83 protein-coding genes and 1 pseudogene (1 of these 84 running past the window's edge) are annotated in these 115,343 nt (G+C 47.7%); 77 read left to right on the top strand and 7 right to left on the bottom strand.

Features of this window, described 5'->3' with window-relative positions:
• Together EJQ19_RS02940 and EJQ19_RS02935 are read left to right on the top strand one after the other, a co-directional pair.
• Positions 1–1,610: the 3' end of a hypothetical protein gene (locus EJQ19_RS02940; RefSeq protein ID WP_126139706.1), read on the top strand. Its footprint begins 1,963 nt before the window's first position; only the last 1,610 of its 3,573 coding nucleotides appear in the window; the start codon falls outside the window, past its left edge; the stop codon is at positions 1,608–1,610.
• Positions 1,611–1,624: 14 nt separating this feature from the next.
• On the top strand, positions 1,625–4,756 hold the full coding sequence (locus tag EJQ19_RS02935) for an S-layer homology domain-containing protein (protein WP_126139705.1): 3,132 nt from the start codon (positions 1,625–1,627) through the stop codon (positions 4,754–4,756).
• 155 nt (positions 4,757–4,911) lie between these two features.
• Here the strand turns inward: EJQ19_RS02935 and EJQ19_RS02930 are convergent, their stop codons facing one another.
• Complete coding sequence (locus tag EJQ19_RS02930) at positions 4,912–5,739, bottom strand: helix-turn-helix transcriptional regulator (protein WP_126139704.1); 828 nt, start codon at positions 5,737–5,739, stop codon at positions 4,912–4,914.
• Between the two features lie 137 nt (positions 5,740–5,876).
• Between EJQ19_RS02930 and galA the strand changes: the two genes are divergently transcribed.
• From galA to EJQ19_RS02825, 21 genes are all read left to right on the top strand, one after another.
• Complete coding sequence (gene galA / locus EJQ19_RS02925; protein ID WP_126139703.1) at positions 5,877–8,288, top strand: beta-galactosidase GalA; 2,412 nt, start codon at positions 5,877–5,879, stop codon at positions 8,286–8,288.
• On the top strand, positions 8,269–9,474 hold the full coding sequence (locus EJQ19_RS02920) for an alpha/beta hydrolase family protein (protein WP_126139702.1): 1,206 nt from the start codon (positions 8,269–8,271) through the stop codon (positions 9,472–9,474). The genes galA and EJQ19_RS02920 overlap by 20 nt, the downstream gene beginning before the upstream one ends.
• Complete coding sequence (locus EJQ19_RS02915; RefSeq protein WP_126139701.1) at positions 9,471–11,852, top strand: glycosyl hydrolase family 95 catalytic domain-containing protein; 2,382 nt, start codon at positions 9,471–9,473, stop codon at positions 11,850–11,852. The genes EJQ19_RS02920 and EJQ19_RS02915 overlap by 4 nt, the downstream gene beginning before the upstream one ends.
• Before the next feature lie 104 nt (positions 11,853–11,956).
• Positions 11,957–12,310 carry a cupin domain-containing protein gene (locus tag EJQ19_RS02910; protein ID WP_126139700.1) on the top strand — a complete coding sequence of 118 codons (354 nt, stop codon included), beginning with the start codon at positions 11,957–11,959 and terminating at the stop codon, positions 12,308–12,310.
• A 29-nt stretch (positions 12,311–12,339) separates the two neighbouring features.
• Positions 12,340–13,368 (top strand): response regulator, encoded by a 1,029-nt coding sequence (locus EJQ19_RS02905; protein ID WP_164716282.1) that lies wholly within the window; start codon positions 12,340–12,342, stop codon positions 13,366–13,368.
• Positions 13,368–15,185 carry a sensor histidine kinase gene (locus EJQ19_RS02900; protein WP_241242702.1) on the top strand — a complete coding sequence of 606 codons (1,818 nt, stop codon included), beginning with the start codon at positions 13,368–13,370 and terminating at the stop codon, positions 15,183–15,185. Before EJQ19_RS02905 ends, EJQ19_RS02900 begins: the two co-directional genes overlap by 1 nt.
• Positions 15,186–15,270: 85 nt before the next feature.
• A complete protein-coding gene (locus EJQ19_RS02895) occupies positions 15,271–16,248 on the top strand; it encodes an ABC transporter permease (RefSeq protein ID WP_241242701.1) in 978 nt (325 codons plus the stop codon).
• A 15-nt stretch (positions 16,249–16,263) separates the two neighbouring features.
• Positions 16,264–17,178: a carbohydrate ABC transporter permease gene (locus EJQ19_RS02890; RefSeq protein WP_241242700.1), complete on the top strand. Its 915-nt coding sequence runs from the start codon at positions 16,264–16,266 to the stop codon at positions 17,176–17,178.
• A gap of 37 nt (positions 17,179–17,215) precedes the next feature.
• Positions 17,216–18,865: an ABC transporter substrate-binding protein gene (locus EJQ19_RS02885; RefSeq protein WP_126139696.1), complete on the top strand. Its 1,650-nt coding sequence runs from the start codon at positions 17,216–17,218 to the stop codon at positions 18,863–18,865.
• A gap of 79 nt (positions 18,866–18,944) precedes the next feature.
• Positions 18,945–19,757: a helix-turn-helix transcriptional regulator gene (locus EJQ19_RS02880; protein WP_126139695.1), complete on the top strand. Its 813-nt coding sequence runs from the start codon at positions 18,945–18,947 to the stop codon at positions 19,755–19,757.
• A gap of 123 nt (positions 19,758–19,880) precedes the next feature.
• The gene (locus EJQ19_RS02875; RefSeq protein WP_164716281.1) at positions 19,881–22,217 is read left to right on the top strand and encodes a discoidin domain-containing protein; all 2,337 of its coding nucleotides are present in this window, start codon (positions 19,881–19,883) and stop codon (positions 22,215–22,217) included.
• Positions 22,218–22,408: 191 nt separating this feature from the next.
• On the top strand, positions 22,409–25,534 hold the full coding sequence (locus EJQ19_RS02870) for a discoidin domain-containing protein (protein WP_164716280.1): 3,126 nt from the start codon (positions 22,409–22,411) through the stop codon (positions 25,532–25,534).
• A 154-nt stretch (positions 25,535–25,688) separates the two neighbouring features.
• On the top strand, positions 25,689–26,639 hold the full coding sequence (locus tag EJQ19_RS02865) for an aldo/keto reductase family protein (protein ID WP_126139692.1): 951 nt from the start codon (positions 25,689–25,691) through the stop codon (positions 26,637–26,639).
• Positions 26,640–26,666: 27 nt separating this feature from the next.
• Positions 26,667–28,472 carry an alpha-L-fucosidase gene (locus EJQ19_RS02860; RefSeq protein ID WP_126139691.1) on the top strand — a complete coding sequence of 602 codons (1,806 nt, stop codon included), beginning with the start codon at positions 26,667–26,669 and terminating at the stop codon, positions 28,470–28,472.
• 8 nt (positions 28,473–28,480) lie between these two features.
• Positions 28,481–31,126: a discoidin domain-containing protein gene (locus tag EJQ19_RS02855; protein ID WP_126139690.1), complete on the top strand. Its 2,646-nt coding sequence runs from the start codon at positions 28,481–28,483 to the stop codon at positions 31,124–31,126.
• A complete protein-coding gene (bglB, locus tag EJQ19_RS02850; protein WP_241242699.1) occupies positions 31,110–32,180 on the top strand; it encodes a beta-galactosidase BglB in 1,071 nt (356 codons plus the stop codon). Before EJQ19_RS02855 ends, bglB begins: the two co-directional genes overlap by 17 nt.
• A gap of 190 nt (positions 32,181–32,370) precedes the next feature.
• Positions 32,371–35,862, top strand: a complete 3,492-nt coding sequence (locus tag EJQ19_RS02845; protein WP_164716279.1) for an S-layer homology domain-containing protein — start codon at positions 32,371–32,373, stop codon at positions 35,860–35,862.
• A gap of 158 nt (positions 35,863–36,020) precedes the next feature.
• Complete coding sequence (locus tag EJQ19_RS02840; RefSeq protein WP_126139786.1) at positions 36,021–36,827, top strand: polysaccharide deacetylase family protein; 807 nt, start codon at positions 36,021–36,023, stop codon at positions 36,825–36,827.
• 346 nt (positions 36,828–37,173) lie between these two features.
• Positions 37,174–37,698 carry a phosphatase PAP2 family protein gene (locus tag EJQ19_RS02835; protein ID WP_126139688.1) on the top strand — a complete coding sequence of 175 codons (525 nt, stop codon included), beginning with the start codon at positions 37,174–37,176 and terminating at the stop codon, positions 37,696–37,698.
• A gap of 34 nt (positions 37,699–37,732) precedes the next feature.
• Positions 37,733–38,356 carry a DedA family protein gene (locus EJQ19_RS02830; protein ID WP_126139687.1) on the top strand — a complete coding sequence of 208 codons (624 nt, stop codon included), beginning with the start codon at positions 37,733–37,735 and terminating at the stop codon, positions 38,354–38,356.
• A 210-nt stretch (positions 38,357–38,566) separates the two neighbouring features.
• Positions 38,567–39,673: an acyltransferase family protein gene (locus EJQ19_RS02825; RefSeq protein ID WP_126139686.1), complete on the top strand. Its 1,107-nt coding sequence runs from the start codon at positions 38,567–38,569 to the stop codon at positions 39,671–39,673.
• Positions 39,674–39,830: 157 nt separating this feature from the next.
• Here EJQ19_RS02825 and EJQ19_RS02820 read toward each other — a convergent pair whose 3' ends face one another.
• Positions 39,831–40,376, bottom strand: a complete 546-nt coding sequence (locus EJQ19_RS02820) for a TetR/AcrR family transcriptional regulator (RefSeq protein ID WP_126139685.1) — start codon at positions 40,374–40,376, stop codon at positions 39,831–39,833.
• Between the two features lie 209 nt (positions 40,377–40,585).
• On the opposite strand from EJQ19_RS02820, the gene EJQ19_RS02815 reads away from it, so the two are divergent.
• From EJQ19_RS02815 to EJQ19_RS02740, 16 genes are all read left to right on the top strand, one after another.
• Positions 40,586–42,316: a Rieske (2Fe-2S) protein gene (locus EJQ19_RS02815; protein ID WP_338143319.1), complete on the top strand. Its 1,731-nt coding sequence runs from the start codon at positions 40,586–40,588 to the stop codon at positions 42,314–42,316.
• 32 nt (positions 42,317–42,348) lie between these two features.
• Positions 42,349–42,939: a maltose acetyltransferase domain-containing protein gene (locus tag EJQ19_RS02810; RefSeq protein ID WP_126139684.1), complete on the top strand. Its 591-nt coding sequence runs from the start codon at positions 42,349–42,351 to the stop codon at positions 42,937–42,939.
• Positions 42,940–43,244: 305 nt separating this feature from the next.
• Positions 43,245–44,411: an MFS transporter gene (locus EJQ19_RS02805; protein WP_126139784.1), complete on the top strand. Its 1,167-nt coding sequence runs from the start codon at positions 43,245–43,247 to the stop codon at positions 44,409–44,411.
• A 314-nt stretch (positions 44,412–44,725) separates the two neighbouring features.
• Positions 44,726–45,775, top strand: a complete 1,050-nt coding sequence (locus EJQ19_RS02800; RefSeq protein ID WP_126139683.1) for an NAD(P)-dependent alcohol dehydrogenase — start codon at positions 44,726–44,728, stop codon at positions 45,773–45,775.
• 43 nt (positions 45,776–45,818) lie between these two features.
• Complete coding sequence (locus tag EJQ19_RS02795) at positions 45,819–46,586, top strand: carboxymuconolactone decarboxylase family protein (RefSeq protein ID WP_126139682.1); 768 nt, start codon at positions 45,819–45,821, stop codon at positions 46,584–46,586.
• Positions 46,579–47,442, top strand: a complete 864-nt coding sequence (locus tag EJQ19_RS02790) for an aldo/keto reductase (RefSeq protein ID WP_126139681.1) — start codon at positions 46,579–46,581, stop codon at positions 47,440–47,442. The genes EJQ19_RS02795 and EJQ19_RS02790 overlap by 8 nt, the downstream gene beginning before the upstream one ends.
• 14 nt (positions 47,443–47,456) lie before the next feature.
• Positions 47,457–47,864, top strand: a complete 408-nt coding sequence (locus tag EJQ19_RS02785; RefSeq protein WP_126139680.1) for a cupin domain-containing protein — start codon at positions 47,457–47,459, stop codon at positions 47,862–47,864.
• A gap of 152 nt (positions 47,865–48,016) precedes the next feature.
• The gene (locus EJQ19_RS02780; protein ID WP_126139679.1) at positions 48,017–48,898 is read left to right on the top strand and encodes a LysR family transcriptional regulator; all 882 of its coding nucleotides are present in this window, start codon (positions 48,017–48,019) and stop codon (positions 48,896–48,898) included.
• Positions 48,899–49,020: 122 nt separating this feature from the next.
• Positions 49,021–50,001 (top strand): aldo/keto reductase, encoded by a 981-nt coding sequence (locus EJQ19_RS02775; protein ID WP_126139678.1) that lies wholly within the window; start codon positions 49,021–49,023, stop codon positions 49,999–50,001.
• 434 nt (positions 50,002–50,435) lie between these two features.
• On the top strand, positions 50,436–52,094 hold the full coding sequence (locus tag EJQ19_RS02770; RefSeq protein WP_126139677.1) for a response regulator: 1,659 nt from the start codon (positions 50,436–50,438) through the stop codon (positions 52,092–52,094).
• Positions 52,091–54,184: a heparinase II/III domain-containing protein gene (locus tag EJQ19_RS02765; protein ID WP_126139676.1), complete on the top strand. Its 2,094-nt coding sequence runs from the start codon at positions 52,091–52,093 to the stop codon at positions 54,182–54,184. Before EJQ19_RS02770 ends, EJQ19_RS02765 begins: the two co-directional genes overlap by 4 nt.
• A gap of 110 nt (positions 54,185–54,294) precedes the next feature.
• Positions 54,295–57,723: a polysaccharide lyase family 8 super-sandwich domain-containing protein gene (locus tag EJQ19_RS02760; protein WP_164716278.1), complete on the top strand. Its 3,429-nt coding sequence runs from the start codon at positions 54,295–54,297 to the stop codon at positions 57,721–57,723.
• Positions 57,724–57,925: 202 nt separating this feature from the next.
• On the top strand, positions 57,926–59,302 hold the full coding sequence (locus tag EJQ19_RS02755; RefSeq protein WP_126139674.1) for an ABC transporter substrate-binding protein: 1,377 nt from the start codon (positions 57,926–57,928) through the stop codon (positions 59,300–59,302).
• A gap of 107 nt (positions 59,303–59,409) precedes the next feature.
• Positions 59,410–60,240 (top strand): carbohydrate ABC transporter permease, encoded by an 831-nt coding sequence (locus EJQ19_RS02750; protein WP_126139783.1) that lies wholly within the window; start codon positions 59,410–59,412, stop codon positions 60,238–60,240.
• Positions 60,241–60,281: 41 nt separating this feature from the next.
• On the top strand, positions 60,282–61,103 hold the full coding sequence (locus EJQ19_RS02745; protein ID WP_241242698.1) for a carbohydrate ABC transporter permease: 822 nt from the start codon (positions 60,282–60,284) through the stop codon (positions 61,101–61,103).
• A 65-nt stretch (positions 61,104–61,168) separates the two neighbouring features.
• Entirely contained in the window at positions 61,169–62,956 is a 1,788-nt protein-coding gene (locus EJQ19_RS02740; protein WP_126139672.1) for a cache domain-containing sensor histidine kinase, read from the top strand.
• Positions 62,957–63,183: 227 nt separating this feature from the next.
• Here EJQ19_RS02740 and EJQ19_RS02735 read toward each other — a convergent pair whose 3' ends face one another.
• Positions 63,184–63,753, bottom strand: coding sequence for a GbsR/MarR family transcriptional regulator (locus EJQ19_RS02735; protein WP_126139671.1), 570 nt, complete (start codon positions 63,751–63,753; stop codon positions 63,184–63,186).
• A gap of 232 nt (positions 63,754–63,985) precedes the next feature.
• Here EJQ19_RS02735 and EJQ19_RS02730 point away from each other — a divergent pair, with 232 nt between their 5' ends.
• From EJQ19_RS02730 to EJQ19_RS02675, 12 genes are all read left to right on the top strand, one after another.
• Positions 63,986–65,209, top strand: coding sequence for a quaternary amine ABC transporter ATP-binding protein (locus EJQ19_RS02730; protein WP_126139670.1), 1,224 nt, complete (start codon positions 63,986–63,988; stop codon positions 65,207–65,209).
• Positions 65,184–66,017: an ABC transporter permease gene (locus EJQ19_RS02725; RefSeq protein WP_126139669.1), complete on the top strand. Its 834-nt coding sequence runs from the start codon at positions 65,184–65,186 to the stop codon at positions 66,015–66,017. Before EJQ19_RS02730 ends, EJQ19_RS02725 begins: the two co-directional genes overlap by 26 nt.
• A gap of 2 nt (positions 66,018–66,019) precedes the next feature.
• Positions 66,020–66,904, top strand: a complete 885-nt coding sequence (locus EJQ19_RS02720) for a glycine betaine ABC transporter substrate-binding protein (protein ID WP_126139668.1) — start codon at positions 66,020–66,022, stop codon at positions 66,902–66,904.
• Positions 66,905–67,054: 150 nt separating this feature from the next.
• Positions 67,055–68,071, top strand: a complete 1,017-nt coding sequence (locus EJQ19_RS02715) for a C40 family peptidase (RefSeq protein ID WP_126139667.1) — start codon at positions 67,055–67,057, stop codon at positions 68,069–68,071.
• Between the two features lie 254 nt (positions 68,072–68,325).
• Entirely contained in the window at positions 68,326–70,131 is a 1,806-nt protein-coding gene (locus EJQ19_RS02710) for a cache domain-containing sensor histidine kinase (protein ID WP_241242697.1), read from the top strand.
• A 17-nt stretch (positions 70,132–70,148) separates the two neighbouring features.
• Positions 70,149–71,660, top strand: a complete 1,512-nt coding sequence (locus EJQ19_RS02705) for a response regulator (protein WP_126139665.1) — start codon at positions 70,149–70,151, stop codon at positions 71,658–71,660.
• A 156-nt stretch (positions 71,661–71,816) separates the two neighbouring features.
• On the top strand, positions 71,817–73,124 hold the full coding sequence (locus tag EJQ19_RS02700; protein WP_241242710.1) for an ABC transporter substrate-binding protein: 1,308 nt from the start codon (positions 71,817–71,819) through the stop codon (positions 73,122–73,124).
• Positions 73,125–73,168: 44 nt separating this feature from the next.
• Entirely contained in the window at positions 73,169–74,044 is an 876-nt protein-coding gene (locus EJQ19_RS02695; RefSeq protein ID WP_126139664.1) for a carbohydrate ABC transporter permease, read from the top strand.
• Positions 74,041–74,877, top strand: coding sequence for a carbohydrate ABC transporter permease (locus EJQ19_RS02690; RefSeq protein ID WP_126139663.1), 837 nt, complete (start codon positions 74,041–74,043; stop codon positions 74,875–74,877). The genes EJQ19_RS02695 and EJQ19_RS02690 overlap by 4 nt, the downstream gene beginning before the upstream one ends.
• Positions 74,878–75,074: 197 nt before the next feature.
• Positions 75,075–76,397 (top strand): ABC transporter substrate-binding protein, encoded by a 1,323-nt coding sequence (locus EJQ19_RS02685; protein ID WP_126139662.1) that lies wholly within the window; start codon positions 75,075–75,077, stop codon positions 76,395–76,397.
• A gap of 204 nt (positions 76,398–76,601) precedes the next feature.
• A complete protein-coding gene (locus EJQ19_RS02680) occupies positions 76,602–77,645 on the top strand; it encodes a galactose ABC transporter substrate-binding protein (protein WP_126139661.1) in 1,044 nt (347 codons plus the stop codon).
• A 52-nt stretch (positions 77,646–77,697) separates the two neighbouring features.
• Complete coding sequence (locus tag EJQ19_RS02675) at positions 77,698–80,070, top strand: sensor domain-containing diguanylate cyclase (RefSeq protein WP_126139660.1); 2,373 nt, start codon at positions 77,698–77,700, stop codon at positions 80,068–80,070.
• Between the two features lie 382 nt (positions 80,071–80,452).
• On the opposite strand, the gene EJQ19_RS02665 is transcribed toward EJQ19_RS02675, so the two are convergent.
• Complete coding sequence (locus EJQ19_RS02665) at positions 80,453–81,190, bottom strand: LytR/AlgR family response regulator transcription factor (RefSeq protein WP_126139659.1); 738 nt, start codon at positions 81,188–81,190, stop codon at positions 80,453–80,455.
• 167 nt (positions 81,191–81,357) lie between these two features.
• The gene (locus EJQ19_RS02660) at positions 81,358–81,705 is read right to left on the bottom strand and encodes a DUF192 domain-containing protein (RefSeq protein ID WP_126139658.1); all 348 of its coding nucleotides are present in this window, start codon (positions 81,703–81,705) and stop codon (positions 81,358–81,360) included.
• 50 nt (positions 81,706–81,755) lie between these two features.
• Here EJQ19_RS02660 and EJQ19_RS02655 point away from each other — a divergent pair, with 50 nt between their 5' ends.
• From EJQ19_RS02655 to EJQ19_RS02590, 14 genes are all read left to right on the top strand, one after another.
• Positions 81,756–82,196: a TadE/TadG family type IV pilus assembly protein gene (locus EJQ19_RS02655; RefSeq protein ID WP_126139657.1), complete on the top strand. Its 441-nt coding sequence runs from the start codon at positions 81,756–81,758 to the stop codon at positions 82,194–82,196.
• 9 nt (positions 82,197–82,205) lie between these two features.
• Positions 82,206–82,667, top strand: coding sequence for a TadE/TadG family type IV pilus assembly protein (locus tag EJQ19_RS02650; protein ID WP_126139656.1), 462 nt, complete (start codon positions 82,206–82,208; stop codon positions 82,665–82,667).
• Between the two features lie 4 nt (positions 82,668–82,671).
• The gene (locus EJQ19_RS02645) at positions 82,672–83,571 is read left to right on the top strand and encodes a type II secretion system F family protein (RefSeq protein ID WP_164716277.1); all 900 of its coding nucleotides are present in this window, start codon (positions 82,672–82,674) and stop codon (positions 83,569–83,571) included.
• Positions 83,572–83,590: 19 nt separating this feature from the next.
• Positions 83,591–84,511 (top strand): type II secretion system F family protein, encoded by a 921-nt coding sequence (locus EJQ19_RS02640; protein WP_126139654.1) that lies wholly within the window; start codon positions 83,591–83,593, stop codon positions 84,509–84,511.
• A 13-nt stretch (positions 84,512–84,524) separates the two neighbouring features.
• Entirely contained in the window at positions 84,525–85,274 is a 750-nt protein-coding gene (gene cpaB / locus EJQ19_RS02635; RefSeq protein WP_126139653.1) for a Flp pilus assembly protein CpaB, read from the top strand.
• On the top strand, positions 85,274–86,038 hold the full coding sequence (locus EJQ19_RS02630) for a CpaE/TadZ family protein (RefSeq protein WP_126139652.1): 765 nt from the start codon (positions 85,274–85,276) through the stop codon (positions 86,036–86,038). Before cpaB ends, EJQ19_RS02630 begins: the two co-directional genes overlap by 1 nt.
• Positions 86,039–87,397 (top strand): TadA family conjugal transfer-associated ATPase, encoded by a 1,359-nt coding sequence (locus EJQ19_RS02625; protein WP_241242696.1) that lies wholly within the window; start codon positions 86,039–86,041, stop codon positions 87,395–87,397.
• Entirely contained in the window at positions 87,394–87,597 is a 204-nt protein-coding gene (locus EJQ19_RS02620) for a hypothetical protein (RefSeq protein ID WP_126139651.1), read from the top strand. Before EJQ19_RS02625 ends, EJQ19_RS02620 begins: the two co-directional genes overlap by 4 nt.
• A 329-nt stretch (positions 87,598–87,926) precedes the next feature.
• Positions 87,927–93,224, top strand: coding sequence for a beta strand repeat-containing protein (locus EJQ19_RS02615; RefSeq protein ID WP_126139650.1), 5,298 nt, complete (start codon positions 87,927–87,929; stop codon positions 93,222–93,224).
• 44 nt (positions 93,225–93,268) lie between these two features.
• Positions 93,269–100,387: a polymorphic toxin-type HINT domain-containing protein gene (locus tag EJQ19_RS02610; protein WP_241242695.1), complete on the top strand. Its 7,119-nt coding sequence runs from the start codon at positions 93,269–93,271 to the stop codon at positions 100,385–100,387.
• A gap of 13 nt (positions 100,388–100,400) precedes the next feature.
• Positions 100,401–100,991, top strand: coding sequence for a hypothetical protein (locus tag EJQ19_RS02605; protein ID WP_126139649.1), 591 nt, complete (start codon positions 100,401–100,403; stop codon positions 100,989–100,991).
• Between the two features lie 58 nt (positions 100,992–101,049).
• Complete coding sequence (locus EJQ19_RS02600; protein ID WP_126139648.1) at positions 101,050–101,565, top strand: RDD family protein; 516 nt, start codon at positions 101,050–101,052, stop codon at positions 101,563–101,565.
• A gap of 152 nt (positions 101,566–101,717) precedes the next feature.
• Entirely contained in the window at positions 101,718–102,161 is a 444-nt protein-coding gene (locus EJQ19_RS02595; RefSeq protein ID WP_126139647.1) for an HGGxSTG domain-containing protein, read from the top strand.
• 351 nt (positions 102,162–102,512) lie between these two features.
• The gene (locus EJQ19_RS02590; protein WP_241242694.1) at positions 102,513–103,343 is read left to right on the top strand and encodes a replication initiation factor family protein; all 831 of its coding nucleotides are present in this window, start codon (positions 102,513–102,515) and stop codon (positions 103,341–103,343) included.
• A 52-nt stretch (positions 103,344–103,395) separates the two neighbouring features.
• On the opposite strand, the gene EJQ19_RS02585 is transcribed toward EJQ19_RS02590, so the two are convergent.
• On the bottom strand, positions 103,396–103,674 hold the full coding sequence (locus EJQ19_RS02585) for a helix-turn-helix domain-containing protein (RefSeq protein WP_126139646.1): 279 nt from the start codon (positions 103,672–103,674) through the stop codon (positions 103,396–103,398).
• Positions 103,675–103,880: 206 nt separating this feature from the next.
• Between EJQ19_RS02585 and EJQ19_RS02580 the strand changes: the two genes are divergently transcribed.
• The 10 genes and pseudogenes from EJQ19_RS02580 to EJQ19_RS31685 all read left to right on the top strand — a co-directional run bounded on the left by EJQ19_RS02580 (position 103,881) and on the right by EJQ19_RS31685 (position 111,553).
• Positions 103,881–104,663 (top strand): recombinase family protein, encoded by a 783-nt coding sequence (locus tag EJQ19_RS02580; RefSeq protein WP_126139645.1) that lies wholly within the window; start codon positions 103,881–103,883, stop codon positions 104,661–104,663.
• Complete coding sequence (locus EJQ19_RS02575; protein WP_126139644.1) at positions 104,647–104,931, top strand: hypothetical protein; 285 nt, start codon at positions 104,647–104,649, stop codon at positions 104,929–104,931. Before EJQ19_RS02580 ends, EJQ19_RS02575 begins: the two co-directional genes overlap by 17 nt.
• 188 nt (positions 104,932–105,119) lie before the next feature.
• Positions 105,120–106,349, top strand: a complete 1,230-nt coding sequence (locus tag EJQ19_RS02570; protein WP_126139643.1) for an IS110 family RNA-guided transposase — start codon at positions 105,120–105,122, stop codon at positions 106,347–106,349.
• 27 nt (positions 106,350–106,376) lie between these two features.
• Positions 106,377–107,267: a polymorphic toxin-type HINT domain-containing protein gene (locus EJQ19_RS32355; RefSeq protein WP_338143321.1), complete on the top strand. Its 891-nt coding sequence runs from the start codon at positions 106,377–106,379 to the stop codon at positions 107,265–107,267.
• Between the two features lie 59 nt (positions 107,268–107,326).
• Positions 107,327–107,896: an imm11 family protein gene (locus tag EJQ19_RS02560; protein WP_126139641.1), complete on the top strand. Its 570-nt coding sequence runs from the start codon at positions 107,327–107,329 to the stop codon at positions 107,894–107,896.
• Positions 107,897–107,900: 4 nt separating this feature from the next.
• The gene (locus EJQ19_RS02555) at positions 107,901–108,419 is read left to right on the top strand and encodes an RDD family protein (protein ID WP_126139640.1); all 519 of its coding nucleotides are present in this window, start codon (positions 107,901–107,903) and stop codon (positions 108,417–108,419) included.
• A gap of 450 nt (positions 108,420–108,869) precedes the next feature.
• Positions 108,870–109,814, top strand: a pseudogene (locus tag EJQ19_RS02550) (polymorphic toxin-type HINT domain-containing protein); the annotation flags it as partial.
• 3 nt (positions 109,815–109,817) lie between these two features.
• Entirely contained in the window at positions 109,818–110,780 is a 963-nt protein-coding gene (locus tag EJQ19_RS02545; RefSeq protein WP_126139638.1) for a hypothetical protein, read from the top strand.
• A 64-nt stretch (positions 110,781–110,844) separates the two neighbouring features.
• Positions 110,845–111,363: an RDD family protein gene (locus tag EJQ19_RS02540; RefSeq protein WP_126139637.1), complete on the top strand. Its 519-nt coding sequence runs from the start codon at positions 110,845–110,847 to the stop codon at positions 111,361–111,363.
• Positions 111,364–111,394: 31 nt separating this feature from the next.
• Positions 111,395–111,553, top strand: coding sequence for a hypothetical protein (locus tag EJQ19_RS31685; protein ID WP_164716276.1), 159 nt, complete (start codon positions 111,395–111,397; stop codon positions 111,551–111,553).
• 271 nt (positions 111,554–111,824) lie between these two features.
• On the opposite strand, the gene EJQ19_RS02535 is transcribed toward EJQ19_RS31685, so the two are convergent.
• The gene (locus EJQ19_RS02535; protein WP_126139636.1) at positions 111,825–112,076 is read right to left on the bottom strand and encodes a hypothetical protein; all 252 of its coding nucleotides are present in this window, start codon (positions 112,074–112,076) and stop codon (positions 111,825–111,827) included.
• 387 nt (positions 112,077–112,463) lie between these two features.
• Between EJQ19_RS02535 and EJQ19_RS02530 the strand changes: the two genes are divergently transcribed.
• Positions 112,464–113,534, top strand: coding sequence for a hypothetical protein (locus tag EJQ19_RS02530; RefSeq protein WP_126139635.1), 1,071 nt, complete (start codon positions 112,464–112,466; stop codon positions 113,532–113,534).
• A 163-nt stretch (positions 113,535–113,697) separates the two neighbouring features.
• Positions 113,698–115,056 (top strand): IS4 family transposase, encoded by a 1,359-nt coding sequence (locus EJQ19_RS02525; RefSeq protein WP_126139634.1) that lies wholly within the window; start codon positions 113,698–113,700, stop codon positions 115,054–115,056.
• The last annotated feature ends 287 nt before the right edge of the window (positions 115,057–115,343 follow it).

Raw genomic sequence — 115,343 nt, 5'->3', positions numbered from 1 at the left:
TCAGTTATGCGGGTGTTTCTCTGAGTGATTTGGCCGGCATTATGCAGGAATTGCCGGACCATGATGCGGGTTATCGCGATCTTAGGGATCTGCTATATCAAGACGGCATGGAAATGGCCAGCTATTTTAACGTCAGAATGGCGGCGGACGGGTGGATTTTTGCAGGTTCACGCCACAATGAAGGCGGCAGCTCCGCTTATAATATGGGGAATTTCTCGGGTCTGTCCTATTGGGGACACGCGCTGGAGGCTGATCTTGGGCGCTTTTTAATCAAATCCTTCTCTTCTCCGACGTTGACGTATGGAGATACAGCGAATCTGGGGCATCTCGCCGTTCATGGGCCGATGTTGATGTACGAAACGATTTCGCACTACCCTTGGGATCGCACGCAGCCGCAGAAGCTGGAAATGAACAGTTTGCGAAAAGGAAGCGTTTCGGCTTACTTCAAGCCGGACAACAAGCAGCCGCTGAACGTTTCCGTCTCCGGCACGGATTTCATGGAGAGCTTGTATGATACAGGCATAGCCGATCCGGATAAACCGGGATTCCCCAAGATTGACCGGATTAACGGCTGGTACGCGCAAGCGGCGGACGGCAGCCGCCAGTACGACGATGTGAAGCAAACCACCCTTAACCAGGCACTGCCTAATTATTATGTACGGCAAGATGACGGCAAAGCGTCGAACGGGGTGAATATGACGCAACAATACACGATCACTAACGGCACTTCGCTTTACAACGTGCTCGCGGTTCGATTCGGCTCAACGCAGCGTTTTTTATCACTTGGCGAACTGATCGGACTGCCGTACATGTCCGTTCCGCAACGCGCTTATGCGCCGGGAGCGACTGAACCTGACCGAGTGCGCATCAACGGGTTGTATGGCATCGACGGCACGCCACTTCTGGACTTGGCGAAGGATGCCGGTGCTGTTAGCACACAGGCCTTTGTGGCGGGCACCTCCAGAGTGACAGGCTTTCCGATGCTGAAGGCGGAGAGTGCGCCGGCAGGGGGCGCCACCAAGCCAACCTGGCTGTCCATCGCAGATGAGGGCGCGCTAAGCGCTGGATTCGTGACGACACCGGGTAAAATCATGGACGATTTGTACTCAAAGGCGCTTTGGGATCCGACTAACGTTCGATCTTCGGCGAATAACGGCACGATCGTGCAGTTTGCCAACACAGACAAAATTACTGTTCAAGTGACGGATAGTACGATAGCGGCTGAGTATAAGGAAGGCGATTGGGTGTATTTCGTGAGTAAAATTGAACCGAACGCCGGGGCAACCGGCTTCACGTCCAAATCTGTCGCTAAATACGAGAACCGGACGGATGTGCTCCGTGCCTTGACCATTGAAGATGAAGGCATGAAGCTTGTGCTGCACGATGGTCATGCGTTGTTCATCGACAAAGCAGGCAGAACCGCGCTGATTGACGGACACGCCATCGGCGGTATCGATTTGGCAGCGCTTCGCAGCCAAATGGGCAAGACGCGTGGAGGCAACCCGGAGCAGTTCCCCTATGCCTACGACCTTAACGGCGACGGGCAAATCGACACGGCGGATCTTGGGCAGCTAGGCTTCTACATGCGGCCGCTGACCGATCAGCCATAAGGAAGGTGAGCAGCGTGAATCGAAAACAGAAATATATGGCTATGACGCTGGCAGGCAGTTTATTCTTGAACGTATTTGGCTTGATCGTGGGAACAGCCTTTGCGGCTGCAACCGTCGGAACAGATGAGAACTTCAACTCGCTGCCGGTCGGCAACTTTTCTGCGCCGAATTGGACGCCGACACTTACGCCGGATGGCAGCATCCGCGTCGTTGCGGATGCTGCCGATCCAGCGAATAAAAGCGTGCGGCTCGAGAAAACGACAACGACCGCGACGAGCAATCTTACGCTGGATCGGAAAAATCTTTCCGTTTCGGGCAAAGCCATCATCGGATATCGCTTGAAAACAGACGAAACGACTGGCACTAAGTCCGCCCCGTATGTGTACGGTGCCGGCACAAGCTACAACATGATCTCTTTGTCCGTAGTCGGCGCCAATATTAACGCATACAACGGGAGCTCCAGCTCCGCGATTCTAACCGGATTTCAAGCGGGAAAATGGTATAACATACAATTTGTGCTGGATACCGTAACAAAGAAATATGATGCGTACATCGATGGGGTTAAAAAAGCGACTGCCTTCTCTTTCAGGGATACGACGGCGAATACAGACACATTGACACTGATTCGCTACTCCATGGATAAAGCGCAGCAAGGAACAATCCAATTCGATGATCTGTTCGTCGATCAGCTGCCGGATTCGCTCAGCATGGAATCCGCGTATCACCTTTCTCTCAACAGCGCCCATGCGTCGCAAGTGAGTGCGGTGTACAGCGATCACAGCGTTGACATTACGGATAATGTAACGTACAGCTCTTCCAATTCTTCGATTGCTGCAGTCGATGCCAGTGGGAACGTTAAGGGAAATGCGTTAGGAACAGCCGTTATTACGGCGTCGTTCGGCGGCCTTACCGCCACTTCTACAGTGACGGTTACGCCTGGAAATGTGCTGAATGATGTTCAGCTTGATCAAGCTGATTACTTGTTAAACGAGGGCCAGCAGCTCATCTCCGTCTTAACGGCAGTCTATTCCTCCGGGCCAATTCAAGCGAATGGTTTGCCTGGTGCGGTATTCGTCTCCAGCAATCCTGCCGTGGCTTACGTCGACGTCAGCAGCGGTTTGATTCAGGCGCTTCATTATGGAACGTCTGTGCTTACAGCGACCTATGGCGATAAAACAGCTACTTCGACGATAACGGTTTTGCCGATTTTGCAAAATCTGAACTTGGTCTCCCCGGGTTCCGGTGGGATGGATTTATCCATTGGGGGGTCAGCAGCGAGCGTGACGAAGGCGGTATATTCGGACGGTCAAACGTACGACATCACGCAGCTAGCCGCTTATCAATCCGCGAATCATGAAGTCGCAGACGTGGACGCGCAAGGGAAGGTCGTGGCGTTAGCGCAAGGGAGCACCGTGATTACCGTTACATACGGCGCTCAATCTGTTACATTCCCTGTCAGAGTATCCTCTTTGAAGCTGGATCAAACAGCGTATTCGCTGGCCATCGGCGCATTGCATGCGACCGTCGTCAGCCGCCTAAACGCTGACGGCAGCGAAATCGACGTAACATCGCAATCTACTTTTCAAGTGGAGGACCCGTCTATTTTACAAGTGGATGCCACGGGGAAAGTTACTGCACTGCGCAGCGGGACTACGCGTGTTATCGTGGGCTACGGATCGGCGATGGCAACAGTCACAATTACGGTTGTTGGCGAGGGGGCTTCCCAAGATTTTACACTGAGAACCAGTCATAACGATTCAACGATTCAAGTTAAGGTTGCCGCCGGCACAGTAAGCGGTCAAGATGTTCAGGGGCCCATCTATGCGGTGCGAACGCAATTGCAATGGGATCCAAACGAACTGCAGCTGCTCAATGTGAGACCGGAATTATTTATTGGGACGACGAGTCAAGTTACAGCCACCGATACACTTTACGAGCTTGGAAATCAGCCAACCGGTTATCAAAGTATGGTGACAACAGGCGCTGGGATCGTTGATTACCTAGCTACGAAAGTTGGCAACGCGGATGAAACTTCCGCTTCCAGCCACACGGGTATCGCCACGCTGGAGTTTCAGGTGCAACATCCTGGCGCAACTGTTCAATTTCGCGTCCAGGACATGCATGTCGCCATATTGAATCAAGATCAGGTCATTCAAGTGATTCCTAGCTCAATCCTCGCGGGAACGAAAGTGGACATCATCCCTCCCGCATGGCCAGCGAATCGGCAGGTAACGGCCGATCAAGTCGGTTATCACGGAGCTAGTCTAACCTGGACGGAGGCGACAGATGAAGTCGGTGTCACGCAGTATCGCATATATAATGGCAGCAGCTTGATTGCGACCGTCGATGGCTCCGCAAGAAGCTACACAGTTACAGAGCTGCAAGAAGGGACCTCCTACACCTTCAGCGTACAGGCAGGAGATGCCGAGGACAACTGGACGACGGATGGGCCAAGCGTAACGGTCCGCACGTTATCGGAAGATACGCCGTCTACTCCACCAGCGGGTGTTCCGGCTACCCCACCGAAGGAAGAGAAGCCGAATCCCTCCGTTCCCTCTCAGCCGAAGGAGCCGGTCGTAACGCCGTTCAAGGATGTCACGCCGAGCTATAACTGGGCATCCAAAGCGATTGAGACATTAACGGCGAAAGGGATTATCCAAGGCACTTCGCCTACGACGTTTGAGCCTGGCAAAACGGCATCAAGAGCGGATATCATTACTTTGATTGTACGCGCGCTAGGGATTAAGGCTGATCTTAAAGAGAATTTTAAAGATGTTGCTCCTGATGATTACTATTATCAACCTATGGGGGTTGCAAAGGCGTTGGGCATCGTGAACGGAACAGGCGAGAATATCGCCCTGCCGGAGCAAGCGATTAGCAGGCAGGATCTGATTGTTCTGATTGTTCGGGCGCTTCAAGCCTCCCAACCGCTCAACGTGCAAGGAAATGAAACGGTATTGCTCAAGTTTAAGGATGCGCAGCTAGTCGCTCCATATGCCAGAACCAGTATGGCTTTTATGATCGAACTTGGGCTGGTGGAAGGCGATGGTGTCGACCTTAATCCGCAAGGGACGGCGTCTCGTGCAGAAATCGCCGTGATTTTAGCGAGAGTGATGGACAGATTTAATCTGCTAAAAAATAAATAGCCGATATCGTTTTTTTGTTACATGAAAATAGTCAGGGAAAGCATATTGGGTTAATCGTTCTAAAACATCAAGTCCAAACCGTGAGTGAAGGCGGTATGGACTTGTTTTTTTGGAGGTAGCCTGCATGGTGGAACGAGGATCAGGGGCGGAAAGGTTCACGTGACGTATAATCGGCGAAATGCATTTGGCGTCATGCCTTCGAGCTGCTTAAATACCTTAATGAAATAGCTCGGACTTTCAAAGCCAACCTGCTTGGTAATCGTCTGAATTTTCTGCTCCGGTGCCTGCTGAAGCAGCAGCTTCGCGCGATGGATGCGGTAGCGGTTCATGTATTCAAACGGCCGGGTGCCGAACGTCTGCTGAAAGAGGACGCAAAGATAATGCGGTGTGACGGACAAGCAGTCCGCCAGGTCTTGCAGCGAGATTGGCTCGTTAAAGTGCTGCTCGATATAAGCGAGAACTGGTGCCAACTGTTCATAAGGCTCTCGATTAGAGCGCAGCTCAGTCGTGGAGCTGAAGCGGAACAGCTCCACCAACAGTCCATAGAGCAGTTGTGAGCTTTCATAAGCAGTGCCCGGCGAGCGCACGGGAAACAGCCGATTCAGCTCATGCATGCGCGAAAGCAAGAGCTCTGGTTTTGTAAGATAAAGAACCGTCGAGCTATGGAAGTGAAAGGACTGCAGCATTGATGGCGCCAGATGTCCACTAAATTCGACCCAATAGATTGTCCACGGAGCCTGTTCCGGGGTGTACCGGTGAGGAACACCGGGGTACAGCAGCATGCCTTGTCCTTTGCTTACGGTGTAAGACGTACCTTCCATCTCAAGAATTCCCTGGCCATCCGTGCATTGCAGCCATTGAAAAGCTCTATAGCCGTCTTTGCGTTCCACGTGGGGCTGATGCGGCCAATAGCCAGTGGAGAGCAGATGAAGCGGTAAGCGAAAGTCAATGTCGGTCATGACATTCCAGAATAGTGGCTTCAATCGGATCGCCTCGCAAAATTAATGTTAATATTTTTATATTAACATAAATATCCTCTGATTGTTGAAGGTTAACGTTGAAAATATAATGTTTAATATACTTATATTTTGTTATCATCTTCCAGGGAAGAGGCGGCTTCATGAAGAATCTGCAGGGCAGAAGCAAAGAGCGGTTTGATGCAAACTGGTATTTTCATCAGGGGGATATCCCGGTCAAATACGCGGTGAAAGCAGGCATGACAGGTGGCATCACGGACTGCGGCAAGCAGGAAGAAGGCGAATGGCTGAACATTGCCTATGTTGATGCGGAAACTGCGGACGCGGCGGTTCCAAAGGATTGGCGAAAAGTGTCCCTTCCTCATGATTGGGTCGTCGAAGGAAGCTTCGTCAATGACCCGAATCTGGGCAGCCGACCGGGTAGTCATGGCTATTTGCCGACTGGCATCGGTGTTTATCGGAAAATGTTCAACGTGCCTTTTGAGGATGAGGGGAAGCGAATTACGCTCCATTTTGACGGGGTGATGGGGGTATCGACCGTCTGGGTGAATGGGCATTTGGTGGGTACCAACGCAAGCGGTTATACGAGCTTTTATTACGATCTGTCAGATGTTCTTCGTTATGGCGATGAGGGCAGCAATATAATTGTTGTGAAAGTGGATGCAAGCCGCTGCGAAGGCTGGTGGTACGAAGGCGGGGGCATCTATCGGCATGTGTGGCTTCAGACAACGAACCCGCTGCACATCGGACACTGGGGGACGTATGTGACGACGCCGCTGGTGACGGAAGCATCCGCACAGGTTGCCATCCGTACCGTTGTGCAGCAGGAGGGTGAAGAGACACAGACGTATCAGCTGATCTCTACAATTGTTGATCCGGAGGGTCAATTCGTCGCGGCCGTTTCCGATTACGCCACGGCAGCTATACTGGATGAATGTGAAATGGAGCAAATTCTTGAAGTTCCAATGCCGCAAAGATGGTCTCCGGACTCACCGGCCTTGTATACACTCATTTCTGAGATCCTCGTGGAAGGCGAGCTAATCGACCGTTATACGACGACATTCGGCATTCGCAGCATCGCGTTTACGAGAAATGGCTTTCTACTGAATGGGGAGCCCACTGTGCTAAAGGGGACTTGCAATCATCAGGATTTTGCCGGCGTTGGCGTCGCGCTGCCGGATCGCGTGATCGCCTACAGGCTGGAGCTGCTGAAAGAGATGGGCTGCAACGCTTACCGCAGCGCGCATCATCCGCCGACGCCTGAGCTACTGGAGCTGTGCGATCGCATGGGCATCATGGTCATCGACGAGAATCGCAAGCTGGACAGCTCGCCAGGCGGCATCGCCGATCTGACGAGCATGATTCTGCGGGACCGCAACCATCCCTCGATTATCCTCTGGTGCATGGAAAACGAGGAGATTCTGGAAGGCACACGCATGGGGGCTCGGATATTGCGTACGCAGCATAATGTAACGCGGCATCTTGATCCGACTCGGCCGACGCTGGCCGCGATGAACCATGGCTGGAACACTGGTACCTACAGTGAACAAGTCGATGTGGTGGGATATAACTATGGCCAGCGCCATCAGCAGGATATTCGCGATCACCGGGCATATGCTTCCCGCATCATGATCGGAAGCGAGAGCGCGAGCAGTACGACCACCCGAGGCATCTATGAAACGGACACGGATCGCGGCTATTGCCCGGCTTACGAAGGCGTCTACATGCCTTCCTGGTCTTGCACCGTGGAGCAGGCTTGGAATGAACTTTTGACGAATCCTTTTTTAACCGGTATTTTCCTCTGGACAGGATTCGATTATCGAGGCGAGCCGACGCCTTACCGTTGGCCGTGCATTAATTCGCATTTTGGCATCATGGATATGTGCGGCTTTCCGAAGGATGTGTATTATTACATCAAATCCGTCTGGACCGACGAGCCGATGATTCATATCCTGCCGCATTGGAATTGGACTGACCGACAGGGCGAACCGATTGAGGTCTGGGTTTATTCGAACGGGGATGAGATTGAACTTGCCTTGAACGGCCGCAGCTTAGGCATCCAGCCGATGATCAAAGCCGGGCATCTGGTTTGGCATATTCCCTATATGCCAGGTGAATTGGTGGCGACCGCGTATAAGGCGGGCCGGGTTCATGCCGTGAAACGCGTGGGAACCACAGGCGCACCTGCGAGGATTAGTCTGGAGGCGGATCGCACTGAGCTGCTGGCGGACGGGACCGATGTCGCGCTTGTCCGTGTATCGATCGTGGACGAGGAAGGGCGTGTCGTACCAACCGCTGACAATGAGGTTGTGTTTACCTTGGAAGGCGATGGGGTGATCCTTGGCGTCGGCAACGGGAATCCAAGCAGTCATGAATCGGACAAAGGCCGCCGCAGAAGGGCGTTCAACGGCCATTGTCTAGTTATTGTGCAAGCGGGTGTAACCCACGGTGAACTTACTCTATCCGGCGTCTCACCTGGGTTGCAAACAGAGAGCATCACGTTGTCATGTGGGCACATTGAGGGAGGGAATTCGAATGACCAATCGCAATTATAATCGCACACGCGAGCTTCCCTGGGATTTTACGCTGCTTGCCCAAGAGCCGCGCATCTACCCGGTGCCGGAGCTTAGCCTTGGCGGGGTGCAGGCGATGTATTATGAAGGGCTTCCTTATCAGGGAAAAACGACACGGGTTTTCGCCTATTATGCTCTCCCGGTTACATCAGAAGATGAGAAGGTACCGGGAATCGTTCTCGTACATGGCGGCGGTGGGACCGCATTCAAAGAATGGGTACAGCTGTGGGCGGATAAAGGATACGCCGCCATCGCCATGGATCTGGAGGGTCATCTCCCAACGGAGAAAACAAGTGACGGCCAGTGGCCGCGGCATCGCTGGGGCGGTCCTTCCCGAGAAGGCGTATTCGCTGACTATGCGCTGCCGCTCGAAGACCAATGGATGTACCACGCCATCGCCAATGTGACCCTGGCTCATTCGGTGCTGCGTTCATTCCCGCATGTGAACCCGGATGCCGTTGGCGTTCACGGCATCTCGTGGGGCGGGATTGTAACCAGCGCAATCGCGGGGCTTGACCGCCGATTGGCATTCGCGATCCCTGTCTATGGCTGCGGGTATCTCTATGAGGCCAGCAACCAGTATGGGCAAGCATTTGCCACTATGCCGCTGAATACTGCCGAGCAGCTGAAACAGCTCTGGGATCCTTCCGCCTATTTCAAACAAGCCGACCTTCCGATGTTGTGGGTGAATTGGAGCCATGATCCCCATTTTCCGCTGCATCTGTTCAGCAAATCGTACGAAGCTTCACGACATAGCGAACACTCGGTATTAAGTGTCCAATTCAATCTCGGTCATTCGCACTCGGCGGGCTGGAAGCCGCTTGAAATATATCGGTTTGCCGATCAAATTGCCCGAGCGGGTCAGCCGCTTCCACGTATTGAAGTTATTGAGCGGACGGGAAATCAAATAAGCGTGTCTGTGGTCAGCGAGCTTCCACTAGAGCGGGCGGAGCTGCGCTACGCGGAGGATGTGACGGATTGGTTCCAGGTGGAATGGCTTGTACAAGACGTTCAACTGGCGGGTCAGCGTTTGCAAGCGGAGATTCCTTTGCAAGCTGTTGCTTTTTTCATCCAAGTAACCGATGCGGCGGGCAGTCTCATCAGTACACCAATCCAACTGACAGATGCTGTTCAATCATCCTGTTCAGGAGAGGAGATGGGACGATGACAAGCAAAAATAGGATCACCATGCACTATCCTGCGGCATGGTGGCGGTCGAAGTGGCGCGAAGCGCTGCCTTCCGGCAATGGCAGGATCGGCGCAGCCGTGTACGGCGGCGTTCAGGAAGAGACCGTCTTACTGAATCACGAGGATGCCTGGTGGGGTGGGGAAGCATCGCCGCTTCCGGATGTTAGCGGCCTGCTGCCCGAGGTCCGGCGGTTAATGCAAGAAAATCGTGTGCTGGAAGCGCATCCACTACTTTCGCAAGCGTTAAAGGATCAGGGCTACCGGGCTAAGCTGGACAGCCCGCTGCCAATTGGCGATTTCAAGATCGTCATGCCGCTGCGGCGAGCGTTCAAAGCCTACGAGCGCACGCTGCAGATGGAAACCGGCGAAGTCACCGTGAGTTGGACGGACGGGGATACGAGCTTTGAGCGGAAGCTGTTCGTCTCCCGAACGGCGGATACAATTGTAGCGGAAATTCGTTGCAAGGGGCCTCAACGTATCGATGCCAAGCTTTGGCTGCAGCTGCATGACCGCAGCGATTGCCGGAACCCGGCTTTGACATTTCCTGACCACGAGGAGATGCGCTGCACCTCCGATACAATCCTATACGCGGCCCGCAAGCCGGATGGATGCGATTTCGGCGCTATCGCGCGCGTCATCGTCCGCGGCGGGCATTCCGCTGCAACGGCGGAGGGGTTAGCTGTCACAGAAGCGGATTCCGTTCTGGTGCTGATCAAGCTGTTTGCGGCAGGCGACCGGGAGACGGAGTGGGCGAGGATGAGCGCCGAGCTTGAGGAGATCCCAGCCGATTATGACGGGCTCCTTGCTGAGCATTCGCTCGAGCATGGACGCCTCTTTCATGCTATGAGCTTTGATCTCCGGGCGGAGGGTCGCGAGCTGTCGAACGAAGCGCTGCTGATGCAAGCATATCGCGGGGAAGCGCCGGCAGCGCTCGTCGAGAAGATGTGGGCGTTCGGCCGGTATTTGTTGATTTCCAGCTCGCGCGCCAATGGCCAGCCCTGTCATTTGTACGGCTTATGGTGCGGCGATTACGATGCGATGTGGGCGTTCCATATGGTGAATGAAAACCTGCAAATGATGTACTGGCAGGCGCTGTCCGGCAACATGCCGGAGCTGCTGCTCGCGGTATTCCAGTATATGGAGCGGCTGATGGACGACTTTAGGCTCAACGCCAAGCAACTGTACGGCTGCAGAGGCATCTTTATTCCTGCCCCGACCGTGCCTGGCTTCGGCATCTTGAAGCATCTGTCACCCCATATCATTCATTGGACCGGTGGCGCGGGCTGGGTTGCCCAGCATTATTACGATTACTACCTCTATACGGGAGATCTGCAATTTTTAAAATCACGCGCACTGCCTTTCATGCGTGAGGCTGCGCTGTTTTACGAAGATTTTTTTACGCTGGATGATCGCGGCTATTATCTCAGCGCTCCTTCCAATTCACCTGAGAACACGCCTGCCAACTACTGGAAGGGACCTCAATCGTCGATGGGCACGACGCTCAATGCCACGATGGATTTTGCCATTGCGAAGGAACTGCTGACGCATCTGATTGAAGGCGCGGAGCTTGCAGGCTTGTATTCTGAGGAAATTCCCAAATGGCGGACGATGCTGGAGCGGATCCCTCCCTACGAGCTGACGGAGGACGGTGCCGTTCGGGAATGGATGCATCCCTTCTTTACGGAGAACGATCAGCACCGCCATCAATCGCATGTGTATCCTGTGTTTCCGGGAACCGAAATTACCCGGTCAAGCGATCCTCGCCTTTTCCAGGCGTTTGTGACCTCCATCCAAAAGCGCTTGGGCTTGGGCTTGAAAGAACAGACCGGCTGGTCCCTTGCCCATATGGCGAATAACTATGCCCGCATGGGGCAAGGAGATGCGGCGCTGGACTGTTTGGACATCTTGAGCCGTTCCTGTGTGATGAACAACCTGATGACCCTGCATAATGACTGGCGCAGCATGGGGATCGGGGTCGGCATGTCTTGGGCTCCTGTCCAACTGGACGCCAATATGGGGTGGACATCGGCCATTCAGGAGATGCTGCTGTTCTCGGTGCCGGGGGAGCTTCACCTGATGCCTGCACGGCCGGCGAGATGGCGTTCCGGCAGTGCGGGACCGATGCTTGCCCGCGGCGGCATCGCCTGCACGTTAGCCTGGGATGCAGAGGAAGGCACGCTAGATGTCATCCTGCGTTCATTCACGGGGAAGCAGCGGATAAGCCTTTTTTTACCTCACGAGGCTGTTGCCCTCGTTGGAGGCGAGCTTCCCTTTTCGCGCAAGTTGGAACAGGTTGTCATCACGGAAGAGGAGATGCATTTGCAGATTCGTATCGCTCAACGGACTGACGAGAAGTAAAAGCAAGGGGTGCACACGGTATCCGGGCAGGAACCGCAGGTCGTCATGGAGAATTCATACAACTGTCTTGAGCAAGCGCTTTATTCGTGAAGGGGGATGCAGCGATGGATGTACGCAATTTTGAACAAGCCGCAATGTTGACGGAGACGAGCCACCGGGGATTGGGGCTGATCCGGAGCGCCAAACTGTACGCCAAGGAAGATTTCGCCTCTCCTTTGCGTTTTTTGTATTATGTCGAAATTCCTCCAGGCGCGTCAATCGGCGTTCATACGCACAAAGCGGATGAAGAAATGTACATTATCCTGTCCGGCCGCGGGCAGATGACCGTGGACGGCGAGATTCGAGAAGTAGGATCGGGCGATATGGTGCTGAACAAGCCATTCGGCAGCCATGGTCTTTACAATCATAGCGATGACGTGTTAAAGCTTCTCATTTTTGAAGCTGCGCTTCAAGCATAATGAGTTTCCACGAGATAAGGAGTGTCGCGATGATCAAACAAATTTTAATCGTGGATGACGAACCGATGGTTCGGATGGGTATCGCCAAGCTGGTTCGGCAATGCAACCCTGACTTCCGGGCGGGCGTCGCCGCCAACGGCGTAGAAGCGTTAGAGCAGATCGCCAGGCAGCGTCCGGATATTATGCTCACGGACATTCGGATGCCTAAGATGGATGGCCTCGCTTTGTGTAAACAGATTCACGAGATGAAGGTGAATATTCCCATTGTCGTCATCTCCGGCTACGATGATTTTGCCTATGCCCAGAAATGCTTGACCTACGGTGTGAAAGAGTATTTGCTCAAGCCGGTCACTGAGCACGAGCTGTACCCGGTATTGAACAAATTGCTGGTTCAGCAAGACGTCCAAGCGCCGTTTTCTTTTTATAAAATGGAAGAATGGCTTGAACGCGTAGAGGCTGCGATTATGACGGCGAATTTTGAAACGCTTGCCGGGCTTCTTCAGTCCTGGATCCAGGAGGAAATGACCGAGGGGAGCCAGGTCGATCAATGGGAGCGCGTGTTGACAGACGGGATGAAAATTTTGGTCAAGAAGCTGAATAATCACGGGTTTGCAACCTTCACGGCGAACGTATCTCCGGAACAATTCAACACAATTGCTTGTGCAAGCCAGTATTTGCAGACAGAGTTGTTCAGCTTGTACAATCAGTTATTTCAATGGCGCGGGGGAAACCAGAAGAGCTTGTTCGAAGAGGCGAAGTCGTATATCGACGAGCACATCTCCGAGGAGCTGAGCCTGGAGGAAGTCGCGGACAAAATGGGCCTCGCGCCGACGTATTTTAGCTATATTTTCAAAAAAATGACGAATCAAACCTTCGTTCAGTACCGCATGCACAAGCGGATTGAACTGGCGAAACGGCTGCTGGAAATGCCCCATTACAAGGTAGTCGACGTCGGGGTAACGATTGGTTATCAAAACTATCCGTATTTCACCAAAATTTTCAAAAAAGTAACCGGCTGCTCGCCGACCGAATATCGCAGCATGCTGGGGATTAAATAATGCGAGCAAGTCTAGCGGCTAGAATTCTCTTGTACTTTGTCATTGTCATTGTCATTTCTGCCACCATCGTCGGCGTAGGGCTGTACCAGCAATCGTCGAATGAGGTGGACAAGCAAACGAAGGATTTGCTCACGCAGATTGTCGATAATGCCATGAATCACACGGATATGTATTTGAAAACCTATGATCGGGCGAGCTTGACGATGCTGACTTCGTCGAGTGTCAAGGATTTGCTGAACTTGGACAAATCCGACTTTGTTTCCTATTTTTTATTGAACCGACCGATTAAAGAGAAAGTCATACAGCCTCTGTTCATTAACAATCCGGCAATTAGTCTCGTCTATTTAATCGGCTATAACGGATTAAGCATTTATGAACATGACGTAGAAGCGACAGAGTTCAGCCAAACGCTGCTGCAGGACAATTTGGAGCGGTTGAAAACGATTACGAACAACGACGGTAAATTAACGATCATGGATTGGAGCTTCATGGACGGAAAGCTCGCGCTGACGCGTAAAATTTCCGATCGACAGACATCCAAGATCTATAAAGGCATTCTCGGGATTGAAGTGAACATCGAAGAGCTCAAGTCGCTTTGGGAAGGCATCCGACTAGGCGAAACCGGGTATTTCTACATCGTAAACGACAATGGCAAAATCGTGTATCATCCAAAAGCGGAGATGATCGGCGAGCATCTGGATGCGCAGCTGCTTACGAAGCTCAAGGAAAACCAGAACCATATTTTCACCTACAAAGACGGGGTAGAAAGGGTGCATTTCAACCGCCGATCCGATTATTCGGGCTGGACATTGGTTGCTTCGATGCCGCTCGACGAGTTGAGAGCACCCGTACTGAATATTCGCAGGACGACCATTGTGACTTGTGCGATCGCGCTTCTCATCGCGACAATCGTCGCTTACCGCTTCGGACAGTCGATTATTCGGCCGATTCGCATGCTTGTGAACGGGATGCGCAGAACGGAGAAGGGCGATTGGACGCATGTGGAGATCAGCGGCAAGTCCAACGAAATGGACCATCTCATTTTCAGCTACAACATGATGGTGTCCCGGCTGCAAGAGCTGATGGAGCAAGTCTATGCTGAGGAGCTGAAGAATAAGGAATATCTGCTGAAAAGGCAGGCGGCCGAATTTCAGGCGCTGCAGCTGCAAATCAATCCGCATTTCTTGTATAACACGCTGGAAACGGTGGTGTGCTATGCCGTCGTACAGGATTCGCCGGAGATTAAAGAGATTGTCCGGTCGCTTTCGTACATGCTCCGTTATTCGGTCAGGGCTGACTTAGAGGAAATTACTGTCGCCAACGAGCTGAAGCATGTCATGCATTTCATGAACATCATGCAGTACCGGCTGGGGCATCAGTTTGAAATCGACGTTCAGATTCCGCCGGAGCTGCTGCTCAGCAAGATGGTCCGGCTGACCCTTCAGCCGCTCGTTGAGAATTCATTCAAGCATGCGTTCCCGGACGGCATTGAAAGCCATCATGTCATTCGCATCGAGGCGATGCTGGATGGGGACGATTTTATCGTCAAGGTGATGGACAACGGTGTCGGCATCCCCGAAGAACGGCTCCGCGAGCTTCAGGCGAAGCTGGCGGCACAGACCCAGACGCCGCTCACAGGGCGCACGGAGCGGGAAGGCGGGATCGGGCTCGCGAACGTTCACAGCCGCATCCAAATCGTATTTGGCGCAGCGTACGGACTTTCCATCGCAAATCAAGCATCAGGCACGGGCACGGTGTTGACGCTGCTCATGCCGAGCCACAGCAGCCGGCGTTTGCCGGATGCCACCATAAATTAGGCCACTACGTCCATAAAAAACTAGTATGCTGCCCTCCTCTCAAAAAATTATCATAAAGATAACAAAAGAGAGGAGGAGGTTCGAGTTGGAGATCGTCACCGAGACTACTGTGGCAGCGCGCCAAGTCAAGCCAAAAGGTAAAACAAATTGGTTTGTACGGCTCTTCCGCAATATCAGAAAGGTACCTCAGTTGTATTTGCTGTCGCTTATTCCCATTCTGTACATTATCGTTTTTAAATATATCCCCATGTACGGGGCGATGATTGCCTTTCAGGATTATGTGCCGTACAAAGGGTTTTTGGGCAGCGATTGGGTAGGCTTGAAGCATTTTATGACATTTTTTAACTCCTATGAATTTTGGAAAGTGATTCGCAATACGCTGGGGCTCAGCTTCTATGGGCTTTTGGCGGGGTTTCCGTTCCCCATTATTTTGGCGCTTTGCTTGAATTACGTGGGGCGTTCATCGGTCAAAAAGACCGTACAACTGGTGACCTATGCACCGCATTTTATTTCGATGGTTGTCATGATCGGTATTCTCATGCAGCTGCTTGATCCCAAGACAGGGATCGTAAATATGATTCTTGCCCAATTGGGCTTCGAGAAACTCGACTTTTTCGGAAATCCCGACTATTTTAAATCGCTGTATGTCTGGTCAGGTGTATGGCAGAACGTCGGATACAGCTGCATTATCTATTTGGCGGCGCTGGCGGCGATCGATCCATCCTTGCATGAAGCGGCCGTTATGGACGGCGCGACGAAGGTGCAGCGGATGTGGCATGTGGATATTCCCGGCATTTTGCCTGTAGCCGTCATATTGCTGATCATGAGTGTCGGCAATCTGATGGATTCAGGCTTTGAGAAAGTGCTTCTCATGCAAAACCCATTGAATCTCAGCACATCGGAAGTCATCGACACGTATGTGTACAAGGTCGGTTTGCTTTCGACAGGGATTAAGTTCTCATACTCATCGGCAATCGGTTTGTTTACGTCCATTGTAAACTTAATTTTGCTGATCTCGGTGAACAAGATTGCCAAAAAATTAGGCCAAACGAGCCTGTGGTAAAGGAGGGTGTATCGTTTGAAATCAGTGAAAGCGGTTAAATCGGCCAGCATTCAAGAATCGAAAGGCGATCGTATCTTTAACGTTCTGAACTACACGGTTTTAATTCTGTTTACACTCTCGGTCTTATACCCGCTCGTCTATGTCCTAAGCGCATCCTTCAGCTCCTCGAACGCCGTCATTTCAGGCAGGGTGTGGCTGTGGCCTGTGGAGTTCAACCTGCAAGGGTACGAGGCTGTGTTCAAGAATAAGCAAGTGTGGGTAGGTTTCGGGAATTCCATCTATTACGCCGTGGTCGGGACGTTCTTTAACGTCATGGTAACGCTGATGGCGGCCTATCCGCTGTCACGCAAAGATTTTTTTATCCGCAATGTCATTATGGCGGTGTTCGTATTCACGATGATGTTTGGCGGGGGACTCATTCCGAACTATTTGCTGATCAAAAGCCTCGGCCTGCTGGATACCCGCTGGGCATTGATTGTTCCAGGGCTCATGAGCGTTATGAGCGTGATTATTGCCCGGACCTATTTTCAAACGACCATTCCGGATGAAATCCTGGAAGCGGCTCATTTGGACGGCTGCAGCGATTACAAGTTTTTGATCAAAATCGTCGCGCCCTTATCGGTGCCGATTATCGCCGTGCTCTCCTTATTTTACGCGGTCGGGCATTGGAATACCTACTTTGCGGCACTGCTTTACTTGAAGTCGCCGGATTTATTCCCGCTTCAAATTATTCTTAGGGATGTGCTCGTGAAGAACACGTTCGATGAGGAAATCATTACCGACGTTGTCGGTGCGGCCCAGCGGGAAGGCATGCGGGAGCTGCTCAAATACTCCTTAATCGTCGTGTCCACGATTCCAGTGCTTGTCATTTATCCGTTTATCCAGCGTCACTTTGTTAAGGGCATGATGATCGGCTCTCTAAAAGGGTAGCCAGTCCATTCCATAGATGAAAAAGGGAGGATTGCACATGAAAGGGAAGAAAATAGGGGGTATTGCACTCGCCATAGGCTTGTCAGCAACCGTTGTATTAAGCGGCTGCCAGACGACACAAACCACAGCGGATGCCTCGAAACAGCCAGCGTCCACCGCTTCAAATGAGGTTGTGAACCCGCCGGGCGTGCTGCCGATCACGAAAGAGAAAACGACCCTCAAGGTGATGTCGCGAACGAGCCCGAATGTAGAGAACTTTGCTACGAATGAATTTACGAAATGGCTGGAAGAAAAAACGAACATACACATCGAATGGGACGTAGCTACGGACCCTAAGCAAAAGCTGAACATTTCAATGGCCAGCGGGGATTACCCGGATGTGTATCTCGGCTTTAATATCGACCCTGTGCAGCTGTCTCTGTACGGAAAAGACGGCGTATTTATTCCGCTGAATAAGCTGATTGACAAATATGGCGTTGAAACGAAAAAAATGTTTGCAGCGCTGCCGTATACGAAGGAGCTTTCAACCGCTGCCGATGGCAACATTTATGGTATGCCTTCCGTGAACGAATGCTTCCACTGTATGCACAGCACCAAGCTGTGGATTAATCAGAAGTGGCTCGATGCGCTAGGCCTGAAGATGCCGACGACAACCGATGAATTTTATGAAGTCCTGAAAGCGTTTAAAACGAAAGATCCGAACGGCAACAAAAAAGCAGATGAGCTGCCTTTCGTCGGCGCGAATATCGCCAACTCGTACATCGATACGTTCCTCATGGAAGCGTTCATTGACAGCGATCGCAACATGCAGTTTCTGAAGGATGGCAAAATTACCGCAGCCTATACGCAGCCTGAGTATAAAGAAGGCTTGAAATACATCAACAAACTGTTTAAAGAAGGCTTGATCGATCCGCAGTCCTTGACGCAAGACCGCAACCAGCTTCGCAAATTAGGCGAGAATCCGGATGCTGAAATTTTAGGCGTCATTGCCGCTCAGAATCCGACGGTGTTCAATACGCAGGACGGTACACGCTGGAAAGATTATGTCGCCGTTCCACCCCTCAAGGGACCGAAAGGCGTTCAGGCTTCAAAGTATATTCCGCAAGGCATCACAACCGGTTCCTTCGTCATTACGAATAAAGCCAAGAACCCTGAAATCGCGCTGCGGTTGGCGGACTTCCTGTACACAGAAGAAGCGACGAATCGCGCTGTCCTCGGCAGACCGGATCTGGAATGGAAAACGGCGGGGCCGAATGACATCGGCATCAACGGCAAGCCGGCCAAATATTCCGTTCTGGGCACCTCCGCACCTGGCGCAAAGAACGCAACATGGGGGCAGGTCGGTCCTTCCCTGCGAACCAACGAATGGCGCCTGGGGCAAACGGCCGACCCGAAAAATCCGCTCGAGGATATCCTCTACAAAGAAACGCTAACGAAATACGAGCCGTACAAACCGGATCCGAAGAAAATCATTCCAACGCTGAACTTTACGAATGAGCAGACGGACGAAATCGCCAATATCAGCAAAACGATCGAGGATTACCGCAAAGAAACGACGGCGCGCATGATCATCGGGGATATGGACATCGATAAGAAATGGGATGAATATTTGAAAAATCTGGATAATATGAAGCTGCCTAGATACTTGCAGATCTATCAAACCGCGTTTGACGCTTTGAAAAAATAACAGCAAGTAAGCTCCGCCCTCCGCAACCGGGTGGGGCTTTTTCCTTCCATGCGAACGTACCGTAAAGGAGGTGGCGGTTATGCAGCTGACAAGTCATTTATTTTACCATTTGAAAATGAGTCTGCTCGGTGCTAAGCATTCCGTCTGCCCGCCAACTTGGGAGCGGAACGATTTTATTCCCGGTTATCATAAACTTTATTATATTAGCGATGGATTTGGCCAAATTACGGTCAATGGCACAGCCTACGCCCCGCAGAAGGGGCAGCTGTTTTTTGCGCCTGCCGGCGTCATCCAGAGCTATACCGTCACCCAGGCTTCTCCCTATACCATGTACTGGTGCCATTTCACCTCCAATCTTGATTTTCATCCGCTCTTTCGCGCACTGCGCCTGCCAGCCATCATTTCCGTACAGCACCCGTCGGTTGTGGTCGGCCATTTTCAACAATTAATTCAGCACAGTTCGCATTCCACCTTGACCGCATCCCTCAAAATTCAATCGGCTCTGCAGGAGCTGATCGCCTATTATATCGATCATGCCGATCGAAAATCAGAGCGCGATGCAAGTATGCCTTCTCTGTCCAAACTCATTGAAACGATTCAATATATCGATGCGAATCTGAACAAGGAGCTAAGCATCCACGATTTATCGCAATATGCCTATTTTCATCCGAATTACTTTATCCGATTGTTTAAGTCGCATCTTGGCGTCTCGCCGATGAAGTACATATTTGACCGGAGATTGGAAAAGGCCAAGGAATTGCTTGTTTGCTCGGCGATCTCGATTCATGAAGTTGCGAAAATGACAGGCTTTCAGGATCCATCGCATTTTTCTGCCGCATTTAAAAAGCACGTGGGCGTCTCGCCGTCCGAGTTTCGCCAGTCGAAAAGTTAATATTATTCTAATTGTCGTTAGCTGCACGAATTCCCACTTTTATGAAATCGCTTTATTATGTAGGAAGAGAAGCAATATCAGCCATTCCTCCAGCCGATGGAGACGATGAAAGAGGGAATTGTAATGCGGATACAACGGAAGCGGGTGCTCGTAATCGGTTTGCTGTTTGCGCTGGTGGTCGGGTTGTTTCCATGGACGGTGGCGAGAGCCGCAGACCCCATGACGGTGGACAGCTTGACAGGGCCGATTACCCAGAACGAAATTAATTCGTTTAAGGCGTACATGCAGACGGTCGAGCCTGTTGTCTGGCCGAATACCGGCTCTATGCAAGGCGAGTATGCCCAAGGTAAAAGCGGCGAGAACATCAAGGCGCTGGGGCTCATGTATGAGCTGACGGGTGATACGGCCATTCTGGACCGGATGATTTACTTCTGCGATGTGCTGCTGTCCCAGCGCAACGATCTTCTTCCTGCCCCTTACGGTCAGCGCACTGTCTGGACGAATACGATTGCTCCGGTTTGGCCGGGCAATAACACCGGCACCGCTTCCGCCGACTCGGCAAATGGCGACCCTGTCGGGCATCTCGCCTACTGCGGGAAGCTGATTCTGCAGACACCGGCGATTTGGAACACGACGGTCCCCGTGACCGATACTTACGGGCATGGCGCGACATACAGACAGCGCGCGGCCACATTTGTGAATGAGGCAGACTACGTGGTCAACCAGTTTATCTTGCCGTCGCTGCTGGATCTTTCCCAAGGCAATAAATATTATTTTTCCGCTCAATCCCCCTATATGACCGGAGCGATTATGCCGTGGAATCAGCAAATGATGATTTCCTACGGTTTGCAGAATCTGGCAGCCGCACATGCCATCATTGGCGATAATCCAACGCTGGTTTCTCAATACGACAACATTGTCCAGACGAACCTGAACTGGTTTTTCAGCAATGATACAGCGAAGCAGACGTACACGAACAGCAAAGGCAATACGACATATAACTGGGGCTACAATCCGACGCTGCTGGGCGGCGAAGACTCCAATCACGCGAGCCTCGACGTCGCCGGTTTCTACCGGGCCTTCCTCAGCGGACGCTACGGCATTACGGCGAGCATGATGATGCCGTTCGCCAATATGTACGCCGATGTGATGATGCGCAGTGCGAACGATTATGCGGGACGCGTCGATGGCACGGACGGAACGGGCCACGGAGCGCCGACGACGTACCCTCGCAACGGCAATCTGTTCCTGGCTGCGCTGCGGCCCGATATGTATACGACGTTAGCCAATGCGAGCTTGCAAAATATGACGAGCACGAGTATGGCGACGTACTCCCGCCTCATGTGGGTGAAAAAACAACTGAACCAGGGCGGCAGTGCAAGCAATCTCGCCCTCGGCAAAACATACAGCGCATCAACGACATGGAGCGCTTCCTATGCGGCGGATAAAGCGTTCGACGGCAGTACATCTACACGCTGGTCGGCAGCGAGTGGATCGCTGACCAATCAGTGGCTAAGTGTCGACTTTGGCACGAGTACGACGTTTGATCAGGTGATGGTGAAGGAAGCGTCCTTCCAGCGGGTGACCGCTTACAAGCTGCAGTCGTCCAACGACGGGACGACGTTCACGGATATTGCCGGAACGGCAGGGACGACCATTGGAGCGAGCAAAACGATTAACTTTACGGGCGTCAGCGCAAGATATTTGCGACTGTTTGTAACGTCTGCGAGCGATGTGCCAACGATTGACGAAATGGAGGTTTACCGAATGACGACTTCCGGCGGTTCGGATACGCAAGCACCGACCGTTCCGACTGGCGTGACGGCTTTGGCTTCCTCTTCCTCCCAAATCAATCTGAGCTGGAACGCTTCGACGGATAACGTCGGCGTCACCGGATATGACGTCTACCGTGGCGGTACGCTGGTCGGATCGGCAGCCTCCACCTCGTATAGCGACACCGGCTTAGCGGCATCAACGGCTTACAGCTACACGATTAAAGCCAGGGATGCGGCAGGCAATAGCTCGGCCGCAAGCAGCACGACAAGCGCTACGACGCTCGCAGCCGGGGGCAATGCGGCGCTTGGCAAAGCATACAGCGCTTCCACGACGTGGAGCACTTCTTATCCCGCTGCGAATGCATTTGATGGGGATACGGCCACACGCTGGTCAGCCTCAAGCGGATCGACAGCCAATCAATGGATCAGCGTCGATCTTGGCTCGGCCATGGCGGTGAACCAAGTGATTGTCAAAGAAACGACGTATCAGCGCGTAACCTCGTATAAACTGCAATCTTCCTCCGACGGCAGCACGTTTACAGACATTCCCGGCACGTCGGGAACGACGCTCGGCGCGAGCAAAACGATCAGTTTTTCACCGGTGACGATGCGTTATGTTCGGCTGTATGTCAGCACGGCAAGCGCCGTGCCGACCATTAATGAAATCGAAGTGTATACGCCGTAGAACCAAACACCGCACAGCCTCAAGAGGTTGTGCGGTGTTTGTTGCCGGAACGTAAATTTGTTTCATAGTTCCTTAAATCACCATGATGAACGAGTATTGCTGTTCTTTTATGATCGAAGCAACAGCAAGCGTTCTGTGGGAAGCAGAAGCTGTTGTGAGAGCGTTTTCAAATGGATATTGAAGGAGGAAGCATGATGTTGTCTGCAGCAAGGAAAAAGCTAGCCATTTATGGAATGACCCTGACGCTGCTGGGGACCGGGATGTGGGGGGCATCAGCCTCTCAAGCATCCGCTGCGGCGGGGATGCCGATGGTGGTGAACAGCCTGACGGGACCTGTGACGAAGGAGGAAATTGATTCTTTTAAACAATATATCTTATCCTCTTCCGTCACACCTCCGGTGAGCAATCTCGGAAACGATTTTGTTTATGGCCCAAGCGGCCAAAATGTAGAGGCCATGGGGTATATGTATGAGATCAGCGGAGATACGGAGATTCTGGATCAGATGATCCGATTCTCAGAACTTATGCTGTCGGCCCGCAACAACCCGGATACCGGTCGGGTGTTATGGAACGGGAACCGCGAGCTCGTCTGGCCGAATAAAAAAATCGGCGAAGTCAACAGCGACGGCTTAGTCATCGAAGGGTACTCGGGAAGTGAGAATGGCGACGTTATCGGTCATATTGCGTATAGCGCCAAGCTGATTTTGGAAAATAAAAGCATTTGGAATCAGGTCGTGCCCTTCGGCAACAGTGCTGCGTACGGTGAAACCTATCTGCAGCGGGCGAAGGCTTACGTTGCGGAGCTGGATCAGACGATCGACACGTACATGATCCCGAATTTTGTGAAACCGGATACGCTGCGCCAATATTGGCCGGAGGATCCCCGCTGGAGTACAACGGGAAGCGCAGCACCGAATACCCCGATTCCATGGAATCAGCAAATGATGATGAACAACGGGTTCATGCGATTGGCGGAAGCGCATGAGCTGCTTGCCGATGATCAGGCGAGAGTCAATTTGTATGACAGCATCATCCAAGCTTCCATCGATTGGTTCACGAGCTCCTTGCAGCCATATCAAGTGAACGGGCATGAGGTGTACAAATGGTGGTATGTGGCGGATTACTTCGGTAAAGTCGAGGATGCGGACGGCGTCCATGCCGCTAATGATGTCATGGGGATGACACGAGCTTACGAACGGGGCAAATATGGGGTGACATTGGATACACTCATGAAGCTGTCCAACACGATCCGCTATGTGATCTCGAACGGCAGCGGCAATTTCTATTGCAAAGTGGACGGGCTGCCAACGACCTGTACGTTGACCAATCTGTGGAGCGAGTATTTGCATATTGCTCCTTATGATCCCGACCCGGCTACGTACCAGTTGCTGGCGAATCCATATTATATGAGCACCACGCTGACAAGTCCGATTTATTTTGCCCGTGTCATGTGGGTGAAGGACCACCGGAGCTGGACGCGCAATGTCGATGCCGATTTGTCTCCGGCTATGGAAGCGGAGACGTACTCCAGCCGCATTGGCCGATTTACGCGGGCCGTTTGCGATAGCTGCTTCAAAGGCGCCTACATGCAAGCGCCTGACGATACGGCATCCGAGCTCACGTATAGCCTGAATGTTGCACATGGCGGCCAGGTGTACCTGCATGCTTTCGGCGCCGCAGGCGACCACGGCGCAGCGCCGGGCGGCAGCTTTATGGTGTCGCTGGATGGCGGGCCGGAAGCTGCCCTCCCGATCCAGGCATCCGACTGGGGCTGGACAACAGTGGCACAGACTTTCCCGCTCAGCGATGGCTTGCATCTCCTGACCATTCGCGGATTAGGCGACGGTGCACGTTTGGACCAGGTGGTGCTGTCCAAAAGCGCGACGCCGCCCATCGAAGCGCTTCAACCCAAGCTGACGGATTTGCAAGTGAACGGCGTGTCGGTCCCAGGCTTTTCCCCAGGCACACATACGTATTCAGTTGCGGTCCCGCTAGGTACGAAGGTTATCCCGACGATTAGTGCGACGAGCGAGCATGTGGTGGAAATTGCCCAGCCGCAAGACGTATTTGGAACGGCCGTCGTGACGGTGAAAGACCGCCTGGATCCGTATTTGCAATCGAAGTACGAAGTAAAGCTGACCGGGTTCCCCATCTATGGGGAAGTGCCGGACCGATTCATTTCCTTCCCGATTCAGAGTGTAACCGCCAGCGCAGGCTATCATGCCAGCTTCCCGCCGAGCATGGCCATCGACGGCGACTTGACTACAAGGTATGCAGCAAAAGGCACCACACAGTGGATACAATTTGATTTGGGCGACATTCGGCCGGTTCGCTCGGCTGTCATTGCTTTTTTGAAAGGGGATGTCGACCGCTATATCTTCGATCTGCAGGTATCCGAGGATGGAACAACATGGACGACGGTCTATAGCGGAAAGAGCAGCGGAAAAACGGCCGGGTTGGAAATTTTCCCATTCGGGGCTGTAAACGCGAGATATATCAAGTACAACGGCAAGGGCAACTCCAAAGATACGTGGAACAATATCAATGAAATGTATATTGGCGGGCAGCGTATGGATACGACGCCTCCCGTTACAACCGACGATGCGCGAAGCGGCTGGCAGACGGAGGAGCAGACCGTTCATTTGACTGCGGCAGATGCGGATTCGGGTGTCGCCCATACGTTTTATCGCATCGACGACGGCGCATTTGCGGAAGGCACCACCGTTGAGATTGAGACGGAGGGTACTCACACCCTGACGTATTACAGTATCGATGCAGCGGGCAATCAGGAGCAGCAGCGAACGGCGAGCGTCCAGATCGATCTCTCCGCACCTCGGATCGTCCCGACTGTAACGATGTCGGTGTATGCGACAGATCCGGTTCGGCTCGATTTTCAAATCACAGACGCAGGAAGCGGTGTGAACAGCTCCACGGTCACGCTGGATGGTCAACCTGTACCCCTCCCCTATACGGCAGAGCCGTTGAGTTTATCCGTCGGTCGTCATACCGTTACGGTTCGCGCATCGGATCAGGTTGGCCACCTTTTGCAGCAAACGTATACCCTCCAGGTCAATATGGACATCGAGCATTTGGATGAAGCGGTCATCTACGCCAAACAGCAAGGCTGGATTCGCTCTGAGCATACGTATACAACGATGATGGTATTGGTTTCGGTCATTCAAAAGGCCTCCCATTCCGAGCGCTTTCCGGCACTCCATGCCTTGGAAAAGTGGCTTCAGGCACAAAGCAGCAAAACGATCGATGCGGCCAATGCCAACCGCCTTCTCGAAATGATCGCACCGTTACAAGTGAAATAAGCAGTGAAACAGCCGCTTTGGGATTCCGAAGCGGCTGTTGGCTCATTCAATCATAAAAAAAGACATACGACTATAAGTTCTAATAATGTACAAATGGCATGAGGGGCGTATGATCAAGTCATGTAGCATGGAAATCCAGAACGGGGAGGCCAATATGAAGTACAGACGTTTAGGGGGCAGCGGTTTAAAAGTCAGCGAGTTCAGCTTAGGCAGTTGGCTTACCTATGGAGGCGGGATTGATGGCCGTCAATCTGAGCGTATTATTGATAAAGCTTATGAACTGGGCATCAATTTATTTGATACAGCGAACTGCTATCATCAGGGCGAAGCGGAGCAAGTCGTAGGCAAAGCGCTGTCCAAGTATCGCAGAGACTCCTATGTGGTTGCGACCAAGGTGTGCGTGCCGATGGGCGATGGGCCGAATGACCGAGGCTTGTCGCGCAAGCATATCCGGGAACAGTGTGATGCGAGCCTCAAACGGCTCGGCGTGGAGTACATCGATCTTTATCAGTGCCATCGTTACGATGACGATACGCCGCTCGAAGAGACACTGCGTGCGATGGATGATCTGATTCGGCAAGGCAAAGTACTCTATACCGGCGTAAGCATGTGGAGGGCCGATCAACTGCTGGATGCGGTTCATACGGCCAAAGTGCTGAACCTCAATCGGATCGTAGCCAATCAGCCGCAATACCATATGTTTAGACGGGGCATTGAGAAGGAGATTGTACCCGTGTGCCAAAGAGAGGGCATCGGCCAGCTCGTTTTCTCACCGCTCGCGCAAGGGATTCTGACCGGCAAATATAAGCCTGGCATGCCGATTCCGACCGATTCGAGGGCGGCGGATCCGCTAATGAACGGCGCGATTTTTAATTTTATGAAGGAAGATCTTCTGATCAAAGTGGAGAAGCTTGGAGAGATTGCAAAGCGCAATGAGCTTAGCCTCGCTCAGCTTGCCTTGGCATGGATTTTACGGCTGGAGCAAGTAGCGAGCTGCATTATCGGCGCTTCCCGCCCGGAACAGGTGGAGGAGAATGTGAAGGCTTCCGGCATCAAGCTTGCGGAGGCAGATTTGCTGGAAATCGATGTGATATTGGCCAGCTAGGCAATTGGACGAAAAGGAGGCAGCAAGATGGCAACGATCGATCATTTGATGGATAACGCAGAATCGGACAGCCGGCTGTTCAAGCAGCAAGAAGCCCTTCGCGTGAATAAAGCGAGAGAAGATAGAATTGCCTGGTGGCGCGAAGCCAAGGTCGGGTTATTTATTCACTGGGGCTTATATGCCGTCCCGGGGGGCGTATGGAACGGCGAAACGGTTCATGCCGCTTATGCGGAGCATCTGCAATTAAGAGCCCGTATTCCCCGGGAAGAATACGCCCGCATTGCGGAGTCGTTCACGGCAAGCGGATTTCAAGCGGAGGCGTGGGTCCGGGCCGCCAAAGAGGCGGGTTTGCGCTATCTGATTTTTACGGCGAAGCATCATGACGGATTTGCGATGTATGACTCGAAAGTCAGCGACTATAACATTGTACAGGCGACGCCGTTTGGTCGAGACCCCGTCGCCGAGCTGGCCGAGGCATGCCGACAGGAGGATGTTCGGCTGTGCTTGTACTACTCGCATGCGATGGACTGGCATCACCCGGATTCTCAAGGAAACACGCTGGATTTTCCCGGAAATATCGGGGCGTACGATACTTTGGAATCTTGGATCCACGATTCTGATAAACGTACCCGGTACGAGAGGTACCTGGAGGAGAAGGCGTTTCCGCAGCTCCATGAAATGTTAACGCAGTACGGTCCGATCGGGATTGTCTGGTTCGATTGCGGGCATAAAGTGACGGATGAGCAGGGACGACGGTTCGAGGACTGGGTTCATGATCTTCAGAATACGTGCTTGGTCAATCGCCGGGTTCGGCGAAGCGGGTTTGGCGATTATGAGAATACGGGCGATAACCAGCTTCATGTCCGCCAGCTAGAACGAGATTGGGAGTCGATAGCGACGTTAAATCACTCTTGGGGATACAATCAAACCGACCAGAATTGGCGCAGTTTGAAAGATGTGCTGCACGATATGATCAACGTCGTCAGTATGGGCGGGAATTATGTGATCAATGTCGGCCCGACGGGCGCAGGGGAGTTTGATCCCGTTTCACTCGAGCGGCTGCAAGGCATCGGCCGTTGGCTCAAGGTCAATGGCGACAGCATTTATGGGACAGAGCGAAGTCCGATTGGCAAAACGCCGTGGGGCCGCAGCACCTGGAAGGGCCAGACGCTGTATTTGCACATTTGGACGTGGCCGCAGCAAGGCAGGCTTTTCGTCCCAGGCCTTCGCAATGCAATTCGCCGGGCATATCTGCTCGCCGATCCTAAGCGCGAGGAACTGGTCTGCCAGGTGGTCAATTCCGAGGGCGACTTTGCTGTGCATCTCCCGGCGACTCCGCTCGATGCCATCTGTACAGTGGTTGCCGTTGAATTTGAAGGCGAACTGCAGGCCAACCCGTGTCCTGTCGTTTTTCCGGACGGAGAAACAACCGTTTTCAGCGTATTCGATGGAGAATTGTCGGGCAGCGCTTTGCGACTTGACACCGGCAAGGCAGGCCGCGATGTGGTGAAGGATTGGCATCACGTTCACGATGCGATCGTGTGGCCGGTTCGCCTTGTAACCCCGGGTGCTTATCGCCTGACAGCCGTGTACGGCGCAGAAGAGAGCTCAGCGGGAGGCACGTTTGAAGTGAGTGCCGGGAATCAGTCGCTTATAGCGGAAGTACGGGGAACTGGCGGCGGGTACATCTTTCAGTCTTTTGACATCGGCGACCTCTATTTTCCTGAAGTAGGCGAGTATGCCGTTCAGGTTAAGCCGCTCGAGATCAGTGGCGAAGTACTTATGCAGTTGAAGGAAATACGGATAACGTTGACATCAGGAACAGGGAGCTGACGGGAAACATGGGAGATCAACTCAGCAATATCGCGTTTCAACGGCCTGTTGTATGCAGCTCGGACAGAGTGTACGCACAAGGTTGTTATGCTGTGGATGGGAAGCGGGACACGTACTGGGAGCCGTTAGCCGCCGACAGGAAACAGCATAACCGGGTCTGGCTGACAGTGGAACTTGACGGGGTGACGTCGTGCAATCAAGTGGTGATGCAGCTGCGTTCGGGCTATATAAGCGGCTATACCATTCTTAGCAGCATCGACGGTGTGCAGTGGGCGGTGGCCTGCCGGAAGCAGACCGCACAAAGTGGAATCGGGGAAACGGAGAAAGCAGTCTTTCCCCGTGTACAGGCGCGCTTTGTCAAAATAGAGTTTGAGATTTACGACACAGATCGTGACTTCCAGCTTGTCGAACTCGCCGCTATCGATGACGTCGCACTGCCATCCGGCCCTTTGCTGGAACGGCTGGTGATGACCGACGAAGCCGGGCGGGCCTATCAGCCGGACGACACGTTGTCCATGCTGGCAGGCGGCAAGACGACGTTAACCGTTCGTGGCGTATTGACCAATGGGGAAGAAGCCGATTTGTCGCAAGCCCACGTGACGGTTGCCTGCACGAATCCAGAAATCGCCGAAATGCAAGGGAACCTTATTCTTAGGGCACATCAGGAAGGCATAGCCCAGCTGCGAGCAGTTGCAACCCTGCAAGGTGTGGTGGTCGAGCATCGCTTCTTTCTTGATGTTCAAGATCGATCCCTGCGTCCAGCCGATGTGTGGCTCACACATCCTAAGCTTGTGATGGAAATTGGCCACCCAGCGCTGTTGTCGGCTGGGAGCGATTTTCCTGTACTTCACATAAGGGCGGAACAGCATGTTACCGTGAAGACCGAAATGATCAACCTTTCTTCTGGCTGCATTCTTGCAGATCTGCAGGAGCGAATTGTAGAAAGACATTCGACGTATTCAATGATTTATCCGGGGAAAGTAGCTGAGCCAGGCCTCTATCAAATTCGCGTCATATTGACGACTCCGGCAGGTATCAGTCGTGACAATTTTTATTTTACCGTACAAGAGCAGAACCTGGTAGCCAAAGGATACAGTCGCATTGTATACCCGGATGCCTCGGGAAAGCTGGCGTATGTCCCCGATTACAAAGGCAATCGGGTTCTCGATTTCTCCAACAGCGGATACGGCGGCGGTGGTGTCGGCTTGCCTCTCGTTGCACCGGCGGTTGAAATTGAGCCGATCGCAGGGGATAATACGGCGTATATTCAAGGGGCTATCGACCGCGTTGCGGCGCTGCCTCTCTCGGCGGATGGCTTTCGAGGCGCAGTGCTTTTAAAGCGGGGCACCTACCCTGTCAGCGGCAGTCTGCTTCTCTCGGCGAGCGGTATTGTCCTGCGAGGCGAGGGGGCCGGCGAGGAGGGGACGCTGCTGTGCGCGACGGGAACGGCGCAGCGGGATGTCATCGAAGTGAGAGGCATCGGAGAAGCGCGGCTGCTTGCGGAGACGATGACGAGGGTTACCGATCTGTACGTGCCTGTAGGTACCCGAACGCTCCATCTTGAAGATACCGGCTGCTTCCAGGTTGGCGATACGGTTAAGGTGCTTCGCTACGGGAATGAGCGCTGGATTCATGCGATCGGGATGGACGCGATGCGTCAGCGGCCTGTCGCTGGGGGCACGAAGCCGTGGGAGCCATTCGAATTGTCCTTCGAACGCGTCATAACTGCCATTCAGGGGCAAGCGATTACGGTGGATGCACCGATCGCTTGCGCGATCGAAAGCATCTGGGGTGGCGGCGCCGTTGTTAAAGTACAAGACAGCGGCCGAATCGAACAGGTCGGTGTGGAGTGCATGCGGGTCGATGTGGAATTCGATGCAAGCGTAACAGACTCCCGTATCGACGGCAATGAAGCGGAGGAAACGTACCTCGCAGACGAGCGTCATGCGATTAATCTGATAAGTATGGATCACATTCAAAATGGGTGGGTACGAGATGTTGTAGGTTTTCATCTTCAACACGCCCTCGTGCAAGTCGGCCGCAACAGCAAGTGGATCACGATTCAAGACTGCGCTGTCTATGATTTTGTTAGCATCATTACGGGCGGGCGCCGATACGCATACCATTTAATGGGGGAACTTACGCTGGTGATGAGGGCGTATTCGGAAAGAGCGCGACATGCATTTGCCGTTGATTCGCGAGTTGCGGGTCCTAATGTCTTTCTCCACTGCGAATCGCATGCCGATTACAACACGAGTGAGCCGCATCACAGGTGGTCGGTCGGTTGTTTGTACGATAATGTGAAAGGACGCATCCATATTCAGGATCGCGGTTATTTAGGCAGCGGACAGGGCTGGGCCGGAGCGAACTATGTGACTTGGAATACGAGGCAGGAACTCGTATCTCAGCAGCCGCCGACGGCGCAGAATTATGCCATCGGACATGTGGGGGCGAAAGGGAAAGCGCTGTTCCCGAATGCCTATGATGATCGACCGCGCAGGGAAGCGTTCTGGGATCGCTGCGGTGCACACGTCTCGCCACGCAGTTTGTACATTCAGCAATTACAGGACCGGCTTGGCGCGGGGGTAGAGCGCTTTTTGCAGCAGGATACAAGATTAGTTGAAGGAGGATCTACGCATGAAGCAGCTCATTGATCGTCAAAGCTATGATGTCCTCATCGACAAAGTCATTCGGCAAATGAAGTCGTTAGCACCTGCCTTCCAAGAACAGGTTGCCATTGGTATCGTGTCCATGAACAATTGGGAATGGCCGCAGGGCGTAGGCTTATTCGCCCTATACTCCTATTACAAAGAAACGGGCAATCTCGCGATTCGCGACGAGCTGATCGCTTGGTTCGATAGCCGCATAGCCGAAGGGCTGCCTGCAAAAAACGTGAATACGATGTGTCCCATGCTGACGCTCAGTTATTTGGCAGAGGAAACCAACAACCCGGTTTATTTGGCACTATGCCGGGAATGGGTCACGTATGTGATGGAGGACATTCCCCGCACGGATGAAGGCGGCATCCAGCACGTGGTTACCCGCAATTTGAATGAAGGGCAGCTGTGGGATGACACGTTGTATATGACCGTGCTGTTTGTGGCTCGCATGGGAGTCCTGCTCCAAGAGGACCGATATCTTCAAGAAAGTATACGTCAATTTCTCGTCCATTTGAAATATTTGACGGATGTTAAAACAGGGCTGTTCTTCCATGGATGGACGTTTCTGGGCCATCATCATTTTGCAGGCGCGTTGTGGGCGAGAGGGAATTCCTGGTACACGGCGGGGCTGGTGGATTATTTGGACATGGCCCCGGTGCCCTCCGGTGTCAGCCAGTTTCTCCTATCTTCACTGGAACGGCAAGTTCGCACACTCGCCGAGCTGCAGCATGAAAGCGGGCTATGGCATACGCTGCTGGATCAACCGGATTCCTATCTGGAAACCTCGGCATCTTCCGCCTTTGCGTACGGGATCTTGAAAGCCGTCCGCAAAGGCTATCTCCCTGAACGCTACCGGGAAATTGGCATGAAAGCGCTGACCGGCGTTCTTGAGAAAATTGACGAAGCGGGGGTTGTTCACGGCGTATCCTACGGTACCGGCTTAAAAGATGACCTGAACTACTATCGGAATATTAAGCAATGTCCGATGCCTTATGGCCAATCCATGACCCTTCTGCTTATGGTAGAGGCCCGGAGAATGGCTACGTAAGTTTTGTTGAGACACACCTTAAATAAGGTTCATACTCGCTTAAATAATTAGTATGTCCCCCGTCTTCCTATCCTCTATGATTTTATTGTAGATAAAGGAAGGAGGGGGATTTTTTAGTAAGCGCTTACTGTAAAAGTAATAGGGTGTTCGGTTCAAGCAGGCTTTCACTATGAGGAGGAACGAGAGTCACATGATTCTGAAAAAGAAGCTTTCTCTGCCCGTCATTATTGCGCTAATCTTCACCATGCTTGCATCCGGCAATGTGTACGCCGCCGATTCGGCAGCGCCTTCAACGGGCACGCCGACGGATGCTTCAACTGCGAATCCGGCGGTTCCGGCGTTGGACACGCAAGGAAAATTCAATGCGCTGAAAGAAAAGAAAATTTTTGAAGGAACGGATGATTCTGGCAAAGAGGACTTCAGCCAAGAAGTGACGCGGGCACAGCTGGCAAAAGTTCTTGTTAGGCTGAATGGTCTCGACGAAGACAAAGCTGCCAGTGCCGTCTATCGAGATCTTGGCGACGCAGCGTGGGCTGCAGGCTTTATCGGTGCAGCGACCAAAGCAGGCTTGATGGAAGGCGTCGCAGAAGGGACCTTTGCCCCTGCCGGGATCGTGACGACCGAGCAGTTGGCTTCCGTACTAGCGCGCGTGTTCAAGCTGCAAGCAGCGGAAAGCGAGGTCGCCAAGGTCACGGGCACCGTATCTGAGTGGGCGAAGGGTTACGTCGCTGAGGCAATGTCGGCCGGACTGATGACGAGCGCGCTGGACTACACGCTTCCGGCGAAGCGCGAGCTGCTCGTGAACACGGCCTATGCGGCCTATCAGCTCATACAGGCGGGCGGTCCTCCGGTTACGAAGGTTTCCGTGGCAGACTTCAAAGCCACAGGGGCGAAAACGCTGGTCGTGAAGCTGAACGGCGTCATCGCCGATACGAGCAAATTAACCGTCTCAATTTTGCGGGGCAGTATCACGGGGGCTGCCGTCACAGGCGCTCAAAAATGGAATACGAACAAGAATGAAGTTACGATTACCTTGGATACAAAAATGACGGAAGGCATCTACACCGTCAAATTGGATGCCGTAAAGGACGGCGGATTGTCCATCGACAAAGGATCCGCGGAAGTATCCGTCGGCAACGAGAAAATTACGCAGATTGATTTTACGACACCGTCGGATACGATTGCCCAGGGGATGGTGAAGTTTACCTTTAAAGCACTGAATCAGTATAAGGAAATATCGGACCTCAGTGCAGCGATTTTCAGCATTTACACAAGTCCTGGACTTGATTTTGTGCCTGCCGGCGACTCGCAGTCCGTTGTTGTGGATACCGTTTACGGCAGTCAGCTGCGGAAGGATCAGCCGTTCGAAATTCGCATCGTTGCACCGGATTATACCGTTCAGGCTAATAAAACCTTTACGGTCGGTGATCTGCAAACCGTCGGCAAAGTTGAGCTGAGCGATGTCGTGTATGTGAATGGCAAAACGAAGTTCGAGCCGGGTGACACGGTGACCGTGCCATATAAAGCGTTCGACCAATACGGTTACGCAGTCATCGATCTGGATGTATTGAAGAAAAATGCCAATACCTTCACGAACGCTGCAGGTGTGATCGACACAGCAGCGGCGTATCCGCCGCAGGGCTTTGGCTTTATTCCCGACGAGAACGGCGACGGACTGCCGGAGCTGAAGGCCAAGGCGGTCGGCAATTTTAATATCTACAGTGTCCAGGACGTTCAGCTGAGTGTCACGGCATTCGGTTCAAGTCAAACTGCGACCAAAGTGCTCAAGGTGGCAGCCCCGAAAACGCCGTTTGACATTAGTATCGGAAACTTCCCGAACACGGTTGCCGTCGGCGACGACGATTTCTATTTGCCGGTTGTCGTGAAAGACCAGGGCGGGAATCTTTTAAGCACAGACGATGTCATAGAAAATGCCGATAAAATTAACGTATACGGCTATGGGAACGGAAGTATCTCCGTTGGCGCGAAGGATGCAGCCGGCAATTTCCTCGGAGGTATTGAGAAGAGTGGTGCCTATAAAGGAACAATTCGCATTTCCAATTTGAAAACGTTAACCGATCAAAACAAAGGGCAATTGACGGTTAAGGCGTCTGTTGTTACGAGCGGTAAAACCGCTACTGCGACGACGAATGTGGTTAGTAAGCGCTACCCGAGAACGGTATATCTGTCCGCTCAAATGAAGCCTAAAATGCTGCCGTCCCTGGATATGGTCAATGGCAGAAGTGAAAACGCTTTCCGCTTGAAATTCAAAGACCAATATGGTGAAGATTTCGATCGCGATTATCGTGGCTACGCCATGAAACTTACGTTTGCGAAAACGTCCGGCACAGTGACCGATGCGGTGTATGTGCTGAGGGGGGCAACGCGTTTGGATCGCGCGAGCTCGACGTTTATCGTCAACGGGGTTGATGCTACGGTAGAAGGCTACGATTCCGGCAGCAGCGTTTCCGATTTTGGCTATTACCGTGACCGTGATTTCTTCTTTACAGCGATCCCCGGTGATGATAATGAGGGCACGTATCAGGTGACGGCACAGCTGTACAAGGGAGACCGAACGACGGTTGCGGCCGGTACGGCTTCGCTTATGTCGAGTGCCATTGCGACTACACAGTTGATCAAAGGCCGAGAAGCGAATAACTTGACGTATACCCTCACGCCGTTTGCGAATGGCATTTACGCCGTTGACAAGATCAAGGATACGTTGAAGGGCGCGGAGACGAATACGATTAGCACGGTAAGCTCTAGTGTAACCTCCAGCGTCTATTCGACAGAAGGATACTCGCTGGAGAACTATTTCTCAGGCAAGGTCGTTCTGACTGCGAAGGATGCTTCCGGCAATGTCGTGCAGCTGCCGAACAATGCGATTCAGTCGCTGGCTTCCGTCACTTCTGCCAATACGCGCGCATCCGCTATTGTGATAAAGCCAAAGGCTGACGGTCAAACGGCCAACTTTCAGGATGGCTACGGCATTCGGGGGAAAGAGGCAGGTACAACGAGCATTTCCGTCATTTTCAAGCCTTCCCATTACGCCGGCAGCAAAGTTGCTTTTCTTGATAAAATTGACATTAAGGACGATCCGCTGACCGTGAGTTCATTTACCGCAACGTATAATGGCAAAGCGAAAGTGATGGCCTTGTCGCAGCTGAAAGCCGGCGTGACCATTTTCTCCGGCAACAGCGTAGATACGGCAGCCAAGAAATTGCTGCTCAAGCAAACGTTCAGCAATATTACGTTAATGGACCAATACGGCAATAATGCTTTTAAAAACAGTTCCATATTCCGCTTTGCTCCTGTATTCGGCATTCAAGCGTTTGTCAGCAATGTGAAATGGTCCAGCGACAATATTGTGCCGGGTTCCGGTTACATTGCGATTGAATTTAACGGTACCGGCGTAAATAGCCTGAATGGCAAAACGAACGCCGTAACCCCGGTTCCAGCCGGCGTTGAGCCGACGGATTGGGTATTCGCATCTGTACCGAATGCGGACCCTGCCAAAGATCCGGCGATTCAATTGAAGCGCGGAGACGCTAAGTACATTTATACACCTGCTATTTCTGCAGTAGATGGGTCACCGGTAGAAATTGCTTCCTTCACAGCTACGGTGATAACCGCTAACGGCAAAACAATCTCCGTTGACGTCTATCCAGATCCGTCGAAGTAAACGCCTCCTGCTCGTATCCAAGGAAAATTTGTTCTCGCAAGGGCAGCAAAATATGCGTATGATTAGTGGAATCGGCTATTTTCTGCGAAGAAATTTTCAGCAGCTTGTGATAGTCTTGGAAGCGAGTTAACCAAAACTATTGCTGGAGGTTGCGTATGATGCCCAATATTTTGCTGTGTTTTCCTAGTGGTCGACATAAAGTCCTGACATTAAGCTATGATGATGGGAATGTCGCCGATCGCAAGTTAGTGGAAATTTTGAATCGCTATGGCTTGCGCGGCACGTTTCATTTAAATTCAGGTTTGCTGGATACCGGTGAGCGTATTTCGGCTGCGGAAGTTCGTTCACTATACCAAGGACATGAAGTGTCGGCGCATACGTTGACGCACCCTACAATTGAGCGTTGCCCGAATGAGCAGATTGTCTATGAAGTAATAGAGGATCGCAAGCGATTGGAAAAGCTGGTTGGCTACACAGTAAGGGGGATGTCGTATCCGAACGGCTCCTACAATAAACGGATTCAGAATCTGCTGCCGCAGCTTGGTATTGAATACTCCCGAATTGTTGGCAGCAGCGGGCACTTCGGTATGCCGAACGATTGGATGGCATGGCAGTCGACATGCCACCATAACAACCGCTTGTTGGAGCATGCAGAGACATTCGTGGACTTACATAAAACGCAGTATCTCTACCTTATGTACGTGTGGGGACACAGCTATGAGTTTGATCGTGAAGGCAATTGGTCACTGATCGAGCAGTTCTGCGAGCGCATCGGTGGAAGAGACGATATCTGGTATGCGACGAATATGGAGATCGTCGATTATATGAAAGCGTACGACCAGCTGCAATTTGCAGCTGATCGAAGCTTTGTGTATAATCCTACTGCGCAGAGCGTGTGGCTAAGTGTCGACGGTCGACACGTTGAGGTGCCTGGTGGTAAGCAGATTGAACTGGCAGGGGAATAGCCACTAGAGCTGATGCTATCGGAAAACTAATTATAGCAACAACGATTATTGAAAACGAATTAGAATAACAGCTGTAACTCGCACTACAGTTCCTAGGAATTGTAGTGCTTTTTAGTCTTTCATTGAACTAGGTCGTATTCGCTCCTTCAGGGATCATGTACCAAGACCAAAGTCTAGCACTAACCTAAACCCCAGACAGTTATGGCTACTTTATTTATTTGCTAATCTTAGTGTTGTAGGCAACAACTAGAGAAACAGCATATACGCTTAGTTGAGGGATACGAATCCAGACGGAGGAACAATGAACAGACTATATAAGACGAATCGAGTGATGAGGATGAGGAACATGCAATGGTTAAGAAGGGTCGACTACAGCCTATTTACCTGGTGTAATCAAAGGGTAAATCACATTGCGCTGGATTGGTTGTTGGGATTGATTACCCATATGGGCGGCGCGACGTTTACGATTCTATGTAGCGTAGTAATCGTGTGGTTGGCACCTCATACTTGGGGACCGGTAGGACTGCAATGTTTAGCGGCTTTGACATTCAGTCATGTGATTGCCTTCCTGATTAAGAAAAAGATGCGCAGAAAACGCCCATTCCACGCCCTGCAGCAAGTGAAGGTAGGGAGATTCCCGCTTAAGGATTACTCATTTCCATCTGGACATACCACCGCCATTTTTGCTATCGTCACCCCCTTTCTCTTTCTAGCGTCTCAGGGAGTTGCACTGTTCTTGATTGTTTTTGCAGGGATGGTTGCCTTTTCACGTGTTTATTGGGGATATCACTACCCAACGGATTGCGTAGCAGGAGCTACGATCGGAATGGGTTCAGCGTTGTTGATAGTTTATATGACGAATTCTTTTTAACATGACAAGAATAAAGCCCGCGAGGAGTGTAAATATGGCGTGGATTAGCAATCTTTTTGAGCAGTACGGCTATTTTGTTTTAATTTTTGGCTTGTTTGCCGAATCATTAGCCTTGCCGTTTCCAGGAGAACTGGCAATGGCGATATCTGGGCATATATCTTCGTTTGGGAGCATGAATATCCCATTTATTATTCTATGCTCTTATTTTGGAGCTATCGCCGGCACGACCTTTACTTATTATTTGGGTTATAAACTTGGCACACCATTCTTTGAAAAGTATGGTAAGTTCTTTTTTCTAAGCCAAGAGCGGATCGCTAAGATTACAAAATGGTTCAATCAATATGGGAACAAGCTCATCCTTGTCAGCTACTTTATCCCAGGTTTGCGGCACTTCACCGGTTATGTGTCCGGTATATTAAGAGTTCGATTAGGCACCTTTATCTTCTTTAACTTCACGGGCGGACTCGTTTGGGTACTGACTTATGTGATGGTCGGTAAAATTTTTGGCATACGAATCGAGCAAATGCTTCACATCATTTCGAAATACGCCATAGCGGCAATGATTGTCGTGGTGGTTGGAGTCGTGATCGGCCTTTATATCAAGCATAATAAACGAGCCATTCGCGATTGGATACGAACAGTAAGCTGGCATAAATGATGTAGACGAGTTGTTATCTGGAGATAAACAGCTCGTCTTTTTCTTGTTGTTTTTTTTGATTGCATTGCTCTCAAAAATGAATTGACCAGAATAGAACTCTATTATACAATCAGTTTGATACGATTTGTATCAAATAAAATATATTAAGCCGTACTCAACATACGGCTATGCGGATAGGCATTTATTTTTGAATCCCTTGAGGAGGCATTTATGAAAAGATATGAAGAACTCGACTCTCTTAGAGGCTTAGCCGCACTGTCTGTCGTACTTTATCACCTAGCCGCAATCTTCCCTAGCTTTGATCAATGGGACAAGAATCCGTTTTTCCACTTGTTGTTTGCAGGTCACGAAGCTGTCTTATTCTTTTTCGTCTTAAGTGGATTCGTGCTTTCAATTCCTTTCTTCAGTGAGACGCAGCCCCCTTATTCCATATTTATTTTAAAAAGATTCTTCCGCATATACATCCCTTACATTTGCTGTATTGTGCTAGCCATCCTATGTTGTCTTTTATTCACCAGAGGCGGGATACCTGCATTAAGTGACTGGTTCAATCTCTTCTGGGTGACGCCATACTCGAATGGTTTATTGTTGAATCACATTTTTCTGATAGGTAACTATGAAACAGATGCATATAATCCTGTAATCTGGTCGTTAGTTCATGAAATGAGAATTTCCCTTATTTTTCCTCTCCTCATGATTTTTATCAAGAAGTCTCCCACGTGGGCCGTTATCCTGGTTGGATGCTTCATAACAATCTTGGAGCTAGTTCTAAGACATACAATCGGAATCGGTAACTTAGGTCTCATGTATGTATTCATGTTTATGATTGGCGCCCTTCTACTCAGACATCTAAGCTTACTTGTTTCGTTCATTTCCTCATTAGGAGCATGGCTCAAACTTACTTTTTTCGCAGCAGCCCTCCTTTTTTATAACTACTCGGTTTGGTTTTTCCCTGAAATTTCATGGCTGCATCGCGGTGTAATTCAAGATTCCTCCACGACGATAGGCGTCAGCATGTTGATCCTTCTCTCCTTGTCTTCAACGTTAGCGGGTAAGATATTGCTGTTAAAGCCGATTCACTTTTTAGGTAAAATCTCCTACAGTTTCTACTTATACCATCTCATGATTAATTTACTAATTATAAATCTCTTCTATGGGATTTGGCCGATGTGGCTCCTTTTAAGTGTAAGCTTCGTTCTATCGGTTTTCGTTTCCGTTGCGGCTTATTATGTGATTGAGAAGTTCTCGATTGAAGCGGGCAGAAGGTTAAAAAGTATCAAACCTAAAGAGGTCATCGTTCCAAGTCGCACAACTTAACAAGGAAAAGGATAACGCTGCTGCAGGGGAATGCAGCGGACAGCCTTTTCTGTTAGATAATCGGCATTTATGGTGGGGGACGCAATACGTCATCATCGCCGTTCACGATGTTAAGAGCGCCCTGACAAATCGGCAGGACGCTCTTGTTTTACATGGGCTACAGGCTTCTCTCTAACAAGGCCCCGACTTGTTTGGCTATTGCTTGAGGTGAGGATGGCATGCCATTTCGGATCCACCATTCAATAACCCCTACATAAGCGTTCCCGGCATACTGAAGCATAACGTCTTCACTTAAATCCGTATTTCTTCCGCTTTCTCGGTCAATCTCATTTTTGAATCCTTCTGTCACATAATCAAATAGCCGATTTCTGAACGAAGGGGCGCCCTGGCTCGCTAGCATGGTCGAAAAGAATACATAATTTTTTTCGAAATATTCGAAAAAGGGTAAAAGAGCACTACTCCAATCCAGTTTGCAAGCCCATTCCCCCATCTCTCTTAATTCGTTAATGTGTGCTTCGATGAGTTTGTCCAGCAGATCATATTTGTCCTGATAATGCAGATAAATGGTGCCGCGGTTAATGTTGGCCTTGTCGGCAATATCCTGAATGGTGATGTCATCGAAATTTTTTTCAGCCATTAATGCGATAACAGCTTTTTTCATCGCTTCTTGTGATTTAAGAATTCTTCGGTCTACTTTGGCCATCGTTTGTTCACCAAGCTTTCATAGATAATTAACGTTTTCCTGCACGATGTTGCGATATAGACATATCCCTTTTCTTTGAAATGAAAATGAGCATTATGCTTATATAGTAATAGACACAAGTTGGTTAATCAATATGGTTTGATTTTATGATAAGCGGTAACCCAATACTATATACTTAAGAGAGTATACATGGAGAGGAAGGCGATGTTATGAGCATGGATGAATGGATTCACGCAGGTACTTTGGATGAGTTGAAGCAAGTAAGTTCCAAGGTTATCAAAGGTGGTATCGCTGTTTTTTATCACGAGGATGAAGTCAGAGCGATAGACAATCGATGTCCTCATCTCGGTTTTCCGCTTCATTTGGGAAGCGTTTGCAGCGGTATGTTAACATGCCACTGGCACCATGCTCGCTTCGACATCTGCAGCGGAGGGACGTTGGATCCTTGGGCGGATGATGTTCCTGCTTACGATGTCAAAGTTGAGAATGAGATCGTCTGGGTCAGCCCAAGACCTAGGAACATCGGCAATGCTGAGAAGCTTAAGCTCCGTTTGCGGGAAGGCCTTGAGCAGAACATCGGTATCGTGATTGCCAAGGCGGTAATTGGATTGTTTGAATCGAAAGTCCCGGTTGATGAAATCGTCCGCATCGGCATCACATTCGGAACCACGCAGGGGAATGGCTGGGGGGCGGGTTTAACCATTTTGACCGCGATGAGAAACGTGCTGCCGAAGCTGGATGCTTCTGGGCAAATACTTGCCCTGTACCACGGCCTGGTTCACGTGGCCAGAACCAGCTCAGGACGTGCTCCCCGCCACCTGCTCGGGGCGCTGCCTTCCTCGCCGGCTTCCACAGAAAGGCTGATGGCGTGGTACCGCAACTGTGTTGAAGTGCGCGATACCCAAGGCGCGGAGAAGGTATTGCTGACGGCAATAGCCAATAGGGCTTCATCTGAACAGCTCGCGGACATGATGCTGATTTCGGTGACGGACCACTTTTATTTGGACGGCGGCCATACTTTCGATTTTCATAACAAAGCATTTGAGGCACTGGAAAGCTTGGGAGGTCCGCTCACGGAGCCCATCCTCGCTTCGCTTGTTCCGCTTCTCAGATCGCCCACTCGCAGTGAAGAACTTCATCACTGGCAGGCGCCTGTTGATCTGGTAACTCCGCTCCAGGACGCTTTTAAGATGTTACAGCAGCCCGCAATTTCAGAACCTTCCGTTCTGCTGGATGAACAAGCTTTCGTGGAACAACTGCTCAGTGATAACGCGTTAGAGACGATCGATCAATTATCCCGGCTTTTGCTAGGGGGAGCAGCCCCTGAACAATTGGCTCAATTGATCTGTTTGGCGGCGGCCGAGAGAATCGTGCGGTTTCACACCCAAAATGAGTTCAGCGATTGGGTGGCGGTGCTGCATACCTTTACTTACGCTCATGCCGTACACGAGCGGCTGAGTCGTTCCAAGGAACCGCTTCTCCTTCGGGCACTCTATTACGGGGCGATGGCCCTTTATCATGACCGTTTCCTTAATGTGCCGCGGGCACCGAAACCAAGACCCGCTAACGGCCGCAGCTTTGCGCCTGAGGAGTTGCTCGAGCTTATGGATCGCAGGCAGCAGGTGGAAGAGGCAGCTGACTGGGTAGCCGGATACCTTGGCGAACAGCGGGACCCTCATGTTCTGCTAGGCACACTGGGCCAAAGCTTGCTTCGCGAGGACGCTGAATTCCACTCATTTCAACTATACGAGGCTGCCGTCACCGAATTTGATCGGTGGGATCAGCGTTCGGATGATTTTGCCAAGCAAGCTAAGGAGACTTGCCTGCTTGCCTGCACCCGATATTTGGCAGCCCACGCCCCAAGTGCGCGGGAACTGCCGCATACGGCTAAGATTGCTTGGCGTTTGTACCGCGGTGAGAGACTGTTTGAGGAAGAGTAAGCAAAAACAACGTGGAGAGAGAGGAATCTACCATGCAGTCAAAAACTGAAAAAGAGAAGATGTTAAGTGGCGAGCTGTATCAAGCTGGTGATGCGGAGCTGGTAAATGACCGTTTGCGTGCGCGTAGCTTAACACGGCAATACAACCAGACACTTGAGACGGATGATAAACGAAGAAAAGAAATACTGTTGGAGCTGCTCGGTTCGACTGGCACTAACTTTTACATTGAACCGACATTCCGCTGCGATTATGGATACAACATACATGTCGGTGAAAATTTTTATGCCAATTTTGATTGCATTTTTCTCGACGTTTGTGAAATTCGCTTAGGCGATAGCTGCTTCTTAGGGCCCGGCGTACATATTTATACAGCCACACATCCTGTAGAGTTCAGAGAAAGAATATCGGGAGCGGAGTTCGGCAAGCCCGTAACGATTGGCAATCATGTATGGATTGGAGGAAGCGCGATTATTAACCCTGGTGTCAAGATCGGCAATAACGCCGTGATTGCATCAGGGGCAGTAATTACGAAAGATGTCCCAGACAATGTGGTCGTAGGCGGTAATCCAGCAAAAATTATAAAGCAGATTAACAACGGTAAAGATATATACACAGATGTATAACAACTTTTCTATGAATAACATGGAAAGCCAGTGATGCCTTCCACATAAAGCAAGATGCGCAACGTGCTGCGACTCGCGAATCGCAGCACGTTTGTCGTTCATCGCTAAGCTCGCGGCAGACTCTCTCCCCCGGGTCTTAAATAATCGATAATTTGAACCGTAATGTTGAGTAATCCACATATCGTGCGGAATTGATGATTGCAAGCGCTTGGATTCTGTTTAAAATTATGAACGGGAGTTGATTAAACAATTTATGTTGTTCTTATTTTAGGAGCAATTTGTAAAAGGAAGAGGGAACTGTGATTTTGCAAAAACGAAACCATTTGCTTATTTTTATTTTGACTGTCGGAGTTTTTGGCATCTTAAATACCGAGATGGGGGTTATTGGAATATTACCCTCTATTGCAGAACACTATCATGTAAGTATTTCCAAAGCAGGATGGTTGGTGAGCTTTTTTGCTATCGCTGTTGCCGTTTCTGGTCCAACCATGCCGTTATTATTTTCGGGGATCAATCGGAAGAAGGTCATGCTGCTCGTACTTGGCATTTTCGTAGTGGGAAACGTGGTCTCCATTTTTGCTTCAAATTTTGCGATTGTTTTAATTGCCCGCGTAATACCAGCCTTTTTTCATCCCGTCTACTGTTCATTGGCGTTCACGGTAGCTGCCGACTCGGTTAACGAGGAAGAAGCGCCAAAAGCAGTTTCCAAAATTCTTATTGGCGTATCAGCCGGCATGGTCATCGGGGTACCCATCGCAAGCTTTATTGCGAGTGCCGCCTCCCTTCAAATGGCGATGGTCTTCTTTGCGGTTGTCAATGTCATTGTATTCCTCGCTACATGCATATTTATACCATCCATGCCTGTTGAGAAAAGACTTTCTTACGGGGCACAATTGTCCGTATTGAGAAAAACAATGACCTGGATTTCCATAGCAGCCGTGATTTTATTAAACTCAGCCGTGTTTGGCGTATATAGTTATCTTGCGGAGTATCTGAAAATCGTGACGAACATGTCTTCGAATTCAATTAGCTTCGTGCTATTTATGTACGGTGGAGCCAATATCATCGGAAATATGGTCGCAGGTAAACTGCTTACGCATCGTGCCGTCCGAATTATCTTATCTTTTCCATTTGCTTTGGGATTGGTTTACATCCTGTTGTTCTTCTTTGGAAAGTTTAGCCTTCCAGTGGCGATCATTACTTTAATCTGGGGAATACTAGCGGGGATTGGAGGTAACATCAATCAATATTTAATGATGTCTGCAGCTCCAGAGGCACCTGATTTTGCGAATGGCTTGTTCCTAACATCTGCAAACCTTGGGACAACCTTCGGGACGGCGGTAGGCGGGGTATTTATTTCGGGAATGGGCACACCATACGTCGTAATTGTAGGATTGCTTTCATTGATATTAAGTACAGTTGCTCTGTTGGTCAGAAGATATATGTTTACCCTTGTACAAAGAGCGTCCTGACAAAATTGCAGGACGCTCTTGTTTGCTTCTTAGGCAGATCTTCTTGCTAAGAAAGTTTGCCCTCTAACATAATTCCAACCTGTTCCTTCATTACATGGGATTATTTATATCAGAACTGGGTATAGAATACGTCGTCTTGTTTTAAGTTTTAAGGAATCGTAAGCATTTAATAAACAGTATATCTTAAGTTGTTTAATAAACAACGAATTCCGCTCTTTTAACCATTGATCGTGTCTTCGTTTCATTTATAATTATAGACATGTGTTGATTAATAATAAAATGTTCATTTAACTGGGATTACAGGAGGCTATAATATGATTAATGCTCATGCACGCGCTGTATTCAGTCCAGAAGGACCATTTAAACTAACTGCGATCGAGCGCAGAGATCTTCAGCCACATGATGTGCTCATTGAGATAAAATTCGCTGGTATTTGTCATTCCGACATTCACACTGCCCGCGGCGAGTGGGGGCCGGTTCAATATCCGCTCGTTCCAGGCCATGAGATTGCCGGAATCGTCGCCAAGGTTGGTTCGCAAGTCACCAAACATGCCGTTGGCGATCGAGTAGGAGTCGGCTGTATGGTGGACTCCTGCGGGGAGTGCGTGAACTGCCATAAAGGAGAGGAGCAGTATTGCCTTAGTGGCAATACGGGCACTTATGGAGCGATTGATCGGTACGGTCAATATACGCAAGGCGGTTATTCCACTCATATCGTCGTAAGTGAGGATTTCGTGGTTCGAATTCCTGACGGTATCGAGCTTGACGCCGCTGCACCCCTCTTGTGTGCCGGCATCACAACGTACTCGCCGCTGCGCCATTGGGGTGTAGGCCCTGGCAAGAAGGTGGCGGTTGTTGGACTTGGCGGGCTTGGACATATGGCGGTGAAGCTTGCTCATGCCATGGGGGCGGAGGTAACGGTTTTATCACAGTCATTGAAGAAGAAAGAAGACGGTTTGAAGCTTGGCGCGGACCATTATTATGCCACAAGCGATCCGGGGACGTTTAAGGAGCTGGCAGGTTCATTTGATCTTATCGTGAATACGGTGAGTGCGAAGATCGACATTAGCGCTTTCCTTTCGCTGCTGACGCTGGATGGTACCTTGGTCAACGTTGGCGCACCGGCAGAGCCATTGTCGGTTAACGTATTCGCCCTTATCGGCCATCGCCGTTCGTTTGCCGGGTCGATGATCGGTGGTATTCGCGAAACGCAGGAAATGCTTGATTTTTGCGCTGAACACCACATCGCTCCCGAGATTGAAGTGATTTCTGCCAAGCAGATTGATGAAGCCTGGGAGCGCGTACTAGCATCAGATGTGCGGTATCGATTTGTCATCGACATCAGCACGATGGAGAATGAATGAGCACTGCTTACAACTGATCACTATAAAAGCAGGAGGCTTCGTTATGAATCGAATTGAAAAGAGCCAGGAAACGTACAAACAACTATTTGGCGATGGAGTGCCGGCGGCCTATGCTACTGATCCTGAATTGCAGGACATCCTGAGCCGCTTCATTTTTGGGGAAGTTTTTCATCAAGGCAATCTGGATAACAAACAGCGTGAGCTCATTACGCTGGTAGTGCTGGCAACCAATCAGACGTTGCCCCAGCTCAAGGCACATACCCATGCCGCGCTGAACGTCGGACTCACACCAGTGGAAATCAAGGAAGCCATCTACCAATGTGCGCCATACCTTGGATTTCCCAAAACGTTAAATGCTATTACGGAAGTCAATGAAGTGTTCAAGGCCAGAAATATTGCATTGCCGCTCGAGAGCCTGAAACAGGTTGAAGAAGAGAATCGGCTGGACAAGGGACTTGCCGTGCAGATGGAAATTTTCGGGGATGTCATTGCACAAATGCGAGCAAGTGCCCCATCCAATCAAACGCATATACAAGACTACCTTTCCGCCTTCTGCTTTGGTGACTTCTATACCCGCGGCGGTCTTGATTTAAAGACGCGAGAATTGCTGACTCTCTGCATTGTAAGTAGCCTCGGCGGCGCGGAAGGTCAAGTGAAGGCACATGTGCAAGGCAATGCAAATGTGGGCAATGATAAGATGACCATGATCGCTGCCGTCACTCACTGTCTTCCCTACATGGGCTTTCCGAGAACGCTTAACGCGTTAGCGAGCATTAATGAAATTATTCCTGAGGAGACAAAACATGTTTAACGAAACTTACAAATTGGCAAATGGCGTAGAAATCCCCAAACTAGGGCTCGGTACCTGGCTGCTTGACGATGAACAGGCTGCGCAGGCGGTGCGCGATGCGGTATCGATCGGATATCGCCATATGGATACGGCTCAGGCTTATAAGAATGAAGCGGGTGTAGGTAAAGGAATACGTTCCTGCGGTGTGGCAAGGGAAGAACTTTTCATCACGACGAAGGTTGCTGCAGAATTAAAGAATTATGATGCCGTTACGCAATCCATTGATGAGTCTTTAGCCAAAATGGGACTGGACTACCTGGATCTCGTGATTATCCACAGCCCGCAGCCTTGGAAGGAGTTTCGTGAGGAAAAACGTTACTTCGAGGAGAACAAGGAAGTATGGAAGGCGATGGAGGATGCTTATAAGACAGGCAAAGTTAAGGCGATCGGTCTTTCCAACTTTCTGCAGGATGATATCGAGAATATTCTTGCAAGCTGCGAGATCAAGCCGATGGTCAATCAGATCTTGGCGCATGTGAGCAATACGCCCTTGGAGCTCATCGCATTCTGCCAGAAGAATGACATCTTGGCAGAGGCCTATTCCCCCATTGCGCACGGTGCAGTCCTTGACCATGCAGAGGTTAAGGTCATCGCTGACAAGTATGACGTATCTGTAGCCCAACTTTGCTTGCGTTATGCGATCCAGCTAGGTCTAGCAGTCATTCCGAAGACGGCGAATCCAGATCACATGAGAATCAATGCTGAGCTTGATTTTGTTATCAGCGGAGCAGATATGGAAACATTAAAGAATGTAGAGCACATCCAGCATTATGGCGAGCATAGCTTCTTTCCGGTATTCGGAGGGAAATTAAAGTAAACGGAGGAACCAGAATGGCGAAGCATGAAGAAGTAAAAAATGGGGTCATTTTCCCAGCGGGTGAAAAAAATGAAGCATTTGCTCAATATTTTGTGGGGCAAAGTTATCTGAAAACATTAGTTGCTGATCCTAACGTGAATGTTGGTGTGGGTAATGTGACCTTTGAACCAGGATGCAGAAATAACTGGCACATTCACCGCGGTGGATTTCAACTCTTATTAGTAACCGGCGGCGAAGGCTGGTATCAAGAAGAAGGCAAGCCTGCTCAATTCTTAAAAGCCGGTGATGTGATTGTCACCCATGATGGCGTCAAACACTGGCATGGCGCCGCAAAGGACAGCTGGTTTGAACACATCGCAATCACTGCCGGTAAACCGGAATGGTTGGAACCTGTAACAGATGAGGCGTATAGCAAACTCTAATAAGTGAAAATAAACGCAGAAACGGCAGCCGGTAACGGCTGCCGTTAAGCATGAAATGGCGCTCAATTGGAAGCTCGTCGGATCCCATGATATCCTGGATCCACCGAATGGTTCCACATAACGCAGGATGTGTAAAGGAGTGAGATTTTTTTATGGAGTTAAGAGTCATAAACTATTATTTGACTGTAGCCCGAGAGGGAAGTATCACCAAGGCTGCAGAAGCACTCCATGTTTCACAGCCCAATTTGAGCCGCCAACTCAAGCAGTTGGAAGATGAACTTGGCGTTACCCTATTTAATCGCGGAAATAAAAAAATTACATTAACAAATGAGGGGATTCTGTTTCAACAAAGAGCTAATGAAATCGTTTCCTTAGTGAACAAGGCCACGCATGAATTTACCCAACAAAAGAATTCTATCGGAGGTACAGTGTCCATTGGCTGTGTAGAATCAACGGCCTCGCCGATGCTTTCAAAGGTGCTTCGGGAGTTTTCCGCACGGTATCCATTGGTTCGATATGATCTATACAGTGCGGATGGTGATGATATTCGCGAGAAACTGGATAAGGGGATTATCGACATTGGTGTTCTCCTTGAACCTATTGAAACCGCAAAATATAACTACATTCATTTGCCGTATGTGGAAAGATGGGGGCTTGCGATGCGTCGGGATGATCCTTTAGCGCAAAGAGAAGCAATAGGACTGCAAGAGGTGAGCAGCTTGCCATTGATTCTACCCAGAAGAATGATTGTTAGAAACGAAGTTTCCAGTTGGTTTGGTTTCTCAGAAGAACAACTTCAGATATTCGCTACGCATAATCTGTTGACCAATGCGTTATTGTTGGTAGAGGAAAAGTTGGGCTATATCATCTGTGTTGAAGGTGCGCATGAAATTCGCGGCAGCAAAAATACTTGTTTTATTCCGTTTTCTCCAGAACGTACTACTGGGCATGTATGTGCTTGGAAAAAAACGCAAATTTTTAATCCCGCAACACAGCTGCTTATTCAATATGTCAAAGATAATGAAAAAGCATGACAAAGCATGAATGATAAGTATTCGATATGGCGGAATGATTGATTTACAATAAAGGGAGACAATACGATCATACGGGCTTGGCGTTACTCGACTTATCATATGGAATAGGAGTGTTCAGACTGATGGAATATGTAAAGCTTGGAAATACTGGCTTGGAGGTATCCCGCATTTGTCTTGGTTGTATGGGCTTTGGTGTAGCAGTACCGGGCGGGCATCAATGGGTTCTTGATGAAGCGAGTAGTCAGCAGATCATTAAACGCGCCTTGGAGCTTGGTGTGAACTTTTTTGATACGGCGAATGTTTATTCAGCCGGAACGAGCGAAGAGTTTACTGGACGGGCTTTGAAGCAATATGCAAATCGGGATGAAATTGTACTCGCAACGAAGGTGAATGGACGCATGCATGGAGGGCCAAATGGTGCAGGACTTTCCAGGAAAGCAATCATGAGTGAGATTGACAAAAGCCTCAAGCGTTTGGGAACAGATTACGTGGATCTGTACCAAATTCACCGCTGGGATTACGATACACCAATCGAAGAGACAATGGAAGCCATGCATGATGTGGTGAAGGCTGGGAAGGCCAGGTACATAGGTGCTTCTGCGATGTATGCCTGGCAGTTTTTAAAGGCCTTGCATGTAGCCGAGAACAATGGATGGACCCGGTTCATATCGATGCAGAATCATTACAACCTCATCTACCGCGAAGAAGAGAGAGAAATGCTGCCACTCTGCAAGGCTGAGAAAATTGCTGTTATTCCATATAGCCCACTTGCCGGAGGGAGGCTGACAAAAGACTCGCAGGAAAAAACACATCGCTCTGAAACTGATCAAATTGTGAAACAGAAATACGATGCTACTGTGGCTACCGATCGGTTAATCATTGATCAGGTTGCGGCTATTGCAGAAAAACACAGAGTTCCGCGCGCCCAAATCGCACTTGCCTGGCTGCTGCAGAAAGACCCGGTAACTGCTCCCATTGTCGGTGCGACGAAAATTTCTCACCTAGAGGATGCGATAGCTGCTTGTTTAATAAAACTGACGCAAGAAGAAATTGTGTCGTTGGAAGAACCCTACGTACCTCATCGGATCGTTGGACACTTTTAAGCGGTAGAGAAGATGCAGTAAAGATCGGAGGAGAACAATTAACCCGAGGAGGAAACATCACTGGAACGCTTATGGACGAAACCATTTGTTCTCATGACGATCGGAAACCTGTTCCTATTTGTCGCTTTTTATATGCTTTATCCGACGCTGCCCCTGTTCATTAAACAGATGGGGGAAACGTGATGCTCTAATTAATAACAGACTTGGTTTATTAAAGTGCTCGTATTGACAATCATCGTTACAAGCAAGGCCGGAAACCGCTCGATGCGCCATCGATCATTTCCGGTCTTTTTCTATGGCACTAAGAAAAGTCGCATTTCTTCCCTTTTGCTCGCTTTCTTCTCTTACACTCACTGCCTTAAACTTGATACAGTAAGGAGAAGAGCATGTAATCGTTGTGAGGCTTGATCAATCCACGAGGAGACCTGAGACAGATGATAAAATCAACGATCGAGATGTGTGTCATTGATGATATTGCCAGTGTAATTGAAGGCATTTCGAAGAAGATCGACTGGGCACGCCATGATATTCGCGTGTGCGGTACGGGGCTAAACGGGGAACAAGGGCTTCGGCTTGTGGAGACGTATCGTCCCGGCATTATTGTTACGGATATTCGGATGCCGATTATTGACGGGCTTGAATTTACACGACGAGCGAAAGAAATCAATCCGGATTGCAAAATTATTTTGCTGACGGGCTTCAACGATTTCGAATATGCGCAGAAGGCCGTCCAGCTGGGCGCTTTTGATTTTATTACGAAGCCTTTCTCCTTGGAGCAAATCGAACAGGCAGTCCTGAAGGCGAAGCATGCGCTTGATGTGGAACGCGTTAAGGCTGTCCAAGTTCAGGTGCTTGAGCAGCGCGTCAAGGAGAGTATGCCGGTCCTGCGGCAGGAGTATTTTAACCTGCTGATCCATCACCGGACCAGCAACGATGAGAGCACCCGCGAGAAATGGGATTTTCTCCAGATTCAAGTCGTACCGGAGCAATTGATTATTATGGCAATGGACATTGATCATTTCTCTGAACGCTTAGGCAAGCTGCCTGTGCAAGAGGTGGAGCTGATCCGTTTCTCGCTGCAAAATATTGTGGAGGAAACGCTGCAGGCGCACACCCGCTGCCTCGTGTTCCGCGAGACACATTCGCGGTTTGTGGCTATTTTTAATGAAGTCAGCGATGTGGATGCGGCATCCTTGGCCGACAAGTGCTGCGAGCATGTTGCCAAATTTACAAAATTTACGGTTTCGATTGGCGTGGGGAATTGCGTGAGAGGCATTCAGGAGCTCCCGGATTCGTATGGGCAAGCGATCAGCGCGCTGTCGTACCATTTCTACACAGGAGGGAACGGCGTCATTGTGTATGACGATATTGCGAGCTCCGAGCCCCCGCTGCCGCGCTATCCTTTAGCGAAGGAGCAAGAGCTGTTCTACGCCTTGCGCTCGGGAAACCGGGAGCAGGCGACCGCGCTGTTGGAGGAGTTTTTTGCCGAGCTGATGGGGACGGTGCCGCTGCCCGAGCCGGAAAGCATCGACAAAGCGTTGAATGAGCTGGGGTATATGATGCTCCGCGTGTTTCAAGAGAAGCTGACGGAGGACGAGTATGCCGTTGTCGAATCCAAAGCCAGAGCGGTACGTCAAGCATCGTCGGCATCTTTAAAAGATTTACAGCAAGGAATAAAGGAGTTGGGCGAATTAGGCTGCCGGTTCATTGCGGGTAAGCATTCGACCGAATCGGCAAAAGTGATCCAGGAGGCGGTCGCCTACATCCGCAGTAATTTACAGCTCAATCTTACGGTTAATCACTGTGCCAAGCAGGTGCATTTAAGCGGCAGTTATTTTGCGAATTTATTCAAACGGCACACCGGCATAACGTTCAATCAGTTCGTCACGCAGGAGCGGATGGAGCGGGCGAAAGCAATGCTGCTGGAGGATCGGCATGTGCAGGAAATCTCGGATACGCTGGGATTTGTGGAGCGCAGATATTTCAGCGACGTGTTCAAAAAGCAAATCGGCATGACACCTTCCGAATTCAAGCAGCATTATTTAGGCAAGGTGTCCCCGGCGAGTTCTGCGGAAGAGGTGGAGAACCGATGAACGAAATGCGTTGGGCCCTATTGCGGGAAAATGCCAAGAAACCGGCGTTTCGTGATGCCGCGGAGTCGCTGCGCCGGGCTGCGGAAGAAGCAGCTCAGCTGCCGCTTGACATCCAGGACGGCGAACACGGCAACTGGGGGCATTATTATTACTGTCCGGATGATGCCGCTCGGCTGTCGTTTGATCTGCGCCGCCCCCTTGAGCATCCCTGCCCGGTCTGCGGGAAGGTGTGGACGGGCGAGCCGTTTAACGGCGCATGGGTTTCGCTGCGGCATAGCGGCATCGGCACAGGCATTAAGAAGATCGCCTTCGCAAGCCGGATGGAGGATAGCCGGGATGCGTGGCGCGCGCTTGTGAAGGACGCGCTGTTGCAATATGCCGCGCATTATGACAGCTTCGAGGTGCATGGCGACATCCCGTACAATGGACCGGGCAAGCTATTCGCCCAGACGCTGGACGAAGCGCATTGGATCATCGATCTCGTGCTGGCTTATCGGTGCATCGAAGATAAGCTGGACGAAGAGGCCCGGCGAGCGATCCGCGAAGGCCTATTTCGGCCCTGTGCCGCTTTTCTCATCGCGCATAAAGAAAGCCAACTTCACAATCACGCGGTGCTGATTACATCGGCGATTGCCATGCTGGGCGTCGTACTCGGGGATGACGCGGTGAGACAAGCCGGGTTGGAGGGAGAGTATGGCCTGCTGGATCAGCTTGACAGGGGCGTGCTGCCGGGCGGATTTTGGTACGAGGGCGCGTTCACATATCACTATTACGCCTTCGACTCTGTGCTCTATTACTGCATGCTGGTTGAATATACGGACTGGGAACTGCATTACCATCCTGCCTTTCGGTGCATGTTCGATTTTCCGCTTAATTTTATATTGCCGGACGGCTCGCTACCGAGACTAAATGACGCAAGCTCCGTCAGCAGCCTGTTTACGTATGTGCCCTTCTATGAGCTCGCTTACGGCTGGTATGGCGAACAGCGCTATGTCGAGGTTCTGCGCCGTGCTTATGGGCTTGCGCAAGAACCGGTTCTTAAAGGAGAACGATTTTCCACGGTGCCAAGAAATACGTTGCACGCCCTGCTTTATGGCTGTGATTTGGAAGGAAAGCCTCATGGAAACAGCAGCTTGGCGATGATGATGGCAACCAGCTATTCTTCCTCCGGCAGCGGTTTAACGAAGCTGGTGCTGCCTAGCGGCGCACATCTGCTCGTGAAGATCAGCCCTTTTGGCGGCGAGCATGATCATATGGACCGGTTGGGGCTGAGCTTTGGCATCGACGCTAAGCCGATCTTCGAGGATATAGGGACGACCGCTTACGGGGTACCGATGCATTACGCCTGGTATAAGCATACGTATTCACATAATACGGTTTGCTTGAACGGGCAGGATCAGCCGCCGGTCGATGCGGAGCGCATCGCATTTCAGAATGAGACATGGGGAAGCTGGGTGGTGAGCGAAGCAGATTGGCGAAAGCGTGACTACCATTTGAAAAATAACATCACGCTGCCGGAGGCCATGTGTCCGTGGGATGAGCAGGCATATCGGGGGGCGGTCGTTCGCAGACTGAATGTGCTGCACGAACAATATCTGATTGATGTCATGGCGGTCCAGTTGCCGGATGAGCGTGAGATTGAGGTGTTGTACCACATGAGCGGGGACCTGATGGCCGAGGCAGGCGACTGGCGTCCGTCCAGCGAGCCCCTGAGCCGTTTGGCTCCCGAGCTTTTTGAGAACAAGCGGTCGAAGCCGCTGCTGCCCTCGGATATGCTGGTCTGGTCGATCGGAGGCGAGCACGTGTTTCATGCTGTATGGAGCTCCGAAGCGACCGTTCTGTATACAGCGCGAACGCCTGACAATCCGCCGACGAAACGGCGCACAACGGTTGTGGAGAGAGCGAAGGCGAGTGGAACGTTGGTGATGATCAATGTATTCGGTTATGGGAATCAAGTTCAACCAGAGGGACTTCAGCTTAAAGTCGAGGCTGATTCCGAAGGCTGGCTTCTGCAGCTCTGGAACTCCCATTTCTGCCATGAATATGGTGTTTCCAGGGAATTATTGCTTCGTTCTGCTGCACATGGTTGATTTTACGTATGTGAATCGTGGTTTTTCCTCCTTTCTTTCGGCCGGATTTTATGTATGCTGATGGTGAAAACGTTTTCTGTTTTCCATATATCCCTAAGGAGGAAAAAGTCATGAATGTACAGCGCAGTACGATGCTCAAAGCCATGCTAAGCTGTGTCTTGTTTGTGAGCCTCGTCATCACCTCGATTGTGCCGAATGGGAAAGCCTATGCGGCCGATGAGTATGACGGACTAAGAGAGAAGTGGCGGTCCTATTTGCTTGGAGGAGACTACAGCGAGACGGATACGGATGTCAGTGCGATCCTGACTGATCAATCGGCTCTCGTACAAACGACATGGGACAGTATGAACAAATCGAGCGGACGCACGTATTTATGGAGTGATTTGGATGATGCATCGGTCGATAGTTTGACGAAATCCAGTTACATGGCGATTACGTACAGTCGGTTATACACCCTGGCCGTTGGGTATGCGAGACACGGTTCCGCGACTTATCAGAACCCGGCGCTGTTAAGTGATCTTCAAAGCGCCCTGGATTGGATGTACACGAACAAGTACAATCCGTCCTCCGCCAAAGTCGGCAATTGGTTTGATTGGGAAATCAATGTTCCCTTGACGTTGAACAATACTACAGTTGTTTTGTATAACGAATTGACGGCTGCACAGCGAACAAATTATATGAATGCGGTGAATCAATTCGCTCCCAATGCGACGATAACCAACGGCAGTACGGCAACGGGTGCGAACCGGGTATGGAAAGCGACAGCCGTCGGCATCCGCGGAATGATTGTGAAAGACAGCGCCAAGCTGACTTCCGCGCGCGATGCTTTGACGGACGTATTTGCCTATGTCACCTCGGGCGACGGGTTTTACGCAGACGGGTCCTTCATTCAACATACAGCGCATCCGTATACAGGCGGTTATGGCAAGTCGTTGTTGGAGACGATCGTTCCTTTTATGTACTTGTTGAACGGATCGACTTGGGCGGTAACGGCACCGGCTGCGCAAAATCTGTATACCTGGATCTACGAGTCGTTTGAGCCTCTCCTGTATAAGGGCGCTATGATGGATATGTCTCGGGGCAGAGAAATATCCCGCAGAGCTTCGCAGGATCATGCGTTAGGAGCGAAAGTCATTGCTCCCATTCTTCAAATGGCGCAATTTGCTCCTGCAGTGGATGCAGCGAGGTTGAGAAGCATGGCGAAATCCTGGCTGCAGGAGGATACGTACTACGATTTTAATGCGAATGCGACGCTTTATCATCTGGGGCTTGCGAAGCAGATCATGGGTGATACGTCGATCACAGCGAGAGGGGAATTGATGAAGTACAAACAGTATCCGTCGATGGATAGGGCGGTTCAGCTTCGTCCGGGCTTTGCTTTTGCCCTGAGCATGTCGTCGAGCCGTATCTACAATTACGAGTCTATCAACGAGGAGAATTTGAAGGGCTGGTATACCGGCGAGGGCATGACCTACTTGTATAATAACGATTTGGCGCAGTACAGCGATGAATATTGGGCGCTCGTCGATAAATACCGGCTGCCGGGGACGACGGTTGACGTTCGCACACGGGCGGACGGCTCGGGCAGCAACTACAAAAGCGCCAAGAACTGGGTAGGCGGAGCTGACGTTGCCGGGCAATACGGGGTTTCGGGGATGGAGTTGGATGCGTGGAGCAGCACGCTGGCGGCCAGGAAATCATGGTTTATGTTTGACGATGAGATTGTAGCGTTAGGCGCAGGCATAACGAGCACGGATAATCGCACGATTGAAACGATCGTGGAGAATCGGAAAATCAACGATGTTGGCAGCAATGGGCTTACTGTCAACGGAACGGTCAAGTCTACGGCGCTCGGATGGTCCGAGACGATGACCGGCGTGAATTGGATGCATTTGGCCGGTTCGTCGGCAGGCTCGGACATCGGCTATTATTTTCCGGGAGGCACGACGGTGAAAGGGCTTCGGGAAGCGAGGACGGGAAGTTGGGCGAGCGTCAATACGTATGCCAAAACGTTAGATACGACCGTGCTGACCAAAAATTTCTTAACGCTGTGGCAGGACCATGGCGTGAATCCGACCAATGGTCAGTATGCTTATGCGCTGCTGCCGAATCGGACCAGCGCGCAAGTGGCGAGCTATGCGGCTAATCCCAATTTTTCCGTTTTGGTCAATTCAACGGATGTGCAAGCAGTGCAAGAAACAACCCTTGGCGCAATTGGCGCCAATTTCTGGACGGATGCGGTTAATACCGTAGCCGTTGGGGGAGCCCCGTTCCTGACCAGCAACAAGAAGGCTTCGGTTATGACGGTAGAAAGCGGCGGGGACATCGAGCTCGGCGTATCGGATCCGACCCAAGCGAATACGGGGACGATCGAACTTGAACTGTATAAAAGCGCATCGGCTGTCGTAGCTGCGGAACCAGGCGTGACAGTAGTTCAGCTGAGTCCAACGATCAAGCTGTCCGTGCAAGTAGGCGGTGCAAAAGGGCAAACCCGGCATGTGAAGCTGACCTTAGGCACGCCGCCTTCGTCTCCGCCGCAGGTGACGATTCCTTCGTATGCGGATGCATTTGTGCGAAATGGCACCTACGCGACCAATAACTATGGATCGAGCGTGCAGCTCGAAGTGAAGAATGATACGGCCTCTTACGCTAGAGAGGGCTTCTTGCAATTCGACTTCACGGCCGTCTCCGGCCCTGTAGCAAGCGCAAAGATCAGACTTGTCCCGGTGAATGTCGGCATGGCCGGGATTACAAATGAAGCGGCACTTGTGAGCGACACGACCTGGACGGAATCGCTGCTTACCTGGAATAACAAGCCGGCCTCCAGCACTGTGCTTGGAACATGGACGCCGGTTCTCGGTACACCTGTTGAGCTGGATGTGACGTCGCAGGTGCAGAGTGCGCTGGCTGGCACTGGCGATAAAAAGCTTTCGCTGCGCATTTATGCGCCGACAAATCCCGGTTCCCAAGGATTTGCTTTTTATGGCACGAAGGAGCAAACAGATTCGGCAAAGCGTCCGGCGCTTATCATCACACAGCCGATTACCCTAACAGCGTCGGCTGACAGCTACGTGCGCAACGGCACCTATGCGGGAGACAACTATGGCACAGCAACGGGACTTGTGACGAAGAACAGTACCTCTGGCTTCTTGCGCGAAACCTATGTTAAATTTGATCTATCGGCCGTTACAGGCACATTCTCAAGTGCCAAAGTGAGACTGGTTCCCACCAGTGTAGGCTCATTCGCGACAACCAATCAGGCGGAGCTCCTCACCGATGACAGTTGGAGCGAGTCCGCATTGACATGGAATAATAGACCGACGGGCGGCACGCTGCTTGGGTCTTGGAGCGGGATGACGGCGGGTGTTCCGATTGAAATTGATGTCACCAGCCAGATTCAGGCGGCGTTAACCGGGGATCATCTGATCTCACTGCGCATTTCATCGCCGACCGATAGCGGTTCTGCGGGTGATATTACGTATGGTTCGCGTGAGAAATCAGACGTGTCTTTACGTCCCGTTCTGATTCTTCAGCCATAGCAGGAAGAAGAGCTGAGCTGATGACCGGAGTAACCGGCATCAGCTCTTTTCAGCATAATGGGGAGTATGTCAGATAAAATGGATTTCCGCCCTGAACAGTAGTTTCTCCACACTGTATTGTTAGGGCAAACCCGTTAAGATGAAGGTGTAGTCAAGGTTAAGCCAAGTTTAAAAGATGCAAGAGAAAAAGGGAGGATCATGGATGAAAATGAAAAAAGCTTTAACCGTAGGGATGGGCGTCGTTATCATGGCCGGATTAATAGCTGGATGCGGTACGGAAACCGATCAGGGGAGCACAAGCAAGTCTTCGGCAACAGCGGCAGCCAAGAAGGACAAGGTGAAATTAACGTATTGGACCTATCAACGTCACGATGCCGATTATATTAAATCCAAAATCGAAGCATTTAATCAAGCGAATAAAGACGCGATTGAAGTGGAAATGACCATGATGGCGGAGAATTATCCGCAATCGGTGGATTTAGCTTTTGCGAGCGATCAGGCGCCGGATGTGTTTGTGCCGAACGGCGCGTTGGACAACTATACAAAGGGCTACTTCGAACCGTTGAACACGTATTTGACGGACGATTTGAAAAAGAAATTTACGTTTAACGAAGGCGTCAATCAATTCGACGGCAATATTATCTCGCTTCCGAATGTAGGCTCGACGGTGCGCCTGGTGTACAACGTAGATATGTTTGAGAAAGCCGGCCTGAAGCCGCCCAAAACGTTCGACGAGATGGTAGCCGCAGCGAAGAAAATTACCGAGATCGGCAAGAAAGACGGCATCTACGGCTGGGCGCTTCCTTACAAAAATCCGTCCAGCGCACTGACGCGCTCCCTGCAGCAAATGGTCGAGCTGAACGGCATACATTCCAGCGGTTTCGATTTCAAAACCGGCAAATATGATTTCTCCGGCTGGAAGCCGGAAGTTGAAGCTCTGCGGCAAATGAAAGCGGACGGCAGCACATTGCCGGGTGCCGAAGCGCTTGATATGGACCCTATGCGCGCGCAATTTGCGGAAGGCAAGATCGGCATGTACATGTCCTACTCGGTTGAGCCTGGCGTGTACAAGGATCAGTTCCCGCCAAAAATTAAATGGGATGCGGTTCAAATCCCAACGGTAGACGGCGGTGACCCGAAAGGCGCTATCAACTTCAACGGCGGCACCTGGTTGTCTATCAGCAGCAAATCCAAGCATAAAGCGGAAGCCTGGAAATTCGTCCAGTACATGTACGGGGATGACATCCTGCGCGGGTATCATGAGAACGGCTTTGGTTTGGCGACGAATAAGCATGTGCTCGAAGGGGCGAAGGTGCCGACAATTCCGGGGATTAAAAACTTCCTGCCAACCAAATACGATGCAGCGTGGCCGCTGCCGCCAAGAGGCGTGAAGCCGCAAGGTAAAACATGGGCGGAAGATTTCAATGCCTACATCCTTGTAGGCGGCGATCTGGATCAGATCATCAAAGGGCTTAACCAGCGTTACAATGATGCTTATGATAAAGGCGTCAAAGACGGTTCCATTAAATCCGTCCCGGCGGATCCGAATTTTGACCCGCGTTCCTTGCAAGGCAAATAAGTCAGAAATGCGGCGATGCTTGCCGCTGGTGGAGGCGACTTTCTGTGATAAGAAGATGGAGAAGCTACACAGAGGCCTATACGTTTATTTTTCCGAGTGCGACCTTAATGGCCGCACTCGGCATTTATCCGATCCTGTGGGCGTTACGGTATATGTTTTACGATTATAAGGGATATGGCGCAGCTAAGTTCATCGGCATTCAAAATTTTCAGAGACTCCTCCATGACGAACAGCTATGGCATGCCGTTACAAATACATTGATCTATGGGGCGGGCAAGGTCGCGATTACTCTCCCGATTGCCTTGCTGTTGGCGGTCATTCTGAATAGCAAGCTGCAAGGGAGAAATGTTTTGCGGGGCATCTATTTCATGCCCACGATCTTAAGTACCGCCGTCATGTCAACGGTGTTCTACATCATTTTCAATACGTACAACGGGCTGCTGAATCAAATTTTAAAATCGGTTGGGCTGCCGTCCGTAGAATGGCTCGGTACGGAGCATGCTATGTTCACGACCATCCTGATCGCCTTCTGGGGCGGGCTCGGCAATTATATGCTGTTATTTATCGCCGGTTTGCAGGGCATTCCCAAGGATGTGTACGAGAGCGCTTCGATCGATGGCGCGAATAGCTACCATAAACTGGTCTACATTACAATACCAATGCTCGGCCCCGTGCTGAATATCATCATGATGATCGCCATTATCAGCGCTTTAGAGAGCTATGAGTCTATTATGGTACTGACCGGCGGCGGTCCAGCGGGGAAAACGGAAGTCATGTACTTGTATTTGTTCAAGCTGCTGTTCCCAGTCTCCACCGGTGAATCCATGACCCAAGAGATCGGCTACGGTTCGGCTGTTGCCTTTGTGCTGGCGCTTGTCGTTGGCGCGATTACGGGACTGTATCTCTGGGTATCCAGAAAAATCAATAACATCTACTAAATTTTCGTGATAGAGCGGAGTGGATCCGGATGTTTCCTCGTATGCTATCTAAAACGGCCATGTGGCTGTTCTTGCTCATCATCGCCGTGCTGATTTTATTCCCGGTCGTCATGGCCGTGCTTGGCTCATTGAAAAGCAATCAAGAGCTGAATGCCGGAACGTCGTTTCTTCCTTCCAGCTGGCAGTTCAACAATTATGCGGCCACGTGGGTGCAGGCCAAATTTTCTACCTATGTCGTGAATAGCTTGATTTACAGCTTAGGGGGCACGGTGACGACGCTGATCGTCGTCTCGCTTGCGGCGTACGCGTTTGCCCGGAAAGAATTTCCCGGCAAGAAGCTGATGCTCGGCATCTACACCTCGATGATGTTTATTTCGCTCGGGGCCTTGACGCTCAAACCGCAGTTCGAGCTCATGGTTTCCTTACATTTGCATAAGTCGATTGTCGGGATGATTATTATGATGACCGGTGCTGGCGGCAGCTCTTTCTTTATTATGTATGCGTTTATCCGAAGCATCTCCAAAGATCTGGATGAAGCGGCGATGATCGACGGGGCAAGCTTTGCCCACATTTATCGCAAAATTATTCTTCCGCTTACCCTCCCTGCGATCGGAATCGTCGGTTTATTTTCCTTCCGCAGCGGATGGAACTCGTATCTTGTTCCGCTGGTGTTTACGATGTCGCAGCCGAAGCTCCAGCCTTTAACGGTTGGCCTCGTGAATCTGCGCTATGGGGTAGCGGGAGCGATGCAAAGTCATCTGATGCTAGCCGGGGCATGCATTTCAATGATCCCCATGCTCATCATCTATGTGCTGGCGAATAAAACCTTTATGCAGATGAACGTCGGCGGTTTGAAGGGATAGGGTCTGGCTGCGAGCGGGAAGATTCGTTACAATAAGCTTAAGACGCGGAAAGATCGGGGGCAGAAATGGCATTCATTTATCGCATTTCGTTTCAGCAGAGAGTATGGATTGGATTCATTTTTGTCGTCACCGTAGCGGTTGCCGCTACGGGCTTGCTGTCTTATCGCATTGCGGCGAATATTTCCGAGACCAATGCCTATAAGCTTAGTCAGGATACCTTGAATAAGACGTCCCAAGCACTGGATGAAAAGCTGGGGAAAGTGCGCACGTCTATTTTTTCCATGATTATGAATCCCGATTATCAGAAAGCTGTGGGGTTTAACAGCAGCAGCTCGCAAGAGGCCAATTATTATACGTATTTGTCCAGCATGCAGGACGTGTATGTTCAGCTTCGGACCATCGAGCCGATGATCGTCTCTGCGCTGGTCGCAACGCCGAAGGGCAATTATTATCAGATCACGCAGGCGGTGAAACCGCAGTATTCGTTCTACGGGACCGATCTGCATCAGCGGATCATGGCGCAGACGGGCAAGCATCGGGAGGCTTGGGTCGAAGGGCATGAAGATGCCATCTTTGAGGGCGGCAAACGCGTGATCACCTTTTTGACGGAAGGCATATTGAATGATGTGTCGCGAGAGGTCTTCGTGGCGGCCAACCTGAAAGAAGAGGAATTGAAAGGGTTCGTCTCTACCAATCTAAACTGGAGTGAAGGCAGCTATTTCCTGGTCAATCAGCAAGGTCTGGACGTGTTTCAGCCCGATGCGGATGCCGGGTTCACGCAGAAGCTGAAGGCGAATCCTCTGTTTATCCAGGCGCTTCAACAGCAGGACGGCTTTTTTGAGTATGAAGCGGATCATCAGGGCTATATGATTAATTATACAAGGCTGAAGGTGGCCGGCGACTGGACGCTGTTCAGCGTGCTTCCCAAATCTCAGCTTTTCGCACAGCTGGAAGGCTTGAAATGGACCATTCTGACGATTATTATTTCCTGTTTGCTGATCGGATTTGTAGTTGCCAAGCTGATGACAAGCTTTCTTATGAAACCATTATTAAATCTTCAGTATGTCATGCATAAAGTGGAACATAATGATTGGAGCATGCGGTTCCAAAGCGACTATGCGGATGAGATTACACAGGTTGGCTTTCGTTTCAATCGGATGCTGGATGAAATCAATCGCTTGTTTCAGGAAGTTTCCGTTGCCGAGAAAGAAAAGCATATTTCGGAGATGAAAGCGCTGCAGGCGCAGATCGCGCCCCATTTTTTATATAACACGCTCAATACAATTTACTGGAAAAGCCAGCTTGACCAGTCCGAGGCTGTTCAGAAAATGGTGCTGGCCTTGTCCAAGCTGTTTCAGCTCGGATTGAATAAAGGGCAGGAGCTGACGACGCTCAAGAACGAGCTGCAGCATGTGGAGCACTATCTGATGATCCAGCAGGAATGCTATGAGCATTTATTCGACTACTTTATTGAGTTGGATGAAGGTGTTGATGTTCAGCAGACGATGGTAAAAATCATTATTCAGCCATTGGTTGAAAATGCAATTTTGCATGGCTTTAAAAATCGCAACGAAGGCGGTGAAATTAAAATCACCGTTCGGCAGTCCGAACGATCCCTGTTTCTGATTGTGGAGGACAACGGCGAGGGGATGGCGGTTTACGCACCGGATGCGCAGCGTGAGTCGAATGCGAATTCCTCCGGGTTCGCGCTCTATAATATTCAGCGGAGATTGGAGCTGCATTACGGCAGCGAGGCTTTGATCAAGGTGGAGAGCGAGCTCGGGGCCTTTACCAGAATTACGCTTCGTATTCCCCGGCGGTTTGACGAACCCCACTATGGGGGGAATCCGTGATGTAGGGAACCATCTTTTCCGAGCCCGTCAGCTAACCTCGTCAGCAGTGGATGGGTCGAACTTTTACTCAGCATAACATTGCACAAATGACCCGTGGAACGGGTTAGCTGTGTCTATACATGCAGGCTCGTTTTGGAGTCTGGCCGCAACGCAAGTTGTGGCCCAGCTCCCGCACGGGTCTATTTTGTTTGCGACTGCCGGCTTCGCCGCGCTCCTAAAGGAGCAGCTTAGCCCTGCGGCGGCGCATCCTTCGGCACGTAGTTGAAAATGTCACCGGACTCGAATGCATCGATCAGCCGATCTAACCACAAGTAATATCGGATCGCCTCGTCGATTTTGGCCAAATCGACTTGCACAATTGCATGCAACTGCGAATCCTCTGAGTTTTGCTGGAGCAAGTGGGACAGCTCTGACTTGGATTTGCGCAGCGCGCTCAAATTGATTTCCAAGGCTTTACGCCATTTTAACGAGAAGAAATCGGAAAAAGTCTGGAACCAGTCCATTTCGACTTCATACAGGTCTTTGCGCGCCCCTTTTTCCCACACTTTATTGACCATTTTCAAATCGACCAGCGTACGCACACCCGTGCTCATGCTGGTTTTGCTCATTTCCATGGCTTCGCCCATTTCATCGAGCGTCATGGGCTTATTCTGAAAGAAAAGCATGCCGTAGAGATGGCCGATCGACTGGGTGATGCCGTATAAATCCATATTTTTGCCGATAGAAGCGATGACGCGTTTCCGGGCATTTTGAAGGATCAGTTCCTGTTCTGCGCTGATCGAATTGGCTTGTTCCATTGACATATTCACCCTGCCTTTATAGTTACATCGCTATTGTAAGAAACAATTGAAACAAAGTAAAGGTAGCCTTGCTATAGGAAGGAGCAGGGTTATCAAGAATAACGTCTATTCTGTACAGTTTTTTCTGTACAAACGGAATAAACGGTATTTAGTGTTGACATATCGCAAAGAGTTTCTTTACACTAGATAAGGAAAGCGGGAATGAACACATACAGAAAGGAGTGAGCGTATGGCCATCATTGATGTGCAGGGGGTAACGAAGATCTTTGGTTCCGATCCTAAATCTGTTCTGCCGCTGCTTGCAGACAAGGTTACGAAGGAACAGATCTACAAAGAGACCAAGCATACCGTAGGGGTCAACGAAGTCAGCTTTTCCGTACAGCCCGGGGAAATTTTTGTGATCATGGGGCTTTCGGGCAGTGGCAAATCCACGCTGGTCCGACTGCTGAACCGGCTGATCGAGCCGACGCAGGGAAGCATTCGTATTCATGGCCGCGATATCGTGGAGATGAACGAGGAAGAGCTGCGGCAGGTCAGAAGGCAGTCGATTTCCATGGTTTTTCAGAAATTTGCTTTATTTCCCCACAGAACCGTCATTCAGAATGTAGAGTACGGCCTTGAGGTTCAAGGCATCGCCAAGACGGAGCGGCGCTCGAAAGCGCTGCATGCCTTAAGTCTGGTCGGTCTTGAACAATGGGCGGACAGTCCGCCTTCCCAATTGAGCGGAGGCATGCAGCAGCGCGTTGGGCTCGCCAGAGCGCTTGCCAATGATCCCGACATTTTGTTAATGGATGAGGCGTTTAGTGCGCTTGATCCGCTGATTCGCAAGGATATGCAGGATGAACTGCTTGATCTGCAGGAGAAAATGAAAAAAACAATCGTATTTATTACACACGATCTGGACGAAGCGCTTCGCATCGGCGACCGCATTGCGCTCATGAAAGATGGGACCATCGTGCAGATCGGCAAACCGGAAGACATTATGATGAATCCCGCCAATGAATATGTAGAAAGATTCGTGGAGGACGTCGACCTGTCCAAGGTGCTGACCGCATCGTCCGTGATGCGCAGGCCCGAAACCATCGCCGTCGACAGGGGACCGAGGGTGGCGCTGCAGCTGATGCGCGAAAGCGGCATCTCCAACTTGTTTGTCGTAGACCGAGGGAAAAAGCTCATCGGCGTCATTACGGCAGAGGATGCTTCCGAGGCGGTGAAAACCGGGCAATCACTGGAGCAGATCGTAATTCGGGAGGTGCCGACGGTTGCACCCGAGCAGCTGCTGCATGAATTGTTTGAGGTATGCAGCCATGCAAAATACCCCGTTGGCGTCGTGGATGCCAACCGCCGCATCATCGGCGTGATCGTGCGGGGAGCCGTACTCGGAGCGCTTGCCGGGCAGCCGGCTAATCCGGAGGAGGTGAGCGAGCATGTTTCCCAAAATACCGCTGGATGAATGGGTGGAAGCTTTCGTAGATAAGCTCGAGAGCGGTTTGTCGGGTGTATTCGATGTCGTATCCACTTGCATTGAAGGCACCGTGCATGGATTTTCTTCTTTTTTTCATTTTGTACCGGACTTTTTATTAATCATCCTGGTTACGGCTTTAGCCTTTTACTTGGGAAAATGGGCGTTTGCGCTGTTTGCCGCTATCGGGCAGCTGCTTATACATAATCTAGGCTTCTGGGATCATACGATGGATACGCTTGCACTTGTACTGACCTCAGCGCTAATTTCAATCATCATCGGCATTCCGCTGGGCGTCTGGTGCGCCCAAAGCAATCGCGTTCGCAGCGTGCTGACGCCGTTGCTCGACTTCATGCAAACGATGCCCGCATTTGTATATTTGATCCCGGCGGTTACGTTCTTCGGTCTGGGCGTCGTTCCCGGCGTCATCGCCTCGGTGATCTTCGCTGTTCCGCCGACCATCCGGCTAACCAATCTGGGCATCCGGCAGGTGCCTGCGGATTTGGTGGAAGCGGCGGATGCCTTCGGCTCCAAGCCTTCGCAAAAGTTGTTTAAACTGCAGCTTCCGCTGGCGATGCCTTCCATGATGGCAGGCATTAACCAGACGATCATGCTGTCGCTGTCCATGGTGGTCATTGCGTCGATGATCGGTGCGCAAGGCATCGGGGCCGACGTGTACCGGGCCGTGACGCAAATCAAAACCGGCGAAGGGTTCGAAGCCGGGCTTTCGATTGTGGTGCTGGCGATTTTGCTGGATCGCATGACGCAATACATGTTGAAAAGAAAAAGGAGTGCATGAATATGCGTAAACATACAATTAAAACGTTGATGGCGGTCAGCCTGATCTTCGTATCGGTGCTGGCGGGATGCTCGAAGGAGGCAGCTTCGGATGCCAGTGTGGGCGATCAAGTGAAGCACGAAATCATCGGCATCGATCCCGGTGCGGGCTTGATGAAACAGACCGCGCAAGCATTGAAGGACTATGATCTCAAGGACTGGAAGCTGGTGGAAGGCTCCAGCGCTGCAATGACGGCGGCGCTCGACAAGGCATACAAGGCTAAAAAGCCGATCATTGTCACGGGCTGGACGCCGCACTGGATGTTTGCCAAATATGATCTGAAATATTTGAGCGATCCGAAGGGCTCTTACGGTCAAGACGAGCAGATTCATACGGTTGTGCGCACGGGCCTCAGCAAAGACGCGCCATCGGCCTATGCGATGCTGGACCGCTTCGAATGGACGCCGGAGGAGATGGCTGTCGTGATGTCCGCGGTTGCGGACGGCAAGAAGCCGGAAGAGGCGGCTGCAGCGTGGGTAAAGGACAATGCGGCCAAAGTCGACGCATGGGTGAAAGATCTGGCGCAGGACAATGGCAAAAAGCTGAAGCTGGCCTACGTTGCGTGGGACTCGGAGATTGCGAGCACGAACGTCGTGAAGACGGTGTTGGAACAGAAGCTTGGGTACACGGTAGAGATGCTGCAGGTAGAAGCGGGTCCGATGTGGGCGGGCATCGCCGATGGCAGCGCGGATGCGATGGTGGCTGCTTGGCTGCCGACGACGCATCAGGATTATTTGGAGAAGTATAAAGGGAAGTTCGAGGATCTGGGTCCCAATCTGAATGGGACGAAGCTTGGTCTTGTCGTTCCGAGTTATATGACGATTGCGTCGATTGAGGATTTGAAGTAGCGTCTTGTTATCATAGAGATAAGTCCCGATGTGGCGCAGAGCCTAGATGCATCGGGGCTTTTTCCTTCATTTGCCAGTGAATTCTTAACAACTAACATGTGGTGATAAGCGTCTATAGTACTACAATAGTGAGGCAAGGAGTCCTTTACGATGAATATAAAAAACCATGTATACGCAGGAGCTGCGCTGGTGCTTTTTATGGCGACGCTTCCTGCTGCAAATGCGCATGCGGACGGCGCTGCACCTTCTGTGTTTCTGGATGGTCACTTGTTAAGTTTTGAAACGCCTCCCCTCATTGAAGATGGTTACAGCCTCGTTCCTCTTCGTACGATTTTTGAAGGGGAGGGGGCTAAGGTGATCTGGGATGCGGGTACGGGAACGGTGTCGGCTACGAAAAATGATATCGTCTTAACCTATCGTGTTGGAGATCGGACCGCTTATAAAAATAAGGAGCCGATCGAGATGCCGATCGCGGGTAAAATCATTGACGGCACGACGATGATCCCGCTTCGCATCATAAGTGAATCACTTGGGAATCTCGTCCAGTGGCATGCGTATTCGCGATCCATTACGATTTCTACGGCGAATGTGTATGAAACCAAGATTGAATACGGCGTCAATCTGCGCGATGCTCCGAATACGAGCGCTGGAATCCTGCGCATGATTCCGAAGGATGAGAGTATCCATGTGATCCGAGAAGTCGACGCAAACTGGTTGGAAGTTCAGACGAAGGACAAGGCCATCGGATTCCTGTCCGCCTCGCCCCAGTACACGGATTATGCTTCTGCGGATAAGAAGGGGGATGACTTGCTCGCTTTCGGGGCTAAATTCCTGGGGACGCCTTACGAGTTCGGAGCAGCATCCGGTCAAACGCAAACGTTCGACTGCTCTTCTTTCGTTCAGTATGTGTTTAAGGAAGTGTTGTCGATCGTTCTCCCGCGAGTTTCATACGATCAAGCTTTGAAAGGAAAAGAAGTGCCACTGGATGAACTGCGCAAGGGCGATCTGCTGTTCTTCCGGGCTCGCGGACTCGACATCGGGCATGTCGGTATTTATGCGGGGGACGGGCGCATTCTTCATACGTACTCGAAAGAGCTGGGAGTCCACTTTGAAGAATTCGACGACACATGGAAAAATCGTTTTGTTACGGCAAGAAGAGTGTTCTGATGGTGTTCTTCTCTTCTTGCATAACATTCAAAGACAAGAAATCGCATTTAAGAACATAGCGAAAAATCAGTTTTTTCGCTATGCTTATTTTGGTAACCGCTTTCACGGAAATTTAGCATACTGCACGAAATATGGTACGATAGCGAGTACACAGAGCTGCAATTTTCGGCAAGGAATGAGGCTAATTCTGCATGCGGCAGTTGACAAACATAATGTCGAAGGGAAAACGGCTGTTGACCTTGAGTGGACTGAGGATGGAGTCCAAGCTGATCGTTATTTTTATCGTGCTCATTCTTATTCCGATTTCGATTTTGGGCTACGTGACCCATCGCAATTTCAACAACTCTCTCCAATCGAATACGATTGCCTATGTCATGGAGGTTTCCGATGAGATGGTGCAGCGGCTGGACGAGTACATCAAGGACATGGAGCAGCTCTCCACGATTCCTGCCTATGTGACGGAAATCAAGGACAATCTGGAGCTGTCGAATCGTTATTACGAAGAACAGTTGCGCGGCAGGGACGAAAGCGCCAAGCCAGCGGCCCCGTTTTCCAAAGTAACGCCGACCTCCGTCGATATTCGGCAGCGGATCGAATCGAGCATTAATTTTCTCAATAACATCAAAGAGGAGACCACGTCGGTCTACCTGTTCGATAAATACGGCAATGCCTACTACCGGTATAAGAACGGCTATCGGACGGACATCGCGACGCGATATGAAGATTGGAAAAAGGCGGTTCAGGATCAAAAAGGGCTCCCCGCGCTCATCGCGACGGAAGAAGTTGTGAGTAATACGAAAGGGCGCAGCTATGTGTTCTCGGTGGTGCGGGAAGTGTTCAATGACGCTTATCAATCGATCGGTTTAATTGTCGTGGATGCGAATATGAGCACGATCGAGCGTTTTGTTAACCGGCTGGATAAGGTGACGCGGGGCAAAACGTATATTCTGGATCGGAAAAATACCGTGTTCTATGACAGCGAACACGCCTACATCGCTCGTCCTATGCCGGAATCGGCCTGGCTGAGTAAAGCGGCGGGCCAGCAGGGAAGCTTCGTCGCAGACGTGGACGGCGTTCAATCGCTCGTCGTGTTTGTGACCTCTGCGCGCATGCAGTGGCGAATGATCATGACAGTGCCTTTGCATGAATTAACAAAGGATGTGCAGCGTAATCAGAAGCTGACTTTCTTTCCGGCGCTGATCACGATGGGGCTAGCGTTAACAGCTTCCATCTTTTTGGCGTTTGCAGTAACGCGTTCGCTGCGCAAGCTGATTAATCTGATGAAGGTTGTTCAGCAAGGCAAGCTGGAGGTCCGCTATCCGGTTACCGTTGATGACGAGATCGGCCGTCTGGGCAATCAATTCAACCGTATGCTGGAGCGGATTCAGGAATTGATTCACGAGAATGTGAGAATTGGCGAGCGGAAGCGGGAAGCGGAGCTGGATGCGCTGCAGTCTCAGATTAATCCGCATTTTATCTATAATACCTTGGAATCGATTCGCATGACGGCGGAATACAACGATGACGAAGAAGTAGCGGATATGACGGAGATCCTGGGCAAGCTGCTGCGGTACAGCATTTCGATGGGCAGGGAGTTTGTATCGTTGGAAGAAGAGCTCGAGCATGTGGAGAATTATATGAAGCTTCAAAATTATCGGTATCCGGGACAGTTTCATCTCGTCATCGAGCCCTGCGGTCCGTTCCGCGATCTTCGGCTGCTTAAGCTGGTGCTTCAGCCGATTGTGGAAAATGCCGTTTTTCACGGCAAAGATTCGGCGAAGAGTATCATGGAGCTGCGAATTTCGTTCGAAGTTACGGGAGAAGAGCTGCGTATCACCATCAGGGATAACGGCGTTGGGATGACGGAAGAGGCGCTGCGCATGCTGAGGACGTCGCTGAACGCGCCGCCATCCGAGAAGCCGGAACGGAACAAGCGCGGCATCGGACTTCGGAATGTGAATGAGCGTCTCAAGCTGTACTATGGCAATCACTGCGGACTGGAGGTTGACAGTCAACCTGGAGAAGGCGCGGAAGTTCGGGTGAAGGTGAAGATCGGATAAGGAAGGAGCTTGGAGAGATGCTAAGAATCGCGATTGTGGACGATGAAGAGCGGATTCGCTTCGGGTTAGGCAAAATCATTGGGAAAGCCAGCAAAGATTACCACATCGCCGGTCTATATGCCGATGGCCTGGAGGCGCTGCGGGAACTGCCGGCCGACATGCCCGATGTCGTGATTACAGATATTCAGATGCCCGGGATGAACGGCCTGGACTTGATTGAGCGGCTGCATCAAAGCTCGCCTGGGGTATCGTTCATCGTCTTGAGCGGTTACAATGAGTTCGAATATGCGCGGCAAGCCTTGCGGTTCGGCGTCAGCGACTATCTGCTGAAGCCGGTGGACAAGCAGGAGCTTTACGCGATCCTGGCGCGGCTGCACGCAGCGATTGAAAGTCAGCGCCAACGGCAGCAGGCTGAACTGGAGGAGACGCTGCGCAAGCTGCTTGCGCAGGATTCAGCCACAGACAGTTTGCTGGCCCAAGTGCCCGCCGTCTGGTGCGGCAAGCCGATCACGGTCATCGCCGTGAAGTCGGATTCGCCGATGGAGCGACCAGCCCTTGAGGTGTGGGAGCAGGAGACTATAACGTCCTGCCCGCAGCTGAAAGTGATTCCGTTATCACGCTTTGAAGTGTGCGTGCTCTTTGCGCACCAGGAGATGCCGGAGCAGGGGCGGTGCGGGCAGGCGAAAGCACTTACCGAGTCATTGATGGATCGGCTGAGCGGCAGCCTCTCGGCAGGCATCGGGCCTTCGGCGCCCGATGTCAGCCAGCTGGGCGCTGCTTGCCAGGAGGCGCTGCGGGTCTGCGAATACGCGCTGTATTCGCCGTATCGGACGCAGACGCTGTGCGCCTGTGAACTGCCGGCCGAGCCAGGCCTGGTCGCGGCGGATAAGCTGGAGAAGCGGCTAAGACCGCATCTGGAGCTGCTGGATATGCCCAAGATTCGCGAAACGCTGCAAGCGGAATTTGTTTCTCTGGCGCAAGTGAAACCAGAAAGAAGACGGCTTATGGAAGCTTGCGCCAAATGGGTCTACTTCATGGAGCGTGAAGTTCCTGAATTTACGGAAGCGGCGGCGGCTGCCCTCGGAGGAGAGCTATCCGCAGAAGTCTTATTTGGAAGGCATCAACGCTTTTCCGATATACAAGCACAATTTATCCGCAGCGTGCTGGATGTGCTTGCGAAGGCGAAGGACATCCGTGACGAAAGCGAGAATCGCGTCATTGATAAAGTGAAACGGCTGATCGCCGAAGACTATCGGAACGAGATCGAATTGCAGCGGCTAGCGGATCAGGTGTTTTTGACGCCAAGCTATTTGAGCAAGTTTTTCAAATCGGAAACGGGGCAGACGCTCACCGATTATTTAATCGGCATTCGAATCGAGAGAGCAAAGGAACTGCTGAAGCACCGTGCGGACTTGAAATCGTACGAAGTCGGGGAGAATGTGGGGTATCCTGACCCTGCGTATTTTAATAAAATTTTTAAACGCGTCGTCGGATTGACACCCAAGGAATATCGTGACACGGTCAGATAGCGGCAAGGCAGATTGAATAAAAGAAGACAAGAAATGCAGTTTCAGTCCCTGTCATCGCCTGACGTGAATCTTTATAATGAAGCCATGAAAGCGATAACAGAATATTTGCCTGGGCATGCTATGCAAAAACAAGTGTAGGGAGCTTTCAAGTTGAAGATGAAGACAATCATGCTGCTGCTCGCCATCTCACTCTGTACAGGCTGCAGGGCTTCAGACAGCGCGAACGATTCACCGCTTCCGGAAGCCGCGGCGCCCCGGGAGACAGCGCCGATGGAGACGCTTATCGGAGGCTCGATTACGGTTACGACGAATCGCGTGGATTTGGTGAATGACGGTACGTTTGATCGCTATGCCGCGGCTTTCAAGGCTAAGTACCCGGCGGTGGAGAATGTTGTTTTCGAGCCGCTCTCGAATTATGAGAGTGAGATTCGAACGAGGATCACAACGGGCTCGGCGGGGGATGTGCTGTTTATTCCCGGTAACATTGCCCAGAATCAATTGGGCGATTTTTTTGAACCGGTTGAGGATGTCGCGGCTCGGCTTGGCAAGCTGCATTTCAAAGATTTTAAAGCGTATGAAGGGCATGTGTACGGCATCGTTTCCGGTGTTTCCGTCGAAGGAATCATCTACAACAAGCGGGCTTTTGCCAAAGCGGGGATTTCCAGCCCGCCTCAATCGTTGACGGCCTTTTATGAAACGTGCCGTTTGCTCCGAAATGCCGGCGTTATTCCCATCTACGTGAATTACGGCGCGCAATGGCCCATGAAGCAGTGGAGCGAGATTCTCGCGACGATGATGAGCGGACGGGGAAGCTTTCTCGATGAGATGACAACGCAGGAGTCGCCGTTCCAGCTTGAGAACGAATTCGGCCGCGCTCTGACGATTCTTCGTACGCTTATTCAGAACGAGGATGTCGAACCTGATCTTCGCAATAGCAATTGGGAAGCGTCCAAGCAGGATCTGTCGTCCGGGAAGGCGGGGATGTATTTCCTGGGCAATTGGGCGATTAACCAGTTGATCGCTACCGGCGCCAAGTCTGAGGATATCGGCTTCTTCCCGTTTCCTTACGACAACAGCGGCAACCTCCAAGCGCTGCTGAATAACGATTGGTTCTATGCGGTCAGCAAAGTCAGCACGAACAAAGAAACGGCGAAAGCCTGGATCCGCTTCATGGTAGAAGACTCGGGGTATGACATTCAGTCTGGCTTTATTCCGCCGCAAACGGAGAAAAAATGGCAGCTCCCGCAATTGGATGAGTTTTTTGCGTATAAGCCGGTTTTGTTTGAGAACGCGCCGACGTCCCCGCTCTGGTATGACATTGCCAATGAATCCAGAATCGACTTCTTCCAAGGGGAGTATTTGCAGCGCGCCGCGATTGCGGAAGATCTGCGCACCAGTTTTGAGCAGTTGAATCGTCAATGGCAGGAAGGCAAGGCCCGCGCGGAGTACAGTCGCACACCCTAATTGCTAAGCATCCCAGGCAGCAGACAGGAAAGGGCTGAAAGACAATGACGATGAGCTACAGAACACAAAGAACGGTCATTCTGGTTTCATTCTTGACCGTTCCCCTAATTCTTCTGGGCATGTTCTCTTATTATCCGGCGGTTCATTTAGTGTACTACAGCTTTTTACAATGGGACGGCTTGACCGACAAGACGTTTGTCGGGCTTCGCAATTATAAAGAAATTGTGACGAATGCGGAATACTTCGGGGTGCTGAGAAACAATCTGTATTATTTTGCAGGAGGTCTACTGCAGACCGGGTTCGCGCTCTATTTTGCCGTGGTGCTGAACACCAGGCTGAGAGGCCGGAACGTGTTCCGGGTGATCCTTTTTCTGCCGTACATCATGCACAGCGTTGCTATTGTGTTTATGTTTCAAGCGCTTTACAACAGCCAATATGGCACCTTGAACGGACTGCTGGACGCGATTGGCTTTGGCAATCTTCGGCACGACTGGCTAGGGGATAAGGATACGGTCAATTATGCGTTGGCATTCGTGTCCATGTGGAAATACATGGGGTTGAGCATGGTCATTTTCCTGGGATCGCTGCAATCGATTCCTTCAGATTTATACGAGGCTGCACGCATTGACGGCGCTTCTGCGATGCAGCAATTCTGGCGAATTACGATGCCGAGCATACGCAAAGTGCTGGAGCTGCTGCTGCTGCTGACGCTGACCGGCGCTTTGGAAGCTTTTGAAATCCCTTACATTATGATGTTGGGCGCAAACGGAACGGATACGTTCATCATGAAGACAGTTGAAGTTGCATTTCAATTCCAGCAAGTCGGCCTTGGATCGGCGATGGCGGTTATTATGCTGATTATTGTGCTCGGCTTCGTCGGGCTGCAGCGACTGCTGCTCAGAGGAGGTGATGACGCATGAGAAGTGAAGAGTCCCGATTGCTCAAAGCGTTTTATTATGTGACGCTGTTGCTTGGTTCATTGATCGTGCTGTTCCCGCCGTACACGGTGTTTATTACTTCTTTAAAATCGAAGCATGAGTTTTTGCAAAGCCGGTTTGCGCTGCCGGAGAACCTGTTCAACCTGGACAATTATGTGTTTATTTTTGAAAAAACAAAGCTAATTTCGACGGCGCTGCCGAACACGCTCTACATTATCGCTGTCTCGGTGGCAGGCAATATCGTGCTGGGAACGATGGTCGCTTACGCACTGGGACGGTTCGAATTCAAGCTGAAAAAATACATTATCGGCGCCTATCTGTTGGCTTCGGTCATACCGTTGGTCACGACGCAGGTCGCTACCTACAAGCTGATGAATGCACTGGGCCTGATCAATAACATTCACGCGCCGATTCTGCTCAATCTTGGAGCGGATGTCATCTCGATTATCATCTACTTGCAGTTCAGTCGCAACATCGCTTATGCGCTCGATGAAAGCGCGATGCTGGAAGGTGCGTCCTTGTTCCGCATTTACTGGCAAATCTTCTTCCCGCTGCTGCTGCCGGCGACGGTCACAGTTGTCATTCTGCGCACGATTTATATCTACAACGATTTTTATATTCCGTTTTTGTATTTGACCAAACCGTCTTTGCAAGTCGTTTCAACGTCAATTTTTCAGTTTGTCGGGCCGAATGCGGCGAGTTGGAACAATATTTCCGCGATGATTTTCGTTATCTTCATTCCCGCGATCGTGCTCTTTCTCTTTCTGCAGAAATTTATCTATGCAGGCGTAACGAGCGGCTCAGTCAAAGGCTAGGAAGGGCGTCATGGGTTATTCAAGCTTTCTGTCCATTGGGCGGAAGGCTTTTTTGTTAGTTTATTGCAGTATTGGAACAAGATAACTGAAGACAAGATTTCATAAACCATTGCAATGTAAACGTTCGTCTTTCTCGATACAATCAGCAATGTAAGCGATAACAAAATTCAACATAAGCAAAGGGGAGTAGGTCTCACATGAAAAAAGTATTGGGAACTGTGCTTGTCCTAGCATTGTCAGCATCAGCACTTACAGCCTGCGGCTCGAAGGACTCGAACGAAGGTGCAGCAGGCACCGCCTCGGCACAGCCAACGGCAGCAGGAGCAACAGCGTCGGCGTCGGCTAATGCCAATGTCAAAGGCAAGCTGACGTTCGTGACAAATCGAACGGATTTGATTAATGACGGCACCTTTGATAAATACGAGAAGGCGTTCAAGATGAAATACCCGGGCGTTGAGGATGTTGAATTTGAAGGCATCACCAACTATGAAAGCGACATTCGCGTGCGTCTCTCCGCCAATAATGTCGGTGATGTGCTCATGATCCCATCCAATATCGCGACGCAGGATTTGGGGAAATTTTTCGCGACAGTGAACGATGCGGCAGATGAGCTTGGCGATTTGTATTTTAAAAATATTAAAGCAGACGGCGGCAGCATCTATGGTATTGTCTCCGGCGTCAGCACGGAAGGTATTGTGTATAATAAGCAGGCATTTCAGAAAGCGGGCATTACGTCACCGCCGAAAACGCTGGATGAGTTCTATGCGGCTTGCGAGAAATTGAAAGCGGCGGGCATTGTGCCGATTTACATCAACAATGGCGCGCAATGGCCAATGAAGCAGTGGGGCGAAGTGCTGGCGCCGTTCATGAGCGGCAACGCACACTACCTAGATACGATGAACAACACGGATGAGCCGTTTAAAGTCGATAACGAATTCGGCAAAGGGTTCGCGATTCTGAGGACGCTCAAAGAGAAAGGCTATATCGAGAAGGATTTATACAGCAACGTCTGGGAGGCATCCAAAGGAGAGATCGCTTCAGGGAAAGCGGGGATGTATTTCCTCGGCAACTGGGTCATCAATCAGGTCATCGGCGCCGGTGCCAAGTCCGAGGATATCGGCTTCTTCCCGTTCCCTTACGACAACAGCGGCAAATTGAATGCGCCCTTGAACTATGATTATTTTTATGGCGTCAGCGCAGCGAGCAAGAACAAAGAAACGGCGAAAGCCTGGATCAAGTTCATGGTACAGGAGTCCGGGTTTGTTGAAGCTTCCGGCTTCATTCCGCCGCAAAAATCGAAAGAGCCAGGGCTTGCCCAACTCAAGGAGTTCTCTTCCTACAAACCGAATTTCATTGAAAATGTTGCGACTTCGTCTAAGTGGAACGATATTGGCAACGCTGCGAAAATCGATTTCTACGGCGGCAAGTATATTCAGAAGGTTCTGGAGGCGAAGGATCTGAAGACGGAACTGGATGAATTGAACAAACGTTGGAAGGAAGCGAGAGCTTCGGTTAAATAATACGCAGCTGCGGCAGAAGGCTGTTCGGGGACAAATCCCCGGGCGGCCTTTTTTGTTGTAATCGACATATCCGGCGTAAGCAGCACATGCATATAGGCCTAAAGTCTAATGTTTATTTATCATATAGGCCTTTTCGGGGAGGAATTATCAAAAAAGGTGTCGAAGTACACACGCAGCGAGATTAACCATGAAGGTGGCAACAGCATGAATAAAAGGGTAATTGGCCTTCTCATCGCAGTCATTTCGGCAGCCACTGCAAGCTGCAGTCCCATGGACCACTCGGAAGGGGCACAAATTGGAAGCGCTGTCAACGGGCCCAGGAAAATCGGCTTTTTAGTTTACAATTCAGGTGATGCTTATCTATCTCAAGCGCAGAATGCCTTCGCCGGCGTGGCTGGATACAAAGCAACCGTCAACTTTAAGGATAGTCAAAATTCGCAGCAGATCCAGAATAAGAATATTGACGATTACATAGATAAAAAGTTCGATGCGTTGGTCGTTAACCCTGTGGATCGGACTGCGACGAGCATTATCATCGATAAAGCCAAGCGTGCAGGTGTACCGGTTGTCTTTTTTAATAGGGAACCACTGCCGGACGATATGAAAAAATGGAATCGAATCTACTATGTGGGGGCGAAAGCTGAGCAATCCGGTGCAATGGCCGGTGAGATTATGGCTGACTATTTTAAACGTCATCCGGACGCGGACAAGAATAAAGACGGTACGATGCAATATGTCATGCTAAAAGGACAGCCTGGACACCAGGATGCTGAAATTCGCACGAAGTATGCGGTCAAAGCAGTGGAAGATGCGGGCATTAAAGTGGAGAAGCTGGCTGAGGATACTGCAGGATGGGACCGGAATAAGGGGCGGGACAAGATGGCTGCATTCCTGTCAACATATGGTGACCGGATCGAGGCTGTATTTTCAAATAATGACGAGATGGCACTCGGCGCGATTGAGGCTCTTAAACGAAGGGGATATTTTAAAGAAAATAAATATATACCGGTCGTTGGCGTCGATGCGACACCTGATGCGATCAAAGCGCTGGAAGAGGGCACCTTGCTCGGGACGGTATTAAATGATGCGAAGAATCAAGGGAGGGCATTATTTAACTTGGCACTCGCTCTTGCTAATAAACAAACGCCAACCAAAGAAAATATAGGCGGATACGAGCTAACTGATGGAAAATATGTCTGGACTGCCTATAAAAAAATAACAAAAGATAACCTTTATGATACTAGATGAATGGAATTAAAAAACAACTCAGAGGATCAACAGGTCATTGGGGGATAATGTTATGACTTTACGTAAGAAAGTATTGATTTTCATCGGTATGATTGTCCTTTTCGGACTTGCTTGTACTTATTTTTCATTAGACCGGATTTTACTGAAACGTTTTGCTGAATTGGATAAACGAGCAATCAATGCGGATATGAAAAATATGATATTAATCTTGGAACATGAAACAGAAAATATGAAAACAAATATGACCGACTATTCGGCATCCAACGCGATATATGATTTTATGAAAAAAACCGTGAAGTCTGCGCCAATAGAAGATGATCCTTACATACAAAACAAATTCAACGATGCCTTCTTTCAGACGAACACGATTCACTTTGCAGCGCTGTTCGGAGCAAGTGATCAGGTGAGGTACGATCGTTACTATGATGTAGCAGCAGGAAGGCAAACCAAGCCCCCAACAGGCATGACCGATTCTATATTGGCAAACGGTGGAAGCTTAATCCATTTCACTGGAGAATTTCAGAGTAAAACAGGGGTTATCGCTACCAGTGAAGGACCTATGCTGGTCGTTTCGCTTCCCATTATTAAAAGCACGATGGAAGGACCTATCCAAGGTGCTTTGGTTGTCGGCCGTCTTTTAGATGCCATGGAAATTGAACGTTTGACGATTTTAAGCCATTCTCAATTTACATTCCAATTAGCAAAAGATCTGCAGATTCCGAAATTCCACGACAATGCGGACGGAGCACCCATCATCTGGATGGATAATATTTCGAATGAAAAAGTGATTGTCCATTCTTTATTGAAGGATGTATTTGGGAACCCTTATTTGGTTCTATCCTCGGAAAAAATACGGAATGTCTACAATCCGGGCCAATTGGCCGTAAAGCTGTATGCGTTTATCCTGACCCTGATTGTTCTCTTTGTTTCCGCAGGTATTATGATGATTATCGATCGGATGATCCTGAAGAGAATGAAGGGGCTGGTCATTAACTTTCGTTCCATCACACAAAAACAAGATTTTACATTACGGATTAACAGTCAGGGCTCTGATGAGTTTGCCCAATTGGAAAAAGAATTTAATACCATGATGTCTTCCCTTGAGGGCTCCAGAAATTTATTAGAGAAGCAAGCCATTTACGATCCTTTAACTCTTTTGCCGAATAGAGCCCATTTTTTCAATCGCTTAGAAAGCGCTATTCGAGAGGCGAAAGAGCAAGAGGTGCCGCTTGCCCTTTTGTTCATTGATCTCGACCGATTTAAATGGGTGAATGACACCTGGGGCCATGATTATGGGGATGAGCTTCTTAAAGTGATCGCCTCCCGGCTTCAAGAGGGAATGGAGCCAGGAAATTTCGTCTCGCGATTAGGCGGGGATGAGTTTACTGTGCTGTTGACGAAAATTTCCGGAAAAGAAGCGGCTTACTTAAAAGCAAATCAAATTCATACGGCGTTAGCTTCCTCTTATTCGATAAAAGGGCGGCAATTTCATACGACGGCCAGCATTGGAATCAGCATATTCCCGGACGATGGGAGCACCCCGGAAGAATTGGTGAAATTTGCGGACATCGCTATGATTAAATCGAAGGAATCGGGAAGAAACCGGCTGAGTGCGTACTCAAATCGAATGATGGAAGATCTTGAGCGTAAAATTATATTGGAAACTCAGCTGGCGTCGGCTATGGTCAACAACGAATTTCATGTATTCTACCAACCGATTGTAGACGCGCAGTCGTTACAAGTTGTTAAGGTGGAAGCCCTGCTTCGATGGAAGCATCCGGAAATGGGTTGGATTTCTCCTTCGGAATTTATCCCTATTGCTGAAACGTCAGGTATGATTATCCCTTTAGGCAATTGGGTGATTTACCAAGCTTGCGCTGATATTATAAAGCTGAAGCAATGCGGATATCCCGATTTAATTGTTACGGTGAATGTATCCGTTCTGCAATTGGAGCAGGATCCATTCTTGGAAGTCATCTCGAGGATTCTGTCGGAAGCCCGGATCCGACCGGAAGACATCGAGCTGGAAATCACGGAGAGCACGACCATGTCACAAGGCAAAGCCGCAGAAACGCTCATGATGCTCTTAGATCTTGGTGTGAAAATTTCAGTCGACGACTTTGGCACTGGCTATTCATCACTCAGTTATTTGCGCCGTTACCCGCTTCATACGATAAAAATCGATAAATCGTTTATTAATGAAATGACGGTTGTTGATTTTGACAGGACCATCTCCAAGGCCATAATTGATCTAGGACATAACTTACAGCTTAAAGTCGTTGCGGAAGGGATAGAGACGGAAGAGCATTTTAATCTGTTAAGGGCTCTAGGATGCGATGAAATTCAGGGGTATTTTATTAGCAAGCCCCTCGACTTTGCAACGATGTGTAAATTTTTGCAAAATTTCAATTTAAAAGTTGGCTGAAATCCCTCGGATCATGGATGGCAAGGAGAGCTGTTTTGAAAGTTGCAAGTTGACTTTCAGGACGGCTTTTTTAGTTTGACCAATGGTTCCGTAGGAGGTCACGAATGTGCCTATGGAACAGTGGAAACGGGTTCGCCACTCGAATCCACGAACTTAAGGCATCAGGCGCGCCTTGCTTGTTATGGCAAAATGAAGGCGAGGAAGAAGAGGAATGTCTCATAACACAAACAACGCCCTTCCGACTTCCTACTGGGAAGCAAAAGGGCTAAGAAGCTTATTTTCTCAGTATTTTGAGCTTTGTTAACCTTTTTGAACCGACATATGCGGGGGAGTGCGAGAAAACGGAGGCTTGCCGCTTTCTACTGCTCAATTATTATGTCAGTTAGCACAGCTTTCGCTGCTGGAATTCAGCCTTTAACTTCTTAAGTTTATCTCTGCTAATGGGGATTGTTTCTTTAGTATTGACTAATCTCAGAAAATAGCCTCGAACCTTGAATTTCTCCCTTTCGTAATTCTGAATGTATTGCTTATTTACCAAGTAAGACTGATAGGGGCTAAATAGTTGTTCAGATTGGACTGCAAGTTCTTCTAGTTTTGAAGTGGTTTCGTTAATTCTCCCTCCCACCATATGTATTTTAGTATGGTATGCTTCTCTTTTTACATAGACAATCTGGTTTTCATGGATTTTCGAAACCCTAATAAGTCCCTTGTCTTTAATTAAGATCTCATTAGTTGAAGCATTGTGACGATTATTTAAACGATTTATTGCTCTTTCGACTGCCAGGTTAAATTCCAACTCATGAAAAGGTTTTGAAATAAAGTAGCCTGTCTGAAGTGTATTGATTGTCGATATGATCGTTTGTAAATCTTGTGATCCGCTAACGACAATAATTTCTGGGATAAAGCCTTGCTGATGAAGAATTTCAATCGCTGTAATTCCATCTAGCCCTTCTAAAGAAATATCAAGAACAATAATGTCAGGCAGATTAGCCATATATGAGCTGACCAGGCTACCTCCTGAACTAACTACATCTAGCACAGTTAAATTGTTTGATTCACAAAGCTTAACCAGTAGCTGTGCAATGCTATTGTTATCCTCTGCTATAACGACACTAGCCATCTTTAAAACCTCCTATATTTTGTCGAATTATAGGATTATTTTATGATATTTTTCGACGAAATCACAGATATCCGGGAAAATATGACAAATACATGGTTTTTTTGGACTATTTAACATAGTTATATAGACTCTAATTCTGAGCGAGATATAATATTGGTGTTAACCTTCTAGTTTTCTACGAAGATAATGCTGTCTTTATAACGTAATTTTGATTCATGTATTTTGCCGATTCTAAGTTCTATAACTTTTTGAGCGTCAGATATTATTGAACTTATTTTATATGGGCGCATCCCCTCTTGATAGAAAACAATCTCATTCTTCTTATTCAGAAATATGACATCAATAGGGAGTTTCATGAAAAATGTATGAATCGAGTTGCATGGTTCGATCACGAGAGCTTCTCCTTCAAAAATTTCTGTTTTTCCCATCCAACCTTTAAAGCGGGACATAAAAGTATCGGCAAATTGTACTTGATCAGCTAGGATGAAATTACTATCTTTAATTATTATTTTCATTTTATTCCAGGACCTCCGTGAGCAGTTTATTGAGAAAGGAATCTTTTAAAGTGCGCGAAAAAATAAAAAAGTTTATACGCAATGAACGTGGACAATCCGTTGTAGAATTTGCCATTATCATGCCGCTTATTCTGCTCATCATTATGGCAATGATTTATTTTGGATTATTTATATTTAGCAAAAGTGTCGTGTTGTTTTCGGCACATCAGGGGGGAAGGGAGGCGCTCAATTTTAGAACAGATATTCAATATTCGGATTTACAAAAGGAGCAATTTATTAAAAACGCTTCGCTGCAGGTATTGCAGATGCTGCCGCCCGGAGCCAGTCCGCCTGAAGTAGAAACCTTAAAAAATGAAAATACCGGCTTAATCAAAATAACAGTGACGTACTACTTTAAATTAAACATACCTTTTGTAAGCGAATTTGCGGGAAGCAACAGCCATCGAATACAGTCCGAAGTGTACTATCGCTTTGCTCCGCCAAAAGTATGATAAATTCAGATGCTAAGCGGTGAAAAAATGAATTTTTGGGCCAAAGTTCAAAACGAAGACGGGTTCTCGGCAACATTTTTTGCCATTGCTATGCCAGTCATTATCACGATTATGGGAGTAGCAGTAGATGCTTCTTATATTGTATACAACAGGATTAGGCTGGATATGGCTGTTGACGCGGCTGCAAGAGCTGCTATCCATTCTTTGGATTTATCGACTTGGTATGGAGAAAGAAAGGTTGTATTAAATACAGATAAAGCCTATCAGATGGTTGATGAACTTATGAAAGCCAATATGCCGAATGCTAAATTGACTAAAATGGAGATCCCAAGTGAAACACCAAATATGTGTGTAATTGATGTAGAGGCACAAGTGCCCCTTTTTTTTCTTAGAATTTTTAATGAGAATAGTTTTACAATACATGCCAGCGCAAGAGCTATTGGTTACGATCCTAATCAATCACAAGGGTGAGAACATGAATATCATTATATCATTTTGTGTATTTTGTTTAAGTTTAATTTTATTCATCCCTATTCAATCATTCATGGTGGGACGGCCGTTTCGTAGAATGCTAGACAACGTTCTTTCCAAAGCCGGAGAAAGCAGGTTTTCTTCCGCCACAATTCTACATCGAGCAACACCGTTTCTGAACAGAATGATTCGTATTTTTAGAATTAAGGGGAATTCGGCAAAGTGGGAAAAGACGAGAGACAAGATTGGGATTTTATATGCCAGTAATGAGATTTCCATTCAACATTTCATCGCCATTAAAATAGTCGTATCTGCTGTCGTGCTAATATACATGATGCTTTTAAATTTTGCCCAACCCTCAGGCGTCTTGTTTATGTTAACACTGTTGTTAGCTGTTATATCTTTCTACATTCCTGATCAAATTCTGAATATTAAAATCAAGCAAAGAAAGTGGGAGATTTATAGAGAAATTCCTTCGATTTTGCTATCGCTCGCAGTGACTACGGATGCCGGTCTGTCATTAAATCAAGCGTTAGAAGAAATATGTGTAATGAAAAAAGGTGCCTTCGCTTCAGAGTTAAAAAAAACGTTGCAACAAATATCCGTCGGTATACCTCAAAAAGAAGCGTTCGAAAACTTGGCCAGTCGCGTACGAATCGATGAGATAACCCTGTTCGTTTCGGTGCTAGTTCAAACTCTTGAGAAGGGGGCTTCTGGAATTACACAAGTGCTGCGCGAACAAGCGAATGAGTCGTGGACGAAGCGTAAAAGCGTAGCAAAGGAACTTGCAGGCAAAGCATCAATAAAATTATTCTTGCCAATGATTGGACTGGTACTTCCTGCACTTATGATTTTTCTCATTGTTCCTGCCGTGTTCTCTATATTGAGATTTTTTAATTATTAATTCTTTAATAGGAGTCTATATGCTAACAGTGCTAACATTACTTGTCTGCTTTGTAGTATTTATATTATTTGTTGTGTTGATGGATGTTCTTTTTGGAGATATACCCGAAAAGAATTCCCTGAGAAAATATTATAAATATGTCAAAGGTGAAGTGTACAAGCGCAGGACGTTTACTGATCGATATCTTCGGCTTAGTAAAGAACAACGCTATTATGTGTTAAATACTAAGAAATATCTTATATATACACTTCCTATCTGTGCCTCCATTTTCCTAATCATGCTTTTCTTCTTTCGAAGTTTTTCCTTTGCAGTTGTCTTTAGTTTAGCCGGTTTTTTCTATCCAAGGTTTATTATTTTAGGACTAATAAAAAAGAGGCGCAGACTGTTGAACAATCAGATGAAGGAAGCGATGTTTTCTATGGTATCTTCACTTCGAGCAGGTGCTTCATTGCAGACTGCCATTGAAAGATGTGTGCATGACTTGAAAAATATTTTTAGCGGTGAGAAGGATGCTCCTATCATTAGAGAGTTTGAACAGATGACCGAAGAACTTCAAATGGGCTACACGGTAGATGAGGTGCTGCAGGCATTCAGAGAGCGTGTGCATCTGGAGGATGTTACCGATTTTGTCAATGCTACTTTAATAGCCAAAAGAAGAGGAGGTAATTTGACAGAAATTTTAGTTAGCATCTCAAAAGCCATTTCTGAAAAGATAGAAATTAGCAATGAAATTCAAGTTCTGACCGCTGGAAAGCAAATGGAAGCAAGGATGTTATCTTTGATGCCCGTGTTTATCGTGGGTTGTCTTAGCTTGCTTTCTCCTGAATATATGGAAGCGATGTACGCTTCCTGGATTGGAAAGTTGTTGCTGCTCATTGGATTTATTTTAATTGTAATTAATTATTTTATTAGCAGAAAAATTGTGGACATTCATGTGTAGGTAGAGGTGAGTTATGGTCAAATCAACTTGGTTTAGAGTCATATTGGGAGTCATGTTATCTGTTATTATCGCGTTGGTATGTAATGCATATTTGAAATCGCTAAAAGATGAGGTTGCAGTCGTTGCAGCAGCTATGGACATCCCGGCTCAAACAGCGATAACACAGGAGATGCTGACGATTATCAAAGTAAATACTTCAAGTCAAAAGCTTTTAGTGCCTGATGCAATTAATAATCCTGCAGATCTGCTTGGGGCTATATCGATGGTTAGCTTCAAGAAAGGGGAAGTCATTGTTAACGATGTAAAGAAGGTGATCCCTAATCAACAAACAGCGACGGATGGAAGCAAAATTAATGTGAGCGAGTTAGGGCGTTCGTTCTATATTCCTTCCGATAAAAAAGCTATTTCCGTAAGCTTAGATGCAGAAGGCAGCTTAGGTTACAGCTTAAAAAAGGGAGATAAAGTCGATGTTATTTTTACAAGTTCGAGTACAGATACAGAAAGTTCGTATTCGGCTACAATTCTACAAGGCATTGAAGTTTTTGATGTAGAGGCAATCAGCGAAAAGGATCGCGCCAATCGTACGGCAGGTCAGAATGTTACTGTACTTGTAAGTGCACAAGCAGCTCAAGATCTCGCTTTCGCCAAAAGAAAAGGAAAAATTGATTTAATTCTGGACTCGTCCAGAGTAGGCGAAATCTCTTCAAAGCCGCAAAAGCCTAGTACTGCGCAAAAGTTTAATCCATCTGGAGGCAATAATTAATGAAAAGTCCAATAACAATTGCCATACACTCTCCTCAAGGCGGGACGGGGAAGTCAACCTTAGCTTTAAACTTAGCATTGCAATATGGTCAGCAGGGAAGAAAAACGTTACTGGTTGACATGGCGGGATACGGGGGACTGCCAGCAATGTGCAAAATTCCGATCCGTGGCAATGGTATGTCAAGTCTGATTACAGTGCTTGAGCAAAGTTCCGAATTGCCTCAGCATGAGCATTTCCAGGGTTATTTTAAAGATGCCATTGTACAGTATAAAGACTTCAAAGATCTTCATCTCATGTTAAGTGCATCTCCGTTAAAGATGGAGAAGTTGTCAAGTCACTTTACCGAGTATTTAATTGAAGCGGCAAGAAGAGATGATTACAGTGTCATTATTATTGATACTTCTTCAGAACTTTGCGAACGGAATATTGCTTGTATGGAAGCAGCTGATCTGCTAATCATTCCAACACTTCAAGATGTTTCATCGGGCTGGAAAATCATTTTGCTTAAGGAGATTCTGGCGAGCCTTCATATTCCCAAAGAAAAGATTTTTTTAGTTGCAAACCGGGTTACGAAGTACTCTGGCTTTAATAATAAAGAATTTGAAGACGAAATAGGTTTTACATTACTTTTTGAAATTCCTGACTTGTCGAAGCAAGTACAAAAGTATGTGAATTCTGGTATTCCGATGGACCTGGCCGGTAAACGAAAAGTCTCCCGAATTTTCCAAGAGTTAGCTCAAAAAATTGTAATGCAGGTGGTCTAATTGAGCATAGAGGAATTAATTAAACGTCGTCAGGAAAATCTGTTCCATAAGGAAGCTGCTTCAACGAGTGAATTGATCGATGTTGTTAATTATAAAGCGGAAGTCTTCTCAAGTGTTAGACAGAAAATAGCAGATAATCGGGAATTGTTCTCGAGTGATATGAAGCATGATATCGCTTATATTCGAAATACAATTTGGAAAATGATTGAAGATGAGATTGCTTTACAGAATAAAGAGTGGATGCTTAATTCCTATGATCGCTCTGAAGTCTTGGAGCAATTAATGCATACCATGTTTGGTTATGGCGTGTTGGACTCTCTAATTCATGATCCCCAAGTAACGGAAATTATGGTGAATGGTATTCATAAGATTTATGTGGAAAAAGAGGGGGTCCTTCAACTAGCACGAGATCGTAAAGGGCAGCCTTTGACATTTGCAAGGCAAGAAGAACTGCTTCATGTTATTGAGAAAATCGTTTCTCCGATTAACCGCAAGGTTAACGAAAGTGAGCCAATCGTTGACGCGAGATTGCCTAATGGTTCAAGGGTAAATATCGTGCTAAATCCCATCTCACTTGACGGTCCTGCTGTTACTATACGTAAATTCCCAGATAAACCATACACGATGGAGCAATTAGTCAAATTTGGCACCTTAACATCGGAGGTTGCGGACTGGTTAACCCAATTAGTTGAAGCCAGATACAACATTATTATTTCCGGAGGAACAGGCTCGGGGAAAACGACTTTCTTAAATGCCTTGGCCATGGGCGTTCCTCGGCAAGACCGCGTGGTTACCATTGAGGATGCTGCTGAACTCAAACTTAGCAATGCTGAGAATTTGATTCGTCTAGAGACACGTCCCCCTAACATTGAAGGGAAAGGCGAAATTAAAATTCGGGAACTGCTGCGAACGGCACTACGGATGCGGCCTGATCGCATCATTGTAGGGGAGGTTCGGGGGGGGGAAGCCTTGGATATGCTGCAAGCGATGAATACGGGCCATGACGGATCGTTGTCCACAGGCCATGCCAATTCAGCGGTTGATATGCTGAGCCGGTTAGAAACGATGGTACTAATGTCAGGATTTGAGCTTCCGGTTACGGCCATCCGTCAACAAATTTCATCGGCAGTTGATTTTATCATCCACCTTGGGAAGTTAAGGGATGGGAAAAGACGCGTCACGGAGATTGTTGAAGTTCTTGGGATGGAGCAAGGGAGTATTCAATTGCAAAGCCTATACAAGTGGGATAACACGGCGAGGGAGCTCTCCGCAACAGGTGCGCATGTTCTTTCAACGAATAAGTGGCTAGCATCGGGCATGGAACTGACCCGATTGATGAGAGGAGGTGAACAAGGATGAACCTACTGTATAATGCGTACTTCAAATGCTGCAACTTCGTGGAAGATTTTAGAAAGAAGGAAGAAGGGCAGGCACTGAGCGAATACGCCATTGTTATTGGCGTTGTCGCCGTCATTATTATTGCGACGCTAGTGCTCTTCAGAGGTGCGCTTACCAACATGTTTACACGCATTATTACTTACATGAATGGGGTTACGTAACGGAAAGAAGCAGCCAGAAGAGACGCTTAACCCGAGTGCTTTGGCGAGGACTGAGTTAGGTCGCTTCCAGCCTTATGTTTAGACTACGAGGTGTTGAATGGGATGTCAAGAAATGAAAAGATTAACGGTGAGTTCAATATGAAAATTTTAGGACGTATTTGGTTGGTACAAAGGGGAACACAGTGAATAACAATAAAATATAAGGTTGAAAAGTCGACTAACAAATATCTTACAACAATATTATTAAATTATGCGATTTCCGTATCAATACCGACGAGAGCAGATGCATTCAAGCTCAATTCCACTATTAAGAGAGGTGGTATTTTAAATTGAAAGAAAAAATGAAAATCAAAATGACTTTATTTGCTATATTGGTTGCAATAAGTGGAGTTTTAGGTATAACGACAGAAAAGGCAAGTGCGATAACTGAAAATTCTTTTGTTAAAACCTTTGGTGGAACAAGTACTGATTTTTTAATTACTGTTAAAAATACGTCGGATGGTGGCTCTATAGCCGTTGGATATTCAAATTCAACCAATGGCGATTTAACAGGTTTGAATAATGGAGGTACCGATGCAATTATCGTGAAGTATGATAGTTTGGGTAATGTCCAATGGAAAAAGAATTTTGGAGGAACAGTAAATGATTTTTTTGGTGGTGTAACACAGACTTCTGATGGTGGTTTTATAGTGGTTGGAAATTCAAGTTCAACTAATGTAGATTTATCAGGTTTAAATAAGGGGGGGTCTGATGCGATTATTGTGAAGTATAGTGCTTCTGGTGTTGTCTTGTGGAAGAAAAACATAGGTGGAACCCTTAGCGATTCTTTTTTTAGTGTGCAACAAACATTAGATGGAGGCTTAATAGCGGTTGGAGAATCTAGTTCAACCAATGGAGATTTTTCAGGTATTGGTTTTGGAGGTAATGATGCTGTTATAGTGAAAATGGATGCATCAGGTAATGTCCTATGGAAAAAGGGTTTCGGTGGATCAAGTGATGATGGTTTTAGGGATGTACAACAAATTGCTGACGGCAGTTATATAGCGACTGGACATTCAATCTCAACTACTGGTGGAAATATTTCGGGTACGAATAAGGGTGATTATGATGGGATCATTGTAAAGTATGATGCTTTGGGTAATTACCAATGGTATAAGTCATTTGGAGGAAGCGGTACTGATAAATTTACTGCTGTCCAAAAGACGTCGGATGGTGGTTGGGCAGTCGTTGGAAATTCAAATTCAACCACTGGTGATTTATCAGGTATAAATAAAGGATACTATGATGGGGTTATCGTTAAGTATGATGCTTCTGGTCTTATCCAGTGGAAAAAGAACTTTGGTGGAACAGGTAATGATTATTTTACTGGTGTGCAACAAACGACTGATGCTGGTTATATTGTATCCGGATATTCCAATTCAAACACTAATGACTTATCAGGTTTAAATAAGGGAGATTACGATGGGACTCTCGTGAAATATGATGCTTCTGGTCTTGTTGAGTGGAAAAAGGCCTTTGGTGGAACAGGTACGGATTATTTCTATGGTCTGTTACAAAAAATAGAAGGGGGTTTTACAGCGGTTGGATTTACAACCTCAACTAATGGTGATTTAACAAGTTTGAGTAAAGGATCTGCTGATGCACTTATTATAAGTACTACAGTAAATGGAAGTATCGCTACTGATACAACCCCACCAATCGTAACCTTATTACCTTTAACTACTGGACCAACTAATACTAATGTGGTTGTGAATGCAACTGCAACTGATAACGTAAGTGTTACTCAAATCAAATGGGCTAGTGGAGCACAAGTAGCAAGTTACTTTGCCTCGGCAGGAACGGATATTACAGTTGCAAAAACTTTCACTGTATCCTCGAATGGCACATATACAGTATGGGCTACGGATTTGGCAGGGAATCAAACTGTTCAAACCATTTCAGTGTCTAATATCGATACAGTACCACCCATAGATGCCACTTTCAGTGCAGATAAGACTGAGCTAACTAATGTAAATGTAATTGTAACGGTGACTTTTCCAACTGACGGTGTAGTGAAAGAGTATCGTGTTAATGGTGGTGAATGGTCAGCGTATACAGCACCTATTGTATTCGCAACTAATGGAACGTTAGATGCCCAATCGATGGATTCGGCAGGAAATCTATCTGCGGTAGCTTCTTATAAGGTGACAAACATTGATAAAATTGCTCCAACGACACCTCTTCTTACAGAAAATGTAACGTCGATAACGAATACTGATGTGACTATTTCAATAGTGTATCCAAGTGATGCGACAACTAAAGAATATCGTGTAAATGGCGGTGCATGGACGGCATATACTGCTCCAGTAGTCTTTACTATAAATGGACAAGTTGATGCTCGTTGTACGGATATGGCCGGTAATGTTAGTTCTATCGGATCACTCAACGTTAATAATATTGATAAAATACCTCCGTCAGTTCCAACACTATCGGCAGATAAAACAACGCCAACGAATGAAGATGTGCAAATAGTAATAAATTATTCTAATGATACAGCTTTAAAAGAATATCGAATAAACGGTGGGTCGTGGTTAGAATATACATCGCAAATATCTGTAACTCTAAATGGTGTGGTTGAGGCCCGTGGAACAGATGTTGCTGGAAATGTAAGTTCAATTGCGGCCCTTAACATTACGAATATTGATAAGAACGCTCCTGATGCACCCTCCATTAATGCGGATGTAACAACTCCTACAAATGGAAATGTCAATGTTACTATAAACTATCCTTTGGATGCTTCAGTGAAAGAGTATCGCAATGATGGGGGAATCTGGACTACGTATACAGTTCCTGTTACATTCACAACAAATGGCACATTAGAAGCAAGATCCATAGATAGTGTAGGAAACACATCTAACGTAGTGACGTATATCGTGAATAACATCGACAAGGAAGGGCCTATATTACTGAATACTAATTTTCATCGTGCTTACTATAGTGATAAGATTGTTTTCACCTTGTCTTTTCCAGAAGATGCAGTGTCCAAGCAATATCGAATAGGCGATGGTGAATGGAAAGATTATGATTCTCCAATTGAAGTGCCATATGATGAGTCTGGGGCGATATATGTACGTGCCACAGATAATGTAGGCAATTTATCTGAAACCTATAATTCACTTAATAAAGTGTATATTATGACACTTATACCAAATACAACGAATCCAACAAAAGATGTTGGCTTAACAATTACTGTTAGACCCGTTACACGAGGCATACCATTTGAAAATATGATTTTGCCAGATGGGTCTGATTTGCAGTTAGGTGGAGTTTCTGCTCGCATTGATAAAACTTATACGGTTAAAGAGAATGGAACGTATAGTTTTATAGCTTATAATATCGTAGGTGATCTATTAGAGAATAGTATTGTAATTAGCAACATTGATAGTATTGCTCCTGTCGATGCAACGTTTATTGTAGATAAAACCTACCCTACTAATGGGGATGTGACAGTGACGATTGTGTATCCTGCGGATGGTGCTGTTAAAGAATATAAGGTGGGCAATGGCACATGGACTTCCTACACAACACCTGTTGTATTGGTAGAGAATGGTACTGTGTATGCACGAAGCACGGACAGTGCAGGAAACACATCTACCGTAGCGACGTATATCGTGAATAATATTGACAAATCTGCTCCAGAAGCTCCGCTGGTAACTGCAGATAAAACTGTTGCTGTCAATTCGGATGTTACTGTAACTGTATCATATCCAGCCGATGCAGCAGTGAAGGAATATCGCGTGAATGGCGGGACATGGACGGCTTACACAGCTCCAATCGTGATGTCTGTCAATGGTCTAATCGAAGCTCGTGGAACTGATGGGGTCGGTAATGTTTCGCTAACTGCCGCCTACACGGTCAATAATATTGACAAACAACAACCGCTCGCTCCCAGCATTTCATTAAGCAATACGAGTTGGTCCAATGATCCTGTATCGGTTACTGTCCTTTCCGGTAGTGACACAGGAAGCGGCGTCAAGATGAGTCAATACAAAATTGGTACAAACGGTACATGGAACACGTACACAACGCCAATTGCTATCAGTTTAATTGGCCAAACTTCAGTTTATGCAAGAACGCTAGATAATGCAGGAAATGTAAGCAGTGAAGCAACGGCAACGGTGTATATTAGCAATCCCGTTCCTCCTGTAAATCCGCTTGTTGATACGGATGAGCCGAATAACAGCAAAGAAAGTGCGACGCTGATAGTTGGAATCAAAAAATCGTATATCTTTGTGAGCGGTGATGTGGATTACTACAAGTGGACACCTAGTGCCACAGGAAAAGTTAAGGTTACGTTTACGGCACAAACCTCCAACAGCTATAAAGCCGAAATTTTAACAACAAGTCAAACCGTTCTGGCAACGCTCACCAACAGCGGAACGGACAGCGCCTATGTGAATGTCACAGGAGGATCTTCCTACTATGTGAAGGTAAGCGGAGCGACAAGCAGTGACTATGGTACTGCTACTTATCTGTTATTGGTAGGAGATGTAGATCCAGACCTCAATGAGCCTGATAATAACAGTACAGCTTCAGCTCCTAGTATAGGACTTTCCTCCAGCAAAACAGGATGGATTACATCTTCAACTGATTTAGATTACTTCAAGTTTCAAACAGGTTTGAATGCCGGGAAAGCAAAAGTGAGATTAATAGTGCCTGGGGATGCAAACTATCATCTTGGCATTTTTAAAGCAAGTGAGAACGAAGCTGTTAAACAATTAACAACCCCTGATTTGTCGACGGGGGTAACGGAAGAAGTTGTGCTTCCATTTCAAGCAGGGGAGACGTATTTCTTCTTGGTTCAGAATTCAGGAAATAGTGCATTAAGCAGCGGCAACTATACCCTATCACTTGGTGGATTGGAAGCAAGTACCGGAGAGCCTAACGATACTCCTGAACAAGCTTCAGTCATTGTACCTGGTACGACTTATAACACCAATAAGATCGAGACTAGCGGAGATAAAGATTACTACAAATTCACAGCAAATATGAGCGGGAAAATCGTTGTCAAGCTGAATGGAGTAAGCGGTAAAAGCTATGGGCTATATGTATTCCGCGGCGAAGGCAACCGTCTGGATCCTAGTAAAGTATCAGGGACTTCCCCACTAAAACAAGTACAGTTCGATGTTCAGAAAGATGAAGTGTATTATGTGGCAGTGATTGGAGATTCATCTAGTGATTACGATGCAGCTAACGCGTATTCGTTAAATATTAGTTCTATTGTACCGGATGATGAGTCTAACGACAGTTGGCCAGAAGCGAAAAATGTAGCACTTGGCGTTCCGGTAACCTCTTATATTTCAGTACCTGGTGACGAGGATTACTACTATTTCACACGCTCAAATACAGGGCTAGTTCGTGTGCAATTAGATGTTTCACGTATTTCTTCTTATAAGGATTACGACATTAAAGTGTATCAAGAGAACGGAACGTTGCTCTCTAGGAGCAATAATAATGCAGGCATCAACGAAGATTTCATGTTTACTGCGCAAGCAAATGTGAAATATTACGTTAAAGTTTATGGCTTTAAAGACACGGATGGCAACTATGGAACGGAACCATATGTTTTGCTTATTACAAAACAATAAGAATTGCTCTTTGATAACCGAATAGAAACAAAGGGAGGCCAACCATGAGCCTAACATACAGGCTAAAAAGAAATAGGAAACGTCTCATAAGTCTTGTTGTGCTTTTGACGATGCTATTTAACTCACTATTGGCTTTTGTACCAACAGGAAAGATATCTGCCGCTTCTAGTTTGACTATCACAAGTATCGGTCAAACAGGAGCCCAATACTATGTTTCTGGACTCAGTTCCTACTGGGATGACGACTATTATGCACAAATGGTCTTAACAAGAGATCCTGTCCCCTCTAGCGGCGGTACTGGAATTGCCGACTATCGCTATTATGCGGGCTCGTTCATTTATCCGCCGACGAATGGAACTTCTTACACATCTGGCTGGGGAGATCTTAGTGGCTTAACGCCGGGGTCTACCTACACTGTATATGCTGCCGCGCAAGCAAAGAATGGCTACTGGTACCCGGCTGGTTCTTACACCTTCACAACAGGTGCGACAAGCAGCGCTAGTCTACAGATTGTTAGTATCGGTCAAACAGGAGCTCAGTATTATGTCACAAATCTCAGTAGCCCTTGGGATGATAATTATTATGCCAACCTAGTTTTAACACGTGATCCTGTTCCGGCAAGTGGCGCTAGTGGGATTTCCAACTATCGGTATTATGATAGTTCATTTATTTATCCACCGACATCTGGCACTTCGTACACGTCCGGTTGGGGCAATCTTAGCGGTTTATCGCCAGGGACATCCTATACTGTATATGCTGCCGTACAAGCTAAAAATGGCTATTGGTATCCAGCGGGATCCTACACCTTCACGACAAGCGCAGCTAGTGGTGGAGGCAGCACAGGCGGCGGTGGAGGTAACACCGGCGGTGGTTCGAGTGTATTTCCTTATCCGGGAGCAGGTGAACCGTTTTATTATACCAACGATCATGCCTCACCGTACAATTATACTATTTTGTGGAACGGTAATGGAGCTAATTATTATCACGTGAATCTTGAGAGACATGATGGATACGTTCAGACGACAACACCTAACACCAATATGGCGAACGTTACTTTGACAAGTGGAAGATATACGGTTCGCATTTATGCGTGTTCTTCTACCTCATTGTCTACTTGTTCAACAACACATTATGAGTTAACCATTACAACACCTGACATGAATACGGTAACTCCTACGGTATCCGTATCCAATATACCAAATACTACGGCAGGCAAAGTTGTTTCTGTGAGCGCAAGTTCTAGTTCGCCATGTTATAGGATGTCAGCTAAGTATACCGTCAATGGTGTAGACACGTGGTTAGGCGAACAAAGCTCTTGTAATTATTCAGCTAGCTTTACTCCATCTACGGCTGGTGATTATACAGTAACTGTCTACTCGAGGAGTTACAACGAATCCGACCCTAGGACAGCGACAGCTAGCAGCTCTTCGACATTTACGGTATACCCATTGGTTGTGTATCCAGCGGTAAATGTATCCGCGATACCAAATTCAACGGTAGGCAAGGTTGTATCTGTGAGTGCAAGTTCAAGTGCACCATGTTATCGGATGTCAGCCAAATATACGGTTAATGGCGTAGATACCTGGCTAGGTGAACAAAATTCTTGCAGCTATTCAGCTAGTTTTACTCCATCAGCAGTTGGGGAATACACTGTAACCGTCTACGCAAGGAGCTATATTGAATCTGATCCAAGGTCGGGGGATTCAAGTAACTCTGTAACTTTCTCAGTTATCCCCAATGATACATACGAACCCAACGATACAATTGCAGATGCGAAGAGTATCACGGCAGGAAGCACAACGAGTTCGTATCTTTCAACTGCGGCAGATTATGACTACTGGAAGTATTCGCCTTCTAGTAATGGAAGTATCAATATCAAATTAAACGTTCCAACAGTTCCTGCAGGTTTAGATTACGATTTACAGATATATGAAGGAACTGCATCAAGCCTCGGATCACTGATAGGGGAATCAACAAATTCCGGGAATACAGCGGAGTCAAAAGACTTCATGGCAATCGCGGGCAAGACTTACTATTTCAAAGTTTACAAAACCGTCGGAACGTACAGTGCGACGTCAGCCTATGATCTGATCTTAGGTAACTTGTTCCCGGATAATAATGAGCCGAATAATACTGCCGCAGATGCCAAAAGTATCACACCTGGAGGAAGCAGTATTAGTTCATATATTTCTTATCTAACAGATGGAGATGTTTGGAAATTCACGACAGGAAGCGGCAATATCGGAAATGTCAGTGTTTCTCTTGTGACACCGAATGATGCTGATTTCGAACTGCAAGTATTCGAAGGAAGTACGGATGGGGACGGGATTAAGACTTCCTACAATACAGGTACTGGTTTAGCGGAGTCACTTACGTTATTGGTTAATCCTAGCACGACCTATTATGTAAAGGTATTTAGCAAAGGGAATTTAACGAGAAGCGCATCGCCTTATACACTTACGGTTGGAGGAATGCCTGTTGATACAGCGGAGCTAAACAATTCCGACAATGAAGCTTCCACTATTTCACCTGGCTCCTACGTGGACTCGTATATTTCTTATGACAGCGACCGAGACATATGGAAATTCACTGCCGGAGAATCTAACGCAGGATGGGTTAGTGCTAATCTCACTGTACCTTCCGGCGTAGACTACGAGTTACAAGTGTATGAAGGGGCAACAGAAGGTAAAGATCCGTTGGATCAGTCCACCTTAGGCGGGAATCAGACGGAAAAAGTCGACTTTAAAGTGATTCCGGGCAAAACGTATTATCTGAAGGTGTATAGTGCCAATAATGCCTATCACAGTTCAATTCCATACCGTCTTACTTTAAATGCGCTGCCTGTGGTAACGGATAATAACGAGCCGAATAATGGATTCGATAAAGCAGCAGTAATTACTCCTGGTACGGCAATAAACTCCTATTTATCTTCTTTGTCTGACTTTGACGTATGGAAATTTACAGCGGGTGCAACGAACAATGGCTTTGTTACTGCCACGATGAATGTTCCGGTCGATGTTGATTACGAGCTTCAAGTTTATGAAGATTCGAATCTAACGACTGAACTGGGCGGATCGTACAAGAAAGACAGTCAAGACCCAGAATCCGTTCCATTTATTGTTAAACCGGGCAAAACGTATTACTTAAAAGTATATCGTTATAGTACTTCGAGTATCAGTCCTGATCCGTACACACTTCAATTAAGCGGGATGCCGATTGATAATTATGAAGACAACGGAAATAGTGGGAACGCCAAAGATATTCTACCGAATACACCCATTAATTCTTATATTTCTCATGATAATGATGGGGATGTATGGAAATTTGAGACAGCTGCTTCGAATATCGGCTCGATGCAGGCTAGATTGACAAACATTCCTGCGGGCGTTAATTACGAATTGCAAGTTTACGAAGGCAGCACCGATAACGATCAAATCGCCGATTCCCAGAATCTTGGGAATGCGGATGAACTGATTACTTTTAATGTAAAACCGGATACAAAATATTTTGTGAAGGTGTATAGTCAAGGAAATCAGTACCACAGCTCCTCGCCATACACGGTATCGATTGGAAACTTACCTGTGGCACCAGACTCTTATGAGTCTAATAATACGGCAGCTCAAGCAACGCTGCTAACTCCAGGTACACCGATCAGTTCTTACATTTCTTCTAAAACAGATGCCGATTATTTTTACTTCATGACAGATGCAACTACGGTTGGCTACATGAATATAGGATTAACGGATCCTGAACCTTTTGCAGATTTTGGGGACGATTTTAAACCCGATTATGATTTCCAAGTATTCAAAGGTTCGGAAAGTGATGCTAATTTAGTGGGTTATTCCACAAGTAAGGAACGTTCTTCTACAATCGAAGTAAAAGTCGTGCCGAATACGAAGTATTACATCAAAATCTATAATGGCGGCACAGGCTTTGCCCCCGAACCATATCAGTTGAACGTAGCAGCATTGCCGCATGACGAAGAAGGCAATGATAACGAAAGCACGGCTAAGAATCTGCCGCCGCGGGGCGTTGTTGAATCTTATTTGTACAAAGCTAGCGATGTGGATTATTGGATGTATCGCAGCGGCGCTTCCGAATCGGGAACGAAAGTGTTTGGCATGAAAGTGCCTTCCGGAAGCGATTATGAACTCCAAGTCTATCCGGCTGGTGGATATGATACGGATCTCATGAAGGGATCGTATAACAACAACAACGACTACGAATACATCTTGATGGACGTGAGCCCGAATACCACCTATTACATGAAGGTGTACGGCGCATTAGGCAAAGGACTGCCAGCGCAATACAGCGAGGATCTCCCTTATACACTTAGCGTTGGGACGGATCAGTACGGAGAAGGAACAACCGGTGGCAACGACAATGCCGTCGATTCTTACGAAGTCAATAATACCCGTGATCAGGCTACGCTCGTTGAAGATGGAAGAACGGTTAATTCTTATCTTTTTTATGATGGGGATGTCGATTACTACAAAGTAAGATCCAGGCTGCTTGCCGGGAATATGACCGTGAGTCTGGCTGTGCCTGCGGGTCAAGATTATGAACTGCAAGTGTTTGAGGGATCAAGCTCCAGATACTGGACCTCAGATTCATCAGGAAACTCCGCGGAATCCATTAGTTTTCCAGTACAGCCGAATACGAATTATTATGTCAAAGTGTACGGAGCTTTAGTTGGAAGCGGTCATTCGTATAGTGGGAATTTGTTAGATAAGTATGTCTTAACATTTGGCCAAGCTCCCAATACTACCGTAGATCAATGGATCACGGATTCGGAAAGTACGAAGCTGACAAGTCACTCGAAGTGGGATGAATCGAAGTTTAGCGAAGCCTCGGATTGGATTGACACCGAGTGGCAAGCGGTAGACGGTGTTGCAGGTCAGTTAAACGATTTGCATGAATATTGGGAGAATCAGAAGGATTATCTCCAGGGTCTAATCAATACAGGATCTGAAGGTTTGAAGGAATGGGCTCAGAATCGGTATGATTTGGAGAGCGAACGGGTTTTCCTGATTGAATTATCGTTAACGGGAACAGAGGGACAACAGGCATGGGCAAATAATCAGTTGTTTATCGTAAACCTTGCATTGGACGGCACCTATGGTCAACAGCAGTGGGCACAAGATCTTATTCATTGGCAGAACTTATATGATTATTATCAAGATCTAGTCAATCAGAACCCGAGCAATAGCTGGGCAGAAGAGCGCCGAGATGTGACAGCTATTCTCAAAGATCCGAATGCAACGAATAAAGAGTGGGCTCTGGATCGTTGGAACTGGCTGGTTGAAGAGGATTATCTGCAACACCTCATAAATGAGAATCTGGATCTGGATACGGTCAGATGGGCACAAGGCCGGGCCGATTTGGTCGATAAGATTCTACGCGGTACACCGGAAGAGCAGAACTGGGCTAGAAAGCGTTGGGGCTTGCTGGAGCTTATTGAGCATGGAACTCCTGCTGAAAGAGATAAAGCTCAATATGATTTGGAGGAGATGGATGGGAAGCACGTTGTGTTGTATACCCCGATGGTGGGTGTATCATCTACGATCGTAAGCGGTTGTGATTCCTCAAGCTGTATGACCATGCTGAATGAAGTTGCTGTACAGATTTATAAAGATAAGCTGAATGAATCTCTGATTTCATTAAACGCTGTCAAATGCGCAGCTTGGAATCCAGACCGTCCTGCTGCCTTATGTGACGAATGGACGCAATGGATGGAATCTCAGTATAGCAGCTATGCAGCCAAAACGGTTTCATCTTCTGTGGATCAAATCATTCAATCAAGCAGCGGCAATTCATTCATCGATGCTGTGTGGGATGTAACGAAATTAACCGGTTACTTTACAAAAGGTTTAGTGCTTGGGATTGTTAGCCCGCTTACAGATTTGTATGATATGTTAAAGAACTACAATGAGATTGTAAAACTTGCGCAATTAATAGTCGGAACTCTTGTGGATTTTGCTAAGGATCCAAGTCCGGACAAATTATCGTCAATTGCTCAAGTATTAGGTTCAACTGTTGTAGCTCAAATCATTCAACTGTGGGATGAATCAACGGGTTCAAAATATTCTGTCGCAGAGACTATCGGAAGTATAGTTGGTCAGGCCGTGATTGCCTACTTTACAGTAGGATTTTCGGCAGAAGCAAAATTGTATACTAAGATAGGATCTCTGAGTACGGAACTTAAGGCAGCCAAGAAAATAGAAACACTTATCCCGTGCAACTGTTTCACAGCTGGAACCAAAGTTCTAACCCAAGATGGTGAACGTTCCATCGAACAGGTACAGTTGGGTGACTTCGTCTTGGCAAAGAACCCAGATACAGGCGAAATGGCGTACAAGGAAGTTGACTTGCTGTTCCAGAAGGAAATTACGGAGTCGTGGAACATTACCGTTGGTGATGAACTGATTACGACGACAGATGAGCATCCGTTCTGGATTCACAATAAGGGCTGGGTTGTTGCGAAAGACCTTGTAGTTGGTGATTTGTTCGAGACGAGCGATGGTTCGTACTTGGCGATTGATAAAATTGAGATCAAAGAACAACATACGATGGTTTATAACTTCCGAGTTAAGGACTTCCACACGTATTATGTTTCAAATCTCAAGATTTTGACGCATAATAGTGATTGTGCTTGGGTATCGAAATCAGCACTCGGCGATTTTATTGGCAGTGGAGGAAATAAGAAAGTATATGCATATGGTGAGGGTAAAGTTGTTGGTGTCTTGAAGGACGGTGTTGATCCATCAGTTCTAACGGAGGAAATAACTATACTTGCGCAAATCAAGAATGCTGGGTTACCGACCGTAAATGCTGAACTAGTTAAACTTGATGGGGGAGCACTAGCCATCATGTACGATCGATTTGAGCAGGGTTCAAAAGATGTAGTTCGTTTGGTAAATGGTGAGATGAAGACTGTAGGAGAATCACCACTCTTAAACCAAAGAAGCATTAATGATCTCAAGTCAATCCGTAACACAATGTTTAATAAGGGTGCGAGGATAAATGATTTGCAGTTCTTAATTGGTAATGATGGTAGGATAGTTATTGCTGACCCACTGGGAATTACCTTTAAAAGTTACCCATCAAGTAATAATCTTCAAATGATAGATTTGCTAATCAAAGCAGCGGAGAAAAATTTATAAAAGGATTGGTTAAATGACAGATTCTCAGCAATTTTCAAGCAATATCCCTTCTCATAAAGCTAGTTTATTATTATCGCTTAAGGGAAGGAAAATTCGAGGAATTACGAGATACAGTACTATTAGTGTTGGCGATGCTATAGGTGAAATGTACCGAATTCCCAATAATCAGGTGTTCACACGAGCACCTGGTCCAATCTCTATCGCTTTTGATGATGGGCTTAATATTGGTTGTGCTAATGATCCATCGCTAAATTCTGTAATTACTTGGGTTATAAGAAATGAGATTGGTGATAAAGGAGAAGGAGCAGTAATAAGCAGGGAAGATTTATATCCAGTAGATGCCCTAGATACTGTCTTTAGTACAACTGTTTGGCATACTATCGTAGGTCAATGCATAGTAGATGTGAAAATTATTAAAATGAAACCTAGAAATGCATTATACGAGCGCCTGCCAAATGAAGCGGGTATCAAGATTTTCTTGAGTAATGGTTCAAGTTTCATCCTTTCTCATGGCTTACATGACGGTTCAGATGATTTTTCAGCAATTACAGAAGAATTTGTCGATGAAGAATTAAAGTCATTGATCTACTCAGTTGATTTATAACTCTCTGTTAAACGAGAGAAGTTATCGAGATTTAAAGGGAAAGTGGGGTGAGTATAAATTGTCCGTAGAACAAATCGTATCCCAATACCGCTTCGGCATGATCGCGCGGCGGTGGGGAGCACTGTGGGTGGATGGGGTCATTCTTTGGCTCCTTCCAGCAATCCCTGTATTTACACTAGGGGAATTCATTTATCAAAAGACACTTTGGATGTGGATTGCACTACTTTTCTCATATATTTTCATCATGGAAGGGTTGCTAGGCTGGACAATAGGCAAATGGCTTTTCCGTATTCGAGTGGTGAATGCGGAAGGCAACGCACCAGGGCTGTTGAAATCTTTAATCCGTACACTTTTAAAGGTCATAGAAGCCAATCCCATGATGTTTGGTGGAGGAATAGCTGGTATCGTGGCACTCATTTCTAAGAAGCGACAACGCTTGGGCGATATGTTGGCAAAGACTTATGTGGTCAAGCGTGAGGATGTGCCGAAGATCACACCACCTGAAAAATCAGTGGAAGCTGAACCAAGCTTTGTTGAAGTGGTACGAAGCATTAATGAACCTGAGTTGACTTAATTGAGACATATTTTAATAAAACGGAAAGCTGCTTGATTTGCATAGTGCAAACAGGCAGCTTTCATTTCGTATAGGAATGGTTCATGGAAACCGAGAATATATAATTTTCATCCACGAAGTCTATGCAAGTGAAACGGAGGTGCATGAACAAGATGAATGGTCAAGTCACGATATGCGGGGCAAGGAATAGAAAAGGCAGTTGCTGTGCAAATATTCCGATGCAAAACGGAAGATGCCGCATGCATGGCGGAAAAAGTACAGGACCAAACAATCCTGCAAAACTACAAGGTAATCAAAATGCTGTTGGCAACAAATCCAAGCTGTCTACTGGTGAATTTGAAATAATTACATGGGATAGATTGGCGGACACTGAGAAGGAATGGCTTACTGAGCAGTATGGCCTTGAACCCTGCGAATATATTGACCATCCGTTAGAAATGGCATTTATCCGTGTAGCAAGAATGTTGGGAAGAATGAGTGAACTGGACAAGGATATGAAAAGCAATTTTAATGAACTGATGCGATTAGAACATGCACTTACGAGGGTGCAGATGAGAATCTTGAGAATGGTAAGCAGAGGAATCAAGCAGTATTAATGGCAGACCAACGAGAAACGGGCGCGATGAAATGACATGTATGAATCAGTAAGCATATAACGCACGAAGAGGAGAACCGCTTAGAAGCAATGCTCGTGGTTCACATATTAAGATTGACCGCTGAACGAGAGTATGTCATAATCGTCATACAGCGGACAGCCTGTACATGGTTGCGAGCAACTTCGTAAACGATAAACTTTGAGCACTTGAAACCTTCTGGGGGATTTCAGGTGTTTTTTGCGTTTCACAAGGGCATGACGAGCGTGGGAATATAATTAAGTATTAGTCGGTTAAGTGTTAAATTTCTCGCGAGCGAGGCTGGAAAGTACCAATTGTAAAGGGGGAGCGCCAATGGAGATTAGCGTCTCGACGGACAAAATGGTCATCGAATATCGGGATGTGCCTATTGGCTTTTTCAAAGGATGGTGTATGCGGCTTATGTTAAACGGTCGTTACAGGGTAAGACGGACAGAGTACCGTAAGATTTACGCATATCAAATGCACTTACGACTTGGGAAGAGTGTGTACTTGCATGTATTCTATCGGAACTTTAGGGAGACGGATGGTGGTTTGTATACGTTTCGGCTGGAGACGCGCCCGGAACACTTTCAGCAGTTTACAGATCTATTGAGTGAACTTCGGTATGTGGCAAGCGGAATTGATTTTGTTAGCTGCGATGTAGCTTATGATGTTCCTTATGCGCTGGGGGATGTGTTCGTAGCACCAAACGATATACGGCGAAAGTTACGGAAGTATAACGATACTCGATATTTTGGACTTCCCCATCAACGGAAGCAGAATGGCTATTGTAGGGTATACGATAAGGCGCAGGAATTGTTGAAGCGTCATGGCATGGAGTATACGGGTAACTTGACTCGCATTGAGATGGTGTACAAACCTGAAATAAGGACACCTTTGATGGACATGTTCACGTACCCGCCGGATCAGAACCGCCATTATTTTGCGAGTGTAGTAGAGGACTGGTCAGCGTTTACGGCAAAGCAAGCAGAACGAATACGAAACTGGCAGCGCGGAGAAGAAACCTATACAAGGCATGTGAGAGAATCCATAAAAAAGACACTTGCCGAGAGCTCAATAGACTTCAACCGACTGGCAAGTGAACAATGGAAAGAGATATTGGAGCATCCCATCGCCGCAATACTTGGACATAATGCGGCGTAGACGAAAGTGATGCGTACAGTTTTGCAGGGTTCAACAGTTGAACAAGGGGAAATTACAGAGAATGTTGTTGAACGGGTGCGCAAGTGGGAATGCGAACGTGAGAAAGGGATTGACAGGGGTCGGATGGCTCCAACACGATGAGATCACCGACAGTTATATTCAGCGCCGTACAGATGACAGCAATGGTACTTAAATAAATACGGCTTACATTTGGCTTGCATAGATCACTGATGGTCGACGGGCGTAGGTCGGTAAGTATGGCAAGCTGCTGTTGGGACATACCTTGGTCTTTCAGAATGTCCTTTAGACGAATATGAGCATTAAGAAACATAGATCTTTCCTCCCTCCAGTATGATGGTCATGCCTACTATACAACCTTCACCGTAAAGAAAACGACTACAAATTTGCGGGTTGTGCAGGTCGGGTTGCGGATCGTACAATACGCATCAACGGTCAACCGTTAACGGCGGTGAGTTATCCGCAGAAAACGGGAGAACGCAACATGGACTACAATTGCTGTGGTGGGAGGGGATTTTCTTGAGGGAGAAAGTCGTCGGATATATTAGGGTTTCAACGTATGGACAGATGAAAGACGGGTATAGTTTGACCTACCAATTTGAGGAAATTGAACAATACTGTGAGCGAAATGGCTACGAACTGCTCCATGTGTATGAGGACAAAGGCATAAGCGGAGCATCCGTTGATGAAGAAGGTTTGAGCATTGAACGGGAAGGCTTGCAGGAAATGCTTGCTAACTTAAAAGAAAAGCATGTGACTCACGTTGTCGTACTGAATACGTCGCGGCTGTGGCGGTCAGATATGGCCAAAGTGCTGATCCAACGTGAATTGAAGCGTCATAAGGTGGATGTAACAGCGATTGAACAGCCGAACTACAGCATTTATGCGCATGACCCGAACGATTTCTTGGTCAATGGTATGCTGGAATTGTTAGACCAGTACCAACGGCTGGAAATCGCACTAAAGCTAAGTCGGGGCAGAAAGAAGAAAGCCGAACAAGGCGGTTATGCAGGAGGCGGCGTGATATTCGGATATTCGACGAAGAAAGGTTCAAAAGTAATAGAAATTGACGAATCTCAAGCAGTGGTTGTACGTCGACTGTTTGAACTACGTGACTTATTTCCCCGATGGTCGTTGTCACGATTAGCGTCACAATTGAACAACGATGGTTTTCAGACACGTAGAGGGAAACCGTTTACCGACGTACAAGTGAGTCGGATTTTAGAACGTGAGAATTTCTACCGAGGTACATACCGCTACAGCAACATTGAAGCGGAGGGCAAACATGCAGCCATTATATAAGGCAGATTCCACTATAAAAGTGATTGCTGAACATTATGAACAGATAGTTGAGGAAGAAACAGAACTCATGGAGCGCATCCGAACTTGCGAAGCCTACCTGAATGCGATACTGGAGCAAACGTACCGAAATGGCGATCAGCATCACAAGCTGACTGTCGAAGATATTTTAACGGCAGTATTTACGATCTCTAGCGAATTACGAACGGAATTGCTGCATGTGCAGTTTGAGAAGGCGCTGCTGTCGTGTCGGATGAAGCAAGATAAATAGATTTGAAATATTTTAATCAGGCACTTAAATGTTTCAATGGTGTTGTTATATATTCAGATACCAAGCGATGATTGAAAACAGAATGGATAGGCTGAACCGTCTTTGTGGGTCGCAAGACTAACACTCGAACTCAAGATGCCGGCATTCTTTTTTTCAATGATCTATGGAAATGAAGGGAGGAAACTGAGATGCACCCAAAGCAGAGGCATATTTATATTGGCGTAGATATCCACAAAAACACGCACACGGCAGTAATTCTGAATTGTTGGCATGAGAAGTTAGCTGCGATAGAATTTGACAATAAGCCAGCAGCATTTCCAAGTTTGATGATGTGCGTAAACAAGCATCTTGGGGAAGGACTGACACCTGTATTTGGATTAGAAGACGTAGGAGGCAATGGCAGGACGCTAGCCGTCTTTTTAGTCGAGCAGCAGTACAGGGTGAAGGAAATAAATCCTGCACTATCAAGCTTGAAGCGCAAAAGTTACCCGATGACGAAGAAGAACGATCACTGGGATGCGGAATGTGTCGCCAAGTTATTGCTGGATGAATGGGACGTGCTGCCTGATGCCAAACCGCAGGATAACTACTGGATTCTAAGCCAATTGGTGCTGCGTAGAGATGCGCTTGCGAAACGAGTGGTTGTCTTGAAAAATCAACTGCATGCCCAACTGAGTTACCATTATCCGAGTTATCGGACGTTTTTCAGTGAAATAGATGGGGATGCAGCCATGATGTTCTGGGAGACATACCCTTGTCCAGCTGTACTTGAGGGAGTATCCGAAACAGAGCTGCAAGTCGAATTACGAAAACACAGCCGCAGTCTGTCCAACGAAAAAGCGGCGTTCATATTACGATGTGTTCAAGCAGACGGCGTTGTAAAGAGAGAGTACCAGAGTGAGCATAACTTTCTGATACGAAGTCACGTTAGAGAACTGAAGGAATGCCAGTCAGAGTTGACCAAAGTAGATGGTCGGATAGCGGAAAGGATGAAAGCATTCGGCTATAAACTGAACACGATGACTGGTATTGATAATGTAACGGCAGCGGCATTCGTAGCTGAAATTGGCGATGTTCAGCGATTTCAAAGCGCGGATAAACTGGCGAAATATGCAGGCGTTGCACCTATTACATTTGGTAGCGGCGGGCAGAGTAAAGACCTCGTCAGTAAACAGGGAAATCGACAGCTACATTCGTTATTCTGGAGCCTTGCGATTAGACAAGTACACGTTTCTCGCACAGGCAAAGCAACGAATCCCGTATTCCTAGCCTATTATTTACGAAAACAGCAAGAGGGGAAAAGCAAGAAGGGCGCATTGGTCTGCATCATGCGCAGATTGGTGAACATTATCTATGGCATGATGAAAAATAAGACAGCGTATGTTATAGGGAATGTACCTGAAAAAGAAGTAGCTTGATGCAAAATGGTAGATTAATAGAGGTAGATTGTTGCGCCAAGTGTTAAAGTAATAACCAAAGACGGTGAACGGTCTATTGAGCAGGTTAAACTAGGTGACTTTGTACTAGCCAAGAACCCAGACACTGGCGAAATGGCGTACAAGGAAGTTGACCTATTGTTCCAGAAGGAGATTACGGAGTCGTGGAACATTACCGTAGGTAATGAACTGATTACGACGACGGATGAGCATCCGTTCTGGATTCACAGTAAGGGCTGGGTTGTTGCGAAAGACCTTGTCGTTGGAGACTTGTTCGAGACGAGCGATGGTTCGTACTTGGCGGTTGACAAGATCGAGGTTAAAGCGCAGCATACGACGGTTTACAATTTCCGGGTTAAGGACTTCCATACGTATTATGTTTCAAATTTGAAGATTTTGACGCATAATAGTAGTTGTCCAGATTATAAGAATAATGTTACTGGTAAGCGATCGGCAACAATTAACTCTGGTACAAACTCTGCGAGGCTTGCGAATGCTCTTGAATCAGTTGGCTTCACTCGTCCTGATCCTGACTACTCAAGAGGTATTCAGAATTGGGAAGCACATCATATTATTCCTGCTGGCGAATCGTTCCCAAGTGCAATTTCGGCAAGAGAAATTCTAAAGGAGTTTCATATTGATGTGAACTCGCCAACTAACGGTGTTTGGTTACCTAAAAACCCAGGCGAAGCCTTTACTTCAGTAGAATGGTCAGATAGCATAGCTTCTCATAACGGTAGACACATTGAAGCGTATTATATTTATGTTGACCAAAAGCTTCAAACTGCCGTTAACCGAGGTGGAACAGACGAGCAAATTACTGTAAGAATTGAACAAACTATTGAAGAAATTCGGCAGGAATTACTGACAGGAAAAATTAAATTGCATAGTTATAATTAAACTTAGTTATCTGCCCCTTTCGAAAGAGGGGGCAGATTATCAAGAGGTGCTGAAAAATTATGAAGGTATATATACTCGGAGCAGAAATTGAAAAATATGATACATTAACATTTGACGATGCAAACTCTTCTGTTGCAATAGTTAACAAACTTCGAAGAAGACCAACAAGTGCGTTAGAAAACTGGAAACCACTGAAAATAAAGGATGCTATAATAAGAGGAGAAAAATCAGTGTTCCATCCTGAACTATTACTTCCTGTGATATCCGAATCAGCAGCAAGAATCATAAAAGATACTTGTCTAAATTATGTTGAGTTGCTTCCATTAGAACATGAAGTAGATGAGTATTGGATGTTAAATTTCCCTGTATTACTTGATTGTATTGATGGTGTCGGATCAGATTTTTCAACTTATTCTGATGGTGGAGTAAATGAATATAAAAAAATTGCATTTAAATACAATGTGATAAATAAATCTAGTGCGACTATTTTTAGGGCATCATTCCATGATATGCCTAATGTGTCAACCGGGCAAACATTCGTTACTGACATATTTAAGAATAAAGTTGAAGAGTATGGGCTAAAAGGCTTTCATTTCTTTGAGGTAGGGGATTCTGATCAAGGGGAGTGAGGGTGTGTCTATCGAACAAATTGTATCAAAATACCGCTTCGGCATGATCGCGCGGCGCTGGGGAGCACTGTGGGTGGATGGAGTCATTCTATGGATTCTCCCTGCAATACCTGTATTTACATTAGGAGAAGGTGTCTATCAGAAGACACTTTGGTTATGGATTATACTCCTATTCTCTTATATCTTCGTAATGGAAGGTTTACTAGGCTGGACACTAGGCAAGTGGTTATTCCGTATTCGCGTGGTGAATGTGGAGGGTAAAGCACCAGGATTGGTTAAAGCATTTATCCGTACTTTACTAAAAGTTTTAGAAGCTAATCCAATGATGTTCGGTGGCGGAGTAGCTGGTATCGTAGCACTTATATCTAAGAAGCGTCATCGCATTGGTGATATGATTGCAAAGACATATGTTGTGAAGCGTGAAGATGTAAGTAAGATCACGCCTCCTGAAAAATCAGCAGTTGCAGAGCCAAGCTTTGCAAATGTAGTTAAGTCGATTCAAGAACCTGAACCAACCATGTAATTCTACTAAGAGTCGTAGTGAGCATAATGCTTGCTTACGGCTCTTTATTTTATGTTTGAGCGGCATGTACTTAAAAGTATGCTTAACAGAATTGACAATGAAAATAGAAATGTTAAAGGACATAATTCAAGCAATGCCTATTCTTCTCGATCATGATAACGCTCACGAATATGATCTTTAAACTTCTCTGATAAGATGCTTGCTATGGAATCTGGCTATTCGGCAAGTTCACGTATCACGAACAGGAAAAGCGACAAATCCTGTTTTCTTGTCGTATTATCTAAGAAAACAGCAAGAGGGCAAAAGCAAGAAAGCTGCGTTGCTCTGCATCATGCGCAGGCTTGTAAGCATTATTTACAGCTTGATGAAATACAAGAAGGCTTACGAATTACCTTTGCGCGATGAGGTTGCTTCATAAATCGATAAACTAGCCCGAAGGTTTTAACCAAAGACGGTGAGAAATCGATCGAGCAAGTACAGATTGGCGATATGGTACTGGCGAAGAATTCAGACACAGGTGAAATGGCGTACAAGGAAGTTGACTTGCTGTTCCAGAAGGAGATTACAGAGTCATGGAACATTACCGTTGGTAATGAACTCATTACGACGACAGATGAGCATCCGTTCTGGATTCACAGTAAAGGTTGGGTTGTTTCGAAAGACCTTGTAGTAGGTGACTTGTTCGAAACGAGCGATGGTTCATACTTGGCGGTTGACAAGATTGAGGTTAAAGAGCAGCATACAACGGTTTATAACTTCCGTGTTAAGGACTTCCATACGTATTATGTTTCAAATTTGAAGATTTTGACGCATAATAGTAATTGTCCGCAATTTGACGAATATGTTTGGAAATTAAAAACGCAATCAAAAGAAATTCAGATTGAAGCTGCTAAAAACATTGATTTTACCGATTTAAGCGTAACAGATGTAAATAAGCTTCTAAAGAACTCATTCTACGGAAACCCCGATGCACGGTTTGAAGCGCTCATGAAGGGTGGGTACTTAAATAGTGATAAAATGTGGGATTTTCCTGCTACAGATCGAGGAAATTATATTGAATTATTACTTTCCCGAACAGAATACAAAGATTGGGGATATGTTGGTAGTTTAAATAACGGCTATTTCCCTGTTGTAGATTTTTCGGATGGGATTAGTGCTGTAAGTTTAAAGTCATTGGATCCTAGATTGCCATCATATGCGGGGAGTGCGGCAACAGATGAGGTAATAAAGCATCTTGACTCCCTGTACCTAAATGGGAAACCAATTACCGAAGCTGGGGTACCAATAAACAAGATACTAGATTTGAGGGTGCCTAAAGGTACAGTCGAGCGCTTAGATATGGAAGAAATCAATGCAAATCTAAGAGGAATGCAAATTAGAATTAGGGAGTTTTAGCAAATGTCTAATAGGATATTGTTTGAGATTTATTTTGATGGACAATTTAAATCAACAAATGAGATAGCTGATTTATTATTCGGTATTAAGTACTTCGCCCCAACAAAAATGAAAGGCTCTGGTATGACCTCTGGGTCATACCAGAAATTCAATGAAAAGAAATTTTCAGAAGGATTAAGATCCGAATTTGAAAAAGGGACAAACTTTATTTATGGTTTTAAGGATGAAGCGAGTAATTGGTTCAATCTTAGAAGAACCGATGAAAACATGCTAATTTCTTTTGCACTTCTCGATCCCCTTTTTAACAATGAGGTACTATCCGATATTGAGTACATTTTTATTAAATATGGAGGGATTGTTGCCCGAGGATGTTCTTTAGAGGACGATTTTTGGCAGAATAACACCGACCTACAGTTTTATAGTTTGAAAAACAAGCCTCTAGCTAATGTTAAGCTAATTCCATCCCCTTCATTTAAAGATGAAAAGATAGTCGATGTAGAAACAAAGCCAGGACATAGTCATATCGTGTCAGACACTTGGTTTGGTTCAAATTGGATGATGTGGTTTGGGAGAGAATATTTCAAATTTATACCTAAAGAAGTGCTTTCAGGATTTAAGGACTGTTATGAGAATGTAGAATTTCCAGAGGATGTAATAAGAATTAAACTATATGAAAATATTTGGGACTATGAAATTCCTGAAAATCGTGAGAGACAGTGGGCTTTTAGAAAATGGACAGGCATTGATGAAGTAGCTCACATGCTTACGAATCAGCCAAAGTTAAGTGAGGATCCTGCAATTAGTATAACAACAGAGGAATCATGTAATTATGGCGGTGTAAGACGTATTACGTATTTCTTTAATAGCGACGGAGAAGTAGTAGTTAAGTCAAAAGCATCAACAAGTAAGACCTATGAATTGGATAAGACGGGTACTGTGGTTTGGGCTATTGAAGAAAAGGTTTAGCAGACTATATGTAAGATAAGGGTTTTCTCCCTTCTTGCAACCATTTTCAAAATGGAGTGATAATATGCAAGTTGAAGTTATAGTATCAAAATACCGCTTCGGCATGATCGCGCGGCGCTGGGGAGCATTATGGGTGGATGGCGTCATTCTATGGCTCCTTCCAGCAATTCCTTTTTTGACGCTCGGAGAGTCAATTTACCAAAACACACTCTGGCTATGGATTGCTGTAATATTCTCGTACATTTTCATCATGGAAGGATTACTTGGCTGGACAATTGGCAAACTGTTATTAGGTATTCGTGTAGTGGATGAAGAAGGCAAAGTACCAGGGCTATTGAAGTCTTTTATCCGTACATTATTAAAAATTGTGGAAGCCAATCCAATGTTGCTGGGCGGCGGGTTAGCTGGTATTGTATCCCTCGTATCCAAGAAGCGGCAACGCTTGGGAGATATGCTGGCAAAAACCTACGTAGTAAAGCGAGAAGATGTACCGAAAATCACGCCGCCCGAAAAATCAGTAGAAGCGGAGCCAAGTTTTGTTGGCGTGGTAAGAAGCATTAATGAGCCTGAACTGAATCCATAATTGTTTTGAAATTGGATAAAAGCTGCTTGGTTTGCTAACGCAATCAAGCAGTTTTTATTTTACGCTCCAGGGAGCATTGCCTTATGAAGAAGAAGGCAACGATATCGAAGGCACGGTTAAGAATCTGCCGCCGCGGGGCGTTGTTGAATCGTATTTGTACAAAGCTGGCGATGTGGATTATTGGATGTGAGTCTGGCTGGCTGTACCCGCCGAAGGATCAAGCTCCAGATACTGGACCTCAGATTCGTCAGGAAGTTTCACGGAGACCATTAGCTTTCCGGTACAGCCGAATTCCAACGATTATGTCAAAGTGTACGGAGCTTCGATAGGAAACGAGCACTCGTATAGTGCGAAATGTCAGGTTACGTTAGCCTCTAAGCAAAAAAATAGCCATGCAGATCAGCAGACCGCACAGCTTTACGTTACATATTAAGTATAAATGTTGGGCATACGCTTTCTTTTCATAATTGATTGGCATAGAGTCTCAATAGATTTAAAACATATCCAAAGAAAAAGATTGTTATGTATGACTGCCTTTTTATAAGTGGGATATTTGCACGAATCAACGATTTGTGTAACTCATCCAATTCTCCTTTATCATTTAATAATAAGATAGTATCTTGGTTTTCTTTCACAATCTCATAGATTTTAAATGCAGTGATATTATTTAAATTACTATAGGATATATCTTGTATCGGTGTTACATAAGACAAGAATCTGTACCTCCTCTCTCTCTTTAGTATTATATCAGGTATCTCATAGAAATTTCATAAAATTTCCTTCGTTGTTTCTTTATTGTAAAAGATGATTGTAGTGCTCATCGTTCCAATTGAGGCTCCCAATATGCCCTAAAAGGTACCTTCCAACGCAGTACTCCAATTCAAATACAACCATTTTTGCTATGGACATATAGATACATATGACTTTCCTTACCTTTGAAATAGTTATATTATACCATCTAGTATATTAGGACTAAAATATATGAAAATTTGAGCTAATTCGACATTATTCTGCGTATTTTGCTATGTACAACTCTAAGGATTGCGTGCTAAATTTTTTACTATATATTTATTTTTATACCAAAAGGGGAAGTCGTAACTATGAAAAAGTATATCTTAGTTCTATGCCTTATATCATTACTCAGTAGTACAAGTAGTATTGCATACGGAGCTTCGGCCGTTTCAAATGCCCAACAAGCGAAAGTGGCGATCGAGAAACAAGCAATCCTGGCCAAAGGGGTTACAGAAAGTTTAATCGCCCAGCTTGGGGATGATGCTGATATTGTGGCTAGCGTTATTAGAGATAACAAAGATATCACTGAAGAAAAAATAAACAATTTAGTAAATGGATTAATAAAGTCAAAAACATATAAAGATATTGGGATAAAGCATCAAGTTATTAACGGTAAAGTGATAAATGCTAATGGTGAAATAATTGCAGTACCAGAATTAAGATCACAAACAACAAAGGAATTATCTGCTTCAGCCAAATTATCAACCACAAGCACATATTCAACCGGAACCGGCCCCCATTATGTGATAAGTTCTAATACCGGCTATGCCAAAGCTACAGGCTATTACACCTTTCCAAGCACAAATACAGTTGGGGACTCTGAAACGGCTTATGTTATAGGGGGTATCTTTACTTCTAATTCAGGCGCTGACCTAGGTCTCTACTCTAAGGATGATCTCACATGGACTCCATGTATCAACATGGGGGGAACGAATTGGGGGAATGATGGTGGATGGTACGAATCTACTGTACATATTAATAAACAAGCAGTTCCCACGGTATACTTGATTTGGAAGGCTACCGAAAATGAAGTTGAGCTTCAAACATATAATGGCTCATCGTTTGCTCTTCTGTCAGATATAAGTTACTACGCTCCTAACAGAGGATTTAACACAGCAGGCACTGGGACAATCATTAAACGTGAACATGCACTGGCTTATAGTAGTGGCGAAGGAAATCTTTCTAATGGGTCGTATTATTTGGATTCTCACTGGTATAATGTTTACATTTATAACAATTATGTAACGAGTCAGTGGACATCAAGTTTTACAAGCAGCAGAGCAAAGGGAGATACAATTGACGAGCAAAGTACCATAACCATAAGTGCTTCAAATTATGATTATGACGATACAGTTAGTATAAATTTCAACAAGCCGTAAGTTATTTACTCAACTTTCGCAGAGTGAAAATCAGTCTGAGCCTGTATCGCAACAGGATTACTGTGCAATTAATCACTAGGCTTGAAAAATAGAAAAACACCGCTTCGTTTGGTAAAGTGAGAGTGTCGAGCAATCACTTCAAACCGAAGAGGTGTCCTACCCTATGATAGCCCATCCACCCGAATTGAATCAACTGCCACACGAATTAAAGTCTGCTTTCCTAGAGTTGAACATTCTAAAGTATCTGCGGCAAGCCGGGTTTCGTAAACGTTTTGGATTCAGCTCAACCTATCTGTTCCAACTCGTCTTCGTGCTGCTGTTTCATCAAAAAAACTGGTTTCGTTTGCTGGAGAGTAATAAATCTGAATCGTTCCCTGGTAAGGATGCCGTTTACCGTTTTCTCAATCATACAGGTTTTGCCTGGCGTCGCTTTCTGACGCTGCTCGGAACGGCCACCCTGAAAAAGGTAGATGCACTTACCTCGGTGGATCGCGACTCTGTCTTCATCGTCGACGATTCTATGTTCGAGCGTAATCGTAGTAAAATGGTCGAACTGCTGGCCAGGTTTAAGGATCATGCAACAGGTACGTACTACAAAGGGTTCCGTATGCTCACGATGGGCTGGTCTGACGGCCACACCTTCTTGCCACTTGATTTTGCGCTGCTGAGTTCAGGCAAATCGGCGATCAACGGTGTAAAGGAAAACATCGACAAACGGTCCCATGGCTACAAACGCCGACAAGAGGCGCTTTTGCCTGCTCCTGAAGTCATTGTGTCCATTCTAGATCGAGCACTGAAGGCTGGGGCCACTGCCTCTTATGTCTTAATGGACAGTTGGTTTACGCATGCACCGCTCATTGGCCAAATCGTGGCCCGTGGCTTGGATGTCATCGGCATGGTGAAGAATGACAATAAGCGTTTCCTCGTTCAAGGCCGGAAGCTGTCACTCAAAGAGCTGTACGCGGCGGCATCTCCCGTCGAGAGCAAGAAGCGCGGCATTCTTCGCTCCATCCAAACTGAGCTTGCTTCGGGCATTCCTGTTCGGGTCGTGTTTGTTCGCCATCGCACGAAGAAAAGCGAATGGCTGGCGATTTTAACGACCGATCTTGCCCTAACGGTAGAGGACATCATTCGGATTTACGCGATCCGCTGGGACATCGAGGTCTTCTTTAAGTGCGCCAAATCCTTGCTCCGCTTGCAAAAGGAGTTTCAAGGTCGTTCCTACGATTTGCTGATCAGCCATACAACGATTGTATTCTCCCGCTATATGCTGCTGGCGTGGCAGCATCGTCAAAGCACTGACGCACGTTCCTTTGGTGGTTTGTTTTACTTGCTGTGCGACGAAGTCGGCACGATCGATTGGGTAGTTGCCCTGCAACAGTTGCTCAATTTAATTAATGAAGTAGTCCAAAGGGCTGGGAAGAGGATTTCCGCTCTATTTCAGCGTCAACTCCAGCAATGGATTGCCGTTTTGCCTAGTTACATTAAGGCTTGTTTGCCAATTTCATGCTGCGAAAGTTGAGTTATTTAGAATACTTCAATAACATGTAAGCTGCTTGATTTGCTAAGGAAATCAGGCAGCTTTCTTTTATTGTGGCCCCAGCCAATACAAAGGGGAGCTATGTATTTTCTATTTTATTTTGAAATCGATTTATTTGTACAGGATATTCATATATTTATCCTCCTGCGCATCACCAGGCATAGCGATAATTAGTGCGGTGAGTATTGCTTTTTATGTAAGGTGAACACGACATTGGTTTCAAATTGCCAAATAGAGCAACTACATACCCTGTCTCTTATACACATCTG

Origin of the sequence: Paenibacillus whitsoniae (genome assembly GCF_003955665.1) — a bacterium.
Lineage (GTDB): Bacteria > Bacillota > Bacilli > Paenibacillales > NBRC-103111 > Paenibacillus_E > Paenibacillus_E whitsoniae.
This window is presented reverse-complemented; position numbering and strand designations above follow the sequence as displayed.

Bases quoted from the DNA above. Each gene is read 5' to 3' on its own strand.
- EJQ19_RS02800 (WP_126139683.1), top strand. From the start codon at position 44,726: ATGATTAATGCTCATGCACGCGCTGTATTCAGTCCAGAAGGACCATTT.
- EJQ19_RS02675 (WP_126139660.1), top strand. From the start codon at position 77,698: ATGACTTTACGTAAGAAAGTATTGATTTTCATCGGTATGATTGTCCTT.
- EJQ19_RS02910 (WP_126139700.1), top strand. From the start codon at position 11,957: ATGGATGTACGCAATTTTGAACAAGCCGCAATGTTGACGGAGACGAGC.
- EJQ19_RS02815 (WP_338143319.1), top strand. From the start codon at position 40,586: ATGAGCATGGATGAATGGATTCACGCAGGTACTTTGGATGAGTTGAAG.
- cpaB (WP_126139653.1), top strand. From the start codon at position 84,525: ATGGTCAAATCAACTTGGTTTAGAGTCATATTGGGAGTCATGTTATCT.
- EJQ19_RS02665 (WP_126139659.1), bottom strand. From the start codon at position 81,190: ATGGCTAGTGTCGTTATAGCAGAGGATAACAATAGCATTGCACAGCTA.
- EJQ19_RS02755 (WP_126139674.1), top strand. From the start codon at position 57,926: ATGAAAATGAAAAAAGCTTTAACCGTAGGGATGGGCGTCGTTATCATG.
- EJQ19_RS02795 (WP_126139682.1), top strand. From the start codon at position 45,819: ATGAATCGAATTGAAAAGAGCCAGGAAACGTACAAACAACTATTTGGC.
- EJQ19_RS02725 (WP_126139669.1), top strand. From the start codon at position 65,184: ATGTTTCCCAAAATACCGCTGGATGAATGGGTGGAAGCTTTCGTAGAT.
- EJQ19_RS02575 (WP_126139644.1), top strand. From the start codon at position 104,647: ATGCAGCCATTATATAAGGCAGATTCCACTATAAAAGTGATTGCTGAA.
- EJQ19_RS02700 (WP_241242710.1), top strand. From the start codon at position 71,817: ATGAAGACAATCATGCTGCTGCTCGCCATCTCACTCTGTACAGGCTGC.
- EJQ19_RS02530 (WP_126139635.1), top strand. From the start codon at position 112,464: ATGAAAAAGTATATCTTAGTTCTATGCCTTATATCATTACTCAGTAGT.
- EJQ19_RS02650 (WP_126139656.1), top strand. From the start codon at position 82,206: ATGCTAAGCGGTGAAAAAATGAATTTTTGGGCCAAAGTTCAAAACGAA.
- EJQ19_RS02590 (WP_241242694.1), top strand. From the start codon at position 102,513: ATGGAGATTAGCGTCTCGACGGACAAAATGGTCATCGAATATCGGGAT.
- EJQ19_RS02745 (WP_241242698.1), top strand. From the start codon at position 60,282: ATGCTATCTAAAACGGCCATGTGGCTGTTCTTGCTCATCATCGCCGTG.
- EJQ19_RS02885 (WP_126139696.1), top strand. From the start codon at position 17,216: ATGAAAGGGAAGAAAATAGGGGGTATTGCACTCGCCATAGGCTTGTCA.
- EJQ19_RS02735 (WP_126139671.1), bottom strand. From the start codon at position 63,753: ATGGAACAAGCCAATTCGATCAGCGCAGAACAGGAACTGATCCTTCAA.
- EJQ19_RS02695 (WP_126139664.1), top strand. From the start codon at position 73,169: ATGACGATGAGCTACAGAACACAAAGAACGGTCATTCTGGTTTCATTC.
- EJQ19_RS02810 (WP_126139684.1), top strand. From the start codon at position 42,349: ATGCAGTCAAAAACTGAAAAAGAGAAGATGTTAAGTGGCGAGCTGTAT.
- EJQ19_RS02560 (WP_126139641.1), top strand. From the start codon at position 107,327: ATGAAGGTATATATACTCGGAGCAGAAATTGAAAAATATGATACATTA.
- EJQ19_RS02740 (WP_126139672.1), top strand. From the start codon at position 61,169: ATGGCATTCATTTATCGCATTTCGTTTCAGCAGAGAGTATGGATTGGA.
- EJQ19_RS02690 (WP_126139663.1), top strand. From the start codon at position 74,041: ATGAGAAGTGAAGAGTCCCGATTGCTCAAAGCGTTTTATTATGTGACG.
- EJQ19_RS02830 (WP_126139687.1), top strand. From the start codon at position 37,733: ATGGCGTGGATTAGCAATCTTTTTGAGCAGTACGGCTATTTTGTTTTA.
- EJQ19_RS02525 (WP_126139634.1), top strand. From the start codon at position 113,698: ATGATAGCCCATCCACCCGAATTGAATCAACTGCCACACGAATTAAAG.
- EJQ19_RS02765 (WP_126139676.1), top strand. From the start codon at position 52,091: ATGAACGAAATGCGTTGGGCCCTATTGCGGGAAAATGCCAAGAAACCG.
- EJQ19_RS02595 (WP_126139647.1), top strand. From the start codon at position 101,718: ATGAATGGTCAAGTCACGATATGCGGGGCAAGGAATAGAAAAGGCAGT.
- EJQ19_RS02785 (WP_126139680.1), top strand. From the start codon at position 47,457: ATGGCGAAGCATGAAGAAGTAAAAAATGGGGTCATTTTCCCAGCGGGT.
- EJQ19_RS02880 (WP_126139695.1), top strand. From the start codon at position 18,945: ATGCAGCTGACAAGTCATTTATTTTACCATTTGAAAATGAGTCTGCTC.
- EJQ19_RS02750 (WP_126139783.1), top strand. From the start codon at position 59,410: ATGGCCGCACTCGGCATTTATCCGATCCTGTGGGCGTTACGGTATATG.
- EJQ19_RS02790 (WP_126139681.1), top strand. From the start codon at position 46,579: ATGTTTAACGAAACTTACAAATTGGCAAATGGCGTAGAAATCCCCAAA.
- EJQ19_RS02710 (WP_241242697.1), top strand. From the start codon at position 68,326: ATGGAGTCCAAGCTGATCGTTATTTTTATCGTGCTCATTCTTATTCCG.
- EJQ19_RS02835 (WP_126139688.1), top strand. From the start codon at position 37,174: ATGCAATGGTTAAGAAGGGTCGACTACAGCCTATTTACCTGGTGTAAT.
- EJQ19_RS02865 (WP_126139692.1), top strand. From the start codon at position 25,689: ATGAAGTACAGACGTTTAGGGGGCAGCGGTTTAAAAGTCAGCGAGTTC.
- EJQ19_RS02660 (WP_126139658.1), bottom strand. From the start codon at position 81,705: ATGAAAATAATAATTAAAGATAGTAATTTCATCCTAGCTGATCAAGTA.
- EJQ19_RS02680 (WP_126139661.1), top strand. From the start codon at position 76,602: ATGAATAAAAGGGTAATTGGCCTTCTCATCGCAGTCATTTCGGCAGCC.
- EJQ19_RS02705 (WP_126139665.1), top strand. From the start codon at position 70,149: ATGCTAAGAATCGCGATTGTGGACGATGAAGAGCGGATTCGCTTCGGG.
- EJQ19_RS02855 (WP_126139690.1), top strand. From the start codon at position 28,481: ATGGGAGATCAACTCAGCAATATCGCGTTTCAACGGCCTGTTGTATGC.
- EJQ19_RS02825 (WP_126139686.1), top strand. From the start codon at position 38,567: ATGAAAAGATATGAAGAACTCGACTCTCTTAGAGGCTTAGCCGCACTG.
- EJQ19_RS02905 (WP_164716282.1), top strand. From the start codon at position 12,340: ATGATCAAACAAATTTTAATCGTGGATGACGAACCGATGGTTCGGATG.
- EJQ19_RS02760 (WP_164716278.1), top strand. From the start codon at position 54,295: ATGAATGTACAGCGCAGTACGATGCTCAAAGCCATGCTAAGCTGTGTC.
- EJQ19_RS02540 (WP_126139637.1), top strand. From the start codon at position 110,845: ATGCAAGTTGAAGTTATAGTATCAAAATACCGCTTCGGCATGATCGCG.
- EJQ19_RS02870 (WP_164716280.1), top strand. From the start codon at position 22,409: ATGATGTTGTCTGCAGCAAGGAAAAAGCTAGCCATTTATGGAATGACC.
- EJQ19_RS02645 (WP_164716277.1), top strand. From the start codon at position 82,672: ATGAATATCATTATATCATTTTGTGTATTTTGTTTAAGTTTAATTTTA.
- EJQ19_RS02915 (WP_126139701.1), top strand. From the start codon at position 9,471: ATGACAAGCAAAAATAGGATCACCATGCACTATCCTGCGGCATGGTGG.
- EJQ19_RS02630 (WP_126139652.1), top strand. From the start codon at position 85,274: ATGAAAAGTCCAATAACAATTGCCATACACTCTCCTCAAGGCGGGACG.
- EJQ19_RS02820 (WP_126139685.1), bottom strand. From the start codon at position 40,376: ATGGCCAAAGTAGACCGAAGAATTCTTAAATCACAAGAAGCGATGAAA.
- EJQ19_RS02715 (WP_126139667.1), top strand. From the start codon at position 67,055: ATGAATATAAAAAACCATGTATACGCAGGAGCTGCGCTGGTGCTTTTT.
- EJQ19_RS02845 (WP_164716279.1), top strand. From the start codon at position 32,371: ATGATTCTGAAAAAGAAGCTTTCTCTGCCCGTCATTATTGCGCTAATC.
- EJQ19_RS02610 (WP_241242695.1), top strand. From the start codon at position 93,269: ATGAGCCTAACATACAGGCTAAAAAGAAATAGGAAACGTCTCATAAGT.
- EJQ19_RS02875 (WP_164716281.1), top strand. From the start codon at position 19,881: ATGCGGATACAACGGAAGCGGGTGCTCGTAATCGGTTTGCTGTTTGCG.
- EJQ19_RS02720 (WP_126139668.1), top strand. From the start codon at position 66,020: ATGCGTAAACATACAATTAAAACGTTGATGGCGGTCAGCCTGATCTTC.
- EJQ19_RS02640 (WP_126139654.1), top strand. From the start codon at position 83,591: ATGCTAACAGTGCTAACATTACTTGTCTGCTTTGTAGTATTTATATTA.
- EJQ19_RS02545 (WP_126139638.1), top strand. From the start codon at position 109,818: ATGTCTAATAGGATATTGTTTGAGATTTATTTTGATGGACAATTTAAA.
- EJQ19_RS02860 (WP_126139691.1), top strand. From the start codon at position 26,667: ATGGCAACGATCGATCATTTGATGGATAACGCAGAATCGGACAGCCGG.
- EJQ19_RS02685 (WP_126139662.1), top strand. From the start codon at position 75,075: ATGAAAAAAGTATTGGGAACTGTGCTTGTCCTAGCATTGTCAGCATCA.
- EJQ19_RS02840 (WP_126139786.1), top strand. From the start codon at position 36,021: ATGCCCAATATTTTGCTGTGTTTTCCTAGTGGTCGACATAAAGTCCTG.
- EJQ19_RS02900 (WP_241242702.1), top strand. From the start codon at position 13,368: ATGCGAGCAAGTCTAGCGGCTAGAATTCTCTTGTACTTTGTCATTGTC.
- galA (WP_126139703.1), top strand. From the start codon at position 5,877: ATGAAGAATCTGCAGGGCAGAAGCAAAGAGCGGTTTGATGCAAACTGG.
- EJQ19_RS02770 (WP_126139677.1), top strand. From the start codon at position 50,436: ATGATAAAATCAACGATCGAGATGTGTGTCATTGATGATATTGCCAGT.
- EJQ19_RS02570 (WP_126139643.1), top strand. From the start codon at position 105,120: ATGCACCCAAAGCAGAGGCATATTTATATTGGCGTAGATATCCACAAA.
- EJQ19_RS02775 (WP_126139678.1), top strand. From the start codon at position 49,021: ATGGAATATGTAAAGCTTGGAAATACTGGCTTGGAGGTATCCCGCATT.
- EJQ19_RS02620 (WP_126139651.1), top strand. From the start codon at position 87,394: ATGAACCTACTGTATAATGCGTACTTCAAATGCTGCAACTTCGTGGAA.
- EJQ19_RS02920 (WP_126139702.1), top strand. From the start codon at position 8,269: ATGACCAATCGCAATTATAATCGCACACGCGAGCTTCCCTGGGATTTT.
- EJQ19_RS02780 (WP_126139679.1), top strand. From the start codon at position 48,017: ATGGAGTTAAGAGTCATAAACTATTATTTGACTGTAGCCCGAGAGGGA.
- EJQ19_RS02605 (WP_126139649.1), top strand. From the start codon at position 100,401: ATGACAGATTCTCAGCAATTTTCAAGCAATATCCCTTCTCATAAAGCT.
- EJQ19_RS02730 (WP_126139670.1), top strand. From the start codon at position 63,986: ATGGCCATCATTGATGTGCAGGGGGTAACGAAGATCTTTGGTTCCGAT.
- EJQ19_RS02585 (WP_126139646.1), bottom strand. From the start codon at position 103,674: ATGTTTCTTAATGCTCATATTCGTCTAAAGGACATTCTGAAAGACCAA.
- bglB (WP_241242699.1), top strand. From the start codon at position 31,110: ATGAAGCAGCTCATTGATCGTCAAAGCTATGATGTCCTCATCGACAAA.